General features: G+C 64.7%; 95 protein-coding genes, 1 tRNA gene, 3 rRNA genes and 1 pseudogene (2 of these 100 running past the window's edge). 44 read left to right on the forward strand and 56 right to left on the reverse strand.

Going from position 1 to position 115,343, the window contains the following annotated elements:
• The 5 genes from KG104_RS01140 to KG104_RS01160 form a co-directional block, all read left to right on the forward strand.
• A 16S ribosomal RNA gene (locus KG104_RS01140) occupies positions 1–667 on the forward strand; it begins 861 nt to the left of the window's first position.
• 503 nt (positions 668–1,170) lie between these two features.
• Positions 1,171–4,333: ribosomal RNA gene (locus tag KG104_RS01145) — 23S ribosomal RNA — on the forward strand.
• A gap of 299 nt (positions 4,334–4,632) precedes the next feature.
• Positions 4,633–4,749, forward strand: a 5S ribosomal RNA gene (gene rrf / locus KG104_RS01150).
• The 16S, 23S and 5S rRNA genes sit together here, the layout of an rRNA operon.
• A 129-nt stretch (positions 4,750–4,878) precedes the next feature.
• Entirely contained in the window at positions 4,879–5,532 is a 654-nt protein-coding gene (locus KG104_RS01155) for a TMEM175 family protein (protein WP_207348332.1), read from the forward strand.
• Between the two features lie 67 nt (positions 5,533–5,599).
• A tRNA-Ser gene (locus KG104_RS01160) sits at positions 5,600–5,687 on the forward strand.
• A gap of 100 nt (positions 5,688–5,787) precedes the next feature.
• Here KG104_RS01160 and KG104_RS01165 read toward each other — a convergent pair.
• The 8 genes and pseudogenes from KG104_RS01165 to KG104_RS01200 all read right to left on the reverse strand — a co-directional run.
• A complete protein-coding gene (locus tag KG104_RS01165) occupies positions 5,788–6,477 on the reverse strand; it encodes a DsbA family protein (protein WP_207348333.1) in 690 nt (229 codons plus the stop codon).
• Positions 6,478–6,663: 186 nt separating this feature from the next.
• Positions 6,664–7,245 carry a GNAT family N-acetyltransferase gene (locus KG104_RS01170; protein WP_207348334.1) on the reverse strand — a complete coding sequence of 194 codons (582 nt, stop codon included), beginning with the start codon at positions 7,243–7,245 and terminating at the stop codon, positions 6,664–6,666.
• 132 nt (positions 7,246–7,377) lie between these two features.
• Positions 7,378–8,286, reverse strand: coding sequence for an oxygenase MpaB family protein (locus tag KG104_RS01175; protein WP_207348335.1), 909 nt, complete (start codon positions 8,284–8,286; stop codon positions 7,378–7,380).
• A 96-nt stretch (positions 8,287–8,382) separates the two neighbouring features.
• Entirely contained in the window at positions 8,383–11,694 is a 3,312-nt protein-coding gene (locus KG104_RS01180) for an ATP-binding protein (protein WP_104055626.1), read from the reverse strand.
• Complete coding sequence (locus KG104_RS01185) at positions 11,691–12,506, reverse strand: DUF4194 domain-containing protein (RefSeq protein ID WP_207348336.1); 816 nt, start codon at positions 12,504–12,506, stop codon at positions 11,691–11,693. Before KG104_RS01185 ends, KG104_RS01180 begins: the two co-directional genes overlap by 4 nt.
• Positions 12,503–13,948, reverse strand: a complete 1,446-nt coding sequence (locus tag KG104_RS01190) for a DUF3375 domain-containing protein (RefSeq protein WP_207348337.1) — start codon at positions 13,946–13,948, stop codon at positions 12,503–12,505. The genes KG104_RS01185 and KG104_RS01190 overlap by 4 nt, the downstream gene beginning before the upstream one ends.
• A 674-nt stretch (positions 13,949–14,622) precedes the next feature.
• Positions 14,623–15,042: a hypothetical protein gene (locus KG104_RS01195; RefSeq protein ID WP_207348473.1), complete on the reverse strand. Its 420-nt coding sequence runs from the start codon at positions 15,040–15,042 to the stop codon at positions 14,623–14,625.
• 70 nt (positions 15,043–15,112) lie between these two features.
• Positions 15,113–15,829, reverse strand: a pseudogene (locus KG104_RS01200) (SCO1664 family protein); the annotation flags it as partial.
• 280 nt (positions 15,830–16,109) lie between these two features.
• On the opposite strand from KG104_RS01200, the gene poxB reads away from it, so the two are divergent.
• A complete protein-coding gene (gene poxB, locus KG104_RS01205; protein WP_207348338.1) occupies positions 16,110–17,828 on the forward strand; it encodes a ubiquinone-dependent pyruvate dehydrogenase in 1,719 nt (572 codons plus the stop codon).
• Between the two features lie 51 nt (positions 17,829–17,879).
• Here poxB and KG104_RS01210 read toward each other — a convergent pair whose 3' ends face one another.
• The 7 genes from KG104_RS01210 to KG104_RS01240 form a co-directional block, all read right to left on the reverse strand.
• On the reverse strand, positions 17,880–19,331 hold the full coding sequence (locus KG104_RS01210; RefSeq protein ID WP_207348339.1) for a hypothetical protein: 1,452 nt from the start codon (positions 19,329–19,331) through the stop codon (positions 17,880–17,882).
• 1 nt (position 19,332) lies between these two features.
• Positions 19,333–20,346 carry a hypothetical protein gene (locus KG104_RS01215; protein ID WP_207348340.1) on the reverse strand — a complete coding sequence of 338 codons (1,014 nt, stop codon included), beginning with the start codon at positions 20,344–20,346 and terminating at the stop codon, positions 19,333–19,335.
• A gap of 220 nt (positions 20,347–20,566) precedes the next feature.
• Positions 20,567–21,202, reverse strand: coding sequence for a response regulator transcription factor (locus tag KG104_RS01220; protein WP_207348341.1), 636 nt, complete (start codon positions 21,200–21,202; stop codon positions 20,567–20,569).
• A gap of 13 nt (positions 21,203–21,215) precedes the next feature.
• Entirely contained in the window at positions 21,216–22,889 is a 1,674-nt protein-coding gene (locus KG104_RS01225; RefSeq protein ID WP_207348342.1) for a sensor histidine kinase, read from the reverse strand.
• Positions 22,890–22,912: 23 nt separating this feature from the next.
• A complete protein-coding gene (locus KG104_RS01230) occupies positions 22,913–23,554 on the reverse strand; it encodes a hypothetical protein (protein ID WP_207348343.1) in 642 nt (213 codons plus the stop codon).
• Between the two features lie 241 nt (positions 23,555–23,795).
• Positions 23,796–24,170, reverse strand: a complete 375-nt coding sequence (locus KG104_RS01235; protein WP_207348344.1) for a hypothetical protein — start codon at positions 24,168–24,170, stop codon at positions 23,796–23,798.
• Between the two features lie 227 nt (positions 24,171–24,397).
• A complete protein-coding gene (locus tag KG104_RS01240; protein ID WP_207348345.1) occupies positions 24,398–25,141 on the reverse strand; it encodes a FadR/GntR family transcriptional regulator in 744 nt (247 codons plus the stop codon).
• A gap of 170 nt (positions 25,142–25,311) precedes the next feature.
• Between KG104_RS01240 and KG104_RS01245 the strand changes: the two genes are divergently transcribed.
• Genes KG104_RS01245 through KG104_RS01265 form a run of 5 tightly spaced genes read left to right on the forward strand, consistent with a single transcriptional unit; the run spans position 25,312 to position 31,973 of the window.
• On the forward strand, positions 25,312–26,835 hold the full coding sequence (locus KG104_RS01245) for an ABC transporter substrate-binding protein (protein WP_207348346.1): 1,524 nt from the start codon (positions 25,312–25,314) through the stop codon (positions 26,833–26,835).
• A gap of 56 nt (positions 26,836–26,891) precedes the next feature.
• Positions 26,892–27,839: an ABC transporter permease gene (locus KG104_RS01250; RefSeq protein ID WP_207348347.1), complete on the forward strand. Its 948-nt coding sequence runs from the start codon at positions 26,892–26,894 to the stop codon at positions 27,837–27,839.
• Positions 27,839–28,726 (forward strand): ABC transporter permease, encoded by an 888-nt coding sequence (locus tag KG104_RS01255; RefSeq protein WP_207348348.1) that lies wholly within the window; start codon positions 27,839–27,841, stop codon positions 28,724–28,726. Before KG104_RS01250 ends, KG104_RS01255 begins: the two co-directional genes overlap by 1 nt.
• Positions 28,723–30,534 carry a dipeptide ABC transporter ATP-binding protein gene (locus KG104_RS01260; protein ID WP_207348349.1) on the forward strand — a complete coding sequence of 604 codons (1,812 nt, stop codon included), beginning with the start codon at positions 28,723–28,725 and terminating at the stop codon, positions 30,532–30,534. Before KG104_RS01255 ends, KG104_RS01260 begins: the two co-directional genes overlap by 4 nt.
• The gene (locus tag KG104_RS01265) at positions 30,531–31,973 is read left to right on the forward strand and encodes an amidase (protein WP_207348350.1); all 1,443 of its coding nucleotides are present in this window, start codon (positions 30,531–30,533) and stop codon (positions 31,971–31,973) included. The genes KG104_RS01260 and KG104_RS01265 overlap by 4 nt, the downstream gene beginning before the upstream one ends.
• A gap of 41 nt (positions 31,974–32,014) precedes the next feature.
• Here the strand turns inward: KG104_RS01265 and KG104_RS01270 are convergent, their stop codons facing one another.
• Together KG104_RS01270 and KG104_RS01275 are read right to left on the reverse strand one after the other, a co-directional pair.
• A complete protein-coding gene (locus tag KG104_RS01270) occupies positions 32,015–32,788 on the reverse strand; it encodes an SDR family NAD(P)-dependent oxidoreductase (RefSeq protein WP_237687248.1) in 774 nt (257 codons plus the stop codon).
• A 43-nt stretch (positions 32,789–32,831) separates the two neighbouring features.
• Positions 32,832–34,286, reverse strand: a complete 1,455-nt coding sequence (locus tag KG104_RS01275; RefSeq protein ID WP_372434201.1) for an aldehyde dehydrogenase family protein — start codon at positions 34,284–34,286, stop codon at positions 32,832–32,834.
• A 155-nt stretch (positions 34,287–34,441) separates the two neighbouring features.
• On the opposite strand from KG104_RS01275, the gene KG104_RS01280 reads away from it, so the two are divergent.
• The 3 genes from KG104_RS01280 to KG104_RS01290 all read left to right on the forward strand — a co-directional run bounded on the left by KG104_RS01280 (position 34,442) and on the right by KG104_RS01290 (position 36,932).
• Positions 34,442–34,594 carry a hypothetical protein gene (locus tag KG104_RS01280; RefSeq protein WP_207348351.1) on the forward strand — a complete coding sequence of 51 codons (153 nt, stop codon included), beginning with the start codon at positions 34,442–34,444 and terminating at the stop codon, positions 34,592–34,594.
• 296 nt (positions 34,595–34,890) lie between these two features.
• The gene (locus KG104_RS01285; protein WP_207348352.1) at positions 34,891–36,114 is read left to right on the forward strand and encodes a toxic anion resistance protein; all 1,224 of its coding nucleotides are present in this window, start codon (positions 34,891–34,893) and stop codon (positions 36,112–36,114) included.
• 2 nt (positions 36,115–36,116) lie between these two features.
• On the forward strand, positions 36,117–36,932 hold the full coding sequence (locus KG104_RS01290) for a hypothetical protein (protein WP_207348353.1): 816 nt from the start codon (positions 36,117–36,119) through the stop codon (positions 36,930–36,932).
• 42 nt (positions 36,933–36,974) lie between these two features.
• On the opposite strand, the gene KG104_RS01295 is transcribed toward KG104_RS01290, so the two are convergent.
• Positions 36,975–38,354, reverse strand: coding sequence for an acetamidase/formamidase family protein (locus KG104_RS01295; RefSeq protein ID WP_237687249.1), 1,380 nt, complete (start codon positions 38,352–38,354; stop codon positions 36,975–36,977).
• A gap of 129 nt (positions 38,355–38,483) precedes the next feature.
• Between KG104_RS01295 and KG104_RS01300 the strand changes: the two genes are divergently transcribed.
• Positions 38,484–38,681 carry a hypothetical protein gene (locus tag KG104_RS01300; protein WP_207348354.1) on the forward strand — a complete coding sequence of 66 codons (198 nt, stop codon included), beginning with the start codon at positions 38,484–38,486 and terminating at the stop codon, positions 38,679–38,681.
• Positions 38,682–38,797: 116 nt separating this feature from the next.
• Here KG104_RS01300 and KG104_RS18180 read toward each other — a convergent pair whose 3' ends face one another.
• The 3 genes from KG104_RS18180 to KG104_RS01310 all read right to left on the reverse strand — a co-directional run bounded on the left by KG104_RS18180 (position 38,798) and on the right by KG104_RS01310 (position 41,946).
• Complete coding sequence (locus KG104_RS18180; RefSeq protein ID WP_258060171.1) at positions 38,798–38,926, reverse strand: hypothetical protein; 129 nt, start codon at positions 38,924–38,926, stop codon at positions 38,798–38,800.
• Positions 38,927–39,128: 202 nt separating this feature from the next.
• A complete protein-coding gene (locus KG104_RS01305; protein ID WP_237688642.1) occupies positions 39,129–40,664 on the reverse strand; it encodes an LTA synthase family protein in 1,536 nt (511 codons plus the stop codon).
• A 208-nt stretch (positions 40,665–40,872) separates the two neighbouring features.
• Positions 40,873–41,946: a DNA polymerase IV gene (locus tag KG104_RS01310; RefSeq protein WP_207348356.1), complete on the reverse strand. Its 1,074-nt coding sequence runs from the start codon at positions 41,944–41,946 to the stop codon at positions 40,873–40,875.
• 177 nt (positions 41,947–42,123) lie between these two features.
• Here KG104_RS01310 and KG104_RS01315 point away from each other — a divergent pair, with 177 nt between their 5' ends.
• The 3 genes from KG104_RS01315 to galK are packed head-to-tail and all read left to right on the forward strand — an operon-like array spanning position 42,124 to position 45,247.
• Complete coding sequence (locus KG104_RS01315; RefSeq protein WP_207348357.1) at positions 42,124–42,924, forward strand: DeoR/GlpR family DNA-binding transcription regulator; 801 nt, start codon at positions 42,124–42,126, stop codon at positions 42,922–42,924.
• Entirely contained in the window at positions 42,921–44,093 is a 1,173-nt protein-coding gene (galT, locus tag KG104_RS01320) for a galactose-1-phosphate uridylyltransferase (protein WP_207348358.1), read from the forward strand. The genes KG104_RS01315 and galT overlap by 4 nt, the downstream gene beginning before the upstream one ends.
• The gene (galK, locus tag KG104_RS01325; RefSeq protein ID WP_207348359.1) at positions 44,090–45,247 is read left to right on the forward strand and encodes a galactokinase; all 1,158 of its coding nucleotides are present in this window, start codon (positions 44,090–44,092) and stop codon (positions 45,245–45,247) included. Before galT ends, galK begins: the two co-directional genes overlap by 4 nt.
• A gap of 10 nt (positions 45,248–45,257) precedes the next feature.
• On the opposite strand, the gene KG104_RS01330 is transcribed toward galK, so the two are convergent.
• The 3 genes from KG104_RS01330 to KG104_RS01340 all read right to left on the reverse strand — a co-directional run bounded on the left by KG104_RS01330 (position 45,258) and on the right by KG104_RS01340 (position 48,461).
• On the reverse strand, positions 45,258–46,280 hold the full coding sequence (locus KG104_RS01330) for an NADPH:quinone reductase (protein ID WP_207348360.1): 1,023 nt from the start codon (positions 46,278–46,280) through the stop codon (positions 45,258–45,260).
• Positions 46,281–46,359: 79 nt separating this feature from the next.
• The gene (locus KG104_RS01335) at positions 46,360–47,184 is read right to left on the reverse strand and encodes a histidine phosphatase family protein (protein WP_207348361.1); all 825 of its coding nucleotides are present in this window, start codon (positions 47,182–47,184) and stop codon (positions 46,360–46,362) included.
• A gap of 83 nt (positions 47,185–47,267) precedes the next feature.
• A complete protein-coding gene (locus KG104_RS01340; RefSeq protein WP_207348362.1) occupies positions 47,268–48,461 on the reverse strand; it encodes a hypothetical protein in 1,194 nt (397 codons plus the stop codon).
• A 106-nt stretch (positions 48,462–48,567) separates the two neighbouring features.
• On the opposite strand from KG104_RS01340, the gene KG104_RS01345 reads away from it, so the two are divergent.
• Entirely contained in the window at positions 48,568–49,173 is a 606-nt protein-coding gene (locus KG104_RS01345) for a class I SAM-dependent methyltransferase (protein ID WP_237688643.1), read from the forward strand.
• An 85-nt stretch (positions 49,174–49,258) separates the two neighbouring features.
• Complete coding sequence (locus KG104_RS01350; RefSeq protein ID WP_104055695.1) at positions 49,259–50,056, forward strand: SDR family NAD(P)-dependent oxidoreductase; 798 nt, start codon at positions 49,259–49,261, stop codon at positions 50,054–50,056.
• A 36-nt stretch (positions 50,057–50,092) separates the two neighbouring features.
• Here the strand turns inward: KG104_RS01350 and KG104_RS01355 are convergent, their stop codons facing one another.
• The 3 genes from KG104_RS01355 to KG104_RS01365 form a co-directional block, all read right to left on the reverse strand.
• Entirely contained in the window at positions 50,093–51,727 is a 1,635-nt protein-coding gene (locus KG104_RS01355; RefSeq protein WP_207348465.1) for a glycoside hydrolase family 13 protein, read from the reverse strand.
• Between the two features lie 188 nt (positions 51,728–51,915).
• A complete protein-coding gene (locus KG104_RS01360; protein WP_207348363.1) occupies positions 51,916–53,499 on the reverse strand; it encodes an esterase/lipase family protein in 1,584 nt (527 codons plus the stop codon).
• 311 nt (positions 53,500–53,810) lie between these two features.
• Positions 53,811–54,842, reverse strand: a complete 1,032-nt coding sequence (locus KG104_RS01365; protein ID WP_207348364.1) for an isopenicillin N synthase family dioxygenase — start codon at positions 54,840–54,842, stop codon at positions 53,811–53,813.
• Between the two features lie 314 nt (positions 54,843–55,156).
• On the opposite strand from KG104_RS01365, the gene KG104_RS01370 reads away from it, so the two are divergent.
• The 4 genes from KG104_RS01370 to KG104_RS01385 are packed head-to-tail and all read left to right on the forward strand — an operon-like array spanning position 55,157 to position 59,667.
• On the forward strand, positions 55,157–56,290 hold the full coding sequence (locus KG104_RS01370; protein WP_207348365.1) for an ABC transporter substrate-binding protein: 1,134 nt from the start codon (positions 55,157–55,159) through the stop codon (positions 56,288–56,290).
• Entirely contained in the window at positions 56,271–57,377 is a 1,107-nt protein-coding gene (locus KG104_RS01375) for a FecCD family ABC transporter permease (protein ID WP_207348366.1), read from the forward strand. Before KG104_RS01370 ends, KG104_RS01375 begins: the two co-directional genes overlap by 20 nt.
• Complete coding sequence (locus tag KG104_RS01380; protein WP_207348367.1) at positions 57,374–58,273, forward strand: ABC transporter ATP-binding protein; 900 nt, start codon at positions 57,374–57,376, stop codon at positions 58,271–58,273. Before KG104_RS01375 ends, KG104_RS01380 begins: the two co-directional genes overlap by 4 nt.
• Positions 58,270–59,667: a hypothetical protein gene (locus tag KG104_RS01385; RefSeq protein ID WP_207348368.1), complete on the forward strand. Its 1,398-nt coding sequence runs from the start codon at positions 58,270–58,272 to the stop codon at positions 59,665–59,667. Before KG104_RS01380 ends, KG104_RS01385 begins: the two co-directional genes overlap by 4 nt.
• A 51-nt stretch (positions 59,668–59,718) precedes the next feature.
• Here KG104_RS01385 and KG104_RS01390 read toward each other — a convergent pair whose 3' ends face one another.
• The gene (locus KG104_RS01390; protein ID WP_207348369.1) at positions 59,719–60,315 is read right to left on the reverse strand and encodes a LysE/ArgO family amino acid transporter; all 597 of its coding nucleotides are present in this window, start codon (positions 60,313–60,315) and stop codon (positions 59,719–59,721) included.
• A 69-nt stretch (positions 60,316–60,384) separates the two neighbouring features.
• On the opposite strand from KG104_RS01390, the gene KG104_RS01395 reads away from it, so the two are divergent.
• Positions 60,385–61,254, forward strand: a complete 870-nt coding sequence (locus tag KG104_RS01395) for a LysR family transcriptional regulator ArgP (protein ID WP_207348370.1) — start codon at positions 60,385–60,387, stop codon at positions 61,252–61,254.
• A 12-nt stretch (positions 61,255–61,266) separates the two neighbouring features.
• Here KG104_RS01395 and KG104_RS01400 read toward each other — a convergent pair whose 3' ends face one another.
• Positions 61,267–62,160 carry a Cof-type HAD-IIB family hydrolase gene (locus KG104_RS01400; RefSeq protein WP_237688644.1) on the reverse strand — a complete coding sequence of 298 codons (894 nt, stop codon included), beginning with the start codon at positions 62,158–62,160 and terminating at the stop codon, positions 61,267–61,269.
• 186 nt (positions 62,161–62,346) lie between these two features.
• On the opposite strand from KG104_RS01400, the gene KG104_RS01405 reads away from it, so the two are divergent.
• From KG104_RS01405 to KG104_RS01415, 3 genes are read left to right on the forward strand one after another with little or no spacing between them, the layout of a single operon-like run.
• The gene (locus KG104_RS01405) at positions 62,347–62,646 is read left to right on the forward strand and encodes a type II toxin-antitoxin system VapB family antitoxin (protein WP_104055710.1); all 300 of its coding nucleotides are present in this window, start codon (positions 62,347–62,349) and stop codon (positions 62,644–62,646) included.
• Positions 62,639–63,322, forward strand: coding sequence for a LytR C-terminal domain-containing protein (locus KG104_RS01410; protein WP_104162019.1), 684 nt, complete (start codon positions 62,639–62,641; stop codon positions 63,320–63,322). Before KG104_RS01405 ends, KG104_RS01410 begins: the two co-directional genes overlap by 8 nt.
• 2 nt (positions 63,323–63,324) lie before the next feature.
• Positions 63,325–63,714 carry a hypothetical protein gene (locus tag KG104_RS01415; RefSeq protein ID WP_207348371.1) on the forward strand — a complete coding sequence of 130 codons (390 nt, stop codon included), beginning with the start codon at positions 63,325–63,327 and terminating at the stop codon, positions 63,712–63,714.
• A gap of 4 nt (positions 63,715–63,718) precedes the next feature.
• On the opposite strand, the gene KG104_RS01420 is transcribed toward KG104_RS01415, so the two are convergent.
• The 4 genes from KG104_RS01420 to aceA form a co-directional block, all read right to left on the reverse strand.
• Entirely contained in the window at positions 63,719–65,080 is a 1,362-nt protein-coding gene (locus KG104_RS01420; RefSeq protein ID WP_104055944.1) for an amino acid permease, read from the reverse strand.
• 169 nt (positions 65,081–65,249) lie between these two features.
• Complete coding sequence (locus KG104_RS01425) at positions 65,250–65,963, reverse strand: DsbA family oxidoreductase (protein ID WP_207348372.1); 714 nt, start codon at positions 65,961–65,963, stop codon at positions 65,250–65,252.
• A gap of 123 nt (positions 65,964–66,086) precedes the next feature.
• Complete coding sequence (gene aceB / locus KG104_RS01430) at positions 66,087–67,718, reverse strand: malate synthase A (protein WP_104162016.1); 1,632 nt, start codon at positions 67,716–67,718, stop codon at positions 66,087–66,089.
• Between the two features lie 98 nt (positions 67,719–67,816).
• Positions 67,817–69,130: an isocitrate lyase gene (aceA, locus tag KG104_RS01435; protein ID WP_207348373.1), complete on the reverse strand. Its 1,314-nt coding sequence runs from the start codon at positions 69,128–69,130 to the stop codon at positions 67,817–67,819.
• Positions 69,131–69,275: 145 nt separating this feature from the next.
• On the opposite strand from aceA, the gene KG104_RS01440 reads away from it, so the two are divergent.
• A complete protein-coding gene (locus KG104_RS01440) occupies positions 69,276–70,775 on the forward strand; it encodes a helix-turn-helix transcriptional regulator (protein WP_181032599.1) in 1,500 nt (499 codons plus the stop codon).
• Positions 70,776–70,795: 20 nt separating this feature from the next.
• Here the strand turns inward: KG104_RS01440 and map are convergent, their stop codons facing one another.
• Positions 70,796–71,572: a type I methionyl aminopeptidase gene (map, locus tag KG104_RS01445; protein WP_207348374.1), complete on the reverse strand. Its 777-nt coding sequence runs from the start codon at positions 71,570–71,572 to the stop codon at positions 70,796–70,798.
• A gap of 70 nt (positions 71,573–71,642) precedes the next feature.
• Between map and KG104_RS01450 the strand changes: the two genes are divergently transcribed.
• The gene (locus tag KG104_RS01450; RefSeq protein ID WP_207348375.1) at positions 71,643–72,530 is read left to right on the forward strand and encodes an Fpg/Nei family DNA glycosylase; all 888 of its coding nucleotides are present in this window, start codon (positions 71,643–71,645) and stop codon (positions 72,528–72,530) included.
• A 71-nt stretch (positions 72,531–72,601) separates the two neighbouring features.
• Here KG104_RS01450 and KG104_RS01455 read toward each other — a convergent pair whose 3' ends face one another.
• The gene (locus tag KG104_RS01455) at positions 72,602–76,492 is read right to left on the reverse strand and encodes a S8 family serine peptidase (protein ID WP_207348376.1); all 3,891 of its coding nucleotides are present in this window, start codon (positions 76,490–76,492) and stop codon (positions 72,602–72,604) included.
• Between the two features lie 295 nt (positions 76,493–76,787).
• Between KG104_RS01455 and KG104_RS01460 the strand changes: the two genes are divergently transcribed.
• Positions 76,788–77,765, forward strand: coding sequence for a glycosyltransferase family 2 protein (locus tag KG104_RS01460; RefSeq protein ID WP_207348377.1), 978 nt, complete (start codon positions 76,788–76,790; stop codon positions 77,763–77,765).
• Entirely contained in the window at positions 77,762–79,213 is a 1,452-nt protein-coding gene (locus tag KG104_RS01465; protein ID WP_207348378.1) for a polysaccharide pyruvyl transferase family protein, read from the forward strand. The genes KG104_RS01460 and KG104_RS01465 overlap by 4 nt, the downstream gene beginning before the upstream one ends.
• 82 nt (positions 79,214–79,295) lie before the next feature.
• Here KG104_RS01465 and thiD read toward each other — a convergent pair whose 3' ends face one another.
• The 3 genes from thiD to KG104_RS01480 form a co-directional block, all read right to left on the reverse strand.
• On the reverse strand, positions 79,296–80,141 hold the full coding sequence (gene thiD, locus KG104_RS01470; protein WP_104055736.1) for a bifunctional hydroxymethylpyrimidine kinase/phosphomethylpyrimidine kinase: 846 nt from the start codon (positions 80,139–80,141) through the stop codon (positions 79,296–79,298).
• A 97-nt stretch (positions 80,142–80,238) separates the two neighbouring features.
• Positions 80,239–80,715, reverse strand: coding sequence for a hypothetical protein (locus KG104_RS01475; RefSeq protein ID WP_207348379.1), 477 nt, complete (start codon positions 80,713–80,715; stop codon positions 80,239–80,241).
• On the reverse strand, positions 80,708–81,385 hold the full coding sequence (locus KG104_RS01480; protein ID WP_104055741.1) for a TetR/AcrR family transcriptional regulator: 678 nt from the start codon (positions 81,383–81,385) through the stop codon (positions 80,708–80,710). The genes KG104_RS01475 and KG104_RS01480 overlap by 8 nt, the downstream gene beginning before the upstream one ends.
• A 249-nt stretch (positions 81,386–81,634) precedes the next feature.
• On the opposite strand from KG104_RS01480, the gene KG104_RS01485 reads away from it, so the two are divergent.
• Entirely contained in the window at positions 81,635–82,375 is a 741-nt protein-coding gene (locus KG104_RS01485; RefSeq protein WP_104162010.1) for a queuosine precursor transporter, read from the forward strand.
• Positions 82,376–82,383: 8 nt separating this feature from the next.
• Here KG104_RS01485 and tgt read toward each other — a convergent pair whose 3' ends face one another.
• On the reverse strand, positions 82,384–83,658 hold the full coding sequence (gene tgt, locus KG104_RS01490; protein ID WP_181032406.1) for a tRNA guanosine(34) transglycosylase Tgt: 1,275 nt from the start codon (positions 83,656–83,658) through the stop codon (positions 82,384–82,386).
• Between the two features lie 187 nt (positions 83,659–83,845).
• Between tgt and KG104_RS01495 the strand changes: the two genes are divergently transcribed.
• Complete coding sequence (locus KG104_RS01495; protein ID WP_237687250.1) at positions 83,846–84,895, forward strand: FUSC family protein; 1,050 nt, start codon at positions 83,846–83,848, stop codon at positions 84,893–84,895.
• Between the two features lie 52 nt (positions 84,896–84,947).
• Here KG104_RS01495 and KG104_RS01500 read toward each other — a convergent pair whose 3' ends face one another.
• Entirely contained in the window at positions 84,948–85,820 is an 873-nt protein-coding gene (locus KG104_RS01500) for a DUF6707 family protein (RefSeq protein ID WP_104055749.1), read from the reverse strand.
• Positions 85,821–85,881: 61 nt separating this feature from the next.
• On the reverse strand, positions 85,882–86,421 hold the full coding sequence (locus KG104_RS01505; RefSeq protein WP_104055750.1) for an NUDIX hydrolase family protein: 540 nt from the start codon (positions 86,419–86,421) through the stop codon (positions 85,882–85,884).
• 115 nt (positions 86,422–86,536) lie between these two features.
• Here KG104_RS01505 and KG104_RS01510 point away from each other — a divergent pair, with 115 nt between their 5' ends.
• Together KG104_RS01510 and KG104_RS01515 are read left to right on the forward strand one after the other, a co-directional pair.
• Positions 86,537–87,184: a YdeI/OmpD-associated family protein gene (locus KG104_RS01510; RefSeq protein ID WP_207348381.1), complete on the forward strand. Its 648-nt coding sequence runs from the start codon at positions 86,537–86,539 to the stop codon at positions 87,182–87,184.
• Positions 87,185–87,338: 154 nt separating this feature from the next.
• Positions 87,339–88,211: a class II glutamine amidotransferase gene (locus KG104_RS01515; protein WP_104055754.1), complete on the forward strand. Its 873-nt coding sequence runs from the start codon at positions 87,339–87,341 to the stop codon at positions 88,209–88,211.
• 7 nt (positions 88,212–88,218) lie between these two features.
• Here KG104_RS01515 and KG104_RS01520 read toward each other — a convergent pair whose 3' ends face one another.
• Entirely contained in the window at positions 88,219–89,343 is a 1,125-nt protein-coding gene (locus KG104_RS01520) for a glycoside hydrolase family 76 protein (RefSeq protein WP_104055755.1), read from the reverse strand.
• A gap of 155 nt (positions 89,344–89,498) precedes the next feature.
• Here KG104_RS01520 and KG104_RS01525 point away from each other — a divergent pair, with 155 nt between their 5' ends.
• On the forward strand, positions 89,499–90,272 hold the full coding sequence (locus KG104_RS01525) for a 3-hydroxyacyl-CoA dehydrogenase (RefSeq protein ID WP_104104809.1): 774 nt from the start codon (positions 89,499–89,501) through the stop codon (positions 90,270–90,272).
• Positions 90,273–90,277: 5 nt separating this feature from the next.
• Positions 90,278–91,534: an acyl-CoA dehydrogenase family protein gene (locus tag KG104_RS01530; RefSeq protein ID WP_207348382.1), complete on the forward strand. Its 1,257-nt coding sequence runs from the start codon at positions 90,278–90,280 to the stop codon at positions 91,532–91,534.
• Between the two features lie 164 nt (positions 91,535–91,698).
• On the opposite strand, the gene KG104_RS01535 is transcribed toward KG104_RS01530, so the two are convergent.
• Genes KG104_RS01535 through KG104_RS01550 form a run of 4 tightly spaced genes read right to left on the reverse strand, consistent with a single transcriptional unit; the run spans position 91,699 to position 97,095 of the window.
• The gene (locus KG104_RS01535; protein WP_104055758.1) at positions 91,699–93,567 is read right to left on the reverse strand and encodes an IucA/IucC family protein; all 1,869 of its coding nucleotides are present in this window, start codon (positions 93,565–93,567) and stop codon (positions 91,699–91,701) included.
• A complete protein-coding gene (locus tag KG104_RS01540) occupies positions 93,564–94,172 on the reverse strand; it encodes a GNAT family N-acetyltransferase (protein ID WP_104055761.1) in 609 nt (202 codons plus the stop codon). The genes KG104_RS01535 and KG104_RS01540 overlap by 4 nt, the downstream gene beginning before the upstream one ends.
• Positions 94,169–95,551, reverse strand: coding sequence for a lysine N(6)-hydroxylase/L-ornithine N(5)-oxygenase family protein (locus KG104_RS01545; RefSeq protein WP_207348383.1), 1,383 nt, complete (start codon positions 95,549–95,551; stop codon positions 94,169–94,171). The genes KG104_RS01540 and KG104_RS01545 overlap by 4 nt, the downstream gene beginning before the upstream one ends.
• Complete coding sequence (locus tag KG104_RS01550; protein WP_104055949.1) at positions 95,548–97,095, reverse strand: pyridoxal phosphate-dependent decarboxylase family protein; 1,548 nt, start codon at positions 97,093–97,095, stop codon at positions 95,548–95,550. The genes KG104_RS01545 and KG104_RS01550 overlap by 4 nt, the downstream gene beginning before the upstream one ends.
• A gap of 259 nt (positions 97,096–97,354) precedes the next feature.
• On the opposite strand from KG104_RS01550, the gene KG104_RS01555 reads away from it, so the two are divergent.
• Positions 97,355–97,828 (forward strand): hypothetical protein, encoded by a 474-nt coding sequence (locus tag KG104_RS01555; protein WP_104055765.1) that lies wholly within the window; start codon positions 97,355–97,357, stop codon positions 97,826–97,828.
• A gap of 117 nt (positions 97,829–97,945) precedes the next feature.
• Positions 97,946–98,251: a hypothetical protein gene (locus tag KG104_RS01560; RefSeq protein WP_207348384.1), complete on the forward strand. Its 306-nt coding sequence runs from the start codon at positions 97,946–97,948 to the stop codon at positions 98,249–98,251.
• Between the two features lie 15 nt (positions 98,252–98,266).
• Here the strand turns inward: KG104_RS01560 and KG104_RS01565 are convergent, their stop codons facing one another.
• The 8 genes from KG104_RS01565 to KG104_RS01600 all read right to left on the reverse strand — a co-directional run bounded on the left by KG104_RS01565 (position 98,267) and on the right by KG104_RS01600 (position 110,534).
• Positions 98,267–99,196, reverse strand: a complete 930-nt coding sequence (locus KG104_RS01565) for an NADP-dependent oxidoreductase (protein ID WP_104055769.1) — start codon at positions 99,194–99,196, stop codon at positions 98,267–98,269.
• A 73-nt stretch (positions 99,197–99,269) separates the two neighbouring features.
• Positions 99,270–100,232, reverse strand: coding sequence for a hypothetical protein (locus KG104_RS01570; protein WP_104162000.1), 963 nt, complete (start codon positions 100,230–100,232; stop codon positions 99,270–99,272).
• Between the two features lie 87 nt (positions 100,233–100,319).
• Positions 100,320–101,234, reverse strand: coding sequence for an RluA family pseudouridine synthase (locus KG104_RS01575; RefSeq protein WP_104055773.1), 915 nt, complete (start codon positions 101,232–101,234; stop codon positions 100,320–100,322).
• A 103-nt stretch (positions 101,235–101,337) separates the two neighbouring features.
• Complete coding sequence (locus KG104_RS01580; RefSeq protein WP_104055776.1) at positions 101,338–102,156, reverse strand: Fpg/Nei family DNA glycosylase; 819 nt, start codon at positions 102,154–102,156, stop codon at positions 101,338–101,340.
• Between the two features lie 23 nt (positions 102,157–102,179).
• Complete coding sequence (locus tag KG104_RS01585) at positions 102,180–107,201, reverse strand: DNA glycosylase AlkZ-like family protein (RefSeq protein WP_207348385.1); 5,022 nt, start codon at positions 107,199–107,201, stop codon at positions 102,180–102,182.
• A 63-nt stretch (positions 107,202–107,264) separates the two neighbouring features.
• Positions 107,265–109,037, reverse strand: a complete 1,773-nt coding sequence (locus KG104_RS01590) for an HNH endonuclease signature motif containing protein (protein ID WP_207348386.1) — start codon at positions 109,035–109,037, stop codon at positions 107,265–107,267.
• A 107-nt stretch (positions 109,038–109,144) separates the two neighbouring features.
• Positions 109,145–109,870, reverse strand: a complete 726-nt coding sequence (locus tag KG104_RS01595; RefSeq protein WP_207348387.1) for a DUF4232 domain-containing protein — start codon at positions 109,868–109,870, stop codon at positions 109,145–109,147.
• A gap of 208 nt (positions 109,871–110,078) precedes the next feature.
• Positions 110,079–110,534 (reverse strand): 23S rRNA (pseudouridine(1915)-N(3))-methyltransferase RlmH, encoded by a 456-nt coding sequence (locus KG104_RS01600; RefSeq protein ID WP_104055784.1) that lies wholly within the window; start codon positions 110,532–110,534, stop codon positions 110,079–110,081.
• A 78-nt stretch (positions 110,535–110,612) separates the two neighbouring features.
• Between KG104_RS01600 and KG104_RS01605 the strand changes: the two genes are divergently transcribed.
• From KG104_RS01605 to KG104_RS01615, 3 genes are all read left to right on the forward strand, one after another.
• Positions 110,613–111,491 (forward strand): patatin-like phospholipase family protein, encoded by an 879-nt coding sequence (locus tag KG104_RS01605; RefSeq protein ID WP_207348388.1) that lies wholly within the window; start codon positions 110,613–110,615, stop codon positions 111,489–111,491.
• A 100-nt stretch (positions 111,492–111,591) separates the two neighbouring features.
• The gene (locus KG104_RS01610; protein WP_207348389.1) at positions 111,592–112,380 is read left to right on the forward strand and encodes a GAF and ANTAR domain-containing protein; all 789 of its coding nucleotides are present in this window, start codon (positions 111,592–111,594) and stop codon (positions 112,378–112,380) included.
• Positions 112,381–112,458: 78 nt separating this feature from the next.
• Positions 112,459–112,884 carry a DsrE family protein gene (locus KG104_RS01615; RefSeq protein WP_207348390.1) on the forward strand — a complete coding sequence of 142 codons (426 nt, stop codon included), beginning with the start codon at positions 112,459–112,461 and terminating at the stop codon, positions 112,882–112,884.
• Here KG104_RS01615 and KG104_RS01620 read toward each other — a convergent pair whose 3' ends face one another.
• Positions 112,885–113,217: a DUF1905 domain-containing protein gene (locus KG104_RS01620; protein ID WP_104055792.1), complete on the reverse strand. Its 333-nt coding sequence runs from the start codon at positions 113,215–113,217 to the stop codon at positions 112,885–112,887.
• Between the two features lie 154 nt (positions 113,218–113,371).
• Here KG104_RS01620 and KG104_RS01625 point away from each other — a divergent pair, with 154 nt between their 5' ends.
• Entirely contained in the window at positions 113,372–114,397 is a 1,026-nt protein-coding gene (locus KG104_RS01625; protein ID WP_207348391.1) for a DUF808 domain-containing protein, read from the forward strand.
• Between the two features lie 263 nt (positions 114,398–114,660).
• Here the strand turns inward: KG104_RS01625 and KG104_RS01630 are convergent, their stop codons facing one another.
• A protein-coding gene (locus KG104_RS01630; RefSeq protein ID WP_237687252.1) for a S1C family serine protease crosses the window boundary here: on the reverse strand, positions 114,661–115,343 show its 3' portion. It continues 595 nt past the right edge of the window; 683 of the gene's 1,278 nt are visible here — the last part of the coding sequence; the start codon falls outside the window, past its right edge; the stop codon is at positions 114,661–114,663.

The raw sequence follows: 115,343 nt of genomic DNA on the forward strand, positions 1-115,343 counted from the left end.
CGCCTGGGGAGTACGGCCGCAAGGCTAAAACTCAAAGGAATTGACGGGGGCCCGCACAAGCGGCGGAGCATGCGGATTAATTCGATGCAACGCGAAGAACCTTACCAAGGCTTGACATGAACCGGAAAGGCCTGGAAACAGGTCCCCCACTTGTGGCCGGTTTACAGGTGGTGCATGGTTGTCGTCAGCTCGTGTCGTGAGATGTTGGGTTAAGTCCCGCAACGAGCGCAACCCTCGTTCTATGTTGCCAGCGGGTTATGCCGGGGACTCATAGGAGACTGCCGGGGTCAACTCGGAGGAAGGTGGGGACGACGTCAAATCATCATGCCCCTTATGTCTTGGGCTTCACGCATGCTACAATGGCCGGTACAAAGGGTTGCGATACTGTGAGGTGGAGCTAATCCCAAAAAGCCGGTCTCAGTTCGGATTGAGGTCTGCAACTCGACCTCATGAAGTTGGAGTCGCTAGTAATCGCAGATCAGCAACGCTGCGGTGAATACGTTCCCGGGCCTTGTACACACCGCCCGTCAAGTCACGAAAGTTGGTAACACCCGAAGCCGGTGGCCTAACCCCTTGTGGGAGGGAGCCGTCGAAGGTGGGACCGGCGATTGGGACTAAGTCGTAACAAGGTAGCCGTACCGGAAGGTGCGGCTGGATCACCTCCTTTCTAAGGAGCACCTCAAAGTTTTCGTGTTCTTCCACAGTGTTGGATGCGGGCTTTGCAGGAGATGCCCATATCGGGAACATATGTTTTCCGGTGGGTGCTCAAGGGTGGAATATCAATAGGCAGGTGCCCGGCGTTGAGCCCGGCAGCACAGTACGTTCTTCCTTCGGGGAGGACTGGAAACGCTGCCGGTGTCTTCAAGTACCGGGTTTTTCCGTTTGGCACACTGTTGGGTCCTGAAATAACAGGACCGAAGAATTTCAAGCCTTCATTGGAGGGGTTGGAAGGGACACGGGTTCGTGTTGTTTCTGATTGTTCCTGCGCAGGCCCAAGACTTCCACGGTGAATACGTGGTGGTGGCGGGGTGTGACGGGGTTGTTGTTTGAGAACTACATAGTGGACGCGAGCATCTTAAAATTATTAAGTGCAATTTCAGATAAACCTGGTGACCGGTTTTACCGGCCTCCATGGTTTTCTCGATAGCGATAATATTTATTGATCTTTGTGGTCAAGTTTTTAAGGGCACACGGTGGATGCCTTGGCATCAGGAGCCGAAGAAGGACGTAGGAATCTGCGATAAGCCTGGGGGAGTTGATAACCGAGCGTTGATCCCAGGATGTCCGAATGGGGAAACCCCGCCCGGCGCGCGAGTGACCGGGTGACCCGCATCTGAACACATAGGGTGCGTGGAGGGAACGTGGGGAAGTGAAACATCTCAGTACCCACAGGAAGAGAAAACAACAGTGATTCCGTTAGTAGTGGCGAGCGAACGCGGAAGAGGCTAAACCAGTGGTGTGTGATAGCCGGCGGGCGTTGCATCACTGGGGTTGCGGGACTTTCCGTACCGATTCTGCCGGATTGGTGAAGTGAGTGCAGATGCATAGGTGAACGGGTTTGAAAGCCCGGCCGTAGAGGGTGTTAGCCCCGTAACCGGAATGTATGCTGCCGCTTGGAGAGGATCCCAAGTAGCACGGGGCCCGAGAAATCCCGTGCGAATCTGCCAGGACCACCTGGTAAGCCTAAATACTCCCTGATGACCGATAGCGGACAAGTACCGTGAGGGAAAGGTGAAAAGTACCCCGGGAGGGGAGTGAAACAGTACCTGAAACCGTGTGCCTACAATCCGTTGGAGCAGGGCGATGCCACTTGTGGTGTTGTGCTTGTGACAGCGTGCCTTTTGAAGAATGAGCCTGCGAGTTAGTGTTACGTCGCGAGGTTAACCCGTGAGGGGAAGCCGTAGCGAAAGCGAGTCTGAACAGGGCGATGCAGTGGCGTGATCTAGACCCGAAGCGGAGTGATCTACCCATGGCCAGGTTGAAGCGCGTGTAAGAGCGCGTGGAGGACCGAACCCACTTCAGTTGAAAATGGAGGGGATGAGCTGTGGGTAGGGGTGAAAGGCCAATCAAACTCCGTGATAGCTGGTTCTCCCCGAAATGCATTTAGGTGCAGCGTTGCGTGTTTCTTACCGGAGGTAGAGCTACTGGATGGCTAATGGGCCCTACAAGGTTACTGACGTCAGCCAAACTCCGAATGCCGGTAAGTGAGAGCGCAGCAGTGAGACTGTGGGGGATAAGCTTCATAGTCGAGAGGGAAACAGCCCAGACCACCAACTAAGGCCCCTAAGCGTGTGCTAAGTGGGAAAGGATGTGGAGTTGCTCAGACAACCAGGAGGTTGGCTTAGAAGCAGCCATCCTTGAAAGAGTGCGTAATAGCTCACTGGTCAAGTGATTCCGCGCCGACAATGTAGCGGGGCTCAAGTACACCGCCGAAGTTGTGGCATTCAAATATTAGCCAAGCGGATGGTTTATCCATTTTCGTTCAAGCGTTTGGATGGGTAGGGGAGCGTCGTGTGGGCAGTGAAGTCGCGGTGTAAACCAGCGGTGGAGCCTACACGAGTGAGAATGCAGGCATGAGTAGCGAAAGACGGGTGAGAAACCCGTCCGCCGAATGATCAAGGGTTCCAGGGTCAAGCTAATCTGCCCTGGGTAAGTCGGGACCTAAGGCGAGGCCGACAGGCGTAGTCGATGGACAACGGGTTGATATTCCCGTACCGGCGAAAAACCGCCAATACTGATCGGGGGATACTAACCGCCCAATACCTGACCGTTAGCCCTTGTGGCGACACGGTTTTTGGTGGAGCGCGGGACCTGATCCCGGGAGGTAAGCGTATTAACAGGTGTGACGCAGGAAGGTAGCCGGGCCGGGCGATGGTTGTCCTGGTCTAAGGATGTAGGGTCAGTGATAGGTAAATCCGTCACTGTGTCTTGGATGACGCACCTGAGATCTGACGGGACCCACTTTGGTGGGAATCCGGTGATCCTATGCTGCCTAGAAAAGCATCGGCGCGAGGTTTTAGCCGCCCGTACCCCAAACCGACACAGGTGATCAGGTAGAGAATACTAAGGCGATCGAGAGAATTATGGTTAAGGAACTCGGCAAAATGCCCCCGTAACTTCGGGAGAAGGGGGGCCCCAACCTTGATGGACACTTGCTGTCCGGAGGGGATCGGGGCCGCAGAGACCAGGGGGAAGCGACTGTTTACTAAAAACACAGGTCCGTGCGAAGTCGCAAGACGATGTATACGGACTGACTCCTGCCCGGTGCTGGAAGGTTAAGAGGACCGGTTAGCCCTTACGGGCGAAGCTGGGAATTTAAGCCCCAGTAAACGGCGGTGGTAACTATAACCATCCTAAGGTAGCGAAATTCCTTGTCGGGTAAGTTCCGACCTGCACGAATGGAGTAACGACTTCCCCGCTGTCTCAACCATAAACTCGGCGAAATTGCAGTACGAGTAAAGATGCTCGTTACGCGCAGCAGGACGGAAAGACCCCGAGACCTTTACTATAGTTTGGTATTGGTGTTCGGTGTGGCTTGTGTAGGATAGGTGGGAGACTGTGAGACCCGGACGCCAGTTCGGGTGGAGTCATCGTTGAAATACCACTCTGGTCATACTGGATATCTAACTTCGGCCCGTAATCCGGGTCAGGGACAGTGCCTGATGGGTAGTTTAACTGGGGCGGTTGCCTCCTAAAGAGTAACGGAGGCGCCCAAAGGTTCCCTCAGCCTGGTTGGCAATCAGGTGGCGAGTGTAAGTGCACAAGGGAGCTTGACTGTGAGAGAGACATCTCGAGCAGGGACGAAAGTCGGGACTAGTGATCCGGCGGTACATTGTGGAATGGCCGTCGCTCAACGGATAAAAGGTACCTCGGGGATAACAGGCTGATCTTGCCCAAGAGTCCATATCGACGGCATGGTTTGGCACCTCGATGTCGGCTCGTCGCATCCTGGGGCTGGAGTAGGTCCCAAGGGTTGGGCTGTTCGCCCATTAAAGCGGTACGCGAGCTGGGTTTAGAACGTCGTGAGACAGTTCGGTCCCTATCCGCTGCGCGCGCAGGAAATTTGAGAAGGGCTGTCCTTAGTACGAGAGGACCGGGACGGACGAACCTCTGGTGTGTCAGTTGTACTGCCAAGTGCACCGCTGATTAGCTACGTTCGGATGGGATAACCGCTGAAAGCATCTAAGCGGGAAGCCCGCTTCGAGATGAGATTTCCATACACCTTGTGTGTGAGAGGCCCCCAGCCAGACCACTGGGTTGATAGGCCGGATGTGGAAGCGGGGACTAAAGACCCGTGAAGCTGACCGGTACTAATAGGCCGATAACTTACCACACCCACAGTCTGGGCAGGAAACGACTTCAAACGTTCCCGCCAAAGAAGGATTGTGTTGATCATGCTGCTTGCGTCCACTATGTGGTTCCCGGATAACAAACCCGTGTGTGGTTTGTCACCGTGGAACGAACCGCTGATTGTCCTTTCGGGGATGGTTGGGTGGTTTAGAATAAAAGAGAAGTGTTCATTCTTACGCGTGGATACTTTATCATGACAGGCACGGTTGAACGTGTTTGGTTGTGACCCATTGTTTTCCCCTCCACCAGGAGCAGTTTGGCCGGTGGTGCGGGTGGTAGGGTTACGGCGGTCATAGCGTGGGGGAAACGCCCGGTCCCATTCCGAACCCGGAAGCTAAGACCCACTGCGCCGATGGTACTGCATCCGGGAGGGTGTGGGAGAGTAGGTCACCGCCGGACAATATTTCGGTAGAGAGAGTAAGGCCCCGCCATCGGCGGGGCCTTACTTGTTTAACCAACAACCAGTCAGCTGGACCTCCGGCGGGCCCCTGGGGTGACGCAGTGGGTGCAATCCGCCACACTGGCTGTGTGTCCATCAAGAGCATGAACGAAGCGTTCGCCCAGCGGGTTAATTCCGGTGCGGACGTAGAGCGCACCGCTTTCTTCAGTGATGCAGTGTTTGCCATTGCCATGACCCTGCTGGCCGTGGATATCAAGGTTCCGCGGGTGGCCGGCGATGAGCTGGGCCGGGCCGTCGTCGAGCAGGGTCCGGAATTTGCCGCCTACCTGCTGTCCTTCGTGGTGACTGCAGCGTACTGGCTCAGTCATCACCGGCTTTTCCGGCTGTTGTCCGGCTATACAGTCGTCCTGCAGCGCCTCAACCTGGGGCTGCTCCTGATGGTTGGGCTTATCGGCTATGCCGCTGACATGATGGCCTTCTACAGCGATCAGGTGCTGGGTGTGGTGATTTACGCGACGATCCTCGGGCTGATCGGGGTGGCCAACACTACGCTGTGGGTCTATGCCGGGCGCCGCGGATTGTTTCAGGACGACATTGACCCCCAGCTTCTGGCCTACGCGCAGCGCCGCGTCGCGGTGACGCCTGCGGTCTTCCTGCTTTCCATACCGATTGCCTTTATTAGCCCCACTGCGGCCGCCTTGTCGTGGGCCGCCATCGTCGTCGGCAATCTGGTATTCCGGTTCCTGGGGAGACGGGCCGCAGCGGCGGATGTGAAGCCTTGATCCCCCGATTCGTTGGTTTGGCCCTTTGTCGGGTAGTCTTATATCTGCTTCTTCGGGAGCAAAGCCTGGAGGATTCGCCTAGCGGCCTATGGCGCACGCCTGGAACGCGTGTTGGGTTAACGCCCTCGGGGGTTCAAATCCCCCATCCTCCGCCAATAAGAAACACCCCGGTCCCTTGGACCGGGGTGTTTCTTTGTCTGGACGGCGTTCGCGCCGGTCCAGCCGGGCGTGCGGGTCGCCTAGCAGGCGCAAGTACTATTTGCCGAGTGCGTTATCCAGAGGCTTCTGGATTTCGCTGTAGGCACCGGTTTCCAGCTGTACGGCCGTTCCGTCGAGATACAGCGTGGGAGTGCCGGGTACCTCAAGGTCCTGGGCATCCTGCAGATCCCGGGCCACGCGCTCCTTGATGGCGTCGGAGGAGTAGTCGGACTGGAACTGCTCGATGTCCAGCCCCAGCTCCTCGGCGTAGCCGGTGAAGATTTCATCCGTGTTGGATTCGTTCTTCCAGTCTTCCTGGTGCTCGAAGACTTTGGCGGCCATGGCCTCCAACTTGCCCTGCTCCGCAGCGGCTTCGACTGCGCGGGCGGACGCCTCGGCGTTCTTGTGCTTGGGGAGCGGGTAGTTCCGGACAAGGATGCGGACCTCGTCTCCGTAGTCGGCCTTGGCCTGCTGGATCATGGGGTCCATCATGGCGCAGTAAGGGCACTGGTAGTCGGTGAAGAGCACCAGGGTGGCCTGCGGGTCCGCCGGATTGGTGATGGCCCGGGCGTCCGTGGGAACCAGCTGGTCCATCTGGTCCGCCGGTACGGTGACTTCCGGGGAGGGGGAAGCAGAGGCGCTGACCGAGGTATCGGGGGAGGAAGACTCTCCGGAGGTTCCGCAGGACACGACGCCGCCGCTTACCAGCAGGCCGGCGATGATCAGTGACGGTACAGCTTTGTGCATAGTTCCTTTCCTGCATGGGGAGCGCGCGCCGATGCGCGCCGGATACGGGTTGGGAGTTGCTGTCCTTTAAATGGTTCCACCGGGGCCGGGGGGATTGGAAGGGGGCTTTCCGCCCGGTTCCTGTGATCTTGATCAGCTTGGCCTGTGGCTCACAGGACGGTGCCGGTGACCCCGGGGCGACGCCGGTTACCGTGGCTCGATGCTGATACGCATGACGGTCTTGCGCTTGCCGATGTGCCGCTCGAAGGTGAATCCGGCCTTCTCGAACATGGCCCTCGTGCCGTTGTGGAGGAACGAGGATGAGGTTCTCTTGTCTGGGACGAGTTCGTTGGGGAACGAGACCACCTCGCCGCCGCCGGCCCGGGCGATCAGCTCAAGCGCACCGTCCAGTGCCTCCCGCGCCACCCCGGAGCGCCGGTGGTCCCGGTCGACGAAAAAGCACGTGATGCGCCACGGCGCCGGTCTCGTTTCGCCCGCGTCATACTGCTTGCGGTGGTAGATCCCCGGCAGCTCGTCCGGACTGCCGTACTGGCACCAGGCAATCGCCGCGTCGCCGTCGAACACGAGTGCCGCGTGAGCTGCACCTTCGGCTACGAGCCGCTGCTTGAAGGTGGGCCTGTCGTACTCGTCTTTGACGGTGTCCTGTGTGTCGCCGTGGAAATACGAGCAGTAACACCCGACCCACACTCCGTTGTGCTTCTGCGCGAGGGTCAGCCACGCTGGATAGGTCTCCGGGGTGAGTGGTTTGATGACGTGTGCCTGTGCCATGCCCGCCTCCAGGATTGCCGCGGGATCACGCCACCCGCGTGTGTGCGAACAGTACATCCGATGCGGGGCCGGCCTTCAAGACGAAATCGGCCGGTGCGGCACTATTTCGAGTCCTGACTGGCTTCCCGCCGCTCAGTCCTGCTGCTGGGACAAGCGGGCAAGTCGCTCGCGGGCTGAGCGTTCGGACGGGCCCATGTTTCCGAGCCCGAACTGGATGACGCGCAGCACCAGTCTCACCGGGCCGTGCACCGGCAGCTTGATTGGCCCCAGACAAGGTTCGCGGAGGCCGAGCAGTTCGCGGTGCCGCGGTTCCAGGGAGGCGACGGCGCCGGCGAACAGGACCCGGTAGCCGATGAGCTGGTTCTTCGGCAGGGGAGGGTGGCGCAGGAAGCGCACCACTTCCTGCACCGTGGCGCTGGAGCGCAGCTCGGGATCGAAGGCGGCCATCTGCTTCCGCAGCCCGGCCAGGTCCCGGGGCGGGCTGTCGATGCGCATCAGTTCACCGGCGGTGGCCCACTCGGCCACGTAGGCATCCGGGCCACCGGGTATGGACCCGCCAAACTCCATGTGAGAGGTCAGGAACGCATCGGTAAAGGCGAGGTGGACCCAGCGGGCCAGCTCGGGATCGTTCGCCGAATAGGGCCGTTCGACGCCGGCGGCATCCTCGTAGGTGCCCCGAACCCGTTCATGCAGCCGCAGCACCCAGTTTGATGCGCCGCGTGCCGCCGTCGTATCCCCGTAGGTGACGGTGAAGATCCAGCGGATGGTGCCCGCGAGCCGGCCGAGCGGATCTTCCTTGTAGTTGGAATAATCGCGCACGCCGGCCATCGCGCCGGGGTGCAGCGCCTGCAGGAGCAGGGCACGGATGCCGGCGACGATCGTCGTCATGGACCCGTGGACCGCCCACACTGCGGAGTCCGGTCCGTAATAGCCGCGGTCAGTGCCGTTGGCGAGTTCCAGTTCCCATTCCGGGATGGTCTCGGCATTGTTGCTGAAGGTGCCGACCAGCTGCCGGCGCCAGGAAGAAAGAAGCGTGCCCATCGTCCCAGTATGGCCCCGGCGGCTGGGAGGTGCCCGGCAAGGGGCACCTCTCCGGATCAGAGGACCCCGGCCAACCGAACCCGGGACCCCCAGGACCTAGCGCAGCTGGATGTCCACCGACCGGGAATTGCCCAGCCCGCGCTCCAGCACGCCGGAACGGTTGGTGACGTCGTCGCGCAGGATTTCGGTGACCGAACCCAGGAACCTGGACAGGTCCACCTTGTCCTCCGGGGCGGCGAGCAGCAGCTGGAAGCCGAACTCGTGCAGCGCATTGATGGACGCCTCCGCGAAGGACAGCGAGGACTTCACGAACGCCTCATCCATCATCACCGTGCCGTAGGTGCTGAACCCCTGGGACACGATGCCCAGCTGGTAGGCCAGTGCTGAGGCCATGATGAACGCCGTGAACCGCTGGCCCTCGCCGCCGGACATCAGCGACGCCTGCAGATTGGTGTACGTGTGGCCGTTGGCAAGGCGGTGGTTGCAGGTGATGGTCACGTGCGAGCGGACATCCAGCACCTCGGCCCGCCAGCGCTTCTCCTCCGGATCCTTCAACCGGTCCACCAGCGTCTCCAGGGCCGCGTAGCGGGCGTCCATCTCCGCCTTGTCCTGCCGCCGCCCCATCATGGGCAGCGCGTTCTTCAGCTCGGTGCGGAACTTGTACGCGGCGTCGGGAACGGTGGTGGCCACCTCGATCTCCAGGTGGCTGCCCGCGTGGTATTCCACCCGTCGCAGCACGGAGTTCAAGGGCAGCAGCCGGGAGGAGATGCTCCGGCGTTCCTCATCGAGCAGCTGCAGCAGGTCGCTGAAGCGCTCGTAGGTGCGGTTGTTGAAGTACTCGCGGAACTCTGCCTCGCGCTGCGGCAGGCCCTCGGTGATGATGCCTTCGAACCGGTCCTCGTAGGCGCCGGCAGCCTCCACGGAGGTGCCGAAGTCCGAACCCCACTTGTCGGAGTACGTTTCGAAGGTCCGCTCCAGCTTCGCGCGGGTCTCCAGCAGGGTCTTCTCCAGCCGGCTCTGCTCGGTGATCAGGGACCGTTCCACCTCCCCGGCGGCCTCCTTCAGCGCGGCGGCGTCGGTCAGGTCCCCGAACGGAGCAAACAGGTTCGCCAGCGCGGTGCGCAGCCCCTCGGAGAGATTGTCGGGCGCCTTGGCGGAGAGTGCGGTGCGGCGTTCGACGGCGGCGGCCAGGTCCGCGTTCAGCCGCGCAGTGTTCTGCTTCAGTCCGCCCACCCGCTCCGTGGCGGCGGTCAGGTCCAGCTCGGCGGTGTCCAGCTCAAAGCGGATCTGCTCCAGGTCCTCGTTGGCATCCCGCGCCGACTCCAGCCGGTCGGTGGCCTGCGCGACGGCGGCGCGTGCGGCCTCCGCGGACAGCTCCTCCCAGGTGCGGCCGTCGTCGAGCACACGGCGCACCGCGGCCAGCCGTCGGACAATCTCATCCTGTTCCCGGGCGTGCTGCTGGGAGACAGTGTCCGCCTCCTCGAAGACCGCACGCAGGGCCAGCAGCTCGTTGCCGAGCGCCGCGACGGTGTCCTTGTTGTCAAAGCCCAGGACGTTGTCCGAGGCCTTGGTGTGCCGGTCATCTTTTTCGGTGGTGCTGCGGTTGCGCTTGACCGCACCGCCCAGGCTCACGCCCTTGGCGACGCCGGCCAGCCCGGCCGGGTCCTCCACGCAGACAAAGTCGTAGTGTGCGGTGATTTTCCGGCGCACCCAGTCGCCCATGGCGGAATCGTGGGTGACCAGCTTGGTGATCAGGTCATCGGGTCCGGGCTCGGCGGGGCCGTCCAGGGGCACAGAGACGTCGATGCAGCGGACGTAGCCCTGCATGTCGTTCTCACTCAGGAAGCGGGTGACCGCGGCCATGTGTTCGCCGGGCACCAGCAGGGCGGTGGCCAGGGAGCGCAGGGTGCGCTCGGCGGCCGGACGCCACTGGGCGTGTTCGGCGGGCAGGTCGATCAGTTCGGCGGCGAAGGGCATGTCTGCCTCGTCGATGCCGGTGGCCGCGCAGATCCGGGTCCGCTGGTCCAAGGATTCCTGCCGGATGCTGGATTTGCGGCGGCGGAAGGAACCGATCTCGTTCTCCAGCTTGGCGATCTGCCCCTTCAGCGACCACGCCTCGCCGTGCGCGTTGCTGCTGCGCTCCTTGGCGGCGTCCAGGTCCTTGGTCAGGGACTTCATCAGGTCCGCGGCGCGGCTGCGGGCCGTGACCAGCCCGGCGGGGGAGAAATCGACGTCGATCCCCGCCGCGGTGAGCTCGTCGCGGAACGCGTTCTCCACGGTTTCGCGGGAGCGCAGCTGCGCGGCCGCGGCGGCGAGTTCGCGTTCCAGGGTGGCGATGGCGCCGCCGCCCTCTTCTGCGTAACGGGTGCTCAGGGCATCGCGCTGGTCCTTCAGGGTGGCCCGGCGGGCTTCCGCGGCGGACAGTTCCGCGCGGGCAGCTGCGGCTTCAGCTTCCAGCTTCTCGGCGGTGCGTCGGGCGCCGTCCAGGGCCAGGCGCTGCCGGTAGGCGGGCAGTCCTTCCTTGGTCAGGGCCCGGTTGTGCGCCAGGGCGTCCGCGGCCTGCCGGTAGCGGGTGTGGAGTTCGGGGACGGAGGCCAGGTGGTCGCGCTGCTGCCGGGCGCGTTCGAGCTGGCGGCGGATGCTGCGCAGGTGGCTGAAGTCCTCCACCGCTTCCTCGGCGGCGGTGAGGGTGCGCGGGGTGTCCAGCACATTGGTGCGGAAGAAGTCATTGACGGTGCCGCCCAGGCCCTTGCCGGTCTGCAGGATGCGCAGCAGGTTGAAGGCCTTCTCATCCTCCACGCCCAGGGCCTGCCGGTAGCGTTCGGCGAACGTCTTGTGCGAATCGAACACGGCGGCGCCGGGCAGCAGCGCCTCCAGACTGCCCTTGGTGAAGCGGCCGCGGATGCCGGTCTGCAGGGCGGCGAGGTCCAGGGGCCGGTTGTGCACCAGGTAGAACCGGCCCAGGTTGTGTTCGGTGCCGGTGGCCGGCAGATCCATCACCACGGAGAGGGACGTGATCTGGCCCAGCCCGTTGTCGAAGGTCAGGCAGACCGCGGACCAGGTGGCGCCGGGGCGCTGGTAGGCGGTGCCCGCGCCGTCGTCCGCTCCCTGCGTGCCCAGCCTGCCGCGCATGTAGGAGAAGGCGGTGCGCTTTTCCTCGGCGTTGGTGCCGTTGTTGTTCTGTGCGGCCTCGTTCATCTTCGGGCGGGCGTCCATCACCAGCAGCATCGCGTCAAAGACGGTGGATTTGCCCACGCCGGAGTCGCCGGTGAGCAGGGTGCCGGCACGGTCCACCTTGATGGTGTGCGCGCCGTCGAAGGTTCCCCAGTTCACGATCTGCACGGAGGAGAGCCGATTCTGGCCGGGGTTGATCAGGTCGCCCATGGGGAGGGTGGTTTCGATGCTCATGCCGGCTCCTCGCCGTCGTTCGTGGCGGGTTCAGCGTTCTCAGGCACAGTGTCGGTGCCGTCCAGATCCAGGGTGGCCGCGCCGTCGTCCGCTGCGTCGTCCCCCGCGTCCCCGGACAGGGTGTTCATAAAGGTGACGATGTCGCCGATCTGGCTGTAGGGCAGGGCCAGCGGCAGGGCGGGGGAGATGACCCAGACGTTGTCCAGCTCGGTGGGGATGAGCAGGCGGCGGTCCTGGACGAGCTTGCGGATGGCGGCGTCCGCGGTGTCCTCCACGGATTTCGCGTCGCGCTGTCCCGGGTCCACGTAGGACTCGAGCACCTCGAGGATGTCCTGCCGGGCGATGGTGGCCTCGTTCCCGGTGCCGGTGTGCCGGTCCAGGATCAGCCGCAGGCGCAGCAGCAGCAGGGTTTCCTCACGGGTCATTTCGCGCTGGCGCTGCAGGGCGGAGGTGTGCGGGTCGGGCATTTCCACCGGGCGCAGCAGCGCGACCTTGCGGTCCTCGTCAATGACCAGGGTGAGGAACAGTTCGCTCAGCCGCACGCGCAGCTGGTCCTGGTTGTCCACCACGGTCTCGTACACGTTGTCGGACGAGGTGCCGTCCAGGTACGGGCCGCGCAGCAGCCGGATCAGGGCCTGGCGCAGCTTCAGCGGCAGGGTGCCGGTGTCGCCGGGGAACAGTTCCGGGCCGTCGACCAGGAGGTCGCGCGGGGCGTCGGTTTCCTCGGTGTCTTCTGCTTCCAGCTCCGGGTTTTCCGGGACGTGTTCTTCCAAGACGTTCTCGTCCGGGGCGGCGTGGATGGTCTCGCTCATTTTTCGGGGGCTTTCGCGACGGCGACGGCGGGCAGCAGCGCGGTGCGCTCGCTGCCGTCGATCTGGGTAAAGGTAACGGATTCAAGGGTGTCGCCTGCAGCTGAGCCGCCGGCGAGCAGGGCACGGATGCTGTTCAGGTGCCGGTGCTCGGGCGGCAGCTGCTCGAACACCTGGGCCACCGTGGCACCGGGGCGTTTCGCCGTCGCCCGGGAGACGGCGTCGGCCAGCACCCGCCGGTCCGCACGCGGGGTGCGGACCGAGCGGTGGATGTCCGCCTCGGTGAACTGCGGCGGTTCGGGCAGCGTGCGCGGGGCGGCGTGGTCTTCGGGGTTGTAGACCCGGACCATGCTCAGGGACTCGAAGCCCGACCCGTACAGCTGCGGCGCGGGCACGACGGCGGCGCGGCGGCGTCCGCGCGGAGCCTTGTGGATGGCGGCCTCGGCGGCGCGGATGAGCTGGCGCAGCTGCACCGATTCGCGGTACTCGTCGCTCTGCACGTAGGTGTGCATGGATTCGGAGAGCCGGCCGTAGATGCGGTGGATTTCGGTGGCCTGGTCCCGCATGTCGGAAATCAGCCGGTACAGGCTCTGCCGGTCCTCGGAACTGAGGTTGTCCGCGAAGTCCCGTTCCAGGACCTCGGCGATGGCGGCGCGGAAGCGGGCCTGCTGGTCGGCGTCGTTCAGGAAGGCGGTGAAGCCCTCGTAGGTGCGGCCTTCGGCGGTGCTGCGCAGCTTTTTGTCCGCTTCGAGGATTTCGCCCATGGTCAGGCCCTTGGCGGCGTTGGATTCCACCATTTCCTGGCGCAGGTTGTGCAGCATCTTTTCCAGGCCGTCGCGCATGCGTTTGAAGTCGGCCGGCAGGGCGGCGGCCAGGTCCAGGATGTCGCGGGCGGCTTCGACGGCGGTGTCCTCCGGCAGCGGCGGAGGAGCCTCGCCGGTTTCCAGGGCGCGGATCATCTCCTCGCGGCGGGCGACCTCTTCTTTAAGGACAGCGATGCGTGCGGCCGGGTCCGGGTTGGATTCCTGCGCAAGGTTTTCCACCCGGTCCAGCAGGGTGGCAAGGCGGGAGGAGTTCAGGGACGTTTTGTCGCTGGTGTAGCCGTCCAAGTAGGAGAGGAAGCGGGCGGAGGATTCGGTGAGTTCGTAGACGAACTTCCCGTCGGCGCGGGGCCGGGCCAGGAAGCGGCGGGCCACCCAGTCATCGGCGTAGTTCCGGCCGGTCCAGTCTTCGCGCAGGGATACGCCGTCCATGCGGAGCCGGTTCAGGAAGCTGTCCGTCATGGCGTGGAAGTCGTCCAGCGGAACCCGCGGGCGGGTGCGGGTGAAGGCTTCGCGGAAGAGCGCCGGGACCCAGGCGTTGGCGTTGGTCAGTTTCCAGCCGGGGGAGGCCTGGAGCCGCTGCAGTTCGGCCCAGCGGGCGACGGCGTTCTCGATGAAGGACATTCTGCGCTTTCCGCCCGTGCGGTGGGGAAAAACGGGCCTCCTCGATTTTAGCCGGGTGGGAGGGTGGCAAGCCCCGCGGCACGCAGGCCGGCACCCGCTGCCGCGGCCGGCCTACCGCCCGAGAGTGATCACAGACGACGCCCAGGACAGCCGCAGCAGCGACCAAACCCGCCCGGCGCACCCGCCGGAAACCCCGGCGACCACACCGCCGCCGGGCACCATCCGAGCCGGTTCAAAAGCGCCCGCTAACCACCCTCACCGAGGCAGCCAGCCCACCCACCGACCGAGGAAACCAACACCCGAAACAGCAGCGCACCAGCTCCGAAATCCGCCACCGGCACCCCCCGGCCACAACCACGCCTCCCACCCGCCCTAACGCCGCACGGCGCACGCCTCACGCGCGCGTCGGCGGCGGGCTGGATCCACCAGGGGAACCAGCTGCGGTACCAGGACGGCGGCGGGGTGGAGATTGGTCTCCACCCCCAGCGGGACGGGACTGGCAGCAACAGGCCGCCGCGGGGGATCAGACCAGGGCCGCGCAGGGGCCGGCTAACCATGGACAGGCAGCAGCAGCGTGCGAGCTGCGGCGTGCGCCGGGGGAGAACCTCGAGGGATTCCAAGCCTCTAAGGGGGAGCGGGAAACAGTGCAGCAGACAGCACCAGGCGCAGGGACACTAGAAATATCTGCGTCGATATCGAAGCCCCGAAATCGCACCAGCGCAGAGCATCAGACTCCCAAGGGGGAGCGCCACGAAGACAAGAGCCACAACCCACGAGGGCACCGTCTCTGTGAGGCCGGTAACCCAGAGTGATCCCCCGTAGAAGAAGACACCTCCTACGAGAAGCCCCAAGATTGTCCGGAACTGAGTTTTCCTAGTCTTCTCAGCTCTCTCGGCAGAACTAGGCGCAATCGCCTTGACCCTCCGCTCAATCTCAGCATTCAGCGCGTCTTTTCCATCCCCCGGGTCTAGGGCACCACGAAGCTCAATCAGTTCCTTCAGCGCCGCGCGTTCACGCACGTCCCCCCGGACGCCGAAATAGGCTGTTACAACGACGACGAAGCACGAGGCGATTGCCCCCAAAATAATTTGCACTAGGGAATCCTATAGGTGAGTGCTCAGTCCGCAGGACCGGCGGCGGAAAATGGAAAACGAGTGAGCCCGGCATCCCACCGCTGGCAGCCGGGAACCGGCCAGTCGAACGCAGCTGGTCGGGCAGCGAACGATGCAATTTTCTCGGCGGTCAGGAGCTCCGCCAGCTGCCGGCCCAGCTCCCCTGCAGTCACGCGAGAACTCGCTCAACCCCCTCGACTTCCTCAGCGTTCAACGCATCGCCGATCCAGCCACAGCACGGTCGGCAGCTCGTGGTCGCTGTGGAAGGTGACTCCGTGGTCCTCTCCGTACCGTGCCCGTCGGCCATGGCGAGGACGTGGTCGCCTTGCAATCGGCATTGTTGACCAGGACGTCGAACACCGCCATCTGCCCCAGCACCGCAGTGTCCTCATGAACCAGTGAGGCGATCCTCCAGGTCTCGTCCTGGCCCTGGAGCACATCTTTCCACCCGCTGTCCGGCACCTTGTCAACAGCCACCAGGTTCACGGCGGTCTGCCCGGGATCGGTCTCCTGCCAGAGCTGGACCATGCCCTCGCCGAGCGGTCCGTCGCCCGGCCAGGGTGCGCGGCACGATGTTCCAGCCCAGCGCCTCTGACACCAGGTACGCGGCCCACCTCGCGGTGTGCCAGGCATCCGTCGGGAAAGCCCACAGCGGCTTTTCGCCGGCGAGCGGTTTGGAGACCACGACGGCGTCGCCGGTGCTGCCCAGGAAGTCGGTGTTGGATGCCGTCACCAGATCGCCTTTAAGTGTGCCCGTCGGGCTCAGCATCGTCGTCGTCCTCGAGGAAGACGCCGTCGTCCCCATCCACCTCTTCGAGGGGGTAGGGCTCGTCGACCACCTGCGTCGTCGTCGGGTCCCATCTCAGGGCTCACCACCCCGGCGCGGAACTGTTCCTGAACACCCTTGAGATCGTCATTGTCCACGAGTGCCAGGGGAATGCCGCTCGCGGGAACGGTGAGGCAACCACGCACCCACCCACCTCTGGTACCACCCGCCCCCGGCGCCTAGACTGACGGAGCCGTCTGAGCGCGCCGAACTGAGGAGCAGCATGCCCACGATCGCCGAGACCGTCGTCCACAACCTCGCTGCCAACGGGATCCAGCGGATCTGGGGAGTTCCCGGCGACTCCCTGAATGCGGTGACTGAGGCCATCCGCCGGGAGAAGGGCATCGAGTGGATGCTCACCCGGCATGAGGAGGAAGCCGCGTTCGCCGCCGCCGGGGAGGCGGCGCTGACGGGCGAGCTCGCGGTATGCGCGGGCAGCTGCGGCCCCGGCAACATGCACCTCATCAACGGGCTCTACGACGCGCACCGCAGCCGGGTTCCCGTGCTCGCGATCGCCTCGCACATCCCGAGCGACGAGATCGGCAGCCAGTACTTTCAGGAGACCCGGCCCACCGAGCTGTTCCGTGACTGCACGGTCTTCTGCGAGATGGTCCTGAGCCCCGACCAGATGCCGCGGCTGCTGGAGATCGCCATGCGGACGGCCATCGAGAAGAGGGGCGTCGCCGTGCTCGTGATGGCGGGCGACACCGCGCTGGAAGGCGCCGTCGACGAGCGCGTCTTCACCGTCCGCCGCACCGACCCCGTCACCATGCCCTCCCCGGCAGAGCTGCAGGAGGCCGCCGCCACGCTGAACTCCTGCGGGAACGTGACCATCCTGGCGGGCGCCGGCGTCGAGGGGGCGCGCGAGGAGGTCCTCGCCCTCGCCGACGCACTCGGTGCGCCGATCGTACATGCCCTCCGCGGCAAGGAATTCATCGAGCATGACAACCCGTTCGACGTCGGCATGACCGGCCTCCTGGGCTTCGCGTCCGGCTACCGGGCCATGGAGGACTGCGACGCACTGCTGATGCTCGGCACCGACTTCCCGTACCAGCAGTTCTACCCGAAGCACGCGAAAATCCTGCAGATCGACATCCGGGGCGAGCAGCTCGGCCGCCGCGTGCCGCTCACCCAAGGCATGGTCGGCGGCGTGCGCGAGACAGCGGAGGCACTGCTGCCGCTGCTCGAACGGAAGTCCAACCGCACCCACCTCGAGAAGTCGCTGGACCACTACCGCCGCACCCGGAAGCAGCTCGACGACCTCGAGAAGCAAGGTCCGGGCACCATCCATCCGCAGCACCTCGCCCACCTGATCGACAAGCTCGCCGACGACGACGCGGTCTTCCTGCCCGACGTCGGCACTCCGGTCATCTGGGCGTGCCGGCACCTGCACATCGGCGCGCGACGGCGGCTGATCGGCTCCTTCTGGCACGGCACCATGGCGGCGGCCACCCCCCTCGGTCTCGGCGCCCAGGCGGTGGACCGGAACCGGCAGGTTGTCATCCTCGCCGGCGACGGCGGCCTGGCGATGATGCTCGGTGAGCTGCTGACTGCGGTGCAGCACAAGCTGCCGATCAAGATTGTCGTGTTCGACAACGCGGCGCTCAGCTTCGTGGAGGTGGAGATGAAGGCGGCGGGCATCGTCAACTTCGGCACCGGGCTCGAGAACCCGGACTTCGGTGCGGTCGCGCAGGCTGTGGGGATGCACGGCGAGAGCGTCACGCGTCCGGAGGATCTCGAGGGCGCGCTGCGCCGTGCGTTCGCGTACGACGGCCCCGCGCTTGTCTCAGTCGCGGTGGAGCGGCAGGAGCTCTCCATGCCGCCGAAGATCGAAGCGAAGCAGGCCACCGGCTTTGCTGTCTACGCGATGCGGACGGTGCTTGCCGGCAATGGACGCGAACTTATCGACCTGGCAAAGGCCAACGCGCGGCAGCTGCTGTGAGTGATGTATGTGCCCTGACCCAATGAATTTACAGATCGGGGGAGCGGAGCTTTAGTCCAGAAAATAGGAGCTGGTTTTGTTCTTGCTATCCAGTATCTCGTCAGTGGGGACACCTAGCGCTCGTGCAAGATCAATCGATCCACGGAGCGCAATCTGAAGATCAGGCGAGAAAGCCCGTTCCAGGACTGCCAGGTAGTTGGATAGACCCTGGTTCAATTCGTCGACGAGGCGGCCGTACTGTGCCGCCAGCTCTTCATCCAGAGCGCGTTGGTCCGCGAGGTAGCCCTTAATTAGGTCCGCCTCGGTCCTGGAGAGTGAAGCGGAAACACACTGGTACATGATGGTGCCAACGGTATTGCCGATCACGGCGCCGATGACAGGAACCGGGATTAGTGCTTGTCCCACGAAGGACGACAGGGCGGCTATGGCAGCTTCCAGGCAAACGACTTCGGCGTTCTCGAGGAATTCGAGCGCGCCAAGCTCGCCATTACGTAGCCTGTGCGCCTGCTCTGCAATGCCGAAAGTAGCGGTAACGATTGAGCTGGCCACTGCCGCCGATGTGGCGGTGAAGTTTGTCAACGAGTAAACGCTCACACCTCTGACTCCGCCTCTAGCCACTCCAAGTCCTGATTCGGTGAGGATCTCGGCCCAGTCTTGGGCGCTGAACTCTTGGAACTGTTTACCTGCCTTACGTTTGGCCATAACTGCCAGTAAAAAACTCGTACCGCCTTCTAGCGTCGCAGCAACCAGAGAAGCCTTCGCTCCCTCCTCCAGCTTTGGGCGGCTTCGCTGGTAAGCGCGGTCACGCAACGCTCGGTCAGTGGATCTCAGCGAGTCCTGTTCGGACTCCAGGGTCGACGCGTATGTCCCTCTTTGTACGTCGCGATAGTCCAGCTTCGAGGGTTCCAATGATTCGATTTGGATCGATCCCTCGTTGAAGAATTTATTAATTCGCTGCCAATCCTTGAAGGACTCGCCCTTGCCACTGCGGGACACCAGCCTTCCCGCCTCCTCCGGGGACATGGAGTGCAGCCGTTGAACGGTCGTGAAATGATCTTGTGGGATCTGGTACCGACCACCGTTTTTGACATAGTCCGGATACCTTTTGAGATGTTCTTCCACCGCCGCGAGTGAGAAACTCCCTCCTGACATGGAGAACTTCTGCTGGATATCCACTCCGGCGCGCATGAGGTCCACTGGCCCGTTATCGTTCACCCAGGTATAGGTCGCCTTCTGGCCGCTTATCAGCTCTCTGGCGTTCCCTATTCCCAATTCGGCTATCTCAGCGATGAACCCATGCATTCCCTTTTGCCCGCCTCGATTGGTTGAGACGACTTCGAGATCGATCTTCAAGAGAGCATTATTGATGCTGGAAATCGCGTCGCTGAGGTTATCTTTTTGCGTAGCGAGCAACTCTAATAGGGCGTCCACTCGAAGCTGGTTTAGATAGTTTATCCAAGCGGCGGTCGCTTGTTCCTGGGTAGTCTGGGCGAACTTGTTCATGTCACTCGTCCGTGGTCTCCGGGTCAATCCGCCGGCCCAGCAGCGCGGCACAGGCCTTCGTGTTGTTCACCAATGTTGCGAGCCGCACATGATCCGCCTCATTTAGGGTGGCAAAATCAGCACGGTAAAATGTCAGACACTCTGCATATAGCGAGACCAAGCGGTTACGCAACGAAGAAGTCTCCTCTAACAAGGTTGCGATCTGAACATCGCTTTGTTTAGTTAGAGCGATGTTCTGCTTTATCGCAGTTAATGCTAGGTCTTTCGCAGCTCTATTCTCGAACTTTTTCTTCGAGAAGAGTACGACGGTTGTCAGCAGAGTGGCACCGGCGATCGTCCAGCCAACCGGACCGGCCAGGGCGAGCAGCGCACTCCCAGAGGCGGAACCAGCGCCGCCCGCGGTGAGAGCGCCTCCGCCAAGCCAAGCCAGCGCGGCATTGGTGGCGGCCGCGCCGGAAAGGGTGGAAATGGCAGTGCCCGTTGACGCGGTCCCAAACGTGGTCGCTGCCCACATTGCGGCGGTGGGGGCCACGCTGGCAATGGCGGCGCCCGCGGTGAAACCCGCCCCTGCTCCGACTGCCGATCGCCGTGCTGCCTCCAAGTCCTTTCGAGCAAACTCCTCGGCTTGCAGGAACTCCTTCTTGCGGAGCAGGATCTCGTCGAAATCGGCACGGAATGACTTCGGTGTGTTGGCGATACTGTTCACCAACATCTCGACAAGGGTGATCAGGTCGGCAGATCGTTCACGTTGCCGCATGAGCGACATGCCCTTGTCGCTCATCGCGGTGAACACGCCGTTGTATTCCGCCACAGCTTCGTCATATGAGTCGGGGGCTCTGGTGTTGAGTTCCTCGATCTTCTTTTTTGTCTGGCTGGTCTGGTCAACCAGGTGTGTCGACAAGACTCGACTGGTTTGGCGGACGCTCTCGGTGATCCTTCCGAGTCCGTCGAAGGCCTTGCCTTTGTCGTGTTTACCTTTGCCAGCATTGAGAGGTCCATCCATTGTGATCTCCACCCTTGGGTTCCTCCCGGTTACATCTAGACCGGCTTTGTGTTCTAGAACTCTAGTCGACCCACTGACGCTGATGTTGGAAGACTTCCGTCAAAGATGGCAGTGCCCACGGCTGGCACGGGATCCTGGTCGAAACGTCCCTAAGGACGGTGTTGCCGTGCACCCCCGGAACCATATCTGACAGGATGTTTTGCTTAAGACCCTCTCGCAGCGGCGACGCCCCCTACGGAGCAGATGCCTCAGCCCCGTCCACCCCCGCATCGCGTGCTGCTGCCACGGCCTGCGCCCGGGTGGTGACACCGAGCTTAGGGAAGATGCCCGAGACCACGTTGCGCACCGTTTTGACCGAGAGCACGAGCACATCAGCAATATGTTCGTTGGTGCGGCCCCGGCTCATCAGGCCCAGCACATCCCGCTCGCGCGGTGTGAGCTGCGGGAACGGCTCCGGCGGGCGCAGTCCTGCACGCAGGCCCTGGGCAACCTCCGGCGCGATCGTCATACCGCCGGATTCCACGGCGTCCAATGCGGCCTGGATTTCCGCATGGCCGGCGCCTTTGAGCAGGTAACCGCTCGCTCCTGCCCGCAGCGCCGCAAGCATGGTTGCCGGTTCGTCCACCATTGTCAGTGCCAGAACCCGGACTAACGGATGCTCAGCCACGATGCGCCTCGTGGCTTCCACGCCGCCCATGCCCGGCATCGACAGGTCCATGACCACAATGTCGGGTTCGCAGGCCGCCACCAGCATCACCGCCTCCTCTCCGCTCGCCGCTTCGGCAACTACCTCGACTCCGAGCTCATCGAAGAGGGCCCGCAACCCGTCCCGGTAGACCGGATGGTCGTCACACAGCAGGACTCTCATACGCGTGCCAATCTCAATCCGGAACAGGGATCCGGGCGCGGACGGCGGTGCCCGCGCTGCTGCTGGTGATGGACAGTTCTCCGTTCAGCTCAGCGACGCGCTGGTGCATCGAGGCGAGCCCGACGCCGGCGCTGGGCTGGGTGGGATCGAACCCGGTACCGTCGTCGACGACGTCCAGATGCAAGGCGTCCCGGTCCACCGTCAATCGGATATCCACGGCGGAGGCGCCGGCATGCCGTACCGCGTTGCCCGCCGCCTCCGCTGCAAGACGATAGACCGCCACCTCGACCGCTGCCGGCAGAGATGCCGCCGCCATCGCCGTCACCCTCACGCTGGTTAGTCCCGAGAGCCGGAAAGCGAGTTCGTTGAGGGCACCTGCCAGCCCGAGGGTGTCGACGGCGACAGGGTGCAGGTCGCGGGAGATCCGGCGAAGAGCGGTGACGGCTTCGCTGCCGGCGGTGCGTGCCTTGTCCAGGGACTCGCGGGCGTGCTCCGGTGAACGGTCCAGGGCCAGGCCGGCGACGTCTGTCTGGGCGATCACCGCAGCGAGCAGGGGTCCTACCTCATCGTGCAGATCACGGCGCACGCGCCGTCGTTCCTCCTCCCGGGCCACCGCCAGCTCGGCGCGGGAACGCCGGACGTCCGCCGCGAGCCTGGCCGAGCTGAGCACCGCGGCGATCGACGGTGAAACCGCGTCTATTTCTTCAGCGGCGTCTCCGGCCAGCTTCGGCGTGAAGAGGAACCCCTCTAGCCGGCCCAGATGAAGGAGCGTCACCCGGTGGTGGCCCGGATCGCCGACGGAGGCCACGACGTTTTCGCCGACCTTGATGGCGAGGCCCGAGACGCCAAGGTCGCGGGCGACTTCAGCGAGCGTCGTGTTCAGGGCGCTCGACGGATCGGCGGCGCCGTCGAGCTGGGGGCCCACCGAGCGGAGGGTGCGCGAGCCCGTGCCGATCGTGGTCAGGGACAGCGCGATCGGCAGGAGGGGGAGGGTTAGTACCTGAATCAGGGGCGACCATTCATTCGCGGCTGCTCCCACTGCGATTCCTGCCAGGCCCGCGATGGCTGCGATCAGTACCGGCAACGCCTGCCGGCGTCGGGCGGGACTCGTCAGCTGCAGCGCCAGGAACGCTGCCGCGGCGAAGGCGGTGCATGCGGTGAGCAGGACGCCTGTCAGGGACAGGGCAGGAGAAAAAGGAAGCTCGAGGGGGTTGGGATACTCGACGCCTTCCTCCACTGTGACCGTTGGCAGTGTTGCGAATCCGAGTGCCATCACCGCGGTGCTGAGGACGGCGGCAAGCTTAAGCCGGGAGGAACTCCGCCAGCGCGCAGCCCTCAGCACGCCCAGCGTGTAGGACAAACCGACGGCGCTGCCCCAGGCCCAGGTGCATATCCAACCCGCGGTGACGGACAGGGGCGAGCCCGCCACCGCCAAACCACCCGTCGCGGCCGCCACACTCCAAGCTGCCGCGATGGTCAGGACAGCCCCGGCCGGGCGGCCGCGGACCGTCCAGATGGCCGCAAGCACCGTCCATGACAGAGCCGCCACCGTGTCCTGCACCAGGTTTGACGTGAGTGCCCGCTCAGGACCCACGACGACGACTGCTCCGGCTGCGCCCACGGTCAAAAGGATGCAGACCGTGGGCCCTGTCAGGGCGCGAAGGCGGCGGGCGGTTGGCTGGTTCATAACGCCTCGTTGGGGACGTTCGTTTAGGCATCAGTGTGAACGCTTGCCGGTTGCGGAGCAAGGGAAAACACTTTGTAGACCGCAAGCGCGATCAGGGCGGCGACGAGTGGTATCTGGGTGAGTGCGACGACGGGACCTTGGCCGGCGGTGAGGAACCCTAGAACAACTCCGGCGAGCAACAGCAGGGGCATCCACCGGGGAGCTGACTTGGCGATCAGCAGGCCGATGCCCATGACGCTGAGTCCGATGCCGAACAGCGGAACCGACCAGTACGAGACCGCCAAACCCGCCGGGCCGTCTTCCAGGTGCAGGAGGGTTTGCATGGAGGCCCCGTGGTCGAGCCCCGGGGCCGTTGCTCCCCAGGCGGCGTAGCCCTGGACCGCCTGGCTGACGGCGTTGAAGAAGGTGCCCACAGCGGCGATGGCCGCGCCCGCGCGCGTGACAGTTCCGCCCAGTCCGGCCACCAGCCAGAACAGGGGAAGCAGCAGGTAGGCGCCGGCGGTCGTGAGGAGGCGGGAGAGGATGAGCTGATCGCGGTATTCCAGCATCAGGGGAAAGGCCGTGGCAGGGTCACGGCCCAGATTCGGCAGGAGCGCCTGACCGGTAACAAAGAGGATTGGAGCGGCGAGGGCCGCGGCGAGCAGAAGGATACGTGTTGGTGTCATGTGCTGATGCTGGCCCGGGCCGTTCCCGGGCGGACAGAGGCGCAGGTCCCGGTTTGTCACCGTGCTTCGATATCACTGTCCGTGCGCCGGTTTCCGCACCAGGGGCAGGATGCAGCATGACGGGTTCCTAGCATGAAGTTCCGTCACCGCCTTGTCGATGAAAGCGGTGTCAGCGGGGTTGCTGCCGCCGCCGGCGAAATGCCCCCAGATGCCGGGAAGGACGCGCACTTCGGCCCGTCATTTAGGCGCCGGCAGGACTCTGGCCCATCCGCCTTTGGGCGACTAGCCAGGTTATCGCCCAATATGCGGCTGGTGTCAGCGCCAGCAGCGAAACGGCAGCCAGGGGAATGGCGGCACTTGCTGTCCACGTAAAGAGCGGAACTAGCAGCGACAACGTGAGAGTAAACATTCCAATGACTGCAAGATATTTTGAAGAGTTTTCCGCTCTCATAAGATCAGCAACCGCGAACGTGCCCGCGCATAAGGATGCAAGCGCCGCAAAAACGGACAGCGGGATTAAGCCGTTTGCGCCAACGAAGACGGAACCGATCGAGAAAAGTGCAGCCACCAGGATGGTGGTCCCAGTTGAAAGTCCCAGAAATTTGTGACGGCTCATGGGTGACGCCTCCTTCCTTACTGCGATTGCAGTTCTTCGCGCTTTTTCGCAAGCTCGCAGATTTCATTCCATTCGGAGGCAGCAACGCTAACAAGGATCAAAACTGCGGGCAAAGCGCAAAGTTTCCCGCCTGCGGGCACGGCGCACCAATGAACCGAATCACCGGTTCATCACGGAGAGCTGCAGGTAGGCGCTGACAATCCAGTTGGGTGCACCCGGCTACAGCCTCAGAGTGCGGCCAAGCCGTTGCGTCCGTCGGCATCCAGATAGGCATCATGGGCGGCGGTGATGGAGCGGCGGGCCTGCTCGCCGGCGGCCGCGCTGTCCCCGCTGGCAATGGCACTGAAGAGCAGTCGGTCGCTGGCGGCGGCATCCCGCATGGCAGCCCCGGGGTCACCGGCCGAAGAGATTCGATCATTCATGAGGTCCAGGAGGGCGCCGGAGACGGCCTGGCCGCTGGCCTGCAGCAGCTGGTTGTGGCTGGCCTCCCAGACGACGGCGTGAAACTCCAGATCCGCTGCATTGAACAGGTCCATGCTGCCTGCCGCGGATTCCATGCGTTCCACCGCACCGTGCATCGCGGCAAGCTGCTCCGGCGTGTGCAGCGCGGCTGCCAGCCGGCAGGCGGAGCTTTCCAGGATGATGCGGAACTGGACGAGGTCCGAGAGGGACAGGGACGCGATCCGAGCCAGCGTGGTGAAGGACTGCTGAAGTGCCTGTCCGGTGAAGGGAAGCACCTCCGGTCCGGAGCGTCCGCCGGGACGGGAGGCGATGAGCCCCCGGCTCTGCAGCACCCGAAGCGCTTCACGCACCGTGGGGCGGCTGACCGAGAACTGGACCATCAGCTCGCGTTCGCTGGGCAGATGCTGTCCGGGCTGAACCTCGCCGGAAATGATGACCGCTTCGATCTGTTCCACCACGCGTTCGTAGGTCAGGACGGGGACTGCGGGGGAGAAACTGATTTTGCTCATGCGGCCCTTCACAATCGAAGTTTTTTCGAATGTACCGGGCCGCATCGGCCAGCGATATACCTCCGTCCAAAACTTTCACTGGTAAGACCAGATAAATAGGTAGACAGGCTGGCACTCCATGAGGTTGTCTGGTTCAAATTGTTGGACTTGCCGGAGGATGGAGATCCCCAATGAATCGTGCACCTTCCCGGGCAGCTGCGGTCGCACTGCTGGCTGCATCGGCGCTCTTCCTGTCATCCTGCTCTGCGGGTTCGTCCGGGGAGGAGCCGGCCGAGTCCGCTGAGCAGCGGTCCGGGATCACGGTGGCCCTCACCGGAGAGCCCACCAACCTTGACTTCACCACCACCGCCGGCGCCGCCATTCCCCAGGCGCTGATGACCAACGTGTATGAAGGCCTGGTGGAAATTGACCAGGACGGTGCCATCCAGCCGCTGCTTGCCGAGTCCTGGGACATCAGCGAGGACCGCCGCACCTACACGTTCACGCTGCAGCCGGACGTCACCTTCTCCAACGGTGAGCCGTTTACCGCCGACGACGTGAAGTTCAGCCTCGACCGCGTCAACTCCGGGGCATGGGTTTCGAGCCTGAAGAACAAGATGGCCATTGTGGAGGCGGTCAACGTCCTGGGTGACACCGAAGTGGAGATTGTGCTGAGCCGTCCAAGCAACGCCTGGTTGTTTGACCTCGGCACACCGGTGGGAGCCATGTTCGATGAAAGCGGCGTGGATGATCTGGCGAACACCGCCATCGGCACCGGACCGTTCACCATCGAGGCCTGGAACCGCGGGCAGTCCATCGAGATGAAGGCTCGCAACGACTATTGGGGCGAGGCGCCCAAGGTGGATACCGCCACGCTGCGCTACTTCGCGGACGCAACGGCCACCACCAACGCGCTGCGATCCGGAGATGTGGACGTGGTCTACAACATGCAGGCACCCGAGCTGCTCTCCACCTTTGAAAGCGACGACGCCTACCAGGTTCTGGACGGCACCTCCAACGGCGAAATCATCCTGTCCATGAACAACAAACAGGCACCCTTTGACGATGTCCGCGTGCGCCAGGCGGTCATGCACGCCATCGACCGGCAGGCCGTGCTGGACACCGCGTGGAGCGGCTACGGCACCGTGGTGGGGGCGGCCGTACCGCCCACCGACCCGTATTACGAGGACCTGACCGACGTCAACGCCTATGACCCGGACAAGGCCCGCGACCTGCTCGCCGAAGCCGGAGCCGAGGACCTGAACATCACCTTCAGCGTTCCCACCCGCCCCTACGCCACAGCCGTGTCCGAAATTGTGGTCTCCCAGCTGGCGGAGGTGGGCATCAACGCCACCATCGAATCCGCCGAGTTCCCCGCCGTCTGGCTGGACAAGGTCTTCACGCAGCATGACTACGACATGTCAGTGGTCCTTGCCGTGGAAAGCCGGGATTTCCTGACCATGTTCAACAACCCGGACTATTACCTGGGCTATGACAACTCCAAGATCGCAGAAACGGCCGCCACAGCGGACGCCGCCGACGAAGCCGGCTACGTCGACGGCATGAAGGACGTGGTCCGCACGGTGACCGAAGACGCAGCCGCCGGAGTCCTCTTCCTGTTCCCGAACATTGTGGTGGCCGATGCCGATGTCACCAACGTCCCCGCCAACTCCGTCACCGAGGCACTGGACCTGACCGGAATCGGCTGGAGCTGAAACCGGCGCGAGAGCATCCTGCGGCGCCGACGGCACGGACTGAAAAGAGGCACGCATTGGGCATCAGGCTGCTGATCAACGCGGCACGGTTTGCCGTCACCTTCCTGGTGGCCACGGTGGCGGTCTTCATCTTCATGCGTGCAGTCCCCGGAGACCCGGCGCAGATTGCGCTGGGCGTCAACGCCACACCGGAGCTGCTCGAGCAAACCCGGGCGGAGTTCGGCACTGACCGGCCCCTGCCGGTGCAGTACTTTGACTGGACGCTGGGCCTGTTCCGCGGAGATTTCGGCACCAGCTACGTCACCCGCCAGGACATCACGCCGCTGATTCTGGACCGGGTGCAGGTCAGCCTGATCCTGGTGGGCCTGGCCATGGCGGTTGCCCTGCTGATCGCCGTGCCTCTGGGCACCCTGATGGCCGTGAACCACCGCCGGATCAGCGGCATCCTGCTCAGCGGGCTGAGCCAGGTGGGCGTGGCGGTACCCGGGTTCCTGGCGGCCATCCTCCTTGTGGTGGTGTTCGCCGTCGGGCTGGGCTGGTTCCCGGCCAACGGCTGGACGCCGCCGGGGGAGGACTTCGCCGATTTCCTTCGCCGGGTGTTCCTGCCCGTGCTGGCCCTGGCCTCCGTCCAGGGCGCCATCCTGACCCGGTACGTGCGGTCCGCGGTCCTGGAGATCATGAGCGAGGACTATCTGCGCACTGCCCGCGCCAAAGGGCTGGGGCGGACCGAAGCACTGGTGAAGCACGGCCTGCGCAACGCCGCCATTCCGGTGCTTACGGTCACCGGGGTGCAGCTGGCCGCGCTGATCATCGGCGCCGTGGTCATTGAGCGCGTCTTCGTCATCCCCGGGCTGGGCTCCCTGCTCCTGGACGCGGTGGGCAACCGGGACCTGCTGACCGTGCAGTCCGTGGTCATGGTGCTGGTGGCCATCACCCTCACCATCAACCTGCTGGTGGATGTCCTGTACACCGTGCTGGATCCCCGAATCCGGAAGAAGGCCTGATGAGCGATCTCACCCCGGCTGCCCTCACCGGAGCCGCTCCGGTCCCCGTCGGGCGTCCCGGCCGCGGCAAACCGTCGCCCACCCTGCTGATCGGCGCGGCACTGGTGGCCGTCGTCGTCGCGGCCGCTCTCCTCTCCTTTTTCTGGACACCGTACGATCCGGTCCGGGCCGTACCCGAGGACCGGCTGCTCGGCTCCAGCGCGGAGCACCTGATGGGAACCGACCGCTACGGCAGGGACGTGTTTTCGGCAATCCTCTACGGCGCCCGCATCACCCTGCTGGTGGGCCTGATCTCCGTCGGCATTGCCCTTCTCATCGGAACGCCGCTGGGCATCCTTGCCGGAATGCGCGGCGGTGCGGCCGAGGAGATCAGCATGCGCGCCGCAGACATCCTGATGGCGTTTCCTGCCCTGCTGGTTGCCATCATGTTCGGCGCGGTGTTTGGGGCGGGGACGACGACGGCGATGGTCGCCATTGGCATCGGCTCAATCCCGGGCTTCGCACGGGTGGCGCGCAGCGGAACCCTGCAGGTGATGAGCACCGAATATGTCATGTCCGCGCGCGCTTCCAGCCAGAGCGCACTGCGCATTGCCCGCCGGCATGTGCTCCCGAACATTGCGGGGGTGCTGGTGGTCCAGTGCTCCGTCACGTTTGCGCTGGCCGTCCTGGCGGAAGCGGCACTGTCCTTCCTGGGACTCGGTACGCCGCCGCCAATTCCCTCCTGGGGCCGGATGCTGCAGGAATCCCAGCAGTTCCTGGGCACCTTTCCGGCGCTCGCCATTTGGCCCGGAGCCGCCATCGCCCTGGCGGTCCTGGGCTTCAACCTGCTGGGTGACGGGCTACGCGACCGGTTTGACCCCAAGCTGAACGGGGAGGCTCCCCGATGAGCGAGCGGCTGCTGGAGGTGAAGGACATTCGGGTGTCCGCCGGCGAGCACACCCTGGTGGACAGCTTCAACCTGGAGCTGGGCAAAGGTGAACGGGTAGGGCTGATCGGTGAGTCCGGGTCCGGCAAGTCCATGACTGCCACGGCACTGATGGGACTGTTGCCGGAGGGGGTCTCCGCCACCGGCTCCATCCGGCTGGCCGGAACCGACCATGACCTGGTGGGGGCCCGGGACAGCCAGATGCAGCGGATCCGCGGCAACGCGATGACCATGGTGTTCCAGGAACCCATGAGCGCCCTCAACCCGCTCATGAAGGTGGGGCCGCAGGTGGCCGAGGTGATGCTCAAACACCGCACGGTGCCCAACCGGCGGGCGGCTGCTGCGAAAGCCGTGGAGATGCTGGCCTCGGTGCGGCTGCCCGATCCCGCGGAAGCCGCCCGGGCCTATCCGCATCAGCTCTCCGGCGGACAGCGGCAGCGCGCCATGCTGGCCATGGCGCTGGCCAACGATCCGGCGGTCCTGCTCTGTGACGAGCCCACCACGGCCCTGGACGTGACCGTGCAGCGCCAGGTCCTGGACCTCATCCTGGAATCCGTGAGCCGGCGCGACACCGGACTGCTGTTCATCACCCACGACCTGTCAGTGGTGGCCAGCGTCTGTGACCGCGTCCTGGTCATGAACAAGGGCCGCGTGGTGGAAGAGGGAACCACCGAACAGGTGCTGACCCGGCCCGCCCACGCCTACACCCGGGGGCTGTTGGCGGCCTCGGACCTGGAGGCTACGGACAGTGACGGCCGGTTGTTCACGGTGGCCTCGGCCGACGCCTATGTACCGCCGAAGATCGCATCCCCGCCCGCCGAAGGGACGACGGCGGTCTCCCGGCCTGTCCTGCCTGACCGGCTTAACTCGCCTGCCGTGGACGCCCTGCCTGACCGCGGAGGGAACGACGGCGCCGCCGAGCCGCTGATCAGCGTGCGGGACCTGGTGCGCACCTACCGGCGCGGCCGCACCTCGCTCTTTGGTGCGCCCGCCGAGGTGCAGGCACTGCGGGGCATCTCGTTTGAGGTGGCTGCAGGGCAGCGGTTCGGCGTGGTGGGAGAGTCCGGGTCCGGCAAGTCCACGCTGCTGCGCATCCTGGCCGGACTGGACCGGCCCACCTCCGGCAGCGTCAAAGTTGCCGGAAACGAGGTGGCCGGGGCACGGGAAAACGAACTGCGCCAGCTGCGCCGCGAGCTTCAGATTGTTTTTCAGGACCCCATGGGATCGCTGGATCCGCGGATGCGGGTGCGTGACATCATCACGGAACCGCTGCTGCTGCCGGGGGAAACGGCGCGCCGCGGCAGGCATGCTGAACGCGCGGCCGAAATGCTCCGGGCCGTTGACCTTCCGCCCGAAGCAGCGGACCGCTTTCCGCACCAGTTCTCCGGCGGACAGCGGCAGCGCATTTCCATTGCCAGGGCCCTGATCGGAGAACCGCGCATCCTGGTGGCCGACGAACCGGTGAGCGCCCTGGACGTTTCAGTGCGCGCACAGGTGCTGAACCTGCTCTCGGATCTGGTGGACCGGTACAACCTGACCCTGGTGTTCGTGTCCCATGACCTCGCCGTCGTACGGCATCTTTGCGACAACGTGGTGGTGATGAACCATGGGCTCATTGTGGAAAGCGGCCCGACGGAGCAGATTTACGAGGACCCGCAGCACGAGTACACCCGGACGCTGGTGGCGTCCTCGATGTCGCTGCGGACGGAACTCGCCGGGCGGGCGATGGACAGCCGGGAAGAATTGACCAGTCAGGGAGAGGGAAAATGACGGAGACGGCCAATCAATCACCGCAGCAGGAGGGCACCCCGCGCAGCCGGGGCCTCCACGACCTCTCCGCCGCCGAGCTCAGCAGCGCATATGCCGCCGGAACCCTGACCCCGGTGGAGGTGGCAGAAGCGGTCATCGAACGGATCCGGGAGCGGGAACCGGAGCTGAACGCGTTCTACCGGTTTGATCCGCAGGACGTTCTGCGCCAGGCGCAGGACAGCGCCGAACGGTGGCGGACGGGATCCTCCCGCAGCGCATACGACGGCGTGCCCTGCAGTATTAAGGAGAACATTTCCCGGGCCGGCATCCCCAAGCCGTCGGGAACGGCCCTGCCCGATCCGCCGGTGCCGGCCGGGAATGCGCCCGTCACGGACCGGCTGCTGGAAGCGGGGGTGGTGGTTCTCGGCTCCACCACCATGCCGGACTGGGGCATGCTCTCCTCCGGAGTGTCCAGCCTGCACGGGGTCTCGCGCAGCGCCTGGAATCCGGCCTGGACCACGGGAGGCTCCAGTGCCGGAGCCGGCAGTGCGGCGGCCGCCGGATACGGGCCGCTGCATGTGGGAACCGACATCGGCGGATCCATCCGGCTGCCCGGAACCTGGCAGGGACTGGCCACGCTGAAGCCCAGCGCCGGGCTGGTCCCGCTCGACGCTCCGTACACCGGCCGGGCAGCAGGCCCGCTGGCCCGCACGGTGGCGGACGCCGCCGTCCTGATGGAGCTGGTGGCACGGCCTGACCCCCGGGACTACACCACCAGGCCGTTTCCACCCCAGCAGTGGAGCGCCGAACCGGCAGACCCGGCGCCGCTGCGCATTGCCCTGCAGCTGGACGCCGGCTGCGGAGAGGCACCCGACGCCGAGGTGCTGGCGGCGGTGCAGGCTGCCGCCGCCCTGTTTGAGCAGGCCGGAGCCGTGGTTGAAATCCTGGCTCCCTTCATCGACGAGGACATGCTGCACGGGCTCGACGAATTCTGGCGGACCCGGTCCTACGCGGATCTGGAGGAACTGGAACCCGCGCACCGGGAGCTGGTCCTGGATTACATCGTCCGCTGGTGCTCCCGCGGCGCCGACGTCTCGGGCAGCCAGACCATCCGGAATTTCCACAGCATCGGACGGATGCAGCAGGCGACGGTGCTCGCCGTCGCACCTTACGACGTCGTCCTCTCACCGGTGGCACCCATGGCGGCGTTCCCCGCTGAACAGCCCATGCCCCTGCCTGACCCCGAGCGGACCATGGGCCACATCGGATTCACCGTGCCGTACAACATGTCCGGCCATCCCGCTGCCACAGTGAACTGCGGATTCACGGCGAACGGCAGACCCATCGGTCTGCAGCTTGCCGGAGCTGTGGGCAACGATGCGGAGCTGCTGAGGGTTGCGGCCTGGTATGAAGCGGCGCGGCCGGTGTCTTCAACTCCGAACTGGACAGCCTTGGCCTGATTCGGACGCAGCTCTGAACCAGGCCCGGAGCGAGCCCGGAATCAGGCCGGAGGATCGAAGCGGCCGTCGACGGCGGTCCAGCCGCCGTCGACCGTCAGTACCGAGCCGGTGACGAAGGTAGAAGCGTCCGACGCCAGGTACACCACGGCGCCTGCCAGCTCTTCGGGCCGGGACCAGCGGCCCAGGGCGCTCTTCGCCGCGTAGGCTCCGTACCAGTCCGGATTGTCCTTGATCTGCGCGGTCAGCGGCGTCTCGACGACTCCCGGGGCGATGACGTTGACGCGCACACCCGCGGGACCGAACTCAGCCGCGGCGGTGCGTGCCAGCTGGACCAGGCCGGCCTTGCTGGCCGCGTAAACGCTCTGACCGGGCTCCACGACCGAGGCGCGGATCGAGGAGAACCCGATGATGCTTCCGCCTCCGTTGGCCGCCATCCGCGGTGCGAAAGCCTGCAGCAGCGAGAAAGAGGCGCGCAGGTTCAGGTTCATCACCCGGTCAAATTCCTCCAGGGTGTAGTCGGCAATCCGCTTGCGGACATTCGTGGCTGCCGTAAACACCAGGGCCGCGCAATCGGCGTACTGTTCAGCGGCCGCCTGAACGGCGTTCGGATCCAGCACATCGAGCACCGCCGGTTCCCCGGCGGCGCCGATCAGGTCCGCCGTCGCTGCCGCGGAAGCCGCGTCCCGGTCCGCGCACACCACCTTGGCGCCATGGGCCGCCAGCGCCAGGGCGGACTCCCGGCCAATCCCGCTGCCGGCTCCCACCACCAGCACGCGCCGTCCGGCCAGGTCGAACAGTTCCGAGTAGTTCGTCATCAGGGGTCCTATCGCTGAGGGGAATGCTGGTGTGCGGCCGGGGTCAGGGGCGGATCATCGCCATGCGGGTGACCGTGAATTCCTCGATAGCGAACCGCGGCCCCTCCCTGCCGATTCCGGAGTCCTTCACGCCGCCGTAGGGCATGATGTCCGAGCGGAACCCCGGGATCTCATTGACCACCACGCCGCCGACGTCGAGCTGCTCAATGGCCTGGAAGGCGCGCTGAAGCGACGCGGTGTACACGGCGGCCTGCAGGCCGTACCGGGAATCGTTCACCGTGGCGATCGCTTCAGCCATCCCGGAAACGCGTTCCAGGCACACCACCGGTCCGAAGATCTCCTCGCTCCACACACTGCAGTCATGGGGTACACCGGCCAGGACTGTGGGGGCGATGCTCCGGCCCTCGGCGCCGCCGCCGGCAACCAGCCGTGCCCCGGCGGACACCGCCGCCTTGATCCACCCGAGGACCCGCTCCGCGGCCGCGGTGTTGATGAGCGGCGCCAGGCGGGTGGCTTCGTCGCGGGGATCGCCCACCACCACTTCGGGCAACCGGGCGAGCAGGCGCCGCTCGAACTCGTCAGCGATCGGCTCGGCCAGGACCACGCGCTGGACCGAAATGCAGGCCTGCCCGTTGGCGTAGAAACCGCCGCGGATGACGGCGTCCACCGCATCGTCCAGGACAGCGTCTTCGGCAACAATCAGCCCGGTGTTGGAGCCCAGCTCAAGGACCGTTTTGCGCGGCGCGGCTGCTTTCGCGATCCGGTGGCCAACTGCGGCGGAACCGGTGAAGGAGACGACGGCGACCCTCGGATCATCCACCAGCGCCGCACCGACGTCGGGCCCTCCGGTGACCAGCTGGACAGCAGCCGGCGTCACGCCGTGCTTGTGGAGGACTGTCCGGATGAGATGGACGGCCCAGAGCGTGGTCAGCGGCGTATCGGGGGACGGTTTGATGATGACGGGGCAGCCGGCGGCGATCGCCGGGGCCAGCTTGTGGCTGGCCAGCAGCAGCGGATAGTTGAAGCCTGCAATGCCGACGACGACGCCGGCCGGCCGCCGGGTGAAGTAGCCGAGCATCCCTTCCCCCTGGGGCTGCAGATCCAGGGGAACGGTTTCTCCGTGGATGCGTGCCGTCTCCTCTGCGGCGGCAGACCAGGTGGCGAGGGTGCGCTGGACTTCGGTGCGGCAGTCGACCAATGGCTTGCCGGTTTCCAGAACCAGCAGGTCGGCCATCGCCGTCGCTTCCCGGGAGAGCGCGTCATGGATGTCCATCAGCAGCGCCCGCCGGGTTCCAGTGCTCAGCTTGGCTGTCACCGCGAAGGCTGCGGCTGCTTCATCCAGGGCCTGCCCGGCATGCTCCACCGATGCCACCGGCGCCGAAGCCACCTCAGTGCCGTCATAGGGGAAGGAGATCACCGAGCTTTCCGGGCACGGAGCCCACTCATGGACTCCGGCTCCCAGAGGAAGTCCGTCGGGGTAGGGCGGCGCAAATATCACGATGGCTCCCGTGCGTGGGGGACTTTTGCGGACAATCCAAGCGGTTCCAAGCTAACTGGTCAGGCCAGTACAGTGACGGTATCGGCCCGGAGGTTCGGGGTCAACGGTTTGATAGGTTGTTCGACTACTGACCTGTAGATGGACGGAAGGACGTTATGGCACCGGAAACAGCACTTCTTGTCATAGTCGCCGCGACAATCATCTTCCTGGTCGTGGTCGTGGTTCTCGTGCGCCGGTTCAGCAAGTCCAATGCCGGAAAGTACCCGCCGGCAACTAAGGGCAAGTGGTTTGAGGTCCGCCGCCGGTAGGGAGAGCTCTGCCCGGGAGACCTGATCAAACAGCACCAGCTCGAACCTGAACAATGCAGGCCTCTCGAACTTCCATATGGATGCGTGGGATTTCCAGGTCATTGAATCCGTCACCACTTACTCTTGAATTTCCTGAGTTTTCCGGAAGAATTCGCATGAATCACCTCAGGGCGCGCACGGTTTGGAATTACGGACAGCTGGTTCATTCCGGACATCGGGATAAACAATTGCCCTGCCAGCGCAAACTACGGCAGCACAGCTAGACTGCAATCCTGCCGGAACCCCAAGGAGTAAATATGTCTAACCCGCTCGACCTCAGCAATGCCCAATACTCAGAGGTGGAAAGCCCGCTGGTGTTGGAGCCGCCAAAGCCTGCGGTTGAGGTTACGGTTCACCGCCCTGAAAAGGTGGGCGGCATGATTCTCGTCGATGCCGAGGCCCAGGAGAAGCACGCCGCGACCGCTAAGAGTTTCCTTGATGACCTGCTGGCTACCCCGCTGCAAAGCCCTGAATTTCAGATGAAGCTGGCGCAGTTGACCCGTCTTGGTGAGGGCACCATGCAGCAGGCCAGCACTGCGTCCAACCGCATGCTGAAAAGGCCGGCAGCAGCGCTCGCCGCCACTGGGGATGACCCCGCATCGCGGACAGGTAAAAGCCTCGTAGAACTGCGGCAGATCGTGACGGAGCTGGACCCGAAGCGGCATGATTTGACCGGAACGAAACGCATCCTGAGGTTCCTCCCCGGAGGCAGCGCCATCCAGCGGTACTTCATCAAGTATGAGTCCTCACAGGCGCAGCTCGATGCCATCACCAAAGCACTCAAGGGAGGGCAGGATGACCTGCGGCAGGACAACGCGGCCATCCAGACAGAGCGCGACGTCCTCTGGGAAGCAATGGGTCAACTCGCGAACTATGCGGTGCTCGCGAACCACCTAGGAGACGGTCTCGAGCAGCGAATCTCGGACCTTAGAAACCAGGGCAAAACGGATGATGCCGCCACATTGGAATCGGATGCGCTCTTCTACGTCCGCCAGCGGCACCAGGACCTTTTGACTCAGATGGCAGTATCCATCCAGGGCTATCTGGCCCTCGACGTGGTCAAGAAGAACAATTCGGAGCTGATTAAGGGTGTGGACCGGGCGCTCGGCACTACCCTGGCGGCCTTGCGGGTCGCTGTGATCGTTGCCCAAGCACTGGCGCAGCAAAAGATTGTGCTCGCCCAGATCGATGCCCTCAACTCGACCACCGCCGACATGATTGTCTCTACTTCAGAGCTCCTCCGCTCCCAGGGCACCGCCATTCATCAGAATGCCTCCAAGGCCACCATTGACCCCGCCAAGCTGCAACAGGCGTTCGACAACGTGTTCCAAGCCATGGACGAGGTCGACCGGTATAAGGCCGAAGCAGCCCAGTCCATGAAGCAGACGGTGCAGGTTCTTCAGGGACAGGTCAGCCGGGCCCAGCTGCAGCTGGAGCGCAGTCACGCCTCTGACGCCGCCACCCAACCCTTGAAGGGATAGCGATGTCACGTCTCACTCTGGGCAACGTCATCAAGGTCACGCTAGTTGTCCTGTTTTTTTACTTCATCGTTCTCCTCGTGCTCATGATCGGAATACGCAGGAAGAATCCGAAAGTAATCCTGGAGGGTGCCATTTACGTTGCACTATTCATTGCAGCGTTCTCCATCCCCGGAGACAGCGCGCTCTCCACTGCGGCAGCCTTTATGGGTCTCGGGGCCATGGCCGTATCAGCCGTGCGGTCCTACATGCTTCGCGACCTGTGGCTGCACCGGCGAGACCGGGGGCGGCGGCAGCATGACGTCACGGTTCAGCAGGGTGCACCAAACTCACCAATGCCGGCTTACCAGCCCACCCCGGCGATGGCGCCGATTGTTCCGGCAACAGACGATCTGTCATCCGCTTTGGCGTGGGTAGCCTCGCTCGCCAGGCAAAGCAAGAACCAGCTTCCTGCTGATGCGTACGTGACCGTCCTGGAAACATGCCAGACGTTGGACGCAGTTATCGACGCGGAAACTCGGCAGCCCTCGGGGGATGCCCGGTTTGAATATGAGCTGGCGGCAGTGGTGCGGGAGTACCTGCCGGCCGTTCTCCGCGGCTACCTCGCCATTCCGCCAAGCATGGTGGGCAACCGGCAGCCCAATGGAAGAACCCCCAACCAGGAACTGGTCGAGCAACTGCAGCTCCTCTCGGGACAAGCCGATGCACTGCACGCCAACCGTCACAGCCACACGTCAGCTGAGCTGACGAGCACGGGCAACTTTCTCAGGGAGCGGTTTGGGCACCATCAGCGCGGCGGCTTCGACTTCGGCGTTGAGTGAGGCCAGACGCACTGGTTGCACTCTCGTTCAGGGAAGCCGCCGTCAGCTGAAGTCCGCCTTGCGGATCAGCCCGTGCACGCCCACGGTCCGGTCCACCACTTGGGAGACGGCGAAGTCCGCCGCAGCTGAGAGGTACGCGTAGGCGACGGCCCGGTCCATGCCCTTCTCCTGCTGTAGGAAGTCCAGGGCGTTGACCACGGCCCGCCGCATGGCCACATTCAGGTCGCTGCTGACCCCGCCGCCGCCCAGGCCGTCGGGGTCGGACAGCCCGATGGGAATCCATGCCTCCGCCGTTTCTCCGAACGGATACCGGTGCGCGAGTGCCGGGGCGTCACCAGCGCCGGGTTTGCAGACGGTCAGCCGGAAGGTGCCGCGCAGAGACCCTTCCATCGCGGTCAGGGCCACCTCGCCGTCGCCCATGCCCATGTGCGGATCGCCCACATAGAAGAGTGCGCCGTCGGCCTTCACCGGCAAGTAGAAGGTGGACCCGGGACCGAGGTGGCGGATGTCGATGTTGCCGCCGCCGAGGGTGGGCGGCACCGAGTTGGCCTCCGGATCGGTCAGGCCGCTGCTTTCGGCGAAGGCCACGCCCATCATGCCCATGAACGGGCGCAGCGGAAAGCGCACCTTCATGTCACCGCTGGTCATCACACCCTTGCCGTCCTCGATCGCGGTGAAAACGGAGACGTTGTGATAATCGGTCGGGATGCCGGACGCGCGGTTGTCCGTGGCGGCCGGCGGCATGACTTCGTCCAGCGTGATGCCGTCCGGCGCGGCCGGGCCCTTCTGCAGTGCCAGCGATCCCTTGCCGTGCCGGCTGGACACGACGCCGTACGGCACCCGGGGTACGGCAGCGAGGGTTTCGATTTTGAGCACATCGCCGGGCTCGGCACCTTCCACCGCGACGGGGCCGGTCACCACATGCGGTCCGTCGGCATCAAAGTCCCGCGGCGTGCGGTTGTAGCCGGCGGCAATGTCGACGGCGTCCTGCAGCACGCCATTTTTCTCCACGCCGTGGCTGCCGAAGAAGGAGACCGGATCCCGTCCCTGGTCCTCCAGGATTCCTTCATGGGAGAGGGCATCGATGGTGATGGTCTGGCCGGATTTCATTCGCGCCACGGGCGTGGCATGCACGGTGGGAACGTAGCCCCACAGCACGTCGTCGGGGGTGGAAGCGAGATAGTGGTCACCGGGGATGTTCCCCGAGTGCGGCTGCAGGATTTCGCTTGGCTGTGCCTGAGACGGGTCCGGTGTGCCGGTACCCGGAGCTTCTGACACGGAAGGACTCTGGGCTGCCTGGGCAGTGCAACCGGTGGTGACGGCGAGGGCTCCAAGCCCGGCTGCGGCACCCAGGAATCCCCTGCGGCCCAGTCCCTTGGTCAGTACCTCGGCGGCCTCGCGTCCGATCAGCATTCTGTTCATCGTGTCCTCCTGTAGCTGTTGCCCTTCAAGGTAGACAGCTGGAGTTTCGGTGCTGTTTCCACCGGATGAACGCGCGATGCCGTGATCGTGTTGCTGGATGCCCCGGACCTCGCCCGTTAAGCTCCGTCCATGGGGCCTAAACCAAATCAGACACGCAAAAAGCAGCCCACCTGGGTGGTGCCGGTGGTTTACTGCCTGCTCATCATCGGTCTCGGATTATGGGTAAGTGTGGCCACGGGCGAGTGGATTGCGATGGTTTGCGCCGCCGGTCTGCTGGTGCTGCCGGTGCGCGGTTACAGCAGCCGGCGATCCACAGGATCAAAGTAGGCCGGGGCATAGCGTTGAGCCGGGCCTGATGTGCGGCTGAACGCCGTGCGCGGCCCCTGCACTGAATTGAAAAAGCGGGCCATCCCGCATGGGGATGGCCCGCTTTTACGTGTTCTCTACTTCTGGTCGTCGTCTTTGTTGCCGTCCATTTTGTCTTTGACCTTGTCCTTGGCCTGATCAACCTGCTCCGGGTGATCCTTGGCCGCGTCCTTCGCCTTGTCTGCCATTCCGCCCAAATCAGCCATGGGATTTTGCCTTTCCTTCGAGGTCCAAGGCAGCACAGTGAGCGGCCTCGGTCTGACACGCCCCATCCTCCACCCGGGGAGCGTCGAGTACCACCCCCGTCGGCTTATCCCTTCAGCCGGCTTCGGCGCGCGGCTCATTTCCGGCGCAACCGCGGGTGTAGCAACCCGGCAGCCGGCCGCTGCGGTCTGCGAAGAAAGAGCGTTATTGAGACGCGACCTTGCCGGCCCACGCCTGCGCGTAGAACAGCGGGGAATGCGAGTCCAGCAGCTCTGAGTAGGCGGCAGCTTCCTTGGCCTGCGCTGACCCGGCCGGGATGCCCGGCGAGAAGGCTGACACGCCCAGCCCTGCTTCATGATCCTGGAGCGTCAAGCCGGCGGCTTCCAGCACTGTGGGGTACATGCTCAGCTGGTCCACGCCGGGCCGCTGCTGGATGGTCTTGTCCTGTCCCGGAATCCAGATCCGGTTGAAGATGGTGCGGTTCTCGTGGAAATCCAGCTGTTCGTGGAAGGCGTCACCGGCACTCATGTGCTTGAGGTGGTCGCCCATGATGACGACGGCGGTGTCCTCAAGGTATCCCTGTTCCTTCATGTGCCCCACGAATCCTGCCACCTGCGTCATGGAGCAGTGGAATGCGGAGGTGACCTCGTTCTGGGTGTCTACGTCGCAGTAGTCGTAAATGTGCACCGGCTCGTGGGTGTCCAGCGTCAGCATCGACAGATTGAACGGCTGGCCGGTCCTTTCGGATTCGGCGTGCAGCTCATCAACTTTGGCCTTGGCGTTGGCCATGAGCCGCTCATCGCTCAGGCCCCAGTCACTGCGGAAGCTGTTTTCCGGTTCGCCGGCAGCGCGCCAGTCCGCAAGACCCTTCACCTCGGAGTAGCCGTGGCTGGTCAGGAACGTGTCCTTTGCGGCGAAGGAGGAGCTGGCGCCGCCCATGAAGACACTGGTGTAGCCCTGCTCGTCCAGGACATCGCCCAGGCAGGTGATTCCGCCCAGGTAGGTGTCGGCGTCTTCATCGACCGTGGGTGAGGATCCGCTGTCCGAACCGAAGCCTGCGCCCTTCAGGGGAACACCGCACTGGGTCGAGGCGAGACCGGCCATGGTCCAGCCCCCGCCCTTGTACTGCTGCAGGTCGTCGACACTCTGCCAGCCCTCTTCGGCCGCAGTGGCTTCCTTGAGCGGCACAAACGCGTCCTTTTCGAACAGCTGGTCGTCAGCGAGGGTCGCCTCGCCGGACTCCAGGTAGATCAGCACCAGGTTGCGCTTGTCCGTGTTGTCGGTGACTGTGGGCTCCACATAGTAATCACCGACGTCGTACGGGGACTGGCTCGCCTTGATGTAATCCGCCATGCCCACCGTGGTGCTGAAGGCGGTGGTACCGCCGACAACCACCGCGGACACCAGAACCGTGGAGATGCTGCGCAGGATCCATTGCTTGCGGCGGGGGAGCATGCCCTCACCGGCGCGGCGGCGTTTGCGCCGCCGGGTATGCCGCCAGAAGGCGATCGCCACCGTGATGAGCAGGGGCGCGACGCCGATCCCCAGGATGCCGGCCCAGACGATTGCTCCGCCTCCGCCGTCCGTTTCCACGGACACCAGGTTCAGGAGCATCTGGCCCACCGAAATCTCGCCCCAGTAGAAACGTATGCCGGCCGCGGCGATGAGGAGTGCAAGCCCCAGCCAGATCAGGACGTAGACCAGCAGCGATCCCACGACAGCACCGACCCGTCGGGTCACGTGAAAGATCCGGCCAGACATGACACCCCGCGTTCCGATACCGGCATTCCCGCCGGGCACCCTTGACAAAACTCCTTGACAACCAACCCGTTCTCGGGCTCGTAACAGACTAGTACCGTTACGTTACCTGTTCAACAGTGGCGTTTCGCGGGCATCAAGCCGTTTGCTGAAGGAAATTCATCCGATCGTTAGCGCGTCTGCGGCTGGTTTACCAGCCGCCGCGCGTCGGTGTGTGTCCCTTGCGGGCACTGTCGGGCATCGGCATTTCGGCCCGCAGGCCCAACAGCCGTATCGGCCTGCCGGGGTCGATGGCGCCGGCAAGATCCAGGGCCCTGGCCAGGACATCGTTCGTGTCGAACGTCTCGGGTATTTTCCGCGCGTGGGTCTTGGTGGTGAACGGCGCATACCGAACCTTGAGGGTCAGCCCGATCACGGGCCGCCCCTCGGCTGCCACGTCCTTCAGGACATCCGCAGTCAACTGCCGGATAGCTTCATCCACCTGGGCCGGCTCGGTCAGGTCCTGCTGAAAGGTGGTTTCCCGGCTGTGTCCACGGGCAACCCACGGGGTGTCATCCACCTCGGCGGACCCGTCTCCGCGCCCAAGCTCGGCATACCAGGGGCCCATCTTGGGGCCGAACTCCGGCACCAGGGCCTGCGGATCGGCTGCCGCGAGCTCGGCAACGGTGGAAATGCCAAGCTTGGCGAGCCGTCCGGAGATCTTGGACCCCACGCCCCACAGCTCTTTCGTGGGCCGGCCGCCCATCACCTCCAGCCAGTTGTCGGCAGTGAGGCGGAAGACGCCGGCCGGTTTGCCGAGATCCGTGGCGTTCTTGGCCCGGACCAAGGTGTCTCCGATGCCTACGCTGCAGTGCAGCTGCGTGTCCTCAAGCACGGCGGCTTGAAGGGACCGGGCGTAGCTTTCGGGATCCTCCGTCTGCGTCCCCACAAACGCCTCATCCCAGCCCAGCACCTGCACGACGGCGCCGGGCTGGGTACGCAGGGTGGCCATGACGACGTCGGACGCCGCCAGGTAGGCTTCGGAATCGACCGGGAGGATCACGGCGTCGGGCACTTTACGGGCCGCAATCCGCAGCGGCATGCCGGACCCCACACCGAAGGCCCGCGCCTCGTAGGACGCGGTAGAGACCACGGCCCGTTCCGCGGGATCGCCCCGGCCGCCCACAATCACCGGTTTCCCGGCAAGCTCCGGCCGCCGGAGCACCTCAACCGCGGCAATGAACTGATCGAGATCGACGTGCAGTACCCACTGGTTTCCGCTCACGCGACCAGTCTGCCCCACGCACTCCGAATCAGCATCAGCTTTATCGGGCCCGGCCTCGATGCCGGGAAAGACGGGCCCTTTCGGCGGTTGCGCCAACGGCCCGCAACCCCTTCGGGCGTGGTAGATTTTGTGAGATTTAGTGTGAACTCGTCCTTTTGGTCCACCGGCAGGAGAACCATGCTCGCAGCAGAACGCCAGGCAGCCATCCTGGACCGCCTGGACCGCCAATCCGCTGTCCGGGTCAGTGACCTTGCCCTGAACCTGAGGGTTTCGGAGATGACTGTCCGCCGGGACATCGATTCCCTCGAAGCGCGCGGTGCCCTGGTGCGCGTCCACGGCGGGGCGGTCCGGTCCGGAAGCCTCAGCTCGGTGGAGCCGGGGTTCGAAGCCAACCGCACCCGCAGCAGCGAGGCGAAGCAGCGGATCGCTCAGACGGCGGTGTCCCTGCTGGCTCCCGGCATGACCGTGTCCGTCACCGGCGGAACCACCACCTATGCTTTGGCTCCGCTGCTGTCCACCGTTCCCGGGCTTACCGTGATCACCAACTCGATGCCGCTGGCAAACGAGCTCCACCGGCTGCATGCCGCCGCCCCGCACGGCAGTGCACCGGAGGTGCTGCTGGCCGGAGGCCAGCTCACGCCGTCGCAGGCGCTGGTGGGGCCGCTCGCCACCCGGACCATCTCCTCCCTGCGGGCTGACCTTTGCTTTATGGGTGCTCACGGAGTGGATGCGGCCGCCGGCATCACCACGCCCAACCTCGCGGAGGCGGAAACCAACACCGCCTTCGCCGGAAACTGCGGCCGGCTGGTCCTCCTCGCCGACGCCACGAAGATCGGCGTCGTCAGCCTCGCCCGGGTGGCACCGCTGGACGCCGCTGCGGCACTGGTCACGGACCGCAGTCCCGGCGCCGAATACTCAGCCCTCACCCGCATCCTCACCGACCCCGTCTCAGATCCGCATCTGGAAGAGCGCCCATGACCTTCATGACCCCTGCCCGCCTGTCCGACGGGCGCGAGCTGATCTACTTCGACGCCTCCGAGCACAGCGCCGCACGGCACCGCGATGAAGCAGCCTCCGCGGATCAGCGGGGCCTTCCCGCACGGGGGGCCGCCGGAACAGCACGCTTCGATGCGCTCTCCGGTGAATGGATTGCCGTGGCGGCGCACCGCCAGTCGCGCACCCACCTGCCTCCGGCCGATCAGTGCCCGCTGTGCCCCGCCACCCCCGGAAACCTCTCGGAGATTCCCGCCGCCGACTACGAGGTTGTGGTGTTCGAGAACCGGTTCCCCTCCTTTGGGCCGGACCTCGGCGAACTTCCGGACTCACCGGAGTGGGGCACGACGGCGACGGCGTACGGCCGCTGCGAAGTGGTCGCCTTCGATTCGGCGCACCAGGGCTCCTTCGGTTCCCTCAGCCCCGAGCGGGCCCGAACCGTCATCGACGCCTGGGCCCAGCGCACCGAAGCACTCTCCGCGATGCCCGGAATTAAGCAGGTCTTTTGTTTCGAGAACCGCGGGGCGGACATCGGGGTCACCCTGCTGCACCCCCACGGCCAGATCTACGCCTATCCGTTCATTCCGCCCCGGGCCGCAGCACTGGCGGACCGGGCAGCGCGGTTCCACGCTGCCTCCGGCGGCACGAAGACGCTGATGGGCCATATTCTTGCCTCCGAGCGCAGTGCCGGGGACCGGATGGTCATCGAAGGGAAGCACTTCAGTGCGTTTATCCCCTTTGCCGCACGGTGGCCGCTGGAAGTCCATCTGGTTCCGCACCGCCAGGTTGCCGACCTGGCGGGATTGACCGGTGAGGAGCGTGACGAACTTACTGCGGTCTACCTTGATCTCCTGGGCCGGATCGATGCCCTCTACCCCACGCCCACTCCCTACATTGCCGCCTGGCAGCAGGCGCCGGTTGATCCTGTGCTCCGGCAGTCGGGCTATCTGCACCTGCAGCTGACCTCTCCCCGCCGCGCTGCCGACAAGCTGAAGTATTTGGCCGGCTCGGAAGCCGCGATGGGCGCCTTCATCAACGACACCACGCCTGAGGCGGTTGCCCGGTCACTGCGCAACGCGCTTCCGTCCGCTTCCCGTGCCAACGCCCAACCCGCCGTTGCGCGTCCCGCCACCGACCGAAAGGACCAGGCATGAACTCCACGCCGGCAAAGCTCGCGGAAGCCTTCACCGAACGCTTCGGCGGGGAGCCGGACGGTCTGTGGTCCGCGCCCGGCCGCGTCAACGTCATCGGGGAGCACACCGACTACAACGACGGCTTCGTCCTGCCGTTCGCCATCAAACACTCGACCACCGTAGCCGCCGCCGTCCGCCGCGGCCGGACGGTCCGTGTCGCGTCCACCTTCGCACCCCACGACGAGCCGGTTGCTGTTGATCTGGACAACTTGTCGGAAGGCAGCGTCCAGGGCTGGGCGGCCTATCCACTGGGGGTCCTGTGGGCCCTGGAACAGTCCGGCCACCGCTGCCCCGGCATGGACCTGCTGGTGGACTCCTCGGTTCCGGTGGGCGCCGGACTTTCCTCCTCTGCCGCACTTGAGTGCGCCGTCGCCGTCGCCGCCAACGACCTCTCGCGGGCGGGCGTGTCCCGCCGGGAACTCGCCGTCGTCGGCCAGATGGCCGAGAACCGGATGGTGGGCGCCCCGACCGGCATCATGGACCAGTCCGCCTCCCTCCTGGGGGAGGAGGGGCACGCCGTCTTCCTGGACTGCCGTTCCGGTGAATCACGGCTGGTTCCCCTGGACCTGGAGGGTGCCGGGCTGGAGCTGCTGGTCATTGACACTCGTGTCAGCCACTCCCACTCCACGGGCGGGTACGCAGCCCGCCGTCGCTCCTGCGAGCAGGGTGCGGAAGCGATGGGCGTTCCTGCGCTCCGGGACCTTTCCGTTGAGGACCTGGCCCAGGCTGAGCGCCTGCTCGATGACGAGACGTTCCGGCGGATCCGCCACGTAGTCACCGAGAACGTGCGCGTGGAGGAGGCCGTGGCGGTGCTGACAGGCAGGGGCCCCGCCGAACTCGGGCCCCTGCTCACGGCCAGCCATGCTTCCATGCGCGACGACTTTGAAATCTCCTGCGCCGAGCTGGACGCCGCCGTGGAGGCGTCGCTCTCCGCCGGGGCGCTGGGCGCCCGCATGACCGGCGGCGGTTTCGGCGGTTCAGCCATTGCGCTGGCCCGCGCGGAGGACGTTCCTGGTATCCGGGCGGCGGTGGAGCAGGCATTCTCCGCCGCCGGCTTCCGGTCGCCGGCCATCTTCAGCGTCCTCCCCGGCGACGGCGCAGGACCGGCAGCGTAACGGCCGTTGGTTAAGCGGTCTCGTCGCTGACGCGGATCAGGATCTTGCCGGTAGTGCCGTTTTCGACGGCGTCATGCGCGGCTGCGGTCTCTTCCAGCGGGAACCAGGTGAGCGGCAGGCCGGCGGACTCGCCCACGGGGAACACTCCGTCCCGAAGTGCGGCGGTGATGTCCTCCGCCGCGGCATGCTGGGCATCGGTTCCCACGGTGTAGATGAGTACGCCCTGCCAGCGGACGTTCTTCGCGAAGCTGGCCACGATGGGGGCCGTGAACTCGTCGCCGTTGTTGTTCGCGTAGTAGGCGATGCTGCCGTGGTTGGCGATGACGCTAACGTCGAGTGCCGCGTTCTGGGCGGGGGAGACCTCCACAATCTGATCCACGCCGTCGGGGGCGATCTCGCGGATCCGGTCAGCCTGGGCATCGTCGGGATAGCGGACAATGTGGTGCGCTCCGGCGGCGCGGGCGAGTTCGGCCTTAGCGTCGCTGCTGACTGTGGCGATCACCGTGGCGCCGGCCCAGACAGCGAACTGGATCGCGGCATGGCCCACTGCACCGGCGCCGCCCTGGACCAGGACCATGCGTCCGGCCAGCGCACCCGGGGCCAGGCGGTCCGGACCGAACTCATGGACGGTCAGGGCCCGGTGGGCGGTCATGGCCGGAACGCCCAGGCTGGCGGCGACGTCGAAGCCGATGCCTTCGGGAAGTTTCACGGCGCGGTCGGCGGGGAGGATGGTGAATTCCTGGGCGGTACCGGTCGGCCGGCCGTAGGCCGCCAGATAGATCCACACCCGGTCGCCCGGCTTCAGGTCGGAAACGCCCTCGCCGACGGCGTCGACGGTTCCGGCGCCGTCCTGGTTCGGAACCACTTCGGGGAACGCAAGATCGCCGGCGGCGCGCGCTTTCCAGTCGGTGGGATTCACGCCGGAGACGGCGACGCGGATCCGCACTTCACCCGGGCCCGGGGCGGCGACGTCCCGGTCTGCGGGCGTGAGGACGGACGAGGGACCTGTGGCGGAGTACACAATTGCTTTCATGGGCGGTACAAGTGCTCCGGTCAGCGTTCTATTCCCCAACCTCACCCTGCCCGTGACCCTGAACCCGCCGGACGGGTGCTCAGTTTCCGAACGTGTCCTGGAAGAAATGCCGGTTTGCGTCCGCCTTCTGCAGGAGCTCGTCGCCGGTGAAGTATTTGCGGTCAAACTCTTCCCAGTCGCCAACGAACATGGTCCATTCACCGTCCACCTGCACCGGCCAGCTGCGGCGGACCCGGTGGAGCTTTTCGTGCACCTGGTCCGGGTTCTCCGGATCGGCGGAGCTGTACTGCAGGACGGTGCAGTTGTGGATTATTTCCGTCTTGTCGGCATCACGGTCCAGGAATTCTTCATCACTCCAGCGCTCCAGCACCAGGCGCGTCGCCCACATGAACTCCCCGTGGGTCACCATCAGGACGTTCTCCCTGGGGTTCTCGCGGTGCAGGGTGCTGAGGATGTTGCGCACCCGGTTCTCAGCGACGTTCGCAATGGATTCGCCGGCCGGAGGCGACCAGTACAGCGGATCATTGTCGCGGTACTGGGCGTTCTGCGAGTACTTTCGGGCGAAATCCTGCTTCGACATGGAACCGATCTCGCCCCAGGACCGCTCGCGGATGACCCGGCTCTCCTCCCAGCGCACATCCAGTCCCAACATGGCAGCTGTCTCACGGGCCCGGGTGTAGGTGGAGACAACGGCGCGGTCGAACTTGATGTTCTGTTCGGCAATCCACGCCCCGGCCACCTTCGCCTGCTGAACTCCGAGTTCGGTGAGACGCCAGGACCGGTCGGGAACCGTCATTGTTTCCTCGGTGTAGAGGCTCGGATCACCTGCTTTGGAAGCCTTCTGCATGATGTTCGCTTCGCTCTGTCCGTGGCGGACAAGGAACAGGTTCCGGGGCATGACCATCGATCGGGTACTCCTTCTTATAACGAACAGAACCAGCCGGTTACATCTTAGAAGGTCTGCTCAGGACGGATTAGAAGGTCTGCTCAGGACGGACGCTGCCGCACCTGCGGAAGGAAGCACCACACCAGCAGCCCCGCCGACACCAGCGGCGCAATAAACCCGGCACCAGCCACAATGAACACACCGACGACTGTTCCGGCAAACCCAACGCCAACGGTCACGCCAAGGCGCAGCAGCGAAGATCCGGGGACAAGCTTCCCGGCGGGCAGGGCAATCCCGAAGCCCAGTAAAACTGCTCCGGACAGTGTCAGCGGCCACTGCCAGGGGTGGCCTGCGCCAGCGAACTGGGATGCTGCTTCGCACAGGAACGCTCCGGACACCAGCAGCGCTGTCCAGCGAATGACGCTGCCAAACCGCGGCAGAAGCATCAGGCCCACTGCCACCGTCAGCGGGACGGCGTTGAGCGCACCCGCCGCGAGACCGAGGTTCATTGCCGCGGTGGAATCCTCCGCAAGATTGGACCAGGTGCTGCCGGACAGTGCGAATCCAATGCAGAGCAAACCAACAAGGAGGGTTCCGCCCGCAATGACGACGACGGCGGTCCGCACGCTTCGGGAGTCCGGCAAGCGCGTGGTCGGTTCCATCGGCCGAGGGTCCGCGCTTTCCGCTCTCAACGCCACATACAGCAGCCCGGCCGCGGCAAACGGAGCAAACAGGAAACCAACCATGAACGCGATGACAAGGGCCAGCGCCGCCGGCGCTGCAAGCAGGAGGCTCTGGGTGGTGCGGGATGCCAGGGGACGGTGCGGACTCCACAAGGTGTTGACGATCGGTAGGAGAGCGGCCGTCCCTGCGATCAAGGCAAGGGCCAGGATGGGCAAAGTGGCCGCTTCGAACCAGTTCAGGGGGACGCCTGCATCAGCGGCGGTGAACCCGGCGGACCAGCTGATAGCCGCCGCTGCTGTCAAGCCCCAGCCCGGCACTGCTGCCGCGGCTGTAAGCAGGGCTTCCGGTGCTGACAGCCGGCCGGACTGATAGGACAGCGCCGCTGCCGTGAGTGTCAGGCTCAAGGGCCCGAGAAACATCGAGGCCAGGATTCGGACAAGGTCAGCCCCCGGCCAGTAAAGGGCTCCGGTCAGCAGGATGCCCGCTGCCAGGAGGAAGGCAGCCAAAGAAACCGCTGCACACCCGGCGGCCCACTTGTACGTTGCGCGTCCGGCCAGGGCATCGGCACGCGCGGCCCGCGTTTTCGCAGGTGAGAGGCGGTCCGGGTTCATGTCGAACAACCTACCTGCCGGGAAGGCCTCCGCATACGATCCGGGCGGAGCAAAACCGGGCAGAGGATCCGGCGCTCGCACTCTGATCGCCGCGTAGGCTGGAAGCGTGCGAAAAGAAACCCTCTGGGAAGCTCAAAAACGTTCATCGCCCGGCCACTCCGCCTGGTACATCTCGCGGTTCGCCCAAATGCGCGAGCAGGGCGCGGATCTGCACGGCGAAGCACGGCTGATCGACGCCATGGTGCCGCGCGGAGCACGGATCCTGGACGCGGGCTGCGGCCCGGGCCGGGTGGGCGGCGAGCTGGCGGCCCGCGGGCACGACGTCGTCGGCGTGGACGTTGATCCGGAGCTCATCGAGGCCGCACAGCAGGATTTCCCGGGTCTTCCCTGGCTGGTCGGGGACCTGGCGGAACTGGACCTTCCCGCCGCCGGCATCGCGGAGCCGTTTGACGTAATTGTCTGTGCCGGCAACGTTCTGACCTTCGTGGCGCCCGGCACCCAGCAGGAAGTCCTGACCCGCCTGCGGAACCACCTTGCCGCCGGCGGCCGGCTGGTCACCGGTTTCGGCGCCGGCCGCGGGTACGACTTCGGGACCTTCCTCGAGGACGCCGCCGCGGCGGGGCTGAAGTGCCAGCAGAAATTCTCCACCTGGGATCTGCGTCCGTTTGAACCGGATTCCGATTTCCTGGTGGCCGTCTTCGGACGGGCCTGACGCGTTCCACTTTCACTGTGGCGGCGGTTCGGATCCGCCGCTAGCCTTCGGAGAGACCGTATTAGTTCTCTCGTAAGGGCAGGCCATGGAACTTGTCGGCAGCACAGCAATCGTCACCGGCGGGTCAAAGGGCATCGGCTACGCGGTGGCCGGTGCCCTCATGGCGCACGGGGCCGACGTCGTGATCACCTCGCGGCACGATAAAGAGGTGGCCGAGGCTGCGGCAACCCTGGAGGCCGCCCATCAGGGCCGGCGTGTCCTTCCGGTGGCCGCGGACGTGACCAGCGCCGTCGACGTCGAACGCCTCTACGCGCGCGCGGAGGCCGAACTTGCCCCAGTGGCAATCGCGGTGAACAACGCCGGCATCCACTCCTATGAAACCATCGCCCATCTGTCCGAAGACGACTGGAACGGTGTGGTGGACTCCCACCTAAAAGGCACCTTCCTCGGGACCAAAGCGGCTCTGGCGCACATGCGGGCCAGCGGCACGGCCGGAGCGATCATCAATCTCGGCGCGGTGGACGCCATCGCAACGACGCGCGGCACAGCCCACTACGCGGCGGCGAAGGCCGGCATCGCGAAGCTCACGGAAGTGGCCGCGCTGGAGGCCGGCCGTCACGGCATCCGGGTCAACACGGTGTCGCCGGGGGTGATCGTGACCCCGGAGAACGCCGGGACCTTCAGCCCCGACTTCGAGGCCGCCTGGCACCGCAGCTTCGCCATCGACCGGATGGGCGAGCCGGCAGACGTGGCCAAGGCCGTGGTTTTTTTGGCCTCTGACTATGCCGGCTGGATCACGGGAATCAACCTGCTGGTCGACGGCGGCACCCACCTGCGCGGACTGCCCGACTATGCGGATTACCTGCTCGGAGGCAACGAGTGAGGGGTATCCGAGGGGGCACGGTCATAACCGGCAGCGTCAGATCAGCCAGGCGGTGGTGTCGCCCGGAAGCATGCCGTCTGCCAGGGCAGAGCTGCTCAACCGCACCGTTCCCGCGGGCAGCGGTGCAGGAGTGGATCCGAAGTTGGTGATGCACTGCCAGCCGTTGGGCCGGGCGAAGTGCAGCACCTCGGGGGAAGCGCCGTCGATCCACTCGAAGTCCTCCCCGGTCTGCAGTTCGCGGCGAAGCTCAAGGGCCCGCCGGTAGAAGTTGAGCGATGAGGCGGGGTCATCTTCCTGGCTTTCGACGGCGTACACGCTGAACCAGTCGGGCTGGGGCAGGTGCGCGCCGCCGGAGCCGAAGCCGAAGGAACTGCCCTCCATGGTCCAGGGCAGCGGCACGCGGCACCCGTCGCGGCCGATGTCCACGCCCTTGTTGCGGAAGAACGTGGGATCCTGGCGGTGCTCGTCGGCGATGTCGGCCACCTCGTGCAGCCCTAATTCCTCACCCTGATACAGGTAGGCGGAACCGGGCAGTGCCAGCATCAGCAAGGAGACGGCACGGGCGCGGCGCTCGCCGAGGACGGGGTCCAGCGCCGGTTCCGTGCCGCCGCTCATCAGCCAGGCGGAGCCGTCCTGGCTCTCCGGGTCGGCCGGACCGCTGACGGGCAGGCCATAGCGCGTGGCGTGGCGGACGACGTCGTGGTTTGAAAAGACCCAAGTGGAGGATGCGCCGGAGGACTTCGCCTCGGCGAGGTTCTTGGTGATGATGTCGCGGAACTGGACGTGGTTCCAGCCAGCCTTCAGGAGGTCGAAATTGAAGGCCTGGCCCAGCCCTTCGGGGCTGGCGTAGCGGGAGCGGCGGTCGGCGTGCACCCAGGCCTCGGCCACGGCGGTGCGCGGCGGGGTGTATTCGTTGAACACCTGCCGCCACTCGGCGAACACTTCGTGGACTTCGTCCCGGTCCCAGAACGGGTGCTTGCCGTTGTTGTTGTCATTCTCCGCGCCCAGATCAGCCTTGGACGCGAGCGGCTCGGTCATGTCCTTGGTCAGGGCATGCGCCACGTCCACCCGGAAGCCGTCCACGCCCCGGTCGGACCAGAAGCGCAAAGTGGTGAGGAAATCGTCCCGGACCTCGCGGTTATCCCAGTTCAGGTCCGGCTGTTCCTTCGCGAAGATGTGCATGTACCACTGGCCGTCGTCGGTCCGTTCCCAGGCCGGGCCGCCGAAGACGGACTCCCAGTCCGACGGCGGTTCGTCACCGTTGGGTCCCAAGCCGTCGCGGAAGATGTACCGGTTCCGGGCGGCCGATCCCTTCGGGGAAGCCAGCGCCTCCTGGAACCAGGCGTGGCGGTTGGACGTATGGTTCGGCACAATGTCCGCGATCAGCTTGATGCCGGCCGCGTGGAGGGCTGCAATCATTTCGTCGAAGTCCTCGAGCGTGCCGAGCTTGGGATCAACGTTGCGGTAATCATCCACGTCATAGCCGCCGTCGGCCAGCGCTGAGGGATAGAACGGGCTGAGCCAGACGGCGTCGGCCCCCAGGGACTGCAGGTAGGGGATTCGAGACGTGATGCCCGGCAGGTCGCCGATCCCGTCGCCGTTGGAATCCGCGAAACTGCGCGGATAGATCTGGTAGACGGCGGCCTGCCGCCACCAGTGCGGATCCTGCATGCGTGCGGCGAACTCCTCAGGGAAAAGCTGCGCTGCGGTGTCGGCGGGCTGGAGCTGCGGATTGGCAGGAAACGTCACAGAGTCATCTTTCAGATTGGGACCGGCTTTCCGCGAGTCTACGTGATGCCCCGGACCGGGCCGCCGGCTCTGCCGGCCATACAGCACCTCCGGGGCGGGCTGCAGGCCGGTCAGTCGTTCCAGTTCCGGGGCGTTACGGTGAGGTTTATCCCGGCGGTGCCGCCCAGCAGCTCCTTTGAGAATTCCGGGACATCCACATGGCCTTTCCACCGGGCTGCGGTGGGGTCGATGTCCGCCAGGAGGTTCTCCTCCGCGGGAACCCAGTCCCTGAGTGCAGTGGGGATGGAGCTGTTCCACGCCGCCCAGGCACGGGGCAGGGCCCGGTCAGATGAAGGAGGCTCGATGTCGACGAGCAGAGTGTCCTGCCAGTCTTCGGTTTGCTCGAGGTGGTCGGCGAAAAAGAAGTGACCTTCGCTCTCCCGGATGGACATCAGCCTCAATCTCAGTGCCTGGCGGAGCGTGGAGACCTCCCTGCCGTTGATCTGGGGGCGCGGCGCAGCGGAGGACAGGAAAGTGGTGAGCAGGGGAACCGGGGAGTCAATCGGGTCGCCTTCCTTCCAGTGCTCCACCTGAATAGGGCAGAAATGAGCCGCGCTCTGTTCGTGGACCAGGACCGGAAGGCCGCGAATAGCCAAACCAACATCCAGCTGGAACTCGACTCCCGGCGGGGCGGCCCTTCCGACGGTAAGTCCAACCAGTTCCACTTCAACCTTGAGATCGCCGAAAAGGAATCGCTGCAGGTTCTGGTATCCCTCTTCTGAGTTGACGATGCCGTACCGTCCGCTGTGGCTTCGGTGCACCACTGCCAGCTGTGCGCCCCTGACCGCGGCATTGTCGATTTGCACCAGGCCGTCGCTGCGGGCGCCCACCGCTTTTGAGGACATGCCCATGGCGACGTCATAGTCCTCCGGGTTGGACCCCACCAGGCAGAAGAGGTTTTCCACGGGGAACCCGTCCGCCGGCATGACGGTTCCCTGGAAGTCTTCCCGGGTCAGCTCCTGCCTCTGCGCCTGCGGGGTCAAATAGTCGTACATCCGGTCCGGCCCGAAGATGTCCGCGCCGTGGACGCCCGTGGCATCACGGAGGCGTTCCAGCAGCCCCATGCCCAGGGCGAAGTTGATTCCGCCGTGGGGAGTTGCATAGGTAAAGACCCGGGCCACATATTTGGTGCCGGCGGCGGGATCAAACACGCCGGTCTCTGCGGCCACGCTTTCCGGGATGACCCGCTGCAGCATGCAGCGGCAGATCAGTCCTCCCATGGAGTGGGCAACCAGAAACACCTTCGGTGCGCCCGTCTTTTCCAGTACCAGCCGGACGAGTGCAAAGAGGCTGGCGGCGGCTTCCTCGAGGGAAAACTTCTCCGGGTCCTCGGCAAAGGTGGTGGCGGCGTCGTCGTAAAACCGGTGGATCCAGACGGAAGCAGGGTTCAGGCTCCCCGCGTCAACGCTGTTCAGGAACGTCCATTGGTCCCCGTGGACCGGCACTTCGTAGGTGTGGTCGCTGATGAGGCGCAGCATCGGGGATTCGAATTGATGAAACTTGGCCCGTCCGCTGCTGTCAGCGCGGACGTGGACCGATCCCTGGCTAAAGCCGTAGAACGGGTCATCCACGGCATCGTTGATGGCCGAACCTGCACCGGCAAACCCGCGGACGTAGATCACCGGGAGTTTGCCGTCATCACCGGAAGAATGCATCGTTTTCCTCCTCATGCTCCAGCGCCTTCGGCTCGGCGCGCCCGGGCCAAAGAAGTCCCATCAGGTGGCTGCGCAGAGAGGGGCGTCGCACGGCGAGTGCGGCGGGCAGACGGTGCTGCCGAGTGGTGACGTGAGTGACCGCTCCGTCGCGGCGACTGCAGGGCCTAGCAGTAGGATCCTCAACGCGCTGCGTTGTGTCAATGGAGATTCCGGTGGTTGACCCCGGGCCTCCTCATTGCCTCAGCAGCCAGCGGGCAGATGCAAAACGGCGCCGCCGGCAACCAGCCGGGCAGCGCCGTCGTGCCTGCGCGTTACTTGGCGGAAACCAGCTCCGGGTGATGCAGCTGGGCAACCTGCGGATGGGCGCGCAGCCAGCCCTTGAGAACATTGGAGCCGTAGGACGCCAGCATGGGGTTTTCCGGATCATCGGAGATGCCGCGGGACTGTGCCGCCAGCTCGGCGGGAAGTTCCACCGAGTCAATGACGGCGTCCAGGCGCGGGGACCAGAAGAACGGAATGGCGTAGCGGTCCACGCCGGGAGCCGGTGCGGTGACCCGGTGAATGGTGGCGGAAAGGTAGCCCTGCGTGGCAACCTCGAGCATCTCGCCCAGGTTGACCACCAGCGCACCCGGGATCGGATCCACCGGAATCCACGTATCCGATTCATGCGGACGAACCTCCAGGCCGCCCACCGAATCCTGCAGCAGCAGGGTCACGAAGCCATAGTCGGCGTGCGACCCGACGCCCTGGGTGCCTGCTTCCTTGACCACGCCACCCACGTAGTGGATGAGCTTGGCCATCCACGCGGGAGTTCCTTCGAAGGGCTCGGCGAAGTGGTCTTCGGGCAGATCCAGCGAGACGGAAATGGCGCTGAGCAGTTCGGCGCCCACTTCCGACATCAGCTCGCCCCACTCCATCGACTTCTGCCGCAGCTCGGGCAGCACCTCATCGGGGAACAGGTTGGGACCCTGAACCAGCCAAAACGGCTGATCTTTCGGGTAATCCGCCACGGGCTCGCGCTCCGGGCCGAAGTCCACCTGCTCGCGGGCATCCGGACGTCCCTGCGTCAGCTCGGTGCCCAGCCTGGTGTACCCGCGGAAGTGCGGAGACTTCCGGTTATCCAGCTCCAGCCGGTTTTCCAGCGGCAAATCAAAGAAGCGCTTTGTGACGTCAAACAGATCGTCCACCTTGGCTTCGCCTGCGCCGTAGCCCACCAACTGGAAGAAGCCGATGCGGTGCGTGGCATCACGCAGCTGTGCAATGAACTCGGGGTTGAAGGAACCGTCGGCATTACGGGCGGTGCTCAGGTCCAGGACGGGAATCGAGGTGGGGATCTCAGTCATAGAGCGAAGCTACCACCGGCCGCTGTCAAGTAAGTAGCAAATGTTACGACGGCGCCGTCTTGTCCCTTGCTGACCTGCGCTTTTATTCCGGCCACTGTGGACAGGTGCGTAATACGGCGTCTTGTGGCGACACGATCAGGGGTTAGACCGGCCCGGCGGCGGATGGGGATTCGTGCCGGGGTGAGTGATTGTATCCGCGCGGGGCACCGTCGAATAATTAGTACACATAAATGTGCGCTAATCCGTTCCATATGGTCTGATATACACATCAGTCTTTAGGTAAGCCTTACCTACCAACCCCGATAGGAACGTTGTTGAGCGCCTCCCACCCTCCCCGCGGAACCTCCCGCCGCCATGTTCTCGGCGGTGCCGGTCTGGGTCTTCTTGCCCTTGCCCTCGGTGCCTGCTCCTCCCGTGAAACCGTTGCGGCAGCCGGAAGCGCGGCGGGTTCCGGCGGCTTCACCGTCACCGACATGCGCGGCATAGAGGTGTCCTTCGACGCTCCCGTGCAGCGGATTGCGACGACGGTCATCCCGTCGCCGTCGATGCTCGCCGCAGTGGACGGCGGCTACGAGCGCATTGTGGGCATCAACGAATCCACCCTCCAGGCCAACAAGCAGGGCCTGTTCGGTGAGATGTACCCCGAGTCCAAGAGCACCACCACCATTTCCCCGTCGAGCTTCACGCCCAACATTGAAACCATCACCAAACTGCAGCCCGACGTCGTGTTCCAGTGGGCGGACCAGGGCGACGGACTGGTGGAACCGCTGGAAAACGCGGGCTTCAAGACCGTCTGCCTGCTCTACGGCACACAGGAATACCTGGAAACCTGGGTGCAGCTGTTCTCCACCATCCTGGGCAAGCAGGAGCGCGGCACCGAAATTGTGGACTGGATGCACGCCGAGATCGCCCGGCTGGAGAAGGAACTCTCCGGCGTGTTGACTCCGGTGCGCGTGGTCCATCTGGGCCAGTCCGGTGACGGCTACTCGGCCTCCAACAAGTCCTCCTACATGCACTACTGGATGGAACTGGCCGGCGGGCGGAACATGGCAGCGGACAACATTTCCGCAGAAAACGTGGTCAGCGCCGAACAGCTCATCACCTGGGATCCGGAGGTCATTACGCTGGGCGGTTTCGACGCCCGCACCCCCGCAGAGGTTTACGCCGACAAGTCCCTGGCCTCCGTTTCCGCGGTCCGCAACCGCCGTGTGTACAAGGCGCCGCTGGGAGGCTACCGCTGGGAAGTTCCCTGCGCCGAGTCTCCGCTGATGTGGCAGTGGGCCGCCGAGCTCTACCATCCGCAACTCACCGGCCACACGCTGCGCGCCGCCATGGCCGAGAAAATTGCCTACCTGTACAACTACGAGATGTCCGAAGCCCAGATTGATGCCGCTCTCCGGATGGAACTCAACAGGGAAAGCGCCGGCTATGACGTCTTCCGCGGTTAAGCCCGGCACGACGACGACGGCGACAGCTCCCCGCCCGCCGGCGCGCAGCCACCGGGTGCCGCTGCTGCTGTGCGTCCTGCTCCTGTGTGCGGTCGCGCTGATTTCGATGGCGGCCGGCCGGTACTGGGTTCCGCCGAACGAAATCCTGCGCATCCTGGCCAACGAAGCCACTGCACTCTTAGGGGCCGGCGGCGGTGAGGGCGCCGTGCGCCGGACCTGGACCGAGCAGGAAGCTACCGTGGTCCTGGATGTGCGTCTTCCGCGGGTCCTGCTGGCCTTCCTGGTGGGCGGCGCCCTGTCCCTGGGCGGCGCCTGCCTGCAGGCACTGTTCCGCAATCCGCTGGTCAGCCCGGACATTATCGGCGTCACCGCCGGGGCGTCGTTTGGCGGCGTCTTGGTGCTGACTCTGGGCCTGTCCGGCGGCGCGATGGTGGGCGGAGCATTCGGCTTTGGACTGGCCGCCCTCGCCGTCGTGCTCCTGCTGGGCCGGCTGGGCGGCAGCGGCGGACCCATGCTGATGATCGTGCTCGGCGGCATTGTGGTGGCGGCGTTCTTCAACGCCCTGGTCTCCTTCATCACGTACACAGCGGACCCGTATTCCGAGCTGCCGTCGATTGTGCACTGGTTGCTGGGGTCCATCGCCGCCGCCGGGTATGACAAGGTGCTGACCGCGCTGATCCCGGTTGCCCTCGGCGCGGCCGTGGTCCTGGCTATGCGGTGGCGGCTGAACGTGCTCTCGCTGGGCGACGACGACGCCGCTGCCCTGGGCGTTAATCCGCACCGCTCCCGCGTGGTGCTGCTTTGCGCCGTGGCCCTGATGACCGCCGGGACCGTGGCCGTGGCCGGCGCCGTCGGGTGGGTGGGCCTGGTGGTTCCGCACCTGGCCCGGCTCTGGGTTGGCCCGGACCACCGTGTGCTGCTGCCCGCGTCACTGCTGCTCGGCGGCACCTATCTGATGCTCATTGATACCCTCAGCCGCTCCCTCACCAGCAGCGAACTGCCCCTGGGCATCCTGACCGCCGTTATCGGCGCCCCGGTGTTCGTGTGGCTGCTGGCCCGTTCCCAGAAAAAAGGCGAGATGCAATGACCACCCTTCCTGTCCTGGATTCCGGCTCCGACGAGGCTTCCTCCCAGGCGGCTGCCGCATCGGAGGCCACCCTGATGCAGGTTTCCGGGCTGGGTTTCCGCTACTCCCGGGTGCGGCCCTGGCTGTTCCGAAATCTCGGCTTCACCCTGGAGCGCGGGGAAATCCTGTCCATCCTCGGGCCCAACGCACGCGGCAAAACCACGCTGCTCAAATGCCTGTCAGGCCTGCTTGCCCCGCGCGAGGGGCAGATCACCACCGCGGCTGCCGTGGGCTATGTTCCGCAGGACCACGGCGCCGGCGGTACGTCCTACACCGTGGCCGAGATGGTGCTCATGGGCCGCAGCCGCCACCTGCGCGCGTATCAGAGCCCCCGCCGGGAGGACCACGACGCTGCCGACGCGGCCATGGAACGGGTGGGTGTGGCCGGCTGGGCCAACCGCTCCTACGCCGAGCTGTCCGGCGGCCAGCGGCAGCTGGTCCTGATCGCGCGGGCCGTGGCCTCCGGCTCCGAGCTGCTCGTCCTGGATGAGCCCGCCTCGGCACTGGACCTGCACAATCAGTCACGCGTGCTCGGTGTCCTCGCGGGACTTGCCTCGGACGGGATGGGTGTCATCATGACCACCCACCATCCGGACCACGCCCTGCATGTTTCGCGCAACGCGCTGCTGTTTGTCGGCAGCGACGACACCCGCTGGGGACCCACTGACGACATGCTGACCAGCTCCGCACTCTCGGCGGTCTACGGACTCCCCATCTGCACCCCAACTGTCGGCACCGAGTCGGGCAACCGGGTGATCGCGGTGCCGGATTTCGGCCCTTCCTGCCGCAAGGACTGCGCACTGCCCTTCGGCTCCGCGCCCCTCACCTCCATCCCCCTTCGAAAGGACCTCCCGTGATTTTCCGGCTGATCGGCGGTACGCCGATGCGCGCCCAGAACGACCCGTCCTGGCGCGGCGCACTCGAAGACGTTGACGCGTACGACTTGGACGACGACGCCGCCCGCGCCCGGATCCTGTCCGCGGACGCACTGGTGATCGGCGGGGGTGCTGACCACCTGCTGCTGTGCCGGCACCGCGAGGCACTGAGTGGTTTTGTCCGCTCCGGCGGCCGGGTGCTGGTCAACGGCCAAGTGGTGAAGCCCTTCATTGACGGACTGGCGGTCTGGCGAAAACTAGAATTCCGCGGCGCACAGGACGTCCGTCCGCATTCGGTCACCGCCCATCCGGTCTGGCACGGCGTCGACTATCGGGACCTGCACTACCGCACGGGTGTGCCCGGAACACACAGCTACGAGAAGCTGGAAGAGATCGGCGTCGCCGGCTTCTACGGCCGCGGCTACCATCTGGACCTGCCCGAAGGTGCCAGCGTTGTCACGGGCATCGGCCAGTATTTGCTGCCGCTGGACTACAGCTACCGGCTGGGCGACGGCGAGGTGCTGGTCCACGGCGGCAATGATCTGGAGAGCTTCAGTGATGACAGGTATTCGATCGGAGAGATCGGTCCCAACCTGGTGCACTGGCTGGAGGGCGGAACTCGGACTCCCGGCAAGAAGCTGGCCGGACCGGAAACCGCGGAACGGAACTCGGTTGCCGCAGTTCCGCCGCCGCCGTCCGCCGGCCAATCCGTCGCCGTCGGGCGCCGAGAACCGGCACCCGGCGCCGCCCCGCGGATCGGGCTGCTGCACGGCGGCACGTTCCCGGCGCTGCGCACGCTCGCCGATCCCGCCCTGGCCCCCTATCGGATTGAATCCGTGTACCTGCCTGAAGCTGATCCCTCAGCGCTTGCCGGCCTGGACGTGATCATCGTGGGGGACCGCCTGCACCAGGGCCAGCTGGCCCGATTTGCCCCTGCAGTTCGCGCCGCACTGCAGGACCCGGCCAAGACCGTGATTATCCTCGGCGAGAACAAGGTGGAACAGTGGCTGCCCGGCGTCGGCTACACCTTCCGGCCCACCGTGTTCTGGGCCTGGCGCACCGGCGAGGACAACGGCACGCGGTTGCGGCTGCCCGAGGACCCGATGTGGGAATACTTCACGCCGCGGGCGGTGTCCTGGCACCATCACGGACTGCTGCATCCGCCCGCCGGTGCCCGGTCCCTGGTGGTCATGGAGGAGGACGGCGCCGACTCCGGGGCCCTGCTATACGTGGACGAGGTGAACCAGCCGGCCCGTCTGCTGGTGACCACTATGGATCCGGTCTATCACCACGGTTCGGGGTTCATGCCCGGTGCTTCGCAGCTGCTGTACTCGCTGCTGCGCTGGGTGACGGCCACGCACGTTCCGAGCAGCTAAGCGTTCGTTCCCGCCGGCGGTAAATCGACCAGCCCCAATCCAGAATGAGCGTCAGCCCAGAGCTAGCCGGACGGCCAGAACCAGCATCACGATGCCGATGAGCAGGTCCAGTATCTGCCAGGTTCGGGGCCGGTTCAGCACGCGGGACAGCGAGCGCGCGCCGTAACCCAGCGCAGCGAACCAGAGACAACTGCCGACGGCGGCACCGGCCGCAAAAACCCAGCGGGCGTCCGGCCCGTGCTGGTTCGCCAGGCTGCCCAGCAGCACCACGGTGTCCAGATAAACATGCGGATTCAGGAAGGTCAGCGCAAGGGTGGTCAGGATGACGGTTCCTTTGGCGCGCGGCGCCTGGGCGGTCAGGGCAGCGGGGCGCAGGGCAGAGATCAGCGATCGGATACCCCACCAGGCCAAGTAGGCGGCCCCGCCCCAACGGAGAATTTCAAGGGCGGCGGGAAAGCGGGCCACCAGCGCGCCGATCCCCGCGGTGCCGCCGAATATCAGCAGCACGTCACTGACGATGCACAGCATCACCACCACCGAGATGTGCTCGCGGCGCAGACCCTGCCGCAGCACAAAAGCGTTCTGGGCTCCGATAGCCATGATGAGTCCCAGACCGGTGACCATGCCGGTTGCCGCGATGCTTAACATGTGTTCACCGTAGCCAGCGGCACGGATTCAATCCAACGAATGATTTTCAGGATGCATTAGCTTTGCTTCATGAACTTTGAGCATCTGAGGGCACTGGCCGCCGTCGTGGACGAGGGTACTTTCGAAGCGGCGGCGGACCGGCTGCACATCAGCCCGTCAGCGGTAAGCCAGCGGATCAAGGCCCTGGAAAACGCGGAGGGCCAGATCATGATCCGCCGCGGCGTGCCGTGCAGTCCCACGGAACCCGGAGCCGTCCTGCTGCGGATGGCCCGGCAGATGCAGCTGCTGGAGGCCGAGGCCCGGGAGGCACTGGGGTCCCAGGCGCCGGGACTGGCCGCCACACGGTTGGCCGTGAACGCCGATTCCCTGGCCACGTGGTTCCTGCCCGTGCTCGCGGAAGCCGCTAACTGGGCGGACACCACCCTTGACCTGCACGTTGAGGACCAGGATTACAGCAGCCGGCTGCTGCGGCAGGGTGACGTGATGGGGGCGGTGACGTCGGACCGGTCTCCGGCGAACGGCTGCCGGGCGATCCGGCTGGGAGCAATGCGTTACGTCCCTGCCGCCGCTCCCGGGCTGCGGGACCGGTTTGCCGGGGCAGGCGGCCCCGACTGGGACGCCATGCCGGTGCTGCAGTTCAACGCCAAGGATGACCTGCAGCGCGGTTTCCTGGCCTCCCGGAGCACCTCCGGCAAACCTCCGATGCACACCGTCCCCTCGTCGGAGGCTTTCGTAGCTGCCATACGCGCCGGGCTGGGCTGGGGGATGGTGCCGGAACTGCAGGTGGATTCGGACTTCGACGACGGCACGCTGGTACTGCTCGATGCCCGGGCACACCACGACGTCGTTCTGTACTGGCAGTCCTGGGGGCTTCAGTCCAAGCGCCTTGACCGGCTCACAGCAGCGGTCCGCCGGGCAGCCCGTCAGCTGCGAAACTAGCCCACCTGAAAATCAGCTCACGCCGTCGTCGCCGGTTGCCCTGCCCGCAGCCATGGAAGCCCAGCGCGCAAAGTAGGCACCGCCGGCGTCTTCATGGATGCGGTCGCCGGCGGTGAGCACCGGATACGGTTTGGCCGGAACGCCGTCGGCCGGGCGGACGTCCACGTGCGCAACGTCGTAACCCAGCGCGTGCAGCTCATCCGCCATCGCGTAATCCGTGCGGGAATCCCCGACCGTGCGCCAAATGTGGGGAATCTCCGTGCCGGCTGACTCCAGCAGCGAGAGAGCGCGGCGGGCGCCGAGGTCCTTGCCGACGCCCAGCGCTTCTATATCGGTGGAAATGATCGTGGGATCGATGCGGTAGTCAATGGAATCGTCGCTGTCGGGAGCGTGGTGTTCCAGCCGGCACACCCCGAGGTCGAACTTCTCCATCAAGGCCAGGGCATCGGCGTCGAACTGCTGCTGCTCGGCCAGGTAATCGGCGTTGGCCACGTCCACGTGCTGCTCCACGGACACCATGGCCCGTTTCGTTTCGTCGTAGAACATGTGCCCGCTGTACTTAGCTGCCACCAGCTGCCGGACGGCGTCGGCGTAGTTGCCGGGAAGGGCCAGAGCGGAATCAACCTGCGGCTCATCGGGACCGGAGCCGGTGAAGGAGAACCAGACAGCGCCCTTTTCGCAGATCGCATGCACAGTGGTGTCAGCCGGAAGGCCCGCGGCGATCATCGGCGCCATCACCTGCTCGCGGATGAAGGCATCGGACCGGCCGGTATTGAAGATGACAGGCCATCCGGCGGTTGCAAGCTCCACGAGATCCGCAATAATCCCAGCGGGCACGGATCGGGTCACCGGGCTGGCCACCGGGCCGTCGACGTCGAGCAGGAGTCCAAATCGGGAGAAAGTCACTGTGCCAGTATTCCACCGGGCCAGGTCCCGGAAAAATGCCCGCTGCCATGCGGAGGGCTGCATTTGTGCTGGTGGGAGGCCGGATCCGGCCCATCAGGGTCCGCGGTGACCGTTTTGTAACCGAATGCGAACGCCCCGCCGGGGTGCGCTGTTTCAAAGGATGCAGATCTTCTTTAGTCTGTATTAGTGATCTTCAAAGCTGTTGGCGACGGACGCCCTTACCCCGACCATGGATATGTAACACCCAAGGACTGGGCAGCGGTGCCTCCCCGGCAGGTCCGGCTCGATGAGCTGGTCACCACCAAGAGCACTCTTGACCTTGGTGCCCTGCTGGCAGAGGATTCCACCTTCTTCGGAGATTTATTTCCGCACGTTGTGCAATGGAGGGACACCATGTATTTGGAAGACGGACTTCACCGGGCGGTGCGAACCGCCCTGCACCAGCGGACCATCCTGCATGCACGCGTCCTGGTAATCGATGACTGACAAGCCCTCCGGTGTGCAGCATCGGAACAGGGCAGCCAAGAGCGATCCCACCGAATGGCACGGTCACCGGATTGTCACGGAGGATGATCTCGGGGCCGTGTTTGACGCGGAGGCGAATGAAGCGGCAAGGGTGCGGCTGGCGCGCCGCCGGCAGCAGCGGCACCGGATTGTCATAGGCCTGCTTCTGGCGGTGCTGCTGGCCGCAGCACTTTTCGCCCTAGCTGTCCTGCGGGGCTGGATTGTCCTCTCGGAACCCGAAACAAAACCGGTTGCCTCCACGGAATGTCCCGCGGGACCGTTTACCTATCAGGATCCGGACACCATCACGGTGAATGTCTACAACACGACGGCGACCGCCGGGCTGGCCTCCCAGGTCTCCGAAGCGCTCGCCCAGCGGGGCTTTCAAAAGGGAATCGTGGGCAACGGCTCGGTCAACCGCGAGGGCATGACCGCTATCATCATCTCCGGTCCGGACGGTGAAGAGGCTGCGTTTACGCTGCAGCAGCAGATCCCCGCAACACAATATGTCCAGGATGACCGGGCCGACACCACGGTGGACGTGGTTCTGGGGTCAGGGTATGCGGCACTGGTGCCCGCGGATAAAATTTCGGCCTCAGCCGCCGGACCGATGAGCTGCCCGTGGATGTCCGAGACGCCGGCACCGCCGGCAGGCTAGCGATGAGGCGCACCCCGGAAGAGCGCGCACTGATCGGACTGGAATTTGCAACGTCCGCGGCGGCTCTTGGCGGCGGGCTTCTCCTGGCCGTGCGGCCGGACGGCGCTTTCCTGCATGCCGACCCGTCAGCGCTGCGGCGGACTCCGTTTACCGACTGGAGGCTCCCCGGCCTGCTTCTGGCCGCCGGCTGCGGAGGCGGCTACCTGATCGCCGGGCTGCTCACCCTGCGGCGGCACCGGGCCGCACCCCTGGTCTCCGCTGCCGCCGGAACTGCGTTGATCGGACTGGAAGCGTGGGAAATCGCCTTCATAGAATTCCAGCCGCTGGAGGCGGTGTTCGCGGGGGTGGGAGCCGCCGTCGTCGTGCTGGCGCTCCGCACCCGGCCCGTCTAGTTTCTTAGGCCGAGGAATCCGCCCGGGAGTCGACCGTTTCATCCGCCAGATCGGCCCGCACCCGTCCGTCGCCTCGGACCCACAGACGGTAGGCCACGAAGAGCAGCGCTATCCAGGCGGCGCCCACGATAAGGGCCACCCGGGTGCCCGGCATGACACCGAGCAGCACCACAATGAACACCATGAAGGCCAGCGCAGCATAGGAAGCAACGGGCCAGAACGGTACACCGAACTCCGAGGCGGGCAGGTTGCGGCGGGCGATGTCGCGCTTCATCGAAATGTGCGACAGCAGGATCATCAGCCAGACCCACACAGTGGCGAAGGTGGCAATCGAGGCGATGATCGTGAACAGCGATTCGGGCAGCAGGGCGTTAAGCACGACGCCGGCCAGCAGCACTCCCGCCATAGTGGCCACGGTCATCCAGGGCACACCGTTTTTCGAGACTCTGGCGAACGACGCCGGTGCCTGGCCCTGCCTCGCAAGCCCGTACATCATGCGGCCGGCACCGAAAATATCGGCGTTGATGGCGGACAGTGCGGCGGTGATGACCACTGCGTTGAGGATGTGCGCCGCGGCGGTAATGCCGAGCGAATCAAAGATCTGCACAAAGGGACTGGTGGAGCCGTCAATATCCTGCCACGGGAAAATCATCATCAGCACGGCCAGGGTGCAGACGTAGAACAGCAGGATCCGGAACGGCACGGTGTTCACCGCAGCGGGGATGGCCTTCTTCGGATCCTCCGCCTCGCCGGCGGTGATGCCGATGGTCTCAATGCCGCCGAAGGCAAACATCACGATGGAGAAGGACGCCAGCAGGCCCCAGAAGCCGTTCGCGAAGAAACCGCCGGAACCCAGGAGAGTGCCCATGCCCGGGTTGGCGCCGTCGTCGAGTCCGAAACCGAACACGATGATCGCAATACCGCCCACAATCATGGCGATGATGGCACTGACCTTCAGGATGGAGAGCCAGAACTCGGTTTCGCCAAAGACCTTGACCCGCATCAGGTTCAGCGCCGCGATGAGCAGCACCACCGCCAAAATCCAGATCCAGCGCGGCACGTCCGGGAACCAGAAGCCCATGTAGATGCCGAAGGCGGTGACGTCGGCAATGGCCACCACCGCCATTTCGAAGGCGAAGGTCCAGCCCGTGATGAAGCCGGCAAACGGGCCCAGGTAGCGGCTGGCATAGTCGCCGAACGAGCCGGAGACCGGATGCCGCACCGCCATCTCGCCGAGCGCCCGCATGACCAGGAACACAGCCGCGCCGCCGATCATGTAGGCCAGCAGGACTGCCGGCCCCGCGGACTGGATGGCCGACGCCGAACCGTAGAACAGTCCGGTGCCGATGGCCGAACCCAGCGCCATGAAGCGGATGTGCCGGACATTCAGGCCGCGGGCCAGCGCCTGGGTAAAGGAGGACTTCAAAGAGAACGCACCTTGGAGATTGGGGGATAGGCCGAATAGTCGGCCTATCCATATTACGCCCGTGCGTGTGGATCGTGATTTTCAGCCCTTGAACCTGCCGGCTAAGTCCCTAGCAGCCGTCCGGGCCGCAGGCTGGGCCGTCGGCGGAGGCCGAGGCCGGCGTGAGGTTCACCAGAGGGTGGGATTCCTGCCAGGCCTGTTCCAGGGCGGAGGTGAAGAGTTCGACGGGTTGGGCGCCGGAAATCCCATACTTTTCATCGAGGACGAAGAACGGCACGCCGCTGACTCCGAGGGACCGGGCCTGCGCAATGTCGGCGTTTACGGCGTCGGTGTATTCGTCGGTGGCCAGCATGGAGCGTACCCGGTCCGGGTCAACGCCCGCTGCGGCACCGATCCCGCTCAGCACCTCCGTTGACCCGATGTCCTGCCCCTTCTCGAAGTGGGCCGAAAGCAGCGCCTCCTTGACGGCGTCGGCCGCTTCGGAGCCGCCCTCTGCACGGGCCAGATGGATCAGACGGTGGGCCGGAAAACTGTTGGCCACCACCAGGGAATCGAAATCGTAGGACAAGCCCTCACCGGCGGCCTGGGCGGTCACCTGCTCCAGCATGCCGGCCAGCTGCTGCGGATCGATGCCCTTGCGTTCGCTGAGGTACTGGACCTCGGTGCCGTCATAGTGAGCCGGCAGGGAGGGATCGAGCTGGTAGCTGCGCCAGGTCACCTCCACCTCATTCCGGTGCGGGAAAGCTGCCAGGGCAGCCTCGAAGCGGCGCTTGCCGATGTAGCACCACGGGCAGGCAATGTCGGACCAAATATCAATCTTCATAACCCCTGCAACGCAGAAAGGACCGGGACCCATTCCCGCAGCGTCATGGAACGCTTTACGGAAAAACGGTCCCGGTCCTCCCGCCGGTGCGGATACTGAAGGCGTATCCGCACCGGCAAAAGGTTAGGCCGGTTCCAGTTCCTTTGCCTCGTGCAGGAACCGGGCGTAGGCCGGCACCGTCAGGAAGGTGGGGAACTGCTCGCCGCAGGCAACCTCTTCAAAGAGTTCCCTGGCATCCTCGAAACGGTCGCCGTCGAAACGCTGCAGGTTCCCGAACTCCTCGTCCAGCAGTTCCTCCACCCAGCGGTGCGTAATGATCTCGCCCTCGTCCGTGACGGCCGAGGCATGGATCCACTGCCAGATCTGCGAACGGGAGATTTCCGCCGTGGCGGCGTCCTCCATCAGGTTGTTGATGGCGGCCGCACCGTTGCCCCGCAGCCAGGACTCGATGTAGCGGATGCCCACCTCGATGTTGCTGCGGATACCGGCTTCGGTGATGACGCCGGGTGTGGAAGCGACGTCCAGCAGCGCCTTGTCATTGGGGACCACGTCTTCGCGGGTGCGTTCCAGCTGGTTCGGACGCTCGCCGAGGACGCCGTCGAACACCTCCATGGCCACCGGAACCAGGTCCGGGTGCGCCACCCAGGAACCGTCAAAACCGTCGTTCGCCTCGCGGGTCTTGTCAGCGCGCACCTTTTCCATGGCGACGTCGTTGGCTGCCGCGTCCTTGCGGTTGGGGATGAAGGCAGCCATGCCGCCGATGGCATGAGCTCCGCGGCGGTGGCAGGCACGCACCAGCTGCTCGGTGTAGGCGCGCATGAACGGAGCGGTCATGGTCACCATGTTGCGGTCCGGCAGTACGAACCGGGGTCCGCGGGTGCGGAAGTTCTTGATCACGGAGAAGATGTAGTCCCAGCGGCCGGCGTTCAGGCCGGCGGCGTGGTCCCGCAGCTCGTAGAGGATTTCCTCCATCTCGAACGCTGCGGTGATGGTTTCGATCAGCACGGTGGCACGGATGGTGCCCTGCGGGATGCCCATGAGGTCCTGTGCCAGGACAAAGATGTCATTCCAGAGCCGGGCTTCGAGGTGGTTCTCGATCTTCGGCAGGTAGAAGTAGGGGCCGCGGCCCTGCGAGATCAGCCGCTGGGCGTTGTGGAAGAAGTACAGGCCGAAGTCCACGATGCCGCCGGCGATCGGAGTGTTGTCCACCAGCATGTGCTTCTCGGGCAGGTGCCAGCCGCGCGGGCGGACCACGATGGTGGGCAGGTCTGTCAGGGACGTGCCCTGCACCTTGTAGTCCTTGCCCTCCGGGGAGGTGAAGTCGATTCGGCGGTCCAGGGCGTCCCGCAGGTTCAGCTGGCCGTTGATGACGTTGGACCACGACGGCGTGGAGGAGTCCTCCATGTCCGCCAGCCACACCTTGGCGCCGGAGTTCAGGGCGTTGATGGTCATCTTGCGGTCCACCGGACCGGTGATTTCCACGCGCCGGTCCTCCAGCCCGGGGGCCGTGGGGGCCACCCGCCAGGAATCGTCTTCGCGGATGGACCGGGTCTCAGCCAGGAAGGAAGGATCGGCCCCGTTGGAGATCTGCGTCCGGCGGGCCTGGCGCTGCTGGAGCAGCTCCTGCCGGCGGGAGGCCGTGGCCCGGTGCAGTGCCTTGACGAAATCAAGCGCCTGCGGGGTGAGGATTTCCTCCTGCCGCCGCACAGCGGGAGCGGTGAGGGAAATACCGTTCAGGGTGATTGGGTCATTCATGGCGTTCTCCTTGGGATGATTCAAAGCTGTGGGGTAGACGCAGCGGGGGTGGGGAAGATTCCGCCACCCCCGCCGCATCCGGCTTCTGAGAGCCGGGGTTAGTGGAACTGGGCGGACTCTGTGGAGCCGGCCAGGGCCAGGGTGCTTCCGGTCGGGTTCAGCGCGGTGGCGATGGCATCGAAGTATCCGGTGCCGACCTCGCGCTGATGCTTGGTGGCGGTGTAGCCGCGGGATTCGGAAGCGAATTCCTTCTCCTGCAGTTCCACGTAGGCGCTCATGCCGTTGCGGGCGTAGCCGTGGGCCAGGTCGAACATGGAGTAGTTCAGGGCGTGGAAGCCGGCCAGGGTAATGAACTGGAACTTGAAGCCCATGGCGCCGAGCTCGCGCTGGAACCGGGCGATCGTGTCATCGTCCAGGTGCTTCTTCCAGTTGAAGGACGGCGAGCAGTTGTAAGCCAGCATCTGGTCGGGGAACTCGGAGCGGACGGACTCCGCGAACTTGCGGGCCAGCTCCAGGTCCGGGGTGCCGGTCTCCATCCAGATCAGGTCCGAATACGGGGCGTAGGCCTTGGCTCGGGCGATGCAGGGCTCGATCCCGTTGCGGACCTTGTAGAAACCTTCGGGGGTGCGAACTGGCTCTCCGTTCTCACGGATGATGAACTCCTGATCACGCTCGTCCACATCGGAGGTGATGAGCGTGGCTGCCTCGGCGTCGGTGCGGGCAATGACGACGGTGGGCGTGCCGGCAACATCCGCCGCCAGGCGGGCGGCGTTCAGGGTGCGGACGTGCTGTCCGGTGGGGATCAGGACCTTGCCGCCGAGATGGCCGCACTTCTTCTCCGAGGCGAGCTGGTCTTCCCAGTGAACGCCTGCCGCACCGGCCTGGATCATGGACTTCATCAGCTCGTAGGCGTTCAGCGGTCCGCCGAAGCCGGCTTCGGCGTCGGCCACGATCGGGACCATGTAGTCCTCCACGCTCTGGATGCCCTCAGCAAACTCAATCTGGTCGGCACGGAGCAAAGCGTTGTTGATGCGGCGGACAACGGTGGGAACCGAGTTGGCCGGGTACAGGGACTGGTCCGGGTAGGTGTGGCCGGAGTTGTTCGCGTCAGCTGCGACCTGCCAGCCGGAGAGGTAGATGGCCTTGAGGCCGGCCTTGACCTGCTGCACGGCCTGGTTGCCGGTAAGGGCACCCAGGGCGTTGGTGTAGCCCTCGTCGCCGGCGTTGCGGAGCTGGTCCCAGAGCTTCTCAGAACCGCGGCGTGCCAGCGTGTGCTCTTCCTGGACGCGGCCGCGGAGCTTCACGACGTCGTCGGCGGTGTAGTCGCGCTCGATGCCTGCCCAGCGGGGATCCGAAGCCCATTCGGAAGTAAGCTGCTCGGCGGTGGGTGCGGTGTTCTGTTCCTGGGTCATGACCAACGTCTCCTTGAAGTGTTGCTGCATCTCCGGCCGTTTCAACCGGTGATTTCCTCTGTGCAACCAACTCTGCGGCAATAACAACCCCCTTTCTAGGAGTTTTCTCTGGCAAGAAATGCAGTTCTTCGCATAATGTGAATTTGTGACCGACACAACATGGAACCGGCCCGCTCCGGCAGCCCGCAAATCCGCTCCGGGGTCCGAAGCGGAGCGCACTTTGGACGTGATCAGCCTGGGCCGGCGCGTCCGGCACCTGCGCAAAGCCAAGGGGATGACGCTCGATGACCTGGGCGCCGCCGTCGGAACCGCGGCCTCCCAGCTGTCGCTGATTGAGAACGGCAAACGCGAACCGAAGCTGGGCATGATGCAGGCGCTGGCCGCCGCACTGGACGTCAGCATCGATTCGCTGCTGGGTGCCGAGCCGCCCAGCCGGCGTGCTGCCCTTGAGATTGAGTTGGAGCGCGCCCAGCGCGGGCCCCTCTACGCGTCCTTGGGACTGCCGAAGGTGAGGATCGGCTCCCGGCTGCCCATCGATGTCCTCGAATCCCTGGTGGGACTGCAGGCGGAGCTCGAGCGCCGCCTCAATGAACAGGTGGCCACGCCCGAGGAAGCGCGCCGGGCCAACGGTGAGCTGCGGGCCATGATGCGCGAGCGGAACAACTACTTCCCCGAATACGAGGCCGAGGCGCAGAAGGTGCTGGATTCGGTGGGACACACGTCCGGTCCGCTGTCCCAGCATGTGATCGCCGATATCGCTGCGCACCTGGGCTTCAGCCTGCATCATGTGAATGACCTGCCGCACTCCACCCGGTCCGTCACGGATCTGAAGAACCGGCGGATCTATCTCACGCAGTCGCAGCGTTCGGACCACGATCCGCGCTCGGTGCTGCTGCAGGCGCTGGGCCACTTTGTGCTCCAGCACCAAACTCCCAGCAGTTACGGCGAGTTCCTGGGCCAGCGGGTGGCCACAAACTACTTTGCCGCGGCACTGCTGCTGCCCCAGAAGGCCACCGTGGAGTTCCTGCAGCGGGCCAAGGCCGCCAAGGAGATTGCCGTCGAGGACATCCGCGATGCCTTCGCCGTGTCCTACGAGACCGCGGCGCACCGGTTCACGAACCTCGCCACGGAACACCTGGGCATCCCCACCCACTTCCAGAAGGTTCACGAGAGCGGCATTGTCTACAAGGCCTATGAGAACGACGGCGTGACGTTCCCTGCCGATCACACCGGCGCCATTGAGGGGCAGCCAATCTGCCGGTACTGGACCTCCCGGGAGGTCTTCTCCGTCCCGGACCAGTTCAGCGCGTTCAACCAGTACACCGATACACCGGCAGGCACCTACTGGTGCACGGCACGCATTGAACGGGGATCGGCCGGCAAGTTCTCACTCAGCATTGGCGTGCCGTACCAGCACGTGAAGTGGTTCCGGGGCCGGGACACCACCGAGCGGTCCAAGTCCCGCTGCCCCGATCCGGACTGCTGCCGCACGCCGCCGGGCGAATTGGCATCGCAGTGGTCGGGGTTTGCCTGGCCCAGCGCCCGGGCCCACTCACACCTTCTGGCGGCGCTGCCGCCGGGCGCATTTCCCGGTGTGGATGAGACAGAGGTGTATTCATTCCTGCAGGCCCACGCCGGGGACTGACCGCAGCGCAGCGCCCGCAGTTACGACGACGAAGGCAGCGTGAGGATCTCCGCGCCGTCGTCCGTTATGACGATGGTGTGTTCGCTGTGCGCGCTGCGGGCGCCGGTGGCACTTCGAAGCGTCCAGCCGTCGGCATCGAAGGTGAGCTGGGCTGTGTCGGCCATGATCCACGGTTCCAGTGCCAGCATCAGTCCCGGCCGGAGCGTGTAACCGCGTCCCGGCCTGCCCGTGTTGGGGACATGCGGGTCCTGGTGCATGGTTGACCCGATGCCGTGGCCGCCGAACTCGGTATTCACCTGATACCCGGCATCAGTGAGCACCGTTCCGATCGCGTATGAGATGTCACCGATGCGTGCCCCCGGTCCGGCGGCGGCAATTCCGGCAGCCAGCGCGCGCTCGGTGGCGGTGATGAGCTTAACGCTCTGTGCCGGTCTGGTGTCTCCCACGATGAAGCTGATGGCGGAGTCGGCGGCAATTCCGGTCTTGGCTACGGCCAGGTCCAGGCTCAGGAGATCCCCGTCCTGCAACTCGTAATCGTGGGGCAGGCCGTGCAGCACTGCATCGTTGACGCCCGTGCAGATGTAATGCCCAAACGGTCCGCGGCCAAAGGACGGGGCATAATCCACGTAGCAGGATTCTGCTCCGGCATCCTGGATCATCCGGGCTGTCCACTGGTCGATCTCCAGCAGGTTGGTGCCCACGGCGGCTCGCTTTTTCAGGGTCTGCAGGATGTCTGCGACCAGTCTGCCGGTGACCCGCGCCTTTGCTACTTCGGCCGGGTTCAGGATCTCGATCATGTGGCGCCTTTCTTGGGCGGTGGAAATATGGATCTGTTCTGCAGTCTGGCAGACCGTCTAGGGTGTATGCATGCCTGAGATGCCGGAAGTGCAGGGACTGGCCGATTTTTTGCGGACCAAGCTGCTGCCCGAGGACGCGCCGCCGGCCCGGGTGGCCGATGTTGAAGTGCTTTCCTTCGCTGTGCTGAAAACTGCCGGCGTCCCGCTCGACGCACTGCAGGCGGGACCTGTGACGGCTGTGGAGCGCCGGGGCAAGTACCTCATCATTACCGCCGGGGGAGCGCATCTGGTGATGCACCTTGCCAAGGCCGGCTGGCTGCGGTGGTCGGACGCGCTCAAGCCTGGAAAACTGCGTCCCGGCAAGGGGCGGATGGCGCTGCGGGTCCGGTTCGCATCCCGGGAGGCGGGCGGTGATGAGCCGGGGTTCGACCTCACCGAAGCGGGAACCAAGAAGTCCCTGGCCGTGTATCTGGTGCAGGACCCGGCGGAGGTGCCGGGCATTGCGCGGCTGGGACCGGAGGCGTTCGACGTCGGCTTCGAGGCGTTTGCGGCGCTGGTGGCCGGGCACCGGGGCCAGATCAAGGGGCTGCTGCGGGACCAGTCAGTGATCGCGGGAATCGGCAACGCATACAGCGATGAAATCCTGCACGCGGCTCACCTCTCACCTTTCGCCAACGCATCCAAGCTTCATCCGGAGGAAGTGGAACGGCTCTACCAGGCCATGCGTGCGGTACTGGAGTCCGCGAACGAGAATGCTGCGGGCCGTCCGGCGGCTGAACTCAAGGATTCCAAACGCCGTGCCCTGCGGGTGCACGCCCGAACAGGGGAGCTGTGTCCGGTGTGCGGGGATACGGTTCGCGAAGTTTCCTTCGCCGATTCCTCACTGCAGTACTGTCCCACCTGCCAGACCGGCGGCAAGCTGCTGGCGGACCGCCGGATGTCCAGGCTGCTGAAATAACACCAGTGCAGGACAGCAAAACAGCGGGCCCGGGAGATTCTCCCGGGCCCGCTGTTTGTAACCGCAGGTGCTTACTTGCAGCTACCGCCGTTGTCGGTGGTGTAACCGTCCAGGCGGTTGATGAACGCCGCCATGGCTTCACGCGAGACATCCTCAAGCGGACGGAACGTGCTGTCCGGCCAGCCTGTGGAAACGCCCGAATCCTTCATCCACGAGATTTCCTTGTGGAAGAGGTTGTTCGTGGCAACGTCGGTGAAGGAAGCCGCACCCGGGGACTTGTAGCCCGAGGCGTCCTCAACGGAGCACTGCTCGCCGGCGAACCGGTTCATGAACGCAGCCATCGCGTCACGCTTGACCGGAGCCAGCGGGCGGAAGGATCCGTCCGGGTAACCGGTGGAGATGCCGGTCTCGGCGAGCCAGGAGATTTCCTTGTAGAACTGGTTATCCGTGGCTACGTCCGTGAACGGGCTGGTCGCCGGCGCGTTGTACGACGGGGATCCGGCCAGGCGGTAAAGGAACGCCGCCATGGCGTCACGGTTGATCGAGCCGAGCGGGCGGAAGGTACCGTCCGCATAACCCGTGGTCAGGCCCTGATCGGCCATCCAGTTGATTTCAGTCTCGAACTTGGTTCCGGCGACGTCGGAGAAGCGCAGGGCGCCCACCTCAATCGGAGTGACCTGGTCCTTGACCCCTTCGGCGTTGTGGTGCTGCAGGAACAGGGCCTTGGCGTCCGTGGTGCCCGCCTGGCGGTTGACACCCAGAACGGTCTTGTCCTGTGCAACGAAGGTGCTGACATTTTCGCTGCCCTCTGTGCCGTTGAACCACACAGCGGGCTGTGCGACGTCGAAGGCGATCCAGTCGGTGGAATCGACCGGAACCATCTGTCCGCTCTCATCCACGTTCATGACGTTGGAGGTCATGACGCGGTAGTTGATCGGTGCCGAGGTGCTCAGGTCCAGGCCCAGTGCAGCGGCCGGGATCGGAAGCGTCACCACGTTGGTGTCGAAGATGTTGGTATCAACATCACCGAACTGGCCGTTGGCCAGTCCCAGGAAGTCCAGCGGAGCAGCGATTTCATCGTTTTCCACGGACAGGATCTGGAACACGGTCTGGTCCAGGCCGGTGGCCCGGGCGGTCAGGGCAACGAAGTTGGCCTTGCCGTCCGAGTCGGTGTCCAGTTCGACCTGGATCTGGCTGTTGCTGTTCAGCGTGGCCCAGTTCTGCCACGTGCTCAGGCCGATGGTCAGGTCCGCTGCATTTACATCCGCGCCCGCTGCTGCGAGTGCGGGTGCATTGGAGGACGCTCCCACAGTCCGCAGGTCCAGTGAGGACAGGGACTCCAGTGCCAGGTTGGTCCGGCGCGGGCTTTCTGCACCGAGGACCAGCGGGGTGACCAGTGAGACGTAGCCTTCGCTCTTCTCGCCCTGGGCAAGGCCACGGCCGTTGAACGTGGCTGCAGTGGAGAGGGCGTCCGCGCTCGGGAACGTGATTTTGCCACCGGTCTTGAGGTCCGAAACAGGCTTCGGAGCCGAGTACACCGGAACCCGCAGGACCGAGTCGTCGCTGGTCAGCTGCAGGCGGCCGGAGGCTTCAGCCAGGTACTGGCGGGGAACGCCAAGCTGATCCTTCTCAGCGGCCGGGTCAATGGTCTTGGCCAGTGCTGCAGGATCGTCAACACGCAGGGTGACGGCAATTTCGGTCTTGCCGTTGGCGGGGACCGTTACCGGACCGCCGTCAACAGTGATCGATACTCCCGGGACCTTGGTGGCTTCGAGGTACTCGGCCGTGTAGGTCTTCGGGGAATCGCCCTTGTTCTCGATGGTCACCGAACGTGAGAGTTCAACCGGGGAGGCACCGACTTCCAGGACACCAAAGTTGACTGACGTCAGGCCCTGCTGGTCGGTGGCGTAGGCGAAGACCTTGGTGTTCAGGGCATCGAGCGCATCCACGCGGCCCGAACCAACACGGTTCGGCGCGTAGGCCACTCCGTCGCCGGTCAGGAGGTCATGGGTGGCCGTATTCATGATGATCGACTTGACCTCATACGGGTTGTAATCCGTGGCGCCCACAACCAGCGCGGCAAGGCCGGCAACGTTCGGGGCGGCCATGGAGGTGCCGCTCTTGATGGAAGCTCCGCTGCCGGTGCCTACCTGTGCGGACTTGATCTGCGTTCCGGGTGCAGCGACGTCGGGCTTGATGACGCCGTTGGTACCGTGGACGCCCCGCGAGGAGCTGTCGTTCAGGGTATCGAGTGCACCGGACTCGCCGGTCACACTGCCCACGAGGGTCGGATCCAGCCGGACCTCAAGGGTTCCGGCCTCGGCGGCGGGACGCAGTTCCTCGGAGGTCTTGGCCGTGAACTGCATGCCCGGGATGGCGGCGTTTCCGGCAATGCCGGCGCTGAAGCCATTGAGGGTGGAGTCGATGACGACGCCGGCGTAACCGGCTGCTGCTGCGTTGTTCCAGCGGACGCCGGAACCGCATTCGCGGGTGGCCGCATTCTCATCCCAGGAAAGCCAGACCCACTTGCCGGCATCAGCGCCGGCGTCGAGCGGTGCGCAGCCGTCGGAGTTGTCACCCTCAGGGCCCATGACGACGGTTCCCGTCAGAGCCTCGGTCGAAGCATTGGCGTAGTTGAAGCTGGCGGTGTACTGGCCGGCTGCGACGGCTTCTGCCGGGGCAACAACCTGACCGGCGTCCAGAGTGGTCTGGGAGCCGACGCTGTTGGCCACGGTCAGTGCGGTTTCGGCGCTGCCGGGGGAGCCGCCAATGTCGTAGATATCTCCGGAGTTACCGGAGGAGACCACGGACAGGATGCCCTGGGCGGTGAGGGCGTTGACGATGTCGTTTTCGGGATCGTCATAGGCAGGGAAGCTGGAGCCGAGGGACATGTTGACGACCTGTGCGCGGTCGCTGAAGTCGCCGTCGTTATTGGGGTCAAGGACATAGTCCAGGGCCTGGCCGACAACTTCGGAGGAGCCTTCGCAGCCAAAGACGCGGATGCCGACAATCTTGGCTTCGGGTGCCGTGCCCGGGCCGATTCCCATCTTGTTGACGTCCTCGGCGGTGAGCGCTGAGTAGTCGCCCTTGAAGGTGGTGCCGTCGGCGTTGGTGCCGTAGCCCGCGGCGGTGCCCGCCACGTGCGAGCCGTGGCTCTGGCAGTCCAGGGGATTCGCGTCAGGCTTCGGAATGGGGCTGTACAGTGCGGGATCCGAGGGATCCGCGTTGTATTCGTCGCCTACCAGGTCCCAGCCGCCGGCGAACTTCTCCGGGTCATAGAGGCCCGAGTCCGCGGCCGGCACAGTGTCGGAGGCCTGCGCCTGGGCGAAAGCCTCAAGGGTGCCGGGGCCGCCGAAATCGGAGTGGGTGTAATCCAGTCCGGTATCCAGCACGGCGATGGTGACACCCTCGCCGGTCTGGTCCCGCTGAACCCAGGAGTCCAGAGCGCGGACGTCGATATCCCCGCCCTTGTTGTCGAAGGTCTTGGGGACGATACCGGTGATCTTGGCAACGTCCCCGCGGGCTGCCAGGGCACGGATGGCTTCGGCGTCTCCGTTGATGGCTACGCCCGGAAGGGTATTGGTGGTGGTGTAGATGATGCTCGATGAAGCCTGCGCTGCAACTTCCTCAGCCTGCGCTTCAATGGCAGCCCGGATCTGCTGGACTTCCGGGGCCTTATTGAGCGGTGCAGCGAATCCGTCCCGGACTTCCTGCGGCTGGGTCTGTTCAAAGGCGCCCTTGCCCGTGAACTGGACGAAGACGGACACTGGGCCCTGCTTCGTCTTCAAATCTGTAGAGACTTTCAAATCCGGCGTTACCCGGGGAAGTCCCTGGGCTGTCGGATCCCCCGGTGTGTTCCCCTCAACGGCCGCAGCCGGGGTCCACATGCTGGAGACCAAGGCCAGGCCGGCAATTGTTGCCAGCGCAGCCTTTCCTGATCTCCGATGGTTTGGATTGTTCATTTTTCTCCTTGTTAGAGAGTTCGCCGGAGCTTGGGGCCGCAATCTGGTGATTCCGGAACCCACCGACCGTGACCGGGCAATGAGGAAGTGACTAAATGGCTGAGCTGGTTATGGTGGAGCTGAATTAGGTCCATGATTCTTTCGGTCAGGATCCAAATCATGGCGCTACTGGTACTTTTGTTTGTCTCTAATCGGATGTCAACAGTAAGTAGCATTCCTTTTTTTCATTACGGCGCAGCCCGTTGGAGGATCGGTATATCGTGGTAGCTGAACCCGACCGAACCGTGGGAGTGAAGTGCCAGCGCAGGATCCAGTAGCCGTCATCGTCCGGACCAAAAACCGGCCGCACTTCCTCCAGCGGGCCCTCCAAGACATTTTTGACCAGACCTACCGTCAGTTCCGCGTGGTGATCGTCAATGACGGCGGCAGCGCCGAGCCGGTGGACAACGTGATCGCCGGGTTGCCGGAGGCGGCCAGGGAACGCGTTGACATCCTGCACAACAAGCAGAGCCTGGGGATGGAAGCTGCATCCAACTCCGGTGTTCAGAGCTGTGATTCCGAGTACATCGTCATCCATGATGACGATGACCTTTGGCACCCGGAATTCCTGCAACGGACAGTTTCCTATTTGGAAAACTCTTCGGATGCAGGGGTTGTTGTGAGAACCCAAATAAGGTATGAGGAAATTGTCGACGGACAAATCCTCAAGACCGGTTCGGCGCCTTTTTGGGAAAACATGCAGCAGATATCACTGGGCGACATGCTGCAGATTAATCGCGCGGTGCCCATCTCGTTCCTTTACCGCCGCTCCCTGCATGAAGAACTTGGCTATTACAACGAATCCCTCCCTGTCTGCGGTGACTGGGAATTCAACCTCCGGGTGCTGTCGCGCCATCGTATTGGATTCCTCGACGGGGAGCCGCTGGCGTTCTGGTGCCAGCGGCCCTCAACAGGAGGTGACGACGCCAACAGCCTGTTCGCCAAGGCGCGGGACCACGAGCGGTTCGACCGCAGCATCCGGGATGAGTATCTGCGCAGGGACCTCAGCAGCGGCAGGGACCTGGGAGTCCTTCTCCAGATCAGCGCCATGATGGCCGAGCAGGAACAGATGCTGCTGGAGAACCGGCAACGGATGGTCCAAATGCAGGAACAGCTAACCGAGGCCACGCAGCGGCTGGAACACATCATGATGCAACGGACCAGCATCCTCGCGCGGGCGGGCACGGCGGCAGCAAAGCTCAAGGGTGCGCTTAAGGGAGTGCGACGGCGATGACCCTGCGGATTGCCGTCCTCGCCGATCTCGGCCAGGACACGTACCATGCCGGTGACGAGGCCATGGGGCACGCGGCCGCGGATGAACTCCGGAGCCGCGGACTGCAGGTCCTGATGCTGTCCCGTAATCCTCAGCAGACGGAACAGCTGTTTGGCTTGGACGCAGCACCTGCGCTTGCTTTCCCCTGGCCGCCTGCCGAGCGGGAAGACTACCTGCGCCGAATCCGGGCACACCTGGCCGGCTCTGCCGAATTGCCGGCCGGCGACCCGGCGCTGGGGCTGATCAGTGAGCTGGGGAAGTGCGACGGTCTGGTCATTGCCGGCGGGGGAAATCTAAATTCACGCTATGGCTGGCTGCTGTATGAACGTGCCGCTGTGGTCGCCATCGCGCGGTCGCTGAACATGCCCGTTGTGGTCTCCGGGCAGACGCTGGGGCCGCAGCTCAGCGCCGCGGACACCGTAGTCCTGGCAGATCTGCTCCGCGCCGCGGAGTTGACCTCCGTGCGGGAGCAATCTTCAGCTGAACTCGCGCGCCGCATTGGTGTTCCCGCCGTGCGGGGGGTGGACGACGCGTCATTCCTGTCCGGAGGGCGCACCTTTGATCCGCCGGAACCCCGGTACGTAGCGGTCACAATTTCTCCGCTTTCCGGTTCCCTGGAAAATCTATATGCCTTGCTGGGCGCGGAGTTGGACGCTCTGCACCGTCAAACCGGGCTGCCTGTGCTGTTCCTTCCCCATGTAGGGATCGGAGACGAGGACGGTTGGGACAAGTCCGCCCATGCCCGCATTGCCGAGTCCATGTCCTCTCCCTTCCGCCTCATGCCGGTTCTCACCGCACGGGAAACTGCTGCACTGACTGCCGGCGCTTCGCTGATTGTGACGTCCCGTTACCACCCGGCGGTATTCGGGCTTTCCCGCTCAGTGCCCGTTGTCGGCCTTGCCGTGGATGATTACAGTGCGGTTCGGCTGAAGGGCGTCTTGGCCAACTGGGGTCTTGATGATTTTGTCCTTCCCCTTCCGGGGCTGCAGGAGGGGCTGCTGGCTCCGGCCCTGACAGAGGTCTGGGAGCGGAAGGAGGAAGTATCAGCTCATCTGGGCACAGTCCTGCCCGCCCGGAACCGTTGGTCCAAGCAGTGGTGGGACGGTGTGACGGCAGTCTTCTCGGACCGGGCAGTATCCGGCCCGCCGCAGGATCTTCCGCCGGTGCCCGTCTTTCGCGCTGCCGGGCAGTGGGCGGCAGCAGCCAGGGCCCTTGGCGAGAAGTTCTACGCGCAGTCTGCGATGGCTGCCCAGTCCGAGGCCGAGGAGGATCGGCTGGGGTCCTACCTCGCTCAAGCGCACGGGGAGCTGGCCTCCCTTCGGGCTGAACACCGGCGGCTGGTGAACTCCCGAACGGTCAAGACGGCTCTTTCCCTGCACCGGGTGTACGCGAAGCTTCGCCGGCGTTAACCGGCGGCGTTAACTGATGCCGCAGAAGGTACCGGCGGCCATTGGCCACCGGTACCTTCTGCGGACCAAAGTTGCAGGGTTATTACAGCGCCGGGCCATTCCCCGCGTTACCCTGCCACAGGGCGTCAAACGGGGTGTGGGAGGAAACCCGGTTCCGGATCCCCTCGGTCACAAAAGCCTTTGCGGTCTTCGCCGCTTCCAGCGGGGTGGCTCCCTTGGCGAGCTCGGCAGTAATGGCTGCCGCCAGGGTGCAGCCGGCGCCGCTGACAGCCACTTCGCCGACCTTGGGCGCCCGGAGCACTTCCATCGTCTGGCCGTCGTAAAACACATCCACGGCGTCGTCGCCCTCCAGGCGTACTCCGCCCTTGGCGAGTACCACGGCTCCGGACGCTTCGTGGATGCGGCGGGCTGCCTCCTGCAGGTCTTCGACGCTTTCGATGGAGTCCATGCCGGACAAGGACATCGATTCAAAGTGGTTGGGGGTAACGAAGGTTGCCAGCGGCAGGATCTGCGCCTTGAGTGCCCGGTCCGTGTCCAGGGCGGCTCCCGGCTCCTGACCCTTGCAGATCAGCACCGGGTCAAGGACGATGTTGGTCCATTCCTGGCTCTGGAGGGCCTTGGCAACGGTGTCGATCGTGGCGGGCGTTCCCAGCATGCCGAGCTTAACAGTGGTCAGGTCATAGGCGGTCTGGATGGCCTCGAGCTGGTCACTGATGACCTGGGGTTCCACCGGGACAAAGCGGTGACTCCAGTTATCTTTCGGATCAAAGGAAACGATGCAGGTCAGGGCGGCTATCCCGTACGTTCCGAGTTCCTGGAACGTTTTTAGGTCGGCCTGGGCGCCGGCGCCGCCGGTGGCCTCGGAGCCGGCAATAGTCAGGGTGACGGCCGGGGAGGCTGTTTCGGCAGAGTGTGTGTTAGCAGACATGAGTCCATCTTCCACCCAAAGCGATCTTCGGTGCCACCGCGGCTTAATGCCGGACAGGCGGGGTGTTTGAGGCGGGAACAAGGCCCGGAACCGGAAGCTAGGCGCGGGCGAAAGGCCAGATGGTCGCCCGGCCGGCTGCCATGGCCAATCCGATGGCAACACCCATGAGCAGCGGCACCAGGACGGCATGAACGCTCAGCCCGATGATGACCCAGCCGAGCAACAGCGGCACGATGAAGAAGGCGAGTACATGCAGGCCCTGGTGCTGGACGCCGCGCAGGAACCATCCCAGAAGCAGGGCGAGGGGAAGTGCGGTGAACAATCCGAGACCGGCTGCGTAGAAGGCGGCCACAATAACGGTCCAAACGTAGCCCCAGAAGTCCCGGGACGTCCCCCACCCCACCACAATTGTGGCGATTGCGGCCAGGACAATGCAGGCAACTCCGTATCCCAGAGCGACGGCCAGCGGGCCGGGTGGAACATATTGGTGCTGTGTCGCAACGGCGGCGGGAGACGCCTGGGCGGGTATCAACGCGGGCGGAAGCACGACGTCGTCGCCGCCTTTGTCAGTCATCGCGTCGGGCTCCCTGGAAGAGGTGGACTACATCCTCCACAATATTGCGAACCACGGGCAGGCGGGAGAGGATGACCAGCTTCGCGGCCAGCGGAGCGACGTTCTCCACCAAACGGCGCGAGCGGCGCTGTCCCGGCGAGCGGTCATAAATCCAAAAAAGTGTCACCCCCATGTGCACCAGCCACAGGAGTTCGGGCAGGTCGTCGCGGATGGCGAGCGGCGGCTGCGGGCGTGACACGGTGACGGCCTGACGGAACATGGCGATCGATTTGGCCCGGCCAACTCCCGTATCCGCACCGGCGCGGCTGCCCTGCGGGGAGGCCGACGACGGCGGCATGGCAGTGCGCAGGAAATGGGCGCCAAAATCGTGAAACGGTCCCATGACGTCCAAGTTGGCCAACAGAATCAGGCGCAGGTGCTCACCCAGGTTGTGTCCGTCGCGAAGAAGGGGCAGGGCGGCGCTGCGGTGTTCATCCTGCAGATGCCGGTACAACTCGGCAACGAGTTCATCTTTGGAACGGAAGTAATAGTACGCATTGCCCACTGACACCCCTGCCGTTTCGGCGATGCAGCGCATTGTGGTGTCGGCGTAGCCCCGGGTGCGGAACAGGGTGAGGGCGGAATCAACCAACAGCCGTCGGGTCTTTTCACTCTTGACCGTCGCCGTCATCAGCGCTCCTTAGTTCAGTTGTTGGCGCTGGTTCGGTTAGAGGCGCAGATCCGCTTATGTGCGCCCGGTTTCCGGCACGCCTGCAAGAATACAGCACCTTTTTGAACCTGTTCAAAAAAGACGGTGGCGGTGCGGCCGGACAGAACGTGGCAGAATTGACGGCGGCCCCCTGCGGGCCGCCCGGTGCAGCGGGCACAGTGCTAATACAGCCGGCGGAAGCCAGGCGAACCACTAGGAAACGGAAGACCCATGCACACCTCCACCGGCATCGATCCGGCGCCTGCTCCGGCATTTGCCGTCCGCGGCAGCTCTCATTACGACATCATCCTGACGCTCATGTGCGTGGTGATCGTCATTTCCAATATCGGTGCCACCAAGGGCGTGGTGCTGGGACCGTTCTTCGGCGACTTCAGCATCGTGACCGACGGCGGGTTTTTCCTCTTCCCGCTGGCCTACATCCTTGGCGACGTCATTAGCGAGGTCTACGGCTTCAAGGCGGCGCGGCGGGCCATCTTCACGGGCTTTGCGGTTGCGGCACTGGCTGCGGCCAGTTTTGCCGTGATCATCGCACTGCCGGGATTCGACGACGACTACGGGCAGGCCAAACAGGCGGCGCTGGAGCTGGCACTGGGCCCGGTGTGGCAAATCGTGCTGGCCAGCCTGCTCGGCTTCCTGGCCGGACAAACCCTGAATTCCTGGGTCCTGGTCCGAATGAAGGAAAAGTTCCGGGAACGGGCACTGATCGGACGGCTCATGGCCTCCACCGGCGTGGGAGAGTTCGCCGACACCCTGATCTTCTGCGCCATTGCCGCGCCGGTCATCGGCATCACCGACGCCGGCGGCTTCATCAATTACGTGATCTTCGGTTTCGTCTACAAGACGCTCATTGAGTTCCTGTTTGTTCCGGTTACCGCCGTGGTCATCAAGGCCATCAAGAAGCGCGAACCAAGTTACGGCGCTGCAGTGCCTGCCGGTACGCCGGAAGGCTGAGCTGCCGGCTAGACCTTGGCGCTGTAATAGTTCCCGAGCGTTTCGGCCTTGAAGTCGAAGAACGATCCGTTTTCAATGGCCAGCCGTGCGTCGTCCACAAGCTTCACCGTGAAGCGTTCATTGTGGATCGACACCAGGGTGGAGGCAACCATTTCCTTGGCCCGGAACAGGTGGTGGATGTACGCCTTCGTATAGTGCGCGCAGGCATAGCAGTCGCAGCCCTCCACCAGGGGAGTGAAGTCCTTTTTGAAGCGGGCGTTGGAGAGGTTCAGCCGCCCGTGCGGCGTGTAAAACGCCGACGTGCGGGCCACGCGGGTGGGGGAGACGCAGTCGAAGGTGTCGGCACCGTTTTCAATGGCGGTGAAGATGTCGTCCGGTTCGGAAATCCCCAACAGGTGGCGAGGCTTGTCTTCGGGCAGTTCCTCGGTGCACCAGCGCACGATCGTTCCGAGGTTTTCCTTCTCGAGTGCTCCACCGATACCGAACCCGTCAAAGTCCATGGCGCCCAGATCCCGGGAAGCCTTCCGGCGCAGGTCCTCATACTGGGCACCCTGCAGGACGCCGAACAACGCCTGGTAGGGCTTTCCGACGCGCTCCTCGGTGAGCCGCTGATGCTCGGCGATGCAGCGCAGAGCCCACAGCCGGGTGCGTTCCAGTGACATTTCCTGATATTCGCGGGAGTTCATCAGCGTGGTCAGCTCATCGAACGCGAACATGATGTCGGCGCCGATCTGGTGCTGCACTTGCATGGACACCTCGGGCGTGAAGCGGTGCTTGTCGCCGTTGAGGTGGGACTTGAACCAGACACCGTCGTCATCGATGTGAGCCAGGCGTTCCTTGCCGGGGGCGACGGCGTCATCCGCGCCGGTTGCGTGCGTGGTGCCGTCCGCATTCATGTTGATGACCTTCTTGAAGCCGGCGCCCAGGCTCATCACCTGGAAACCGCCCGAGTCGGTGAAAGTGGGACCGGACCAGTTCATGAACTTGCCCAGCCCGCCCGCGGCGTCGAGCACGTCCGGACCGGGCTGCAGGTACAGATGGTAGGCGTTGGCCAGCAGCGCCTGTGCGCCAAGGTCCGCCATGGACTCGGGCAGGACCGCCTTGACCGTGGCCTTGGTGCCTACGGCAATAAAGGCCGGAGTGGCAATTTCGCCGTGCGGCGTGGTGATGGTGCCGGTGCGGCCCTGGAACTCACCGCCGTTGGCCTGCGTCTGCTCAGCTGAGGGGGCAGTGGTTTCACGCAGGCGCTTACCGAGGGCGAAGGAAAATGTTGAGGAGGACACCCCTCCATTTTGCCTTACCCGCCGACGTCGGCAGTCCGCCGGAGCCCGGGACGTTCCGGCTGGGATGCGCGCCACATATTTCCGGGTGCGGCAACAGGCGGGCGTACGGTGGAAAGGCCGGCATCGGCCGCACCCCAGACACCTGCAAAACGTACCTGAAAGCTGCCTCTTGAACCTGCTGCGCGATATGTTCCGGATCGCACCCGCCAACAATGATCATCAGGTGGCGGTGCGCTGCGGTCTGGGGGTGGGGATTCCCCTGCTGCTGCTCTTGGCTTTCGGCCGGATTGACCTGGCCATCTTTGCCACCTTCGGTGCCTTTACCGGCATCTACGGCCGGAATGAGCCGCATCGGCAGCGGTTCGGCCACCAGCTGCGGGCCGGTGCGCTGATGCTCGCTGTCATCACCGCCGGAGCGCTGACCTCCCGGCTGGAGCCGGACGCGTGGGGAATCGTCCTGGGCACCACCGCGGTGGCGGGACTGGGGACACTTGGCACCGGGTTCTGGCGGCTTCGTCCCACCGGTTCACTGTTCCACATTTTTGCCTACGCCGCCATCTCTTCGGTGCCGAACCAGCCGCCCGTGTGGCAGGCACTCTTGGTGGCTGTGGGAACTGTTAGCTTTTCCGTGCTGCTCGGCCTGTCCGGGCGGCTCCATTCTGCGCACCGCACCCCGTGGGTGAAGCCTGAAAGGCCCCGCTTTACTGCCGCCCAGCGCAGAACCGTATGGATCGACGCGGGCCTCTACGCAATCGCTGCCGCGGTTGCCGGGTCCATCGCCACGTTGATGGGCATCGGCCACAATTACTGGGCGATGGTTGCGGCAACCGTGCCGCTGGTGGGGGTGGGCGTGCGCCACCGGCTCTACCGGGGCCTGCACCGCATCCTGGGGACCTTTGCCGGGCTGGTGCTGACCGCACTGATTCTGCTGCCAGGGCTGGAACCGTGGCAAATGGTCGTCGTGATTGCGCTGCTGCAGTTTGGGGCGGAAATGCTTGTGGTCCGGCAATATGCACTGGCCCAGGTGGTCGTCACGCCGCTGGCACTGGTCAGCACCGAGCTGGCGCATCCGAGCAACTCGGCGTTGCTGATCAAGGACCGGGCAGTGGAGACGGTTATCGGAGCGGCAGTGGGAATGGTCATGGTCCTGATCATTCACTTGCACAGCCGGCGCACGCGTCGCCGTGCGCATCCGGAAGCGGCTTCGGGGCAGCTGCCGTCCGCGAGCCGTCCCTAGGGTTCCGGCCGCTACAGACGGCCCCGGCCGCTACAGACCGGGCCCCGGCCCGCTACAGGTCGAGGTTCAGGCCGCGGACGGCAATCAGCTCGTTGCGGATGCGCCGGTCCAGCTCATGCTCCGAAAGCGTTTGGGATCCGCCGTGGGCGCGCAGGTACAGCAGGGCATCCAGCCTCAGGACACGCCAGTCGCGTTCGCCGTGTTCATCGCCGGCCTCCCCTGCGCGGTGGATTTCCCGGTCATACAGGTTGGGTTCATTCAGCTGGCGCTGCAGCAGTTCCGCGGCCAGCTTGGCCTTCAACGGATCGCTTTCCGCTGCGTCTCCGGCGCGGACAGCCTGCGCATAGGCGGCTGAAGCTTCTTCGTCGCCCGCTTCATGGGTGATATGCGCGGCCAGGGAGAGGGCCCCCTGGATCCAGTTCCACCGGCCAAAGTTGCCGTCAAAGGGCAGCCCCGTGATGATGTTGCAGACCTGCAGGGCGTTTTCGGCGTCGTCCAGGTCCACGTACAGGGTGTGTGCCAAATCCCGGACGTCCTGCAGGTTGCTTCCGGACTTCACATTCAGTCCACGGCCGAGCCGTGCAGCCACTTCCTGGACACGGTCCGCATCCGGGTGCGCAGCGGCGGCCGCAGCAACGACTGCGGCGTAGTCCTCCTCCTCCACCGGTGCCACCCGGACCGCGTCCGCCGGAGAACCGGACGGTGCCGGTGCCTGGACACGCACGGAGGAGCCGTAGGCCAGGCGCAGCGTCATGCCGTCTTCGAGAACAAGGAGAACCAGGGCGGGCACGCCGAAGTCGTCATTCTCCACGGAGCTGTCCTTCACCGGAGCCAGTGAGGTGCTTTCATGCACCGGAATTTGCCCGGGTGCAAGCAGCTCGGCATTGACCCGGAATGTGTAAGACTCCGGCTGGCTCTCAGGCATAGCAGATTCCTTCTCTTCGCAGCAGTCGGCCCTCAGTATATAAAGATGCTGTAACGGGTACTCAGCGGCCCCAGCTGGCCGACGCCAGTGCCTGCCGCAGCAGGTCACCGCGTCCCCCCGCAAACTCTGCATAAATGTCGGGGCTTAGCGCTTCCTCGGGCGTCAGCCAGGACAGTTCCAGGGCGTCCTGCCGGGGGTCGCATTCACCGGTGACGGGGATCAGGTAGGCCAGTGCGACGGCGTGCTGGCGCTCATCGGTCAATCCCGACTGGGAGGGGGAGGGGAAATACTCGGCCACGGCAAACGGAACCAGCGCCGGCGGCAGCTGGGGCAGGGCCATCGGGCCAAGGTCCTTTTCCAGATGGCGCAGCAGTGCGGCGCGAATGGTTTCCCGGTACATCACGCGTCCGGAGACAAAGGTCCGGACCATCTTGCCCTCGGCAGTGGCCTGCAGCAGCAGGCCCACTTCCGTGACGTAACCCAGGGGATCGCAGCGAACCGGAACGGCTTCGACATAGACCATCGGAAGCCGTTGCCTCGCCTCGCTGAGCTCATCTTCTGAAAGCCAGCCGGGATAGGGGTCAGGGGTACGAACACTCATAGAAGTGTTTTACCGCAAACCGGGGAACGCGCTCAGCCGACGCGCGGCGCTTTGGCCCTCGGCTGAACTGCCGAAGGTACTTTTGCCCGGTGCGGGACCGGTTTACGCTCTGAGGATGACCAGCAGCGACCCGCGGCCGCCACCGCCAAAATCACGGCCGAAGCCGCCGCCGAAGCCGCCGCTGCCCGAGCTGCTCCTCCCGCACGCGGAGGCATGGCGCACGTGGCTGGCAGCTCATCATGCAAGCTCGCCCGGGGTGCAGTTGATTCTGGGACGAAAGGGCGGGACCGTAACAAACCTGTCCTACGCCGGAGCACTGCAGGAAGCGTTGTGCTTTGGCTGGATTGACGGACAGGCCAACAAACGCGACGGCGAAAGCTACCTTCAACGGTTCACTCCGCGGGGCAAGCGCAGCATCTGGAGCCTGCGCAACGTGGGATACGTGGAACAGCTGGAAGCTGAAGGCAGGATGCAACCGTCCGGGCGCGCCGCCGTCGAGCAGGCAAAAGCCGACGGCCGCTGGGACAAAGCCTATGCGGGGCCCGCTACAGCTGTGATGCCCGCGGACCTGGTGGCTGCGATTGCCGCGGTGCCCGAGGCGCAGGCAACGTATGACATCTTGAACTCCCAAAACCGGTATGCATTGTTTTTTCGGCTCAGCACGCTGAAGACTGCTGCCGCACGGGAACGCAGGATTGCTGCCGTCGTCCAAATGCTGGCAGACGGCGAGACCCCCTATCCGCAGCGGCGCACGCCGCCCTGAGCCTGTCGTGCCCGGGTCCCCATACCTCTGTGGTCCCCATGTGTCCGCGCACTCTTGTCTTTGGAAAATGCCCGCGGGACTCTTGAATGCAAGCAACACTGAGCAAGCCCGCGGCAGTTGAGCCTTGCTGCGGCAAATCTGCGGAGGACCATCAATGTGTCGTCTCTTTGGCATGCACGCCGGTAAAACCCCCGTCAAAGCCACCTTCTGGCTCCTCACGGCGCCGGACAGCCTGTCCCGGCAGAGCCGGCGGGAAGCTGACGGATTCGGGATTGGAACCTTCGACGGCGAGGGGCGGCCGGTGGTGGATAAAGCTCCGATAGCAGCCTACGAGGACAAGGCCTTCGCCGCGGAAGCCCGGGATCTGTCCAGCACCACGTTCCTCGCCCATGTGCGGTATGCCAGCACCGGCGGCAACCTGTTGGTGAACACCCATCCCTTCGAGCAGGACAACCGCCTGCTCGCCCACAACGGCGTGGTGGAGGATCTGGACCGGCTCGAGGCGCGGCTGCGGCAGCTTGGCGTGATGGACCTGGTGAAGGGCGATACCGACAGCGAGCGGGTCTTCGCCCTGATCACGGCGGAGGCGCGCAGCAACGGGGGCGACGTCGAAGCGGCCATCGTCTCGGCGCTGGCGTGGGTGGCGGAAAACCTGCGGCTTTTCGCGGTGAACATCATCCTGACCACCGGGTCGGACGTGTGGGCGGTCCGGTATCCGGACACGCACCCCCTCTATGTCCTGGAGCTCGCCGGATCCGAGCCCCACGCGGGGATGCGCACACAGCGGATCAGCGTGCACAGCCAGGAAATGGCCGAAGGCCGGCGGCCTGCGGTGCTGCTGGCCACAGAGAAAATGGACGACAATCCCAAGTGGCGGCTGATGGACTCCGGCGAGGTCCTGCACATCGATCCGTCACTGAAGGTTCACAGCAGCAATCCGCTGCCGCCTGAACCCCGGTATCGGTTGACGCTGGCTGATCTGGATGTCACGGCTGCGGCGTCACAGCAGCCCCTGAAGGTTGGCTGAGCACGTCTCAGCCGTGGCCGCGCCGGACCCTTGCCGCCGCCTCCAAAATAATCCACGCTGACAGCTGGGTAGAGAGGCCGACGCCGGTTCCACCCGGATAATGCCGTTCGGCCGCCTCCAGCGGATGCGGAGAGAAGACCGTCCGCTGCCCCCGCTTTGTCCGTCCTGCCCAGAGCGCTTCAGCCGTGGCGCTGACCATCGCGGCGGCCTGTTCCCGGTGGCGTTCCGGCAGGGTCGGAGACACTGCGGCCAGGGCAAGATATCGGGCCAGGATGCCGGTGAATAAGCCGGCATCACCGGTGCCGTGGGTGACGAGTACCGCTGTGCCGGAGTGGGTGAGCACCCGGTGAACCGCATCGATGAGCTGGGCTGCCCGGGCCAGGTTTGCCGGACCGCCCAGTTCCAGCAGGGCGCCCAGGACCGGGCCCTGGTTGTAGGAAAAGACAGCCCGTTCCACCACCGGATCCGCCGTGGTTCCTCCCGCCTTGATGCCGTCGAGGTACAGTCCCGTTTCGGCATCCAGGAGGCTGGAGTTGAGCCAGTCAATCAGGGCCTGGGAGCGCTCTCGTTCACCGCTGCGGGCAAAGTGCAGCGCGGCCGGCCCGGTGGCCGGTGTGTTCTTGAAGGTCCGGCGCCGGTTCCAGTACAGCCCGCCGCCAAACTCCATGGTGTGGGCCGAGCGCAGGGCCTCCGTCAGTGCAGCCAGCATCCGGGGATGGCGCCGTGCCGCGGGCAGGCGGGGAGCTCCGCCGTCGTCGGACCGCCGTACCGGCCGGGAGGGAAGGAGGGCATCGAAGCGGGCCACAGCCAGGGCCAGCCAGGCCATGTCGTCGAAATACCAGTTGGTGGCACGCAACCCGTTCCGCAGCCGAATGGTGCGGATGAGCTGGTGGGCCTGCCCGACGGCGTCGGGAGCTCCGCGCAGCGCTGCGTCAACCAGCGCATCCACGTAGTGGGCCTGCCACCAGTAATGCCACGGCCCGGGCAGCAGGCGACGCGGGGCCGGGCTTTCGACGGCGGCCAGCCTGGTTCCCGGAAGCCCCAGCAGCGGGCGGGCGAAGGCGGCAGCAACAGACGCCGCCGCGTCATCGGCGCGGGCTTGGATCTCGTGCAGCGGTTGCTCGGACAGCATGCGAACCACCCTAGCCCCGTGAGGTCTGCCGTCACAGTTAAAGCGGCTGCGGCTGGCCGGGGAAATCAGCGCGAAGATGCGATGTGTGCCGGATCACAGTAGGCTCAAGTGGCGCCGCCGCAGGGGCAGGCGCAAACTTTGACGCAGGAGTACGGATGGACATTTCAGGGGCATCGGCAGTTGTTACCGGGGGCGCTTCCGGGCTGGGACGGGCTACGGCCCGGAGGTTGTACGACGCCGGAGCGTCAGTGATCCTGGTGGATCTGCCCTCCTCGGGCGGCCTGGCATACGCTGCTGAGCTGGGCGACAACGCCCACTTTGTTCCCGGTGATGTCACTGACCCCGAACAGATGGCAGCAGCGGTGGAAGCCGCTATGAACGCCGGACCGCTGCGTGTGGCTGTCAACTGTGCAGGCATCGCGACCCCCGGCAAGGTGCTGGGCCGCAACGGTGTACTGCCGCTGGAGGACTTTGCCCGCGTGATCCAGGTGAACCTCATCGGCACGTTCAACGTCAGCAGGCTCGCCGCTCAGGCCATGGCGGAGACTGAACCAGTGGAGACCGGCGGCACGTCCGAGCGCGGCGTCATCATCAACACCGCGTCCGTCGCAGCTTTCGACGGACAGATTGGCCAGCCGGCCTATTCCGCTTCCAAGGGCGGGGTTGCAGCCATGACGCTGCCGCTCGCCCGGGAGCTTGCCCGCCACCTGATCCGCGTGGTCACGATTGCCCCCGGGATCTTTGAGACCCCCATGATGGCGGGTCTGCCGCAGGAAGCCCAGGACTCCCTGGGGCAGCAGGTGCCCCATCCGTCCCGTTTGGGGCGGCCGGACGAGTACGCCGCACTGGCTGCGCACATTATCGAAAACCAGATGCTCAACGGCGAAACCATCCGCCTGGACGGCGCCATTCGGATGGGACCGCGCTGATTTTGTTGGCTGCAGATGAAGGAAGACAGCCCGGTGCTGCGGGGCTCCCGGATGCCGATTTTTATGCGTTCGAGGACCTGCTGAGCCAGCGCGAACAGGAAAAGCTTGCCGAGCTGCGCACCTTTTTGGCGGCCGAGGTGGCTCCGTATGCCGGGCAGTGGTGGCAGGACGCGTACTTCCCTGCCGAGCTGTTGCCCAAGCTGGCGGCGCTGGAACTGTCCACTCCGGTGCAGCAGGGCTACAGCCCGCTGTTTGCGGGGTTGGTCATTGCGGAAATGACCCGGACAGATACCTCGATCGCCACATTCTTCATGGTTCACCATGATTTGTTCGTGGAAGCCCTGCACGCCTTCGGGTCCGCAGAGCAAAAGGACCGGCTGCTGGCCGACGCGATGGCACTTCGCATCACCGGAGCCTTTGCCCTGACCGAACCGGAGCACGGCTCCGACGTTGCCGGCGGGATGGAAACCACGGCGGTCCGGGACGGGGATGCCTGGCTCCTCAACGGCAGCAAACGCTGGATCGGCAACGGAACTTTCTGTAACTACATGCTGTTGTGGGCACGGGAACCCGGAACCGGCAAGGTGCGGGGCTTCCTGCTGGATGCTTCGCTCCCGGGTGTCCACCGCACCCGGATCGAGAACAAGACGGCGCTGCGGACCGTGCAGAACGCGGACATTACCCTGACGAATGTCCGGGTCAGCGAAGATGACCGGCTTGCGGGAATCGATAGCTTTGAGGACATCAAACACCTCCTGCGCGGCTCGCGCATCATGGTCGGCTGGCAGGCGGTGGGGGCGCAGCTCGCAGCCGTAGACGTTTCCCGGGCGTATGCCGTGGAACGCCAACAGTTTGGCCGCCCGCTGGCCTCGTTCCAGCTGGTTACCGAACAACTGGTGCGCATGCTGGGAAACACCGTGGCCAGCACCGGGATGCTGGCCCGGGTGTCCGAGCTGGAACGGGGAGGTTATCCCTCGGAGGCGGGCAGGAGCGGTCCGGGAACCGGCGATGGGGAAGCGGGGGTGCGCGGATCCGACGGCGGCATGGCGCAGGCCGCTTTGGCCAAGTCCTATGCCAGTGCCAAGATGCGCGAGACCGTGGCGCTGGGGCGCAGCATCCTGGGCGGCAACGGCATTGTGACCGACCACCGGATGGCAAAGATCTTCGCCGATGCTGAAGCCATCTATACCTACGAGGGAACCTACGAGATTAACTCCCTCATTGTGGGCCGGGACATTACCGGAATTTCGGCGCTGCGCTAGGGCGGGCTGGCTCTTCCATGGGGCTGGCTCTGCCATGGGCCGGGCAGGGATCAGGCCGTCGACGAACCAGCCCGATCCGCCGGGGACGCGGCCTGCGCGGCAGCTGTCCCCGGCGGAGACCCCGCATCCCTGGCGGAGACCCGCATCCCCGGGAACCCCGGGCGTCAGCGGCGGAACAGGGCCAGCGGGTTGTCCAACCGGCCGGAGAACTGCAGCCCGCCGGAGGGGTCGCTGAGATCCAGCATCTGCTGGTTGTTGCGCAGCTGGAGCCGGTTCAGGCAAGAGAGCGGAAAGTCCTCGGCGAAGAGGTCATGGGCCGCAAACTGGTCCGCCAGCTCCGGATGCGCATCCTGGTACTCCAGCACCACGGCGGCCACGGTTGCCCAGAAGTCGGCCTCGGAGAGCCGGCCGTCCTCTTCCAACAGCGCAGCCAGGAACCGGAAGAAGCAGTCAAACACATCAGTGAAGATGGACAGGACCTTTTCATCCTGCGGGATCTGCACCCGCACCCGTGCGCACTCCTCGGGCAGTGGCACCCGGTCACCCATCACCACAATTTCCTCGGCGATGTCCTTCATGATCATTCGCTGAACTGCCCCGTCCTTCAGCACCATGATCAGGTTTTCGCCGTGCGGCATGTACGCCAGGTCGTAGGCATGGAAGCAGTGCAGAAGCGGCACAAGATATGCCCTGAGGTATTGCTCCAGCCATGCCGAAGCGCTGAGCCCGGACTGCTCAACCAGGGCAGAGACCAGGGGCCGTCCGGCGCCATCGGTATGCAGGAGGGACGCCATGGTGGCCAGCTGCTCGTCCGCACCGAGCCGGGGAAGGGGGCTTTCCCTCCACAGCGCCGAGAGCATTTTGCGGTACGGGGATCCCTTGGGTGCCCCAACCTCAAAATAGCGGTTGGTATAACCGATCGCTGCGCTCTCCCGCAGGATGCCAAACCCGGCTGCCTGCAGCGTGGCGTCACTGCGGATCAGGCCGTCCAACCAGTCGTTGATGGCGGGCGTGGCCAGCATGTATTCAGGGGAAAGTCCGCGCATGAAGCCCATGTTCACCACTGAAAGAGCAGTTTTTACATAACAGCGGTCAGTGTTCGCGCGGTTGAAGAACGTGCGGATGGACTGCTGCGCCTGATAGACGTCATTCCCGCTGCCCAGATGGATCAGATGCCCCTGAGCAATCTCGGCAGCAAAGGTGACAGTCAGCTTCTTGGCCCACTGCCAGGGGTGCACCGGCATATACAGGTACGCGGCGGGGTCGGCTCCCTGCTGCGCCAGCCGGGCATCAAAGCCGGCGACGACGGCGGCGCCCAGTTCGCTCGTCAAATGTTCCCGGTAGCCCAGGCCGGGCAGGGATGTGAACACGGCACGGTCGCGACGGACGGCTATCCACTCCAGCTGCACGGGCGCACCAGCCTCCGGTGCGTAGGACAGATAGTCGTCCGAGCCGAAGCCCAGCCGTCCGTTGTTGGCTACGAAGCAGGGATGGCCCTCGGTCATTGACTGCTCCACGGTTTGGAAATCCGCAGCGGGATCCACCCCCGAGGTGACTCCTCTGGCGAGCAGTTCCGACGACGGTGCACCGGGGTGGTTCTTGAAGGCGTGCGATGCCAGGGTGCTGCTGATTTCTTCCAGATACACCGGGAGTATCTGCTCGTTGATTCCCAGAGTTGCGGAGAACTCCGTGATGAATACCAGTGCATCCAGCACGGTTTCACGGCCGAGGGCAACCCGGCGGATGCTCCCGGCCGGAATGGACCAATGGTCCAGGGCGAGTATCCGCGCGTCGAAACGGTACTCAGCACCGCCGTCGTCGGACAGCAGACGGTAGGTTCCGAAACCCGGCTCGCCGGCGGGTGCCCCGGAGGCGGGCGTACCGACCGGCTCCGGGCGCAGGATCCGCTCGTGGGAGAACTCGGACAGGGCCTTGCGGATGAGGTGCCGGTTGGCGGCTGCCCAGCGTTCCGGTGTTAGGTGTTCGGTGGCTGCGGACCGGGCGGTGCCGGTGCCGGAAAGGGTGGAAATCACAGGGGTGCTCCTGATGCTGTGGAGGGGAGAGGTAGGTTGTCTTGGCCGGCACGAAGGTCGGCGGGGGCCGCAGGGGGCACCGCGGCGTTCAGCGTGCGGAGGTAGTCCTCCCGGGTGCAGAAACTTAACAGGGCCTCCTTGTCCGGAAGCGAAATTCTGCGGGTAGGCACAAATCCCATCCGGGCGTTCAATGCTGCGATTTTCGCGTTGCGGACGTCGGGTTCCACGACAATTCGCTGCGTGCCCTCATCGGCGAAGAGGAACTCGAGGACGGAGCGGAACACCTCGGTGGTGAAACCGCTGCGCGGGTGTTCCGCCGGACCCACCAGAAGGTGCATTCCTGTGTCTGCGGGGTGTACCGGGTAGTGGGCGGCCAGCGGAGAATACGCCGGCTCATAGGACTCCATCAGGAACGCGGGCGCTCCGTCTTCCAGGCCCAGCCACGCGTGGTGGTGGGGATCCTCGCTGATCCGGGTGTACTCGGCCAGCACTGCCTCCTGCGTCGCGTCCAGCATGCCCCAAAACCGGGCGTAGTCCCGGCGCATCCAGTCATGCAGCAGGGGTGCATCGCGGGCGGGGTCCACGGGAACGATCCGGAAACTCATGCCGTGGCCTCCTTGGCGGCGAAGGCATGGCCGGAAACGCCCGAGGCTTCGGGGACCGGAGCCTCGGGGGTGCCGTGACGCGGAACGCCGAACTCCTGGAAAGCGATGCTGCGCTCCACGGGATAGTGCTCCCGGCCCAGCATCTGCGCAATGATCACTGAATTGCGGTAGGCGGCCATGCCCAGGTCCGGACTGACGAACCCGTGCGTGTGCAGCTCGGCATTTTGCACGAAGATCTCTCCGGGTACGGTGCTGATTCCGTAGTTTCGGTCAACATCAAACCGACCGGCGGCGTCCCGCCGGATACGGCCGCTGATGCCGGCCAGGAACTCCGGCTCCCGGTAGGTGTAGCCGGTGCCCAGCACGACGGCGTCGGTCTGTTGCAGGTGCTTCCGGTCCTGTTCTCCGTGGTGCAGCGTGAGGGTGTGGGTGTCAGTGTCCGGATGGTACTGAGCGTCGAGGAGTTCCATTCCGGTCAGTAACCGGGTCCGGGGTTCGCCGGTAAGGCTGAGGGTGTACAGGGCGTCATATATCTCGTTGATGAGCTCAGAGTCGATCCCCTTGTAGAGGTTCTTCTGGGTTGCCACAAGCCGGTCACGGGTGGCTTCCGGCAGGGCATGGAAGTAGTCCACATAGTCCGGAGACGTCATTTCCAGGGTCAGCTTGGTGTACTCCAGCGGAAAGAAGCGGCCTGAGCGGGTGACCCAGTTCAACTCGTAGCCGCGGGAGGGCATGTCCTGGAGCAGGTCCAAATAGATCTCCGCGGCGCTCTGGCCGCTGCCGACCACCGTGATGCTCGAGCGGGAGAGCAGTTCCGCTTTGCGGGCCACATAGTCGGCGTTGTGCAGCACTAGTCCACCTGCTCCGGTAATGCTGCGTGCCGCTTCGGGGACGTGCGGCTGCGTGCCGGTTCCCAGGATGAGGCGGCGTCCGCGGCGGACCCTGTGCCCCAGCGGGCCCACGGTGTGAACCGAGTAGGCGTCGTCGTCGTATTCCACATCGGTGACGCGCTCGCTGAAGTGCACGTTGGGCAGCGAGTCCGCCACCCACTGGCAGTAGGCGTTGAACTCAGCACGCAGCGGGTAGAAGTTTTCCCGGATGTAAAAGCGGTAGATGCGGCCGGTCTGTTTGAGGAAGTTGAGGAAGGAAAACGGTGATGTTGGATCCGCCAGCGTGACCAGATCCGCCATGAACGGCACCTGGAGGTGGGCGGTGCCCAGCATCATCCCCGGATGCCAGTCGAAGCCGGGGCGGGCGTCAACGAAAGTCAGATCCAGGTCAGCGATCGGATCAGAAAGCGCGGCCAGCCCAAGGTTGAAGGGTCCGACGCCGATGCCGACGGCGTCATGGATGTGCGGCATGTCCGCTGCGGGGCTCATGCCGGCACCCCCGCCGTGTCGGTCAGATAGTCTCTTCCCGCCCTGCGGATGAGGCCGAGGATTTCCCTGATGTCCTCCAGTGTGGTCTCGGCATTGAGCAGCGTGAACTTGAGGTAGTGCCGGCCCGCCAGCTTGGTTCCGGCCACCACGGCCTCCCCTGATGCGAAGAGCGTCTTCCGGATGTGCCGGTTGACGGCATCAGCCCTTGCATCGTCCGTTCCTGCCGGGAGATAGCGGAACACCAGGGTGCTGAGCTGTGCAGGCGCTGCCAGGTCAAAATCCGGGTCGGCGGAAAGAATGCCGGAAGTATCCGCTGCAAGGTCAACGGCCTTGTCCAGGAGCAGGCCGATGCCGTCGGCACCCATCAGCCGAAGGGTGAGCCACAGCTTCAGCGCATCAAAGCGCCGTGTGGTTTGCAGGCTTTTATCGACCTGGTTGGGAGTCATTTCCCGGGCAGCGCTTTCCGGATTGAGATAGTCAGCGTAGTAGGTCACGTGGCCGAGCATTGCCGCATCCCGGACCAGCAGGGCGCTGGAGGAGACGGGCTGAAAGAAGGTTTTGTGATAGTCAACGGTGACTGAATCGGCGGCGCCGATGCCGTCCAGCAGGTGACGGTGGCGAAGCGATGTGATGAGCCCGCCGCCGTAGGCGGCGTCCACGTGAAGCCAGGAGTCGTAGTCGCGGGCAAGTGCTGAGACGGCCGGCAGCGGATCTATGCTGCCGAAGTCAGTGGTGCCGGCGGTGGCCACGATCGCCATGGGTGTTTCTCCGCGCGCAACGCTGTTGTCCAGGGCTGCCCGCAGTGCTTGTGGGTCCATCCGTTGGCGGGAGTCGCAGGCCACCGGCACCACGGCGTCGTATCCCAGCCCCAGCAGCGAGGCCGACTTGGCAATGCTGAAGTGGCTCGCCTCGGAGGTGAAAATGCGCAGGCCGTCCAGCAGTGCAGGCAACCGGCTGCCCTCGCGGCGCGGGTCCAGACGGAGCTTGGCCACCGCCTGGTTCCGCGCAATCAGCAGCCCCTGCAGGTTGGATGCGGTTCCTCCGCTGGTAAATACTCCGTCCGCGCGGCCGCCCAGCTCCAGCCGGTCCGCCGTCCAGCGAATGAGCCGCTGCTCGATCAGCGTTGCCCCGGCGCTCTGGTCCCACGTGTCCAGGGACGAATTCACCGCGGACAAAATTGCCTCACCAACCAGCGCAGGGATAACCACCGGGCAATTCAGGTGGGCTGCGTATTTGGTGTCGTGAAAATACACGGCGTCCTTCAAATACACGAGGGCCAGTTCTTCCAGTGCTGCCGCAGTGGACGGCAGCGGCGACTCCAGGTCGATTGCCTCGACGGCTGGTGCCAACTGGGCCGGGGTGGAGCCGGTGAAAGGCCGGGTGGTTCCGGCAACTGTCGCAGCCACCAGGTTCACTCCTTGGAGGACGTCTTCCGCGTAGCGATTGGTGGTCTGCGCGTTGAACAGCAGGCCGGCGCTGGCCCTTTCCTGTTCGAATCGGAACGCAGGGTCGGTGCGTTCTTCAATGTGGTGCAGCAAGCTCACTGCGACTCCCTCGATTGTTTCGAATTGGTAACTCAGGTAACCCTTACTTAGGATGACCTTTACGTCAAACAAATGTGACGTAATTGTTTCCGGCGCGTCATTCCGGGGGAGTTGCCGGCGTCCGTTCCTGCCGAGGAGGCAGAGTGCTGGCCGGGTGGTGCTGAAACGCAAGCATCAGTAGGCTTACTAATGAGGATCTGCCTGCGGTCCGGTTCAATCGGGCGCGGGCAGCGACAAAGCTGAAGGAGAGGCACGATTGATGGACGAGCAGAGCATTCCCGACCCCGAGCTGGGCGACGACCCCGTACTGGCCGATGACATTGCCGATGTTGTGACTCCGGATGAAGTTGCCGAAGTGCCGCTGACCGACATGGTCGACGCGGACGATCTGTCCGGCGCGGACGAGTTCGTGGACCCGGAAGCCCTGAGTTACCCCGGTGCGGCCGAAGACAACCCCGACCGGTGGCAGGAGGACCCGCTGCTGGCCGGTGAGCCCCTTGCCAACGAACCCGGATTGCTGTCTGACCAGACGCTGCGGGACGAAACCGCCGAAGAACGGTTCGAAGAAGGCGACTCCCAGATTCCGCCGGAGGTTCCAACCATCGGAGAAGCGGCAAGTGACGTGGACTTTGACGATCCCGTAGCCGCGGATGAGCAGGACGGCAGCGACGATCCGGCCCACCTCGGCGGAGATCCGCTGGCTGACTTCGACTCCGAGGAACGCGAACTCTAAGCTCCGTTAGGTCCGGGAGCGCCGAAAATCGGTGATGGCGTGAGCGCGCTCATCCGCATCCCTTTTCGGCGGTCCCGGCGGGCTGGGCCTGACAGAGCCACCGTCTAACCTGTTCTTATGCCTTCTTTCCGTGCCCAATTGAACATCACGGGACTCAAGCCCGGAACTCTGCCGGAAGCGGTAATGGAAACGGCAGTGGCGGCTTTGGCGGCCAGCCACCACGTCGAAGCGAATCAGCTCGACATCGTTTCAGGAATTCCACGCATCACTCTTCGCTTCATGGTTCCCGACAACGAATGGTCGCTGGAGAACTCCCAGGCCCTGCGCGCCGCAGCGAACATGCGCCACGCGGTGGAGACTGTTGCTGATGCGGAACGGCTGCGCGTCCTGAGGCGGCAGCGGGGCCGCTGGGTTCCGCTCTAAGCGGTTTTGCGGCGCTTAGAAGAGCAGCACCAATCGGCCTCGAACCCCGCCGGCCTCCAGCCTGCGGTGGGCTTCCGCGGCTTTTTCCGCCGGCAGGCGATCGGCAACCCGAAGAGTCAGCGTTCCATCCTCGGCGAGGCGGCGCAGGGCTTCGAGCTTCTGGCCGGAATGGTATTCCTCGCGGACCGCAATCGGATGAACAGTGATGCCCCGCCCCGGGTCTTCCTGCCACCACCGGTACGTGGCAAAACCTCCGTTGTCCTTGACCGCCGGTGCGGCTTTTTCGTTCATCACGGCCGCATCGGCGAGGGCGTCCACGCCCTCGGGGAAGAACTCCCGGATCCGCTCCGCAACGTCGTCGCCGCGCTCCACGATGTAGTCCGGTCCCAGCCCGGAGACCAATGAGCGGTCCTTTTCCGCGGCATCGGCTACAACCACCAACCCGGCATGTTTGGCCAGCTGCACCAAGTAGTTTCCCAGCGTTCCCGCTGCTCCGGTCACGGCAAGTGACTGGCCGGGCTGGAGGTCAAGCTTCTCCAGCGTCTGGACGGCGGTCAGGCCGTTCATGGGCAGAGTTGAGGCTTCGGCTAAGTCCATGCCCGCCGGGATATGGGCGAGGGAGTCCGCCGGAGCCACCAAGTATTCCTGATACGCTCCCCCATGCTCGCCGAGGGGCAGCGCAATGGCCATGACTTTGTCTCCTACCTGCCACCCGCCGGAACCGTCCGTCTCGTCAATGATCCCGGCGGCGTCCATGCCCGGCACCGCCGGGAGCTTGCCGTCTCCCTTGCTCTGTCCGCCTGCCCGCAGGACGGTGTCGGTCGGGCTGACAGCAGCAGCCTGGACCCTGATGCGCACCTCGCCCGGTCCTGCATGGGGATCGGCAACGTCCAGGACGGTCAGCGCTTCGGGTCCGCCGAACTTTTCCACTCCGATGATCTTCATACTCGGCGGCAACCACCGCAGCTGCCGCGGTATTCCACTAACGAATCCGAGGAAGTGACGCCGGACCGCGGAACTACAGGATGACTGGCCGGAGTGGTTCCGGATGAAGCCGCCCTTCTGCCTGCCGTTCGCTGCGACGCCGTTCATGATCGACCTGATGCCGGCGGGAGCCAGCCGAGACCAGGACCAGGAAAGCGGCCACGGCTGCTCCCACGCCAATACTCATGGAGTCCGGAGATCCCGTCAGCCGCTCAAAGGCGATACACGACAATCCCCAGACGATGGCGAGAGCCAGCGACAAATGGCCTCGATCGGTCATGCAAATCACGGTGATGCCCACCATGACCGTGATGAGGCTGACCAAGGCCCAAACGGTAGCGCCCCAGCCCGCGAGATCTGCTTCCGCTCGGGTCAGAGTGAAGGCAAGGGCCGCAACGAGGGAGAGAACGCCCGCGGCCAGCGATACCCTCAGGGGCGCGTCAGCCAGGATTCCTTCCACAACAGACGACGGCGGGTGGATGTTCATGCTGTGCACCGCCACCAGGCCCACTGCTATTTGCGCTGCGGCAACGGGCAGGAGGAGACCGGCGTTCACCTCGGAGACTGCCAGCAGCCAAGCGAAGGCCACGATCTGGGATGCCAGGATAAGCCAGCCGAAGCGTTCCTGCCGAGGATTCTCCCGCTGCCGGGGAAGCCACTGGTAGAGCGCATATCCCAGCCACGATGCTGTAACCGGCAACCACATCCACCACGCCTCGGCGGCCGGCGCGAGGTGCGACGCCGCGGAGCCAAGCACAGAGTCGGGACTGCGTTCAACCAGGGAGCCGTCGGACCGGACAAGGACGAGAGCGGTCGCTGCAGCGGCAGCTGCTGCCAGGGATACGGCAACCCGGCGAATGAGGCCAACGGGGAGCCTGTTTTCTGCTCCGAGCAGCCGGGATTCCGGCTCCATGCTGACACCGGACTTTGCCTCGCCGGGCGCAGGGCCAGCCAGTTCGAGGCGTTGGGCATCAGATAGGTTCGACGGCGGAATCATCAGGGTCCTTCCCCTGCCGGAGTATCCGAAGTTGGCCTCCCCGGACGTTTTTCCCACCCTATCCATTGACAAAGCAAAAAGGCTACGTTAAATCCGGCTGGCCTTGGGGGCGAATGCCAGAGAGAGACGGCTGCGGTACTGAACGGGCTGCCTCGTCAAAGGGTCAACAAATTCCACGGACCGGGCAAGCAACTGAAGGGGCCGGTCATAGTCATCCGGCGCCTGCGGCAGCAGCTCGGGGTAGAAGGAATCATTAAGGATCCCGATTCCCTGAGATGCCATATGCACCCGCAGCTGGTGTGTCTTGCCCGTGTGCGGCTGGAGGCGGTAGCGGCCAACGCCGTCGTGCGCCTCCAGGAGTTCGATGCGCGTTTCGGCATTGGGTTCCCCCTCCACTTCCTGCGCCAGCAGGTAGGTGCGCGACTTGATCATGCGGCTTCGCACAACTCGGGGCAGTTCGAGGTCGTCGCGGACCGGAGCGACGGCCTCATATTCTTTGCTGATCCGACGCTTTTCAAACAGGGTCTGATACTTTCCACGGGTTTCCGGATTGGTTGAAAACAGGAGCACCCCTGCAGTCATCCGGTCCAGGCGGTGCATGGGAATGAGATCCGGAATGTCCAGCTGCACGCGAAGGCGAACCAGCGCAGACTCGGCCACGTACATGCCTCCGGGCGTGGTGGGCAGAAAATGGGGTTTGTCGACCACCAGCAGGTTCTCGTCCTGGTGCAGGACGTTGATTTCCACCGGGAGCCGTTGTTCGGGCGGCAGTTCCCGGTAATACCAAATGAAGGTGTGCTCGTGCAGTGGAGTCTCCTGGGTCAGCGGAATACCGCCCAAACCCACAACCTCGCCGCGGGCAAACCGGTCGGCAATGCCCTCCGGGTCGACATGGCCAAACCGGGACAAAACGTAGTCCATGGCCGTCTTCCAGGGACCGTCATCCGGCAGCCGCAGGCGGGTGGCATTCACGCCGTTGCGTACGGGAAGGGGAGATTGCATCACCCTTCCAGAGTACCGAGGCGTGGAATCGTTCCATGACGCGGGGCGCCGGGGGACCGGGACAGCAGCGGCGGCAAACGCAGCTTTCGGCTGCGACTGGCTTTTATGTAGCCGGCGCGGAGGAGGCCGCTGCCGCCGGCTGGCAATGCGGGCAGTAGTACAGGTCCCGCAGCTCCAGTGCGTTGTCGCCGACAAGTTCGTGGGCCACCTTTGTTCCGCAGCGGAGGCAGCCGCGGGTTTCCCTGTTATAGACCCAGAGAGGATCTCCGCCCATGTTTCCGGTGGTGATCCTGCGGCTTCGCGTTTTGTTGGCTTCCAGCAGCCGCTTGGACAGATCGATGATCCTCGGCAGATTCCGCACCTCCCCGACGGGGGTCAACGGATGGACTCCGGCGAGGAAACAGATCTCGCAGCGGTAGACGTTGCCGATCCCGGCGAGGTTGCGCTGATCCAGTAATGCCAGTCCGATAGGCCGCTCCGGGACGGACTCAATCCGCCGCAGTGCCTCTGCTGCGTCCCAGTCCGGTCCCAGGAGATCGGGACCAAGGTAGCCGACGGCGTCGTTCTCCTCCGAGCGCGGTAGGACACGAAGGAAACCAAGATCGAAGCCGACCACCTGTTTTTGAGCCGTCTCCAGGACGCAGCGTGCCTTGAACGCCGGACGGCGCCATCGCTGGCCACGCTCGTAAACGTGCCAGAGGCCCTCCATCTTGAGGTGGGAATGCAGGATCCAGCCGCTGTCTGCATCGTCCAGCCGGATCAGCAGATGCTTGCCGCGCGCGACGACGTCGGTAACTGTGCGGCCCGTGAAATCCGTCGTGGCGAACTTGGGTACGCGGATGTCACATTTGGTCAGGGTTTGGCCGGCCAGCGCGGTGTTGAGTTCGCGGGCTGCCCGCCAGACTGTATCGCCTTCAGGCATGCTGTCCTCCGTGTCCGTTGACGTTAGACACGGTAACGCAGTCCTTTCGGCGTGGTGTAGAAACCTGCTTTGGTCAGGGCACGGGCAGCTTCCGTGTCGAGGACGTCCTGGCCGTTGACCTTCTCGATGGCCATCTTTTCCGCAGCACCCCGGCGAATAATGTCCACCAGAGCTGCGGCGGAAAGCTCCAGTGCCGCCGGATCCTCCGTGAAGGTCAACAGGGTTTTTCCTCCCCGCTCTGCATACAGGGTCAGATTTCCGTCGACCAGCACCACCAGCGCGCCCGCCTTGCGTCCGGGCCGGTGGCCGCCGTCGAGGGTTGGCCACGGAAGGGCCGCACCAAACGGATTTGCCGGATCAGTTGCCGCCAGCGCCACCGCTGACGGTTCAGGTTTGCGCAGCTGGGAGTCTTCCGAAAAGGACCGCAGCCGATCCACGGTGGCAGGGACGGCAAACTGCGCAGCACCGAGTTGTTCAATAAAGTACCCGCGGCGGCAGCGGCCCATTTCTTCAAGCCGGGCGAGCACGCGGTACAACAGGGCGAACCCGCCCGGTGTGCCCTCACTGGCAACCGATCCCCGGGTGACAACGCCGTAGCGGTCCAGCAGCAGTTCGGCTGTGGCATGGGCGGAGATGGTGGTGTCCTGCTCCACCGCGGGCAGCATGCTCCAGCGCCCGGCGACGAGCGGAGGAGAGTTGCGCAGCGCGGAGGGCTGGTTGCCGGCAGCCAGGCGCATGGAGCTTCCGGTGAGGGAGGCGCCCGGAGCACGGCCCAGCCTGCCCAGCCGGGCAGTGCGTGCACGGGGTGTCGCGGCGCGTTGTTTGTGCGCCGTTTTTCCTCCGGAGAGCAGGGACCGGACCGGGGTGAAAGTGTCGTTGCTGATCCTTCCCGCCCACACCAGATCCCACAGGGCGCTGATGACGTTGGCATCAGAAGATTCGGCCCCGTTGGCGGCCAGGCCGTCGACCAGCTGCCGGAAGAAGTACGCTCCGCCGCCGGACAGCAGATCCAACAGTTGCTGCTGTTGGTCCGAGGGGACAAAATCCGGTGCGGGATTGAGCGTCAGCGGAGCGTTTTCGGCCAAATGCAGCGCAATCCAGCCGTCGTTCCCGGGCAGGGAACCGGTCCCTGACCAGAGGACCTCACCGGTGGCGGTAAGTTCGTCCAGCATGGAGGGGACGTAATTCCGGATCCGTGATCCGAGAATGAGGGGTTCCCAGGCAGATGCGGGAATGGGGACGCCGGAGAGCTGGTCTATCACGGTGGCAACCCCGTCGAGCCCGCGCAGGGAAGAGCCCACATTCTGCCAGGCAGGAAGGAAGCGGGCATAGGTCGCCGGATCCACCGGTTCCACTTCTGAACGCAGCGCGGCGAGGGACCGCCGGCGCAGGCGGCGCAGCACCTCGACGTCGCACCATTCAGTGCCGGCTGGAGTACCGGGAACCGTGATGACAGCGCCGGGTGTTTGGTCCACGCCGGCCGCAGCGTCCAGGATTTGGGTTTCGGCCGGGCGGAACTCACCTTCAACAATGCGCCCTTCACCGGCCAGCCGCTGCAGAGTGGTGGTGACGACGGCGACGCCCAGTCCCAGCCGCGTTGCGGCTTCTGCGGCGGTAAAGGGGCCGTGGGTGCGTGCGTAGCGGCCAATCAGGTCGCCCAGGGGATCAGCCACCGGTTCGATGAAGGCCAGCGGGACGCCCATCGGCAACGGCACGCCCAGGGCATCGCGCAGACGGGCGGCATCCTCGATGGCGGCATAGCGCTGCTGCCCGGCCACGCCGACTTTCAGCGCACGGTTGGACCGGACCAGCTGTTCCAGCAGGTCGAGGGCATTGTGCACCCCGGCGCCGATGTCATCCGAGGTGCTTTCGGTCTGGTCCGCTTCATTGGGCTGCAGCCGGGCAGCAACTTCGGGAGCGGTCAAAGGCCCCAGCAGCCGAAGCAAATCGGCGACACCTTCGACACCCCGGACCCGGCGATCCTCGGCCAGCCGCTGCAGCTCCCGCTCAGTCTGGGCGATGATCCGCGCGTCCAGAAGTTCGCGCAGTTCGGCCCGGCCGAGCAACTCATTGAGCAGGGTCGGATCCAGCGACAGCGCGGCAGCACGCCGCTCCGCCAGCGGAGAGTCACCCTCGTACAGGAAAGCACCGACGTAGCCGAAGAGAAGCGACCGGGCAAAGGGCGACGGCGAGGGCGTGGTGGTTTCCACCAGCCGGATCTCCCGGCGCTCGATTCCGGCGGCAATGTCTTTCAAAGCAGGCAGGTCGTAAACGTCCTGAAGGCATTCGCGCACGGTTTCCAGCACGATGGGAAACGTCGGGTATTTCTTGGCGACGTCCAGCAACTGTGCGGACCGCTGCCGCTGCTGCCACAGGGGTGTCCGTTTTCCGGGATTCTGCCGCGGCAGCAGCAGGGCGCGCGCCGCACATTCACGGAAACGAGAGGCGAACAATGCCGATCCGCCCACTTCTGCGGTCACAATCGAGTCCAGCTCATCCGCGTCGAAGATGAACAGCTCTGCCCCCGGCGGTTCATCCTCCATCAGGGGCACCCGCAGCACGATGCCGTCGTCGGAGGCCATCGCCGAGCCGTCCAGTCCGTAACGCTGATGAAGCCGGGCGCCGACGGCGAGGGCCCAGGGTGCATGGACGGGCATGCCGTACGGGCTGTGCAGGACCACCCGCCAGTCGCCGAGCTCATCGTGAAAACGCTCCACCACCAGCGACCTGTCATTGGGCACCACATCGGTGGCCTGCTGCTGTTCCCGCAGGTAGGTCATCAGGTTGCCCGCAGCCCAGTCATCGAGCCCGACGGCGGCCAGCCGTTTGGCGGCGGTCTCGTCATCGGCGCCGGACATTTCACGGACAAAGCCGCCCAGTGCCCGGCCCAGCTCCACCGGCCGGCCGAGGGAATCTCCCCGCCAGAACGGCAGCTTTCCGGGCTGCCCGAACGCAGGGGAAACGAGCACCCGGTCATGGGTGATGTCTTCAATCCGCCAGCTGGTGGCTCCCAGGGCAAAAACGTCGCCCACCCGGGATTCGTAGACCATCTCCTCATCGAGTTCCCCAACGCGGCGGCTGTTCTTGCCTTCGGAGTCGCCCACCAAATACACGCCGAACAATCCGCGGTCCGGAATGGTGCCGCCGGAGGTCACGGCCAAACGCTGCGCGCCGGGTCTCCCGGTGATGGTGCCTTCGGTGCGGTCCCAGACGATGCGCGGCCGCAGTTCCGCAAACTCGTCGGATGGATAGCGTCCCGCCAGCAGGTCCAAAGTGGCGTCAAAGGCTGAGCGCGGCAGGCCGGCGAAAGGCGCGGACCGGCGGACGACGTCGAACCATTCCTCCACGTCAATGGAGCCGAGGGCGGACGCGGCCACCGTTTGCTGGGCAAGGATGTCCAGAGGGTTCGCAGGGATGTACAGGGGTTCGATCTGTCCGGCCAGCATCCGCTCGGCGACAACCGCCGTGTTCAGCAGGTCTCCGCGGTGTTTGGGGAACATGACGCCTTGGGACGTCTCGCCCACCTGGTGTCCTGCCCGTCCCACCCGCTGCAGGCCACTGGCCACTGACGGCGGCGATTCAACCTGGATGACCAGGTCCACGGCACCCATGTCGATGCCCAGTTCCAGGGAGCTGGTGGCCACGACGCAGCGCAGCCGTCCGGATTTGAGGTCATCCTCAATCAGCGCCCGCTGGTCCTTGGACACTGAGCCGTGGTGGGCGCGGGCAAGAACCGGATTGTCATCATCAACGGCAACCTGGTCCGGCTGGCGGTAGCGGATGGATACGCCAGCCTGAGCCATGAGCTGGGCCGGCGGACGTGCTGTGGGGAGGTCCGAAGACCCGGTGGACCCAGGGGCCGGTTCAGACCCAGCGGCCGGTTCAGACCCAGCCACAGTTTCGAACGCGGCGGGAGCATCAGCCCCAGCGTTGGAGCCGGCACCCTCTGTGCCGGTTGCCGCTGCAGACAGCGACAGGGCGGATGCTTCCAGACGGTAGGCGTGAATTTCGTTGAGCCGTGCGGTCAGCCGTTCCGCCAACCGGCGGGAATTGGCGAACACTATGGTGGAGCGGTTCGTTTCGATGAGGTCGACGATTCGCTCTTCGACGTGCGGCCAGATGCTTGCCTGCGGCGCGTACCCGCCCTCGATGGTGTCTTCCACGGCCGGCGCGCCGCCGAGATCGGACATGTCCTCGACGGGAACGGTCACGGTGATGTCCCAGGACTTCTTGGCTGCCGGAGCCACCACCTGCACGGGAGCGTTACCTCCCAGGAACCGCGCAACCGTCTCATGCGGCTCCACCGTTGCGGACAATCCGATCCGCTGGACCGGTTTGGGGAGCATGGCATCCAAGCGGGCCAAAGTAACTGCCAAATGTGCACCGCGCTTGGTGCCGGCAACCGCGTGCACTTCGTCGACAATGACGGTGTCCACCTCGGCCAGGGTTTCGCGTGCGCGGGACGTCAGCATAAGGAACAGCGATTCCGGCGTGGTGATGAGGATGTCCGGCGGCCTGGTGAGCAGGGTGCGGCGTTCGTTTTGGGGTGTGTCTCCCGACCGGACTCCGACGGTGATGGATGGTGCCGGGAGTCCCAGCCGCTTGGCTGTCTGGGTAATGCCGATCAATGGGGAGCGCAGGTTTCGCTCCACATCCACACCGAGGGCCTTCAGCGGCGATATGTACAGAACCTTGGTTTTGCGTTTCGGTACAGCATTCCGTTTGCGTGCGGGCGCTTTGGCGCCGTGCTCAGCCACGGGCGCGGCGAGGACTGGTTCGGTGGCGGGGACATGAGCTGCGGCTGCGCCCGCTGAAGATTCACCGCCCGCAGCCGAGGCAATAAAACTGTCCAGCGCCCACAGGAAGGCAGCCAAGGTTTTGCCCGAACCTGTGGGTGCCACTACCAGGGCGTTGGCACCCTTGGAGATGGCGTCCCAAGCTCCGGTTTGTGCGGCTGTCGGCGCGTCGAAAGCGCCCTCGAACCACTCTCTGGTGGCGGGGGTGAACTTCTGCAGAACCGAAGCTCCGGATGTCATGTGAACCATTGTTCCGCACGGGCCTGACACTTGCGGCTTCCGCGGTGCAGTTTGGCTGCAGGCCGAATTCGCTCAGCTTGCGGAGCGGCGGGAGGGAACATCCGCCACCGATGAACGGAAGTACACGTTGCGCAGAGGCACCCGGTCAGGATCCACATACGCCGGCGGAACGAACCAGGGAACACCGGCTCTTACCCTGATCTTCCAATTCTCTTTGTGTACCTCATGATGGTGGTGGGAGCACAAGAGGACGCCGTTGTCCGTTGATGTTGGACCACCGCGGTTCCAATAGCGGATGTGGTGGGCTTCGGTCCACGGGCCGGGAATGCTGCAGCCGGGAAAAGCGCATCCTCCGTCCCGGGCATGGAGAGCTCTGCGCATATGCGGCGGGAACAGGCGTTGCGCCCGTCCAACATCCAGGATCCGGCCTTCACCCGAGAGCACAACGGGCAGCATCTCCGCGTCGCAAGCGAGTTCTCTGACGGTGGCCGCCGCCACCGGGCCGGTGAAGGCAAAGGAACCTGGACTGACTGTTTCCGGATCCTTTGTCTGCGGCGGAGTCTTCTTCCCCGCCCGGATGTTCATGGAATCCAAACCCTTGACGACTGATCCGTATTTGAAGTCCTTCAACAGGGACGGCGCATCAATAGTCACCATGACCTGAGGGCGCAGCCCGCCGCTGGAAGGAACGCCGCCCGTGGCCAAAGCGGCCTTGGCCACAGCGATCAGCCCGCTAAGAAGCCGCTGGGGACGGGTCCGCCGATCCAGTCGAGATGAAGTCCCGGCATCAGGCACACTACCGTCGGCATGCTCAGCCAACCCCGGGCCGGCATGCTCAGCCAACTCCGGGCCGGCTTGTTCGGGCCTGCGGCCGCCGGTGGCTGTCGCCGCCGCTGGTGCCGCATCCGACGCCCTGGGGCCGGCAACTGCATTCATCACGGTCAGGAGCGTTTCGTGCTGTTCAGCGGTGCAGTAGATGCTGAGATGGTTCAGCCCGTTCTTTTTTCGACCGGGGAACACCCCTTGGAAGCGGCGCAATTCATCATCGGAGGGTTCGGTTCCGTCCTGGTCTGCCAGCAATACCCATCGGCGCGCAGTTCGGGCGAGAAAGTCAGCGTCGTGCCGGCTCCCCAGGGACGCCAGATCCGACTCCATGGCTTCGGCGGTTTCGGTGCCGCTTCGCTGCCTCACCTGATCCACTGCCTCGGCAATGATGAGGGCGGACACGGACGAGATTTGACCGGCCGCTGCGGCTCCGGCCAGAACAGGCAAAGCGGCCGGAACGGGGTGCCCGCTGTTGCCGGAAGCCGGCAGCAGAACGGAAGCCAGTTTCAGACGCCGCTGTGCTTCGCCTCGGCTGATCCGCAACCGGCAGCGCATGTAGTCAGCAGTGGTGCGGAACTCGGCACGGACTTTGCCGGCGGCCTGCTGAGCAGGTGAAACCGCCTCGGCCCAGGTGTTCTTCCAGGCTCCAGCTCCTTCGGCATGTTCAGCAACTGGTGGGTCCTCTTCTGTGAATGGTGCAGCAGGTGCACCAGCCGGACCGGTCGAGCCGAAGATTTCGGCAACCCGGTGGTTCTCCAAGGCCCCGGCACAGACGATCTGCAGGTAGTCCACGGACCGCGCCAGGGCTTCCACTTCGGCCGCGAATTGTGCCGTCTGGCCGATACTCATGAGGCCGCCCGCCTGAACAGACCCGCGGCATAGAGCACTCAACGCCTGTGCGGCATCCGTCAGCGACAGCAGGAACCCGGGTGGGCGGACGCAGTGAACAGAATCGTCGGCGTCAGCCCCTGATGCTTCCCCGGAGTCAGCCGCTGCTTCCGGCCGAAGGATCGTTTCCATAAACCAATTTTCCGGTGCCTGGGCTGCCCGGTGAGAAAAGAAGCCATGGATGTGGACAAACAATCCGGGGGCGTCGCCTGTGGAGGACGAGTGTCCGCCGTCGCGGCTTACCGCTTTTGCAGAGCTCCGATGCTCAGCAGCTCCACGTTGGGGTTCTCGCAGGCAAGAATCTCATGGGGGATCTCCAGTGCTTGGAGGTCTTCCGGAGGGTAGACGAGCAGCTTCGTTGCCTGATGGGGTTCGCAGTCCTCGCCATAGTTCTCGGCACGGGTTTCTTTCAGGTCAGCGACAACAGACTGCCCGGGTTCCAGAACAAACACCCCGCCGGGGTTGCCGTTTTCACCCGAGCGAACGGCTGCCGCGCCAATCTGCTCATTTGAGGTGTCGTCAACATAGGAGACCCCGGGGAAGCCGGCTGCTGATGCACAGGGAGCGGACGAGACATTCGTCAGGACCAGTGTGCGGTAGACGCTGCCTGCTGCTCCTCCGCCGATATTGTCCTCGACCTCACCGGCCAGATCGGCGGCAGCGCAGGTCTTGGGGCCAGTTGGTGACGCGGCTTCAGTTGAGTTGCCGGCTGTGGGTGCCGGAGCGCTGGAACCCGGGGACGCACTACCGGCTTCGCCCGTGGATGTTCCGGTGCTCGGCGATACCTCCGGGCTTTCGGAGGCAGCAGACGGCGACGGCGAGGCAGACGACGCGGTTTCCCCGCCGTCGGACGCGCAGCCGCTGACTACAAGAGCTGCCCCCAGTACGGCAGCGGCCAGCGGCCATAACTTTGTAGACGAGGATGGCTTTCTTGCTGACAACAATTTCCGCGACCGGGTATTCATAGGATCACCTTCTCCGCAAGGAGGGTACGGCGTCAATTAGGCTCCTCAGGCGCACTGATAATGACGCCGCAAACGTTACGCATTTCCTCATTGCCGCAGCTCGCCAATTTGCTCCAGCCCGCCAATTTGCCGCAGCGCGCCGGGCAGCCGCGAGCGGGCCGAGCTGCCGCGAAAAAATAGCGGGCAGTGATATTCGTGACGGCAGCGGTTATTCGTGGTGATAGGGTCGCCCGCCGGCGATCTCCTGGGCCCGGTACACCTGTTCCGCAAGGATCAGGCGGACCAGCTGGTGGGGGAAGACCAGAGGAGACAGCGACCAGATGAAATCAGCGCGGTCGTGCACGCTCTGGTCCACCCCGTAGGCGCCGCCGATAATCAATGTGACGTTACGGGAATTATCCAGGGGCTTTTGCAGGGTCTTTGCGAGCGCAGGAGAGGTAATGGCCTTGCCCCGTTCATCCAGCAAGATGACATAGTCGCTGCCCAGCTTGGCCAGCAGACGCTCAGATTCCTCCTTGCGGGCGGCATCTCCCTCCCGCGCGGAATGCGGAATGGAAACCCAGGTCAAATCAAAGGGCTTTTTCAGTCTCTTTTCGTAGCGGCGGATCCCATCCACCACCCAGTCTTCGTGCTTTCGGCCAACCATCAAAACGCGCAATGCCATGTCTCCATTGAATACCCCGGGCCGCGTGAGGGAAAAACGGGTGGCAGTACTCACCTGTCCCGGGCTTAGACTGCCCGCATGACAAACACGAGCGGAACGCGGGCAATAGTCCTGGGCGGCGGGGGAGTAGCCGGCATCGCCTGGCAGATCGGCGTCCTGGCGACCCTGCTGGAGCACGGTATTGAGCTCAACGACGCCGACCTGGTGGTGGGAACGTCAGCCGGCTCCGTCGTCGGCGCTTCCCTGCGGTTCGGAGTCCTGCGGGAGGCGCTCGCGGCCCAGCTGTACCAACACGAAACGGAACAAGGCCCGGCAGGGCCGGGCGAGTTGCCGCACTTCAGTGTTGAGGAGTTCATCAACATGATGAGTTCGGCCGCCCTCGGACCGGGCGGAGAGCAGGAAGCCCGTGCCCGGATCGGCAAGGCGGCGCTCGCTGCCGGCCAGGGACTTTCCGAAACCCGGTGGGTGGACACCATTCGGTCGCTTCTGCCGGCACCGTCATGGCCCTCCGGCCTGCTGAAAGTGACAACAGTGAATGCGAACGACGGCGCCTTTCACGTTTTCGATCAATCGTCAGGCGCCGACCTGGCCCGGGCTGTCGCCGCAAGCTGCAGCGTACCCGGTGCCTGGCCGCCGGTGCTGATTGACGGCATTCCCTACATGGACGGCGGGATGCGCTCCGCCTCGAACGCGGACCTGGCCACCGGGTATGACAAGGTACTGGTTCTCTCCTGCGCGCCGGAAGCGCCGGACAGCCCCTTTGGCCCCACCCTTCCCCAAGTATTGAGAGGTTTATCGGAGGGAGCTGAAACGTTCCTGATTGAAGCGGATGAGGCCAGCCTGTCAGCTTTCGGAACCAATATGCTGCTCTCGTCCACCCGCCGTCCGTCTGCGCTGGCCGGCCAGGAACAGGGCGCCGCAGTGGTGGATGCAGTGAAGGTGTTCTGGGGTGTCTGATTGCCGGTCACCGGGATTGGCCGGCGAGGATCGGCACACGGCTTCACCCGATGCTGTAATGGAAAAGGCGCACGGCCTTCCCCCAACGGAAAATGGTGACATGTCCAGCGACAGTAATTCTGCAGGAGCAACAGACCTGATCGATGCCGCGCGGGCAGCGCAGGACGAGACCGGAAAGGATTACTCCGGCCTTTTGCAGGACATGCTCTTGGAAACAAGCGACGTGGAAGGTTTTCTCGCCGACCTGACCCGCCTCACCGTCGACACCCTGGCCGCGCCCGGGCAGGAGCTGTTTTGCGGCGTGACCCTCCTGCGGCCGGGCAGTGCCGACACGGTGGCCAGTGACAGCGAGGAGTCCCGGCGCATGGATGAGGTCCAGTACCGGTTCGGCACCGGTCCCTGCCTGGAAGCAGCCCGCACCAACCGCACCGTTGTGGTGCGTGACATCACCACGGACCCGAGATGGGACGAGTACGCCAAAGCAATTGCCGGGTATGGCCTGAAATCGATTCTGGGCGTTCCGATTCCCCTGGACGGAGACGCCCAGTGCGGCCTGAATGTGTATGCCCGGGAACCGAATGCCTTTACCGACGAAATGATCCGCGCGGCTGAAGAATTTGCCCGCGGCGCCTCGAAATCCCTGCGGCTCGCCGTGCGCATTTCCCAGCTGGGTGAAAGCAGGGAAAACCTCAAGGCAGCCATGGGTTCACGCACCACCATCGACCTGGCCGTGGGAATCATCATGGCCCAAAACCGGTGCAGCCAGGAGGCCGCAATCGGCATCCTCAAAGCGGCGTCGAGCGCACGGAACGTGAAACTGCGGGACATTGCCGCCTCCGTTGTTGCCTCAGTGGGCGAAAAGGAGCCCAAGACCCACTTCGTCGACTAGCAGCGGCCCACAGCCCGACGACGACGACGGCGGCCGCCGCCTCTGTCCCCGTCCGGCGCGCGGGGGGACACTGAAAAGATGGAACTTTCAGACAGGGATCTCAACGCAACGCCACCGGAATCCGGGAATCAGACCGATGCCGGGGCCCGGCCGGGCGATGCGCTGCCGGGACTGGTAATCCACGGCTTCGGCCCGGACAGCGGAACCTGGCTCGCCGGTGTGCTCCGAAGTGCAGGGAACTCACGCCGGGCGCTGGGCCCCGAACGGAGACTCGAGGTAGTGGTCCAGGGGTTTGGAGTGCGGCTCCTTCGCTCAGGCCTGGGAGACCAGAGCGCCCTCGACGGGGCCCTCTCGGAAGACATTCACGTTTTGGCCTGCCGGAACAGCATGACCCATGCCGGTATCCAGGCCGATGAACTGCACCGGGGCGTGGAAACCGTGGATGCCGCCGTCGCGCATTTGGCGCGCAGGCAGTGGGAAGGCTGGGCGTACGTCCGGCTGTAATCAGGAAGGTCTCGTGTTCCCCGGGGCGGCGGCAGCCCGGCCTCCCCGGGTGGCCACGCTCAACCCAACGGACACCGTGTCGCCGTCGTCTATCCGTTCCTTGAGACGAACGTCCTTCCGCAGCGGCAGGGCATACCCGCCGCTGCGCGGAAGCAGCGAAGTCTCCCAATCGGTGGTCCCGATCCGGACACAGACGGGAATGGCGCCCCACCCATAGGTGGCTGCGGCAGCTTGGGCGCGCACGTAGTCAGCCGCGTCTTCAGGCAGCAGCAGCCAGTAGAACGGCGCCGGCCCGCGCCACTCGAACACCTCAGCACAAAATGTTGTGTCCACACTGACGAAGGTAGTTTGCCCGGGTGGCGCAGGCAACGGAATAGCCGGAGGGAAAGCCCAGCCCGGCAACCTATAATTTCGATATGCCAAATCCACGCCTCAAGGGCGCCATCCATAAACAGTTGACCTCCCCGCACCAGCAAGGAGCACGGCTGTGAGCGGGGGACTCGTCGCCCTGCTGGACGACGTCGCAGCCCTGGCACGTATCGCCGCAGCCTCTGTCGACGACATCGCTGCCGGAGCCGCGAAGGCGGGAGCCAAGGCTGCCGGCGTCGTCATTGATGATGCCGCAGTGACACCGCAGTACGTGTCCGGGGCTGACCCGTCCCGCGAACTGCCGATGATCAAGAAGATCTTCTGGGGATCGCTCCGGAACAAGCTGCTGATCATCCTTCCCGCACTGCTGCTCATCAGCGCGTTCATTCCCGGCGTGATCCCGTTCATCCTCATGCTGGGCGGCACGTACCTCTGCTACGAGGGTGCCGAGAAGGTCTGGCACAAATTCTTCGGACACCACGAGGCTGCCAAAGAGGCACCGGCGGTAGAGCGGGGGCCCGACGCCGAATCCAAGGTCATCAAGGGCGCCATCACCACCGACTTCATCCTGTCCTGCGAGATCATGGTCATCTCCATGAACGAGGTGGGCGACGCATCCATCTGGGTCCGGGCGGCGATCCTGGTCCTCGTAGCCATCGCCATCACAGTGCTCGTCTACGGAGCCGTTGGACTGATCGTCAAGATGGACGACATTGGCCTGCACCTGACCAAAAAAGAGTCCGCCGGCTCCAAACGCTTCGGCGCCCTTCTGGTGAAGGGGATGCCCGCTGTGCTGGCTGCCATCACCTTCATTGGAACGATCGCCATGCTCTGGGTGGGCGGCCACATCATGCTGGTGGGTGTCCATGATCTTGGCTGGCACGCCCCGTATGACCTGGTCCACGCCCTGGAGCACCCCGTGGCCGGGCTTGCGGTTGTGGGCGGTTTCCTGGCCTGGCTTGTGAACACGCTCTGCTCGGCCGTCATCGGACTGGTTTGGGGCCTGGTGGTCATGGCTGTTCTGCACCCTCTGATGAAGGTGCTGCCGTTCGGCAAGAAGAAGAACGGGCACGAAACCGGTGACACTCGGGCAGCGGTTGCCGGGCACCGGCCGGAGAAGCCGGACACCGATTCCACCGAGTAGACGCAGCGGGTCTCCCGGACAAAACAAAAGACCCCGTTTCCCTTGATTTACAGGGAAATCGGGGTCTTTCTCATGTGGCGGTGAGACGGAGGGATTTGAACGCACTCCGGGCCGCTGAATATCAAGGCCCGGAAAATGGCCGGGCCTTGGCTGACCCGTGGTCTCGCAGGGCGGACCTGTTGGCTCATGCTCACACTGTAATGAATGGTGAAGAGGAACCCAGGGATTGATCGCGGCAGCTCCCACCACCGTCCGGCTGATGGTCAGCAGGCGGCAGGCTCGCCATCTGGCAGGGTGGAGGCGGCGATCAGCCAGGCCTCCCCGTTCCACACCAGTGAGTACCGGATACTCCAGTCCGAACAGGTCTGCCCCAGCCTGCCATGTTCCGAATCCTGCTCGGTCGACAAGCGCACATCAGCTGTAAGGAAATCCCCCGTTCCCTCTACCGCAGTCACCTCGAGGCCACGCCAGAAGGAGGAACCGAGCTGTCCACTCCACGCAGTGAGGCCACCGAAAGTGCGCTGCAACTCCGGGGTGAACTGGTCAAAGGCAGCTGAGTAGGCGCCTACGTTGATTCCTTGACCGTGGAGGAGCAGGGCCTGTCCAATATTCTGAGCCTGATCGTGATCAGACCGGACGCTCAAAGGGAAGAATCCGTCGCCCGGTGCCGGCGCATTGCCGCAGGCGACAGGTTCCAGCGGGATCGACCGCTCCTGCCACTCCTTCGCGGCAGCTTCGGCCCTGAATCCCGACACCGCATAGGCCATTCCTTCGGCACGGACGTCGCCATCCAATTGGACAGCGCTGACGACGCCGGCGACCCGGCCATCCTGGGTAAGCAGAGGCCCGCCACTGTTACCTGAATTGATTGCCGCATCCGTCTGGATGATGTTCTGGATCGGGCCGGCACCGAAATCGATTTCCCGGTCCAAACCGCTAACTGACC

This window comes from Arthrobacter sunyaminii, from assembly GCF_018866305.1.
GTDB lineage: Bacteria > Actinomycetota > Actinomycetes > Actinomycetales > Micrococcaceae > Arthrobacter_B > Arthrobacter_B sunyaminii.

Coding starts and splice junctions, on each gene's coding strand:
- galT (WP_207348358.1), top strand. CDS start 42,921: ATGACCTTCATGACCCCTGCCCGCCTGTCCGACGGGCGCGAGCTGATC.
- KG104_RS01270 (WP_237687248.1), bottom strand. CDS start 32,788: ATGACGAACTACTCGGAACTGTTCGACCTGGCCGGACGGCGCGTGCTG.
- KG104_RS01560 (WP_207348384.1), top strand. CDS start 97,946: ATGCCTTCTTTCCGTGCCCAATTGAACATCACGGGACTCAAGCCCGGA.
- KG104_RS01240 (WP_207348345.1), bottom strand. CDS start 25,141: ATGAGCAAAATCAGTTTCTCCCCCGCAGTCCCCGTCCTGACCTACGAA.
- KG104_RS01420 (WP_104055944.1), bottom strand. CDS start 65,080: ATGGCGCTGGGTTCGGCCATCGGCACCGGACTGTTCTACGGTTCGGCG.
- KG104_RS01360 (WP_207348363.1), bottom strand. CDS start 53,499: ATGCATTCTTCCGGTGATGACGGCAAACTCCCGGTGATCTACGTCCGC.
- map (WP_207348374.1), bottom strand. CDS start 71,572: ATGATCGAGATCCTGAACCCGGCCGAAGTAGCAAAGGCGCGGGTCACC.
- poxB (WP_207348338.1), top strand. CDS start 16,110: ATGCCCACGATCGCCGAGACCGTCGTCCACAACCTCGCTGCCAACGGG.
- galK (WP_207348359.1), top strand. CDS start 44,090: ATGAACTCCACGCCGGCAAAGCTCGCGGAAGCCTTCACCGAACGCTTC.
- KG104_RS01570 (WP_104162000.1), bottom strand. CDS start 100,232: ATGATTCCGCCGTCGAACCTATCTGATGCCCAACGCCTCGAACTGGCT.
- KG104_RS01525 (WP_104104809.1), top strand. CDS start 89,499: ATGGACATTTCAGGGGCATCGGCAGTTGTTACCGGGGGCGCTTCCGGG.
- KG104_RS01290 (WP_207348353.1), top strand. CDS start 36,117: ATGTCACGTCTCACTCTGGGCAACGTCATCAAGGTCACGCTAGTTGTC.
- KG104_RS01265 (WP_207348350.1), top strand. CDS start 30,531: ATGACGGAGACGGCCAATCAATCACCGCAGCAGGAGGGCACCCCGCGC.
- KG104_RS01555 (WP_104055765.1), top strand. CDS start 97,355: ATGGACGAGCAGAGCATTCCCGACCCCGAGCTGGGCGACGACCCCGTA.
- KG104_RS18180 (WP_258060171.1), bottom strand. CDS start 38,926: ATGGCTGATTTGGGCGGAATGGCAGACAAGGCGAAGGACGCGGCCAAG.
- KG104_RS01190 (WP_207348337.1), bottom strand. CDS start 13,948: ATGTCCTTCATCGAGAACGCCGTCGCCCGCTGGGCCGAACTGCAGCGG.
- KG104_RS01175 (WP_207348335.1), bottom strand. CDS start 8,286: ATGGGCACGCTTCTTTCTTCCTGGCGCCGGCAGCTGGTCGGCACCTTC.
- KG104_RS01520 (WP_104055755.1), bottom strand. CDS start 89,343: ATGCTGTCCGAGCAACCGCTGCACGAGATCCAAGCCCGCGCCGATGAC.
- KG104_RS01330 (WP_207348360.1), bottom strand. CDS start 46,280: ATGAAAGCAATTGTGTACTCCGCCACAGGTCCCTCGTCCGTCCTCACG.
- KG104_RS01595 (WP_207348387.1), bottom strand. CDS start 109,870: ATGAATACCCGGTCGCGGAAATTGTTGTCAGCAAGAAAGCCATCCTCG.
- KG104_RS01390 (WP_207348369.1), bottom strand. CDS start 60,315: ATGTTAAGCATCGCGGCAACCGGCATGGTCACCGGTCTGGGACTCATC.
- KG104_RS01255 (WP_207348348.1), top strand. CDS start 27,839: ATGAGCGATCTCACCCCGGCTGCCCTCACCGGAGCCGCTCCGGTCCCC.
- KG104_RS01515 (WP_104055754.1), top strand. CDS start 87,339: ATGTGTCGTCTCTTTGGCATGCACGCCGGTAAAACCCCCGTCAAAGCC.
- KG104_RS01485 (WP_104162010.1), top strand. CDS start 81,635: ATGCACACCTCCACCGGCATCGATCCGGCGCCTGCTCCGGCATTTGCC.
- KG104_RS01465 (WP_207348378.1), top strand. CDS start 77,762: ATGACCCTGCGGATTGCCGTCCTCGCCGATCTCGGCCAGGACACGTAC.
- KG104_RS01225 (WP_207348342.1), bottom strand. CDS start 22,889: ATGAACCAGCCAACCGCCCGCCGCCTTCGCGCCCTGACAGGGCCCACG.
- KG104_RS01475 (WP_207348379.1), bottom strand. CDS start 80,715: ATGACTGACAAAGGCGGCGACGACGTCGTGCTTCCGCCCGCGTTGATA.
- KG104_RS01335 (WP_207348361.1), bottom strand. CDS start 47,184: ATGGTCATGCCCCGGAACCTGTTCCTTGTCCGCCACGGACAGAGCGAA.
- KG104_RS01295 (WP_237687249.1), bottom strand. CDS start 38,354: ATGAACAGAATGCTGATCGGACGCGAGGCCGCCGAGGTACTGACCAAG.
- KG104_RS01220 (WP_207348341.1), bottom strand. CDS start 21,202: ATGAGAGTCCTGCTGTGTGACGACCATCCGGTCTACCGGGACGGGTTG.
- KG104_RS01355 (WP_207348465.1), bottom strand. CDS start 51,727: ATGCAGGATCCGCACTGGTGGCGGCAGGCCGCCGTCTACCAGATCTAT.
- aceB (WP_104162016.1), bottom strand. CDS start 67,718: ATGAATGACCCAATCACCCTGAACGGTATTTCCCTCACCGCTCCCGCT.
- KG104_RS01410 (WP_104162019.1), top strand. CDS start 62,639: ATGACTGACAAGCCCTCCGGTGTGCAGCATCGGAACAGGGCAGCCAAG.
- KG104_RS01340 (WP_207348362.1), bottom strand. CDS start 48,461: ATGAACCCGGACCGCCTCTCACCTGCGAAAACGCGGGCCGCGCGTGCC.
- KG104_RS01545 (WP_207348383.1), bottom strand. CDS start 95,551: ATGAGCCCCGCAGCGGACATGCCGCACATCCATGACGCCGTCGGCATC.
- KG104_RS01605 (WP_207348388.1), top strand. CDS start 110,613: ATGACAAACACGAGCGGAACGCGGGCAATAGTCCTGGGCGGCGGGGGA.
- KG104_RS01540 (WP_104055761.1), bottom strand. CDS start 94,172: ATGAGTTTCCGGATCGTTCCCGTGGACCCCGCCCGCGATGCACCCCTG.
- KG104_RS01300 (WP_207348354.1), top strand. CDS start 38,484: ATGGGGCCTAAACCAAATCAGACACGCAAAAAGCAGCCCACCTGGGTG.
- KG104_RS01165 (WP_207348333.1), bottom strand. CDS start 6,477: ATGCACAAAGCTGTACCGTCACTGATCATCGCCGGCCTGCTGGTAAGC.
- KG104_RS01585 (WP_207348385.1), bottom strand. CDS start 107,201: ATGGTTCACATGACATCCGGAGCTTCGGTTCTGCAGAAGTTCACCCCC.
- KG104_RS01365 (WP_207348364.1), bottom strand. CDS start 54,842: ATGACTGAGATCCCCACCTCGATTCCCGTCCTGGACCTGAGCACCGCC.
- KG104_RS01245 (WP_207348346.1), top strand. CDS start 25,312: ATGAATCGTGCACCTTCCCGGGCAGCTGCGGTCGCACTGCTGGCTGCA.
- KG104_RS01380 (WP_207348367.1), top strand. CDS start 57,374: ATGACCACCCTTCCTGTCCTGGATTCCGGCTCCGACGAGGCTTCCTCC.
- thiD (WP_104055736.1), bottom strand. CDS start 80,141: ATGTCTGCTAACACACACTCTGCCGAAACAGCCTCCCCGGCCGTCACC.
- KG104_RS01505 (WP_104055750.1), bottom strand. CDS start 86,421: ATGAGTGTTCGTACCCCTGACCCCTATCCCGGCTGGCTTTCAGAAGAT.
- KG104_RS01375 (WP_207348366.1), top strand. CDS start 56,271: ATGACGTCTTCCGCGGTTAAGCCCGGCACGACGACGACGGCGACAGCT.
- KG104_RS01180 (WP_104055626.1), bottom strand. CDS start 11,694: ATGAGCATCGAAACCACCCTCCCCATGGGCGACCTGATCAACCCCGGC.
- KG104_RS01455 (WP_207348376.1), bottom strand. CDS start 76,492: ATGAACAATCCAAACCATCGGAGATCAGGAAAGGCTGCGCTGGCAACA.
- KG104_RS01235 (WP_207348344.1), bottom strand. CDS start 24,170: ATGAGCCGTCACAAATTTCTGGGACTTTCAACTGGGACCACCATCCTG.
- KG104_RS01350 (WP_104055695.1), top strand. CDS start 49,259: ATGGAACTTGTCGGCAGCACAGCAATCGTCACCGGCGGGTCAAAGGGC.
- KG104_RS01260 (WP_207348349.1), top strand. CDS start 28,723: ATGAGCGAGCGGCTGCTGGAGGTGAAGGACATTCGGGTGTCCGCCGGC.
- KG104_RS01415 (WP_207348371.1), top strand. CDS start 63,325: ATGAGGCGCACCCCGGAAGAGCGCGCACTGATCGGACTGGAATTTGCA.
- KG104_RS01495 (WP_237687250.1), top strand. CDS start 83,846: ATGTTCCGGATCGCACCCGCCAACAATGATCATCAGGTGGCGGTGCGC.
- KG104_RS01230 (WP_207348343.1), bottom strand. CDS start 23,554: ATGACACCAACACGTATCCTTCTGCTCGCCGCGGCCCTCGCCGCTCCA.
- KG104_RS01170 (WP_207348334.1), bottom strand. CDS start 7,245: ATGGCACAGGCACACGTCATCAAACCACTCACCCCGGAGACCTATCCA.
- KG104_RS01580 (WP_104055776.1), bottom strand. CDS start 102,156: ATGCCTGAAGGCGATACAGTCTGGCGGGCAGCCCGCGAACTCAACACC.
- KG104_RS01600 (WP_104055784.1), bottom strand. CDS start 110,534: ATGGCATTGCGCGTTTTGATGGTTGGCCGAAAGCACGAAGACTGGGTG.
- KG104_RS01280 (WP_207348351.1), top strand. CDS start 34,442: ATGGCACCGGAAACAGCACTTCTTGTCATAGTCGCCGCGACAATCATC.
- KG104_RS01480 (WP_104055741.1), bottom strand. CDS start 81,385: ATGACGGCGACGGTCAAGAGTGAAAAGACCCGACGGCTGTTGGTTGAT.
- KG104_RS01315 (WP_207348357.1), top strand. CDS start 42,124: ATGCTCGCAGCAGAACGCCAGGCAGCCATCCTGGACCGCCTGGACCGC.
- KG104_RS01395 (WP_207348370.1), top strand. CDS start 60,385: ATGAACTTTGAGCATCTGAGGGCACTGGCCGCCGTCGTGGACGAGGGT.
- aceA (WP_207348373.1), bottom strand. CDS start 69,130: ATGACCCAGGAACAGAACACCGCACCCACCGCCGAGCAGCTTACTTCC.
- KG104_RS01565 (WP_104055769.1), bottom strand. CDS start 99,196: ATGAAGATCATCGGAGTGGAAAAGTTCGGCGGACCCGAAGCGCTGACC.
- KG104_RS01590 (WP_207348386.1), bottom strand. CDS start 109,037: ATGGAAACGATCCTTCGGCCGGAAGCAGCGGCTGACTCCGGGGAAGCA.
- KG104_RS01425 (WP_207348372.1), bottom strand. CDS start 65,963: ATGAAGATTGATATTTGGTCCGACATTGCCTGCCCGTGGTGCTACATC.
- KG104_RS01610 (WP_207348389.1), top strand. CDS start 111,592: ATGTCCAGCGACAGTAATTCTGCAGGAGCAACAGACCTGATCGATGCC.
- KG104_RS01615 (WP_207348390.1), top strand. CDS start 112,459: ATGGAACTTTCAGACAGGGATCTCAACGCAACGCCACCGGAATCCGGG.
- KG104_RS01450 (WP_207348375.1), top strand. CDS start 71,643: ATGCCTGAGATGCCGGAAGTGCAGGGACTGGCCGATTTTTTGCGGACC.
- KG104_RS01210 (WP_207348339.1), bottom strand. CDS start 19,331: ATGAACAAGTTCGCCCAGACTACCCAGGAACAAGCGACCGCCGCTTGG.
- KG104_RS01285 (WP_207348352.1), top strand. CDS start 34,891: ATGTCTAACCCGCTCGACCTCAGCAATGCCCAATACTCAGAGGTGGAA.
- KG104_RS01575 (WP_104055773.1), bottom strand. CDS start 101,234: ATGCAATCTCCCCTTCCCGTACGCAACGGCGTGAATGCCACCCGCCTG.
- KG104_RS01510 (WP_207348381.1), top strand. CDS start 86,537: ATGACCAGCAGCGACCCGCGGCCGCCACCGCCAAAATCACGGCCGAAG.
- KG104_RS01500 (WP_104055749.1), bottom strand. CDS start 85,820: ATGCCTGAGAGCCAGCCGGAGTCTTACACATTCCGGGTCAATGCCGAG.
- KG104_RS01185 (WP_207348336.1), bottom strand. CDS start 12,506: ATGAGCGAGACCATCCACGCCGCCCCGGACGAGAACGTCTTGGAAGAA.